Raw genomic sequence first — 115,343 nt, forward strand, 5'->3', positions numbered from 1 at the left:
ATCGTATTCATTTCTTCCTCTTTCAGAGAATGATACAACGCAAGTGTTATCTTACGTCCATCCATAAGCACTCCTCTTGGATGACGAATCCACTGCCATACTTGAGCTCTCGAAATTTCTGCCGTAGCGGCATCTTCCATCAAGTGGTGAATTGGTGCCGCACCTCGCCCTGACAGCCAGGAAGCAACATATTGAATGCCTGTATTTATATTGAGCCGGAGCCCACCTTCGGATATATCGCCTACAGGTTCTTCCAACAACTGTTCTCTTGTGATCGACTTCCATTCATCCTGCCTGTCGATTTGATTATTGGAAGGCATATATTTGTTAAAAACATCCATGGCAGTCTGTACCATGCCCGGGTGGGCGACCCACGTCCCGTCGTGACCATCCTTCACCTCTCGCTCCTTATCCTTCCTGACTTTTTCAAAGGCAAGTGCGTTTAGGTTTGCATCATCTCTCACGGGTATTTGGGCAGCCATCCCTCCCATAGCATGAATCTTTCTTCTATGACAGGTTTGAATAGTCAGTTGGGAATAAGCCCGCATAAATGGCACGGTCATTGTAATAGTCGACCGATCCGGGAGGACAACATCCCGGCTTTTCATCTTCTTCAAGTAGCTGAAAATATAATCCCAGCGCCCACAGTTGAGACCTGCTGAATGTTCTTTCAGCTCATAGAGAATTTCATCCATTTCAAATGCTGCCATGATCGTTTCAATCAGCACCGTCGCTTTCACTGTCCCACGGCTTATGCCAAGGAATTCCTGCGTAAATAGAAATACATCGTTCCATAATCTTGCCTCCAGGTGACTTTCAAGTTTCGGCAAATAAAAATAAGGGCCGGACCCGTCTTGGATGAGCTTCCTTGCATTGTGATACATGTAGAGACCAAAATCTACGAAGCTTGCCGCCATCGGTGCCCCGTTATACAACAGATGCTTTTCATCCAAATGAAGGCCGCGCGGTCGGACCATGAGAACGGCCGGATGTTCATGGAGCTGGTAAACTTTACCCGATTCGTTCGTAAATCGTATATCCCGATTCACCGCGTCCATTAAGTTGATCTGCCCGTTTATCGTGTTTGACCAAGTCGGAGAATGGGCATCTTCGAAGTCGGCCATGAAAACTTTTGCTCCTGAATTCAATCCGTTAATGATCATTTTTCTGTCTACGGGCCCTGTCATCTCCACACGACGATCCTCTAAATCCTTCGGGACCGGACTTACTCTCCAATCAGATCTTCTTATGGATTCGGTCTCTTCAAGAAAGTCAGGAAGCTCTCCTTTCTCCAGAAGAGCCTCCCTTTCCCTCCTCTTTTGAAGCAATTCCTGTCGTCTGTCATTAAAACGTTCATGGAGCTGTTGTAAAAATTGCACAGCACCATCGGAAAGGACTACTTCAAAACGCTCCTCCATGATCCCTGTACAGGATATTCCCGACAATTCTATTTCCATCCTTCTCCCCCTCAACTGTAATAAAACATTAAATTAATTTTACGATTGTTATATAACAGAAAGTGCATGCTATTCCTCTTTCTTAGAAAGGCAGCGATCACATTCCATCATATAAGTATAGATATGTCCTTCCACGTTACTACCACACTGCGGACAAAGGGTACCGGTTTGTTTCTTCTGCTTATTCATTATAATTCCTCCTCTTTTATAACAGATTGTATTTTGTTTATCTGTTATGTAACAGTTTATATTCGGTTGATGGATTATGCAACCCTTTTTTTGAAGAAATTTCTATTTAGGCATTTCCACACAAAAAAGCGATCCCTTAAAAGGGACCGCTCAATCAGATAAATGTCGGACGCAGTTGAAGGTGTGGCACAGCCAGTTTCCGTCTCGCCACTCCAGTTCGGTCAATGATGTATTATCCAGATTCCCTTCCACACCTTCCACTTCTTCTGCTTTCAACCAGTTCCCAATCCAACCTCCGTGTGTGACGACGATCACCCGTTTTCCTTTTGACTTATTTAATAGAGCGGCCATAAAGTCTTGCGTACGCTCCATGATCTTATCCGGCTTCTCTATTCCAAGGTCGATCCCTCGCCATTCTTTCCCCCAGCGGGCCACCCGCTCTTCTTCCGTCGTTCCTTCGATTTGACCGCCGTCCACTTCTTTAAGCCTTTCATCGGTATAAAAAACGGGGGCACCGACGCTGTCCTGAATAATTTCGGCAGTTTCCACTGCCCGTAATAACGGACTGGCACATAGAACATCCCATTTCTCCCCTTTGAGTCGGGCGGCAAGCATCCGTGCCTGGGCTTTCCCTTCTTCATCCAATGGGATATCCGCCGACCCTTGTGCCCTCTTTTCTTTATTCCATGAGGTAACACCGTGTCTAATTAGTAATACCTTCAATTGGACTGCTCCTCTCTGTAAATAAAATAAGGGATCGTCTGAACAACGATCCCTTGTCTAGGTTTATTCCAAATCTAAATCTGTTACCGCACCTTTTGCAGAAGAAGAGACGAGACGGGCGTACTTGGCAAGAACCCCGGATGTATGCTTGGGCTCCGGTTTCATCCACCCCTGTCTGCGACGTTCGAACTCTTCTTCGCTGAGATCGACATTGATCTGCTGCGTGTCACTGTCAATGGTGATGATGTCACCGTCCTGCAGAAGACCGATCGGGCCACCTACATATGCTTCCGGAGCCACGTGTCCGATGACGAACCCGTGGGATCCTCCGGAAAAGCGTCCATCTGTCATTAAAGCGACTTTCCCATTTAAACCTTTCCCGACAATCATCGCTGTAATAGACAGCATTTCCGGCATTCCAGGTCCGCCCTTTGGTCCTACATTGCGAATTACGATCACATCTCCGGCTTTTACTTCATCATTAACGATAGCTTCTGTCGTTGCGTCCTCTCCGTCAAAGACACGGGCAGGCCCTTCAAAGCGGCTGATCTTCTGACCGGACATTTTTGCAACAGCGCCTTCCGGTGCCAGATTCCCCTTCATGACAACCAATGGGCCTTTAGGTTTAATCGGTTTATCAAACGGTACGATGACCTGCTGGCCTTCTTTCAAAGAAGGAACCTCCGCAAGGTTCTCTGCCACCGTTTTACCTGTTACTGTCAGACAATCCCCATGAAGCAGCCCTTCTTCAAGAAGAAGCTTCATAACTGCAGGTACGCCACCCGCCTCGTAAAGGTCCTGCATGACGTATTTACCGCTCGGCTTCATATCAGCAATGTGAGGAACTTCCTGTCTGACCCGCTCAAAGTCATCCAGCGTCAAGTCGACACCGGCTGAATGGGCAATGGCCAGCAGGTGAAGAAACGCATTGGTGGATCCCCCAAGAGCCATAACGACGGTAATAGCGTTCTCAAACGCTTCTTTTGTCATAATGTCTCGAGGATAGATATCTTTCTCCAACAGTTCAATGACCAATTCTCCAGCCTGTTTACATTCTGATTCTTTATAGTCATTCACTGCAGGCGTAGAAGAAGAACCTGGAATACTCATTCCAAGAGCTTCCACGGCTGAAGCCATAGTATTAGCTGTGTACATACCTCCACATGCACCGGCGCCTGGACAGGCATGACACTCTACTTTGTGCAGCTCTTCCTCTCCGATTGTTCCTTCGTGATATTGGCCGACTGCTTCGAAAGAGGAGACGATATCGATGTCTTCACCATTCAATTTACCCGGCTGTATGGTTCCTCCGTATACATAGACGGAAGGAATATTCATTCTACCAATGGAAATAAGACACCCCGGAGTCGTCTTGTCACAACCGCCTATGGCAACGATACCGTCTAGACGCTCGGCATTCGTTACGGTTTCAATGGAATCTGCGATCACTTCACGACTTGGAAGGGAGTAGAACATTCCCTCATGTCCCATAGCAATACCATCTGCAACGGTAATCGTATTGAATATCATCGGTGCGCCTCCGTTATCGCGCGCCCCGTCCTTGGCTTCCCGTGCCAATTTATCTATATGTACGTTACACGGAGTCACTTCACTCCAAGTACTGGCAATACCGATCATCGGCTTTTTGAAATCTTCGTCTGTAAATCCGACTGCACGCAGCATCGAGCGGTTTGGAACTCTGTTTACACCTTCACTGATGACTTTACTCTTTATCCGTAAATCTTTTTTTGTCTTCTCCAATGCTGACACCCTTTCCATCCTGGCTTATGAATTTCTTGTCGATTTTTCTTATGAAAACAACTTACCATGATGATACTAACAAGAGCATGAAATGGCAATGACTTTTCAGAAAATAAGGAACTTTCAGCATTGGTTAAGCGCTTTCTTCTTCCGAAAAAAATGAAAAAAAAGCCTGCTGTCAAAAGCAGGCCTTCTCAACATTACAAACTCGCAGGTTCGAACGTCTTACAATCTGTTTCTTTGCTGTCACTGGCTTTCTTTCCAGAGTGGCTGACGACAAAAATTTCATCTGCACCACAGGCTTTGCCGTCCCGGTTGTGTACACAGTTGCGTACTTCGCATCTGACATCAAGGGCCATCTTACACACCTCCCTTACAGACATAGATTGCCTTGTGTGCACACGCCTATTCGTGCCAAATACGCCCAAACAAATTCCTACCCAACTACTACGGTCATTTATGTTAGAATAAATATCGTGATTATATCGCTTATTGAACGTTTCCTTATCGCCCTTCATAAACTGGTAGGAGAATAAGTGCGCTTTGGAACGAATGGTTTGGAAGGAATACATCTCAAATAGGAATGGTGTTTTTTTATGAATAAAAAGGAAAAGCTGTACCATAAACTTTTGGATCTCGTGAAAGAAGACAATGTAAAAGTCGACGAGATGCTCAAAGATCATCTATATACGAAGCTTGGAGGGAAGGCGGACTTCTTTATCACTCCGACGACTTTCGAGGAAGTGCAGCACGTCGTCCGGTTGTCCAACGAGGAGGATATTCCCCTGACACTCCTGGGTAATGGATCTAATTTAATTATTAAAGACGGCGGCATTCGCGGCATTGTAATCAACTTGAAGCATCTGGACAACATTTCTTCTGAAGGCGGCGTTCTTGTCGCACAGAGTGGAGCACGAATCATTGATGCCTCCCGCTTCGCTTTGGAGGAGAAATTGTCCGGTTTAGAATTCGCCTGCGGCATTCCAGGTACCGTCGGAGGAGCCTTGTATATGAATGCAGGAGCCTATGGCGGGGAGGTCAAGGATGTGCTTGACTACGCCTACGTTGTTGACAAAGAAGGAAACCTCGTGAAACGACTCGCTTCCGAGCTGGACCTTGATTACAGGACCAGCAATATTGCTGCAAACGGGGACATCGTAGTAGAAGCGACGTTCCACTTAAAACCTGCGTCCTACGAAGAAATCAAAGAAGTCATGGACGACCTGACTTACAAGCGTGAATCGAAGCAGCCGTTGGAATACCCTTCGTGCGGAAGTGTATTCAAACGTCCGCCTGGATATTTCGCAGGAAAGCTGATTCAGGACAGCGACCTTCAAGGTACGAACATCGGTGGAGCGGAAGTTTCCAAGAAACATGCCGGTTTTATCGTCAATAAAGATAATGCATCCACCTCCGATTATATCTCCCTCATCGAGCACGTACAGAAAACAGTGAAGCAGAAGTTCGGCGTGGAATTGGAAAGGGAAGTACGGATTATCGGAGAAGATAAAGAATAAAAAAAGAAGGCTGTGCAGCTGCACAGCCTTTTTTCTATTATTTCCACACCGCTACAAGTTTTCCATTAACGTGTCTCTCAGACAGCCTTTCCAGTGCAGCCGGAACTTCTTCCATGGCAACAGTATCCTTCAGCATTGGAGAGAGTTTCTTATCGGCAACGAATCGGAGCATAGCATCTCCCATCATACCGAGATCTTTTCTTGCTTCCCGACCAGCTTTATGATTGGCAGCCAATGCCACTTCATGATAAGAAACGACACTGGTGAACGGCTTAACCTTTGTGAAATCAGGTGCACCCGCTATATAAACGATATGCCCCATATAGGCAATGGAATCAAGAGAGGCCGTTGCATTATCCCGGCTGACCGTATCAATAACCGCATCCACCCCTCGTCCCTCTGTCCATTCCATAATCTTGGTATGAACATCTTCCTGACGATAATCAATGACTCCATCAGCCCCTAAAGAACGGACATATTCATGGTTGTGTTCCGATGCTGTCGTATAAACGGTCTTGCCTGCCATTTTGGCCAGTTGAACAGCGAATCCACCTACTCCTCCAGCCCCGGCGTGAATCAAGAGAGAATTCACACGATCTAAAGGAAGCTTCCGATGGACAGCCTGGTAAGCCGTATATCCAGCGGTAGGAAGAGCAGCCGCTTCAGCAAAAGACACTCCCGACGGAATGCGGGACAGAATATCCGCATCTGCTACATCAAATTCCGAGTATCCTCCGCTCGTGCGCAGATCCCCGTGATAGACGACCGGGTCTCCAACTTTCCATCCTTGTACATCCTCTCCGACCCCGGCAATCGTACCCGCAACGTCCAACCCGAGAATATGAGGATAACTCCATGCCGGGTTGCCGTTCGTACCTGTTTTATAGTCCACTGGATTCAGTCCTACCGCCTGTACCTCCACCAGTACTTCTCCATTGCCAGGATCCGGGGTAATCACTTCTTCTATCTGCATCTCACGCCATTTATTTTTATTCTTAAGAACCAATGCTTTCATGATGACACTCCTTTATTTAACATTCACACTTTCATCCTCTATACTAAAACAGATGCCGGTCTGCGGACAAGAAGGCACTTTTCCGTAACGTAGTTACCAGACAGTAACATAGGCGGTTTATTTGGAGGAATGAATATGAAGAAATTACAACCGGAATATACATGCGCCATCGATCTCGTCATCGATATCATTGGAGGGAAATGGAAGGTGCTTCTGTTATGGAACTTGAACGAGGGTACGAAGCGTTTCAACGAACTGCAGCGATCCGTGCCGGGAATCACACGTAAGATGCTGGCACAGCAATTAAGGGAATTGGAAGAACACGGCTTGGTGGAACGCACTGTTTATGATGAGGTACCCCCGCGGGTAGAATATACAACGACAGATCTCGGCCGCGGTCTGCAGCCTGCTTTGTACGCGATGTGCCGCTGGGGTGATGAGTACGCAGAGGGCCACGGAATTCAAATGAACAGGTGTTGGACGCAAACGGATTTTATAAAGGAACAGAACTAAAAAAGGAGGCCCTGTTACGGCCTCCTTCTTTATCACGCCTCATACTTCACTCAGGTAAGAAATAAAATACTTAGGACATCCATTTCGGGGGAGTATTCTTCTCCCAGTATACCTCACCGATTTGATGGTGCTTAACAAATTGATCATCTTTCAAATGGTAATGGAAATTGAACCAGTACCCTTCGCCCGGCCGTTTATCTCTGCGGACATGGAATCTGGCTATTTCTTCTTTTGTCCGTTGGTTATATACATTAAATATCTTCTCTCCATAACCTGCTGTCGGCTCTTCTGTTATCTCCAAATATGGTACTTCTTCATCCCCGGCGTTCACCAAAAGATCTGTGACGACCTCTTCAATTTTCGGAAGAATCTCCGAAGTCATATCAGCGTCCACTTTTTCAATAATTCTTGGTCCCATCTTGATCACCGTCTGTGATTTCGCAGACTCCGTTAATTGTTGAATACGCTGCTCTGATGTCTGCGCTTCGAACGGCGGTGCGTCTAAATCAAGTTCTTCTTCGGAAAGAAGGCCGCTCTGTTCTTTAATGGACCCTTCCCCTGCGATATGTTTCTTCTCTGCAGCATCTGCATCTATATGAATGGGAGGGACATACATCCCCAATGTCATAACGGATATAAGAACAACGAATATTCTCTTCATCAACGGTTTCATTGCATTTACTCCCTTTTATGTAATCACTTATTTATAATTGTATACCATTTTCAGACAGCTTGTCCATACATGCGCTGAAATCGCTTCCAAAATACTATGCATCATTTACTATTCATGAATACAGCCAGCTTGGGAATCCATAAGATGTACCAAGATCTTAAGGAGGATGTATCCATGAACGTAACTCAAAACCAAGCCCAACAACAGGCGCAAATGCCGACGAACCATACGAGCCAGGCCCACGGAGGGCATGAGCTGTTTGACGCTCATGAAGTCATTGCTGGAATCATAACGATGCTCGACCAGTATCAAATGTACGACCAGCATATAAAGGATCAAGAGTTGAAGGATATTTTAAAGCGTCAGGAAATGTTCGTCACTCAGCTCTATAATACCATTGTGGAAAGCTTCCGCAGCGGACAGGATCCATCTGTAGACACACAGCAGTATAAAATGCAGCAGAGTAATGAAGTCGTCTATGGTATCAAGCCTGGGCAACCGAAAAAGCCGAATCAGTCTGTCAATGATCTTTCGGAGAATGGTCTTTCCGCCTATATGCTCGGCCAAACGAAAGGACTTGCAACACTCCTTTCTATGACCGCGCTTGAGATGACAAACCCCGTTCTTCGTCGTGTCATCGCAGACAGCGTTCCCAACTTCATCGAAATGAGCTATGAGATTTTTCTTTATCAGAACAAACATGGCTATTACCAAGTGCCGCAGCTGCAGCAGCAGGACATGAATCAAATGCTGCAAAGCTATACGACGGTGCAGTCCCAAAACCAAATGCACTGATCTACAGGAAAGAGATCCGGCTGCCCGGGCCTCTTTCCTCTTTCATATGTTGAAAAGAAGCATCGTATAATAGAAACAACCGCTCCCATAAAGGAGGAATTGGATGTTTTTCAGTTACATACTACTCGGCATCTCCCTATCCGCTCCCCTCGGTCCTATTAACGCCGCCCAGTTGGACAAAGGAGTTCGTTACGGTTTTCTCCATGCATGGCTTGTCGGAATCGGAGCGATGGCAGCAGATGCCCTGTTTATGCTGCTTATTTATCTTGGACTGGCCCAGTATGTCGATTTCCCTCTTGTTAAGAGCTTCCTCTGGTCGTTCGGGGCTTTCGTTCTTCTCTATACGGGAGTGGAAAGTATCCACTCCTCCGGAGGGTGGAACGAAGAGGAGCACATATCCGGCAGCTCGAAAAGGAAATCGTTTCGGACAGGCTTCCTTATGGCCCTGACAAATCCTTTGAACATTCTGTTTTGGATGGGGATTTACGGTTCCATTCTCGCCGAGGTTTCGTCCAGATATGATGACGCAGAGATACTTCTATACAGCGGCGGCATATTTCTCGGCATCATGTTATGGGACATCCTGATGGCACTCGCCGCATCCGGCGCACGCCGTCTACTCACCGGACGACTGCTTCGCGGCGTATCCATTACGTCCGGAATCATGCTGATGGGCTTCGGAGTGTATTTTGGCTTTCAAGCATACCGAATGATTTTTGGATAGACAAACACCCGCATTCTCCTCCTTCCATACGATAGGTATGTATCCCCAGGAAGGAGCGCGCTTGTTTATGCTTTACAGAAAAACAGAACTGGAGAATGCTCCGGAACGAACCACTTGGCAGTCTAAAGCCTTCACAAGCTTTTCCGAAATGATGCTCTCCAGAGAGAGCCCCTATCCATGTGTTCCCGGTATCCAAGGATTCAAAGCGGATATGCTGCGGTTCGCATTTTTATCCGATCCAAGCGGATCCGCTGCGCCGGAAACACTTGGACAAATTTTAAAGCAATACGGAACAATTTCAAGAGAAACGGGTGATTACGCTTCTCTTGTCGTTTTGTGTGAGCCTTGCCTCCATTCTTATCAAATCAAAGATTATGAGTCGTTGTTCTGGAACCTTCTAAATGAATGTCACGCTGCGGACGAAAGAGAATGGCCCGAACATATCCCACTTGATCCATCAGATCCTGCCTGGGAATTCTGTTACGACGGAGAGCCTTACTTCGCTTTCTGCGCGACTCCCGCTCACGAACGAAGGAAGAGCAGACACTTTCCTTATCTGCTTCTCGCCTTCCAGCCCCGCTTTGTATTTGAAAAAATAAACGCTTCCACTCCGCTAGGGAGAAAACTGCAGAATGTTATCAGGAAACGTCTTTCTATTTATGATGACCTCCCTATCCACCCTTCCCTTAAGTGGTACGGAGAAGAGAATAACCACGAATGGAAACAATATTTCCTGGCAGAAGAGAATACCTCGCCTTCTAAGTGCCCGTTTATGGCAATGAAACAGAAATGGAACAGTCTCCGATCATGACTTCATGATCGGAGACTGTTTTTGCTTTATATAGGTGGCAATTGCGATCACAATGAGAAACAGCAGACTTACATAAAAGCCGGTTCTTGCAATCTTTTCAAGAAGTGTACCTGTCACCGCTGACAATAGAAGCAGGAGACCGGTTGTAACCCTGATCTTGGCAAACCATGCCCGAGCCATTAATTTATAATAAGAGAGGAGGATGAATGCCCAGTTATAAAGAAGGAGCAGTCCCGCAGCCGTGGTGATATACTCGAAGATCGTCTCAGGCAGCCAGACGGCGAGAATAACCGAAGCGGCGACCACGATCACAGTAAGCAAGAATGCTGCTCCGGAAACCCTTCCCGATTTCTCTTCCTTAAACCGAGCCGGAGCATCCCCCTCCTCACTCAAAGTCATTAACATCGTAGTGACAGCATACAGCGAGGCGACCATCGTCGAAAATCCGGCAACAATCAAAAGACCGTTGAAGATATCAGGGACCAACGGAAGGGAGAACGTCTTCAAGGCCGAAAGAAAAGGACTCTCATCGGGCGATATCGCTGCCCACGAAACAATCTCCATAACAAGCCAGAACCCCAGAATATAGAGGACCGTCAACGCAAGAAGCATCCACTTACCCGACCTTAATGCGTCCTTGGGATCTTTTAATTCCTTTGCCATCAGCCCCATCACTTCTATTCCACCAAAGGCATAAAAACAAAAGATCAGAGCTGCCCATATCCCGTTGAACCCCTGCGTGAAAAATTCTTCCAGCGGAGAGGAAAGGGTTTGTCCGGCGGATTCCTCAAAGCCCCCGAAGAGAGCGACAATCGCTAAGATAAGAAACATGACGAGTGCTGCCAATTTAATCAGCCCGCATATATTCTCAAGTTTCTCAATTAATTGTGTACCGATCCACAACACACTCAGACCAAGCACCGCGAAACAGGCCGCACACAACCAAAGAGGCACATGCGGGAACCAGAACCTGGCGAATATTGCTAAGGCAGTTAATTGACTCCCCATAATAAGCATTTCGGAGCACCAGTACAGCCAACCGTTCCCAAATCCCGCCCACGTTCCAAATGCCTGTTTCGCATACGTACGGAAGGACCCTTTCTCTGGATGGTGTGCCGTCATAGAAGCAAGGGCGTGAAAAACGATATAGGTACCGATTCCGGCTGCCAGATAACAAATAAGGACCGACGGCCCGGCCAGTTCTATCGCTATGCTTGACCCTAAGAAAAATCCTGTTCCGATAATACAGCCCACGCCTATGAAGGACATCTGCCACCAAGTCAGCTTTCCATCCACGGTTTTATCCCCCTTTTTATTTCTTAGTCTTAGGGGAAATGAGAAGTTTATGTAAACGAATGGATAAAGCACGTAGGGACAAACTAAATTTAAAAATGACCAGGGGGAACGTGTTATGCTGAATCCGAACTGCTGGAATGAATTTGATCGTTTGAAGACTGTCATCGTCTGTACACCATCCTGTCTCGATATTCCCGATCAGAAAACTGCGGATTATGTGCAGTGGGAAAAGCCCGTCCAATCCGACAAAGCTAGGGCCTCTTTCGAAGGCATGGTGGATGCGATGAAGACAGAGGGTGTGGAAGTGATCAACTACTGCAATTACTTGTCTAAAGAGGACCAAAACACCCATAAACAATTAATCAACCGTTATTTCACAAGAGATCTTGCCTGCAGTTTCGGATCGATATTCATCCCTGGTGAAGCTGGCACCTCTCTAAGACGGCCGGAATACCGGCTTGCGCATCCTCTTTTTGAGAAATGGACAAGTCCTGACCAATATTCTGTTGACTGGAACGATCCTCTGCACGCGCTCGAATTTGGAGATGTTCTCCTTCTCAGCAGAGATGCCGTCTTTATCAATGTAGGATTACGCTCCAGTCACGAGAGCGCACGACTTTTGAAAGATCGACTGCTTGCAAGCGGATTCTCAGAAGTCGGTATCATTGATCTGCCCCGACAAGGAGCGGAAATGCACTTGGATATGAACTGCGCCATCATAGGTGCGACTTCCATCCTCTGCAAAAGCTACATGCGTTTCTTTCCTGTGGAAGTATGGAAGGAGGATGGTGCTTCGTATATGATGACAGGCCCCTTCCTTGAGCGTCACGGTTATTCCCCCGTGTGGACCGATGATGTAAAGCATACTGTCGCAGATATTAACTTTCTTAATTTGGATCCGGAAACCATCCTGATCAGTACGAAAGCCAACAAAAAAATTCTTAAAGAAGATGTCTTCCGAAAGAAGCGGCTGATTGAAATTGATGTTGATGAACTGGAAAAAGGCGGTGGTGGAATACGCTGCATGACGCTGCCTGTGACAAGAGAATAAAAAAAGCTGCTCCTTCAGGGGCAGCTTTCTGTTTTTTAAGCATAAAAAAACCACCAATAGTATGTATTGGTGGAGACGGTGGGAGTCGAACCCACGTCCGGAGATATCGGCACTCGGGCTTCTACGGGCGTAGTTGATATATTATCATTCACTACCTCTTCGGCCTATCAACAGGCTTCCGAGGAGCTAGCCTGATTAGTCTCTTCGTCTCTCCTCAGGCGGTGGAGAAACGCGTAGCCCACTTCAGTTTGAGACCCTTCATCCAGCACATGGGCGATGCCGGGAAGGATCAGCTATAGACTACTTACGCAGCTACAGCTAGGTTTTGTTTAGATTCGCCAGTTATTATAGGCAAATGACGGTTTACGAGACGTCGCTCGACTCGCGACCCGAGCTCGACCTATCCCCGTCGAATCCGTAACGTCCCCGTTAGGATTAAAAGGGAGTACAGTCAAGCTGTATCCAATGTCATATTGACGACAAATATTATTATAACAGAAACATTTATTTTTTCAACCCGGAGCTACCGCAGGCTGTCTTTCATGGCGCGGTCAATTTCCCGCTTCTGCTGTTTCTGCTTCAAGTCTTCCCGTTTGTCATATTTCTTCTTCCCTTTACCGAGTCCAATTAAAACCTTCGCTACCCCGTTTTTTATATAGACTTTGAGCGGTACGACCGAATACCCTTTCTGCTGGGTCTGACCAATAAGCTGGTTGATTTCTTTTCGGTGCAGAAGCAGTTTACGCGCCCGAGTCGGGTCGTGATTGAAGATGTTCCCCTGTTCATAAGGCGAAATATGCATGTTATGGAGAAACACTTCCCCTTTATTAATCCGGGCGAAGCTGTCTTTCAAATTTAGGCGTCCATTACGGATCGACTTGATCTCCGTGCCCTGAAGGACAATGCCCGCTTCAAACGTCTCTTCTATATGGTAATCATGACGTGCTTTTTTATTTTGTGCTAATGTCTTTCCGTTTCCCTTAGGCATAAGCTTTCCTCCTCTTTCGCGTACCTTCTATTGTACCAAATGTACCCGTTGTTTCCAATTCCAAACGAACGTCGCAATTATCTGATTTATTAGAATAGACTTCTTTAAACGGCATATGAGAAGATGGATGTATATATAGAAAAGGAGAACAAGCGATGGCTGATATAAGGCGCTTAACACGAAACGACTATGATGTCTTTAAGCGAATGGATACAGGAATAGAAGATGATTACGTGCTGCGTATCTTTCCACGTTTAGTGGAATCGGATAGCGAGTACTTGTACGGGATGTTTGAAGACGATGCCCTCCTTTCCATCTGCGGCATCAGTCTATATGGCAAGGGACGTTATGCGATGCTGGGGCGGCTGCGGAGTGACCGACGGCACCAAGGAAAGGGCTGCTCCACCAACCTGCTTTCCCGCGTTATTGAAGATTTTCAAATAAATGAGAATATCCGTTGGTTCGGAGGGCACACACAAATAAACAACAAAGCAGCGAGAAGAGTATTTTCCAAACTCGGTTTTCACGGTGAATCGGTTACTCATGCCGTCATTCTTAAGAAACCAGAGCACTTGAAAGGGCACACACCAGGGCCTGTCTGGGAGGAAGTCACCGATCCCTCTCATAAACGCAGCCTTCTGATGCAGTACGCTTCAAAGGTTTTCCCTTATGAATGCTACTATCCCCTTCCCTACGACGAGGTATTCTTTACAGATGCTTACATGAAAGCTTCCTCTTTCTACATAAACAAAGCAGAGGATCGTTTTATGATCATTAGAAATGATGTAAAAGGTGAAGCATATGCCCATGTGAAATACAGTTGGGATGATGCTTTTCATCAACCCGGTTTTTATGAAACCGTGCTGGAGTACTGGAAGAAGAACAGCGAAAATGATGGGTGCTGGTTTGACTTTACCGAAGCAGGCTTCCAAACCATCCCAAACACGACTGCCTTTGAATTTCAGGACCCTTGGATCCTGTACGGACAATGGAAGCGGAACCATCTTGACTTTTTAATGAAATCAACCTGTAAGTATTGACACGAGTGGGTTTAGTCTTTAAAATCCTGATGGTGAAACTTCTTCTCCAGAAAGGATAAATGATAAAATGAACTTTATTCAAGCCGTACAGCTGTTGGACGAAGGTAATGCATTACGACGTACTTCATGGACAAGTGCTGGATATATAACGAAGGACGAACAAGGAACGATAAGCTTCTTCGATCACAATGAACCGGCTATCTATCAACTCTCCACGACAGACGCTCTCGCAGACGACTGGGAGCAGGTAGAAAAAGACCGCTGGACGATCGTTTCCGTTTCTCACGATCGTGAACTGATGCAGGGCAGACTGTTCGTTTCCTACCAAATCTGCGCAGAACACAACGGCGAGGTTTTGAACAATCATTTGATCGACGAGCAGGAGCTGCCTCAATGGGCGCGCTATGTCGATGTAGACCTAAAAACCTCTTCCCGTCACCTCAACGAAAAAGACATCGAGAACGTACAGAACAAACTCAGTGCCTAAACAAAAAAGCCGTCCGCAATGGACGGCTTTTTTGTTATTTTTTCTTTTTCTTGCTTCCTTTTTTAGGAACGCCTTTATTTCTATAAAATGGTTTGTTTCCTTTTTGCTTGTTTTTCTTCTTATCTTTCTTCCGTTCCGGTCCTTTGGATTTAATCTGCTTCGGACGCTCCGGACGGGGACGCTGTTTACGGGGCTTCATACCGTCAATTTCGAAATCCACAACCCGTTCATCAAGATTTACATTCGTCACACGGATGGTGACTTCATCTCCAATACGGAAGACGTTCCCGGTCCTTTCTCCAATCATAGCGAACTGGTTTTCGTGGAAGGAATAGTAATCATCTGTTAAAGTACTAACATGAACAAGGCCCTCCACTGTATTCGGTAATTCAACGAACATACCGAAACTGGTGATGGAACTGATGACACCTTCAAACTCTTCCCCGATTTTATCCTGCATGAATTCCGCTTTTTTCAAATCATCTGTTTCCCGTTCGGCATCAACTGCCGCCCGTTCCATTTCGGACGAATGGCGGGCGATCTCCGGCATTTGATCTTTCCAATGCTTACGCGTCTTATAATCCAGCTTATCTTCTACAAGGTAAGTGCGGATCAGGCGATGCACAATTAAGTCCGGGTAACGGCGGATCGGAGATGTAAAGTGCGTATAGAAATCCGTTGCAAGACCGAAGTGTCCAAGGCTCTGCGGATCATACTTAGCCTGCTGCATGGATCTGAGCATCAGTTTTGATATGATCATGTCTTCCTGCGTCCCTTTGACTTCTTCCAACACTTTCTGCAGCGCCTGCGGGTGAACACTCTCGGCAGAGCCTTTCACGACATAGCCCAGGTTTGCTACAAATTCAAAGAACTTTTGCAGTTTCTCTTCATCCGGGTCCTGGTGAATCCGGTGAATGAAAGGGACCTCCATCCAGTGGAAGTGCTCCGCAACGGTTTCGTTGGCTGCAAGCATGAATTCTTCAATCAAACGCTCTGCCACCGACCGTTCCCGAAGCTTGACATCGACTGCTTTTCCTTCTTCGTCCACAACGACGCCGGCTTCTTTGAAATCGAAATCGATAGCTCCGCGTCCCATGCGTTTTCCGCGCAGCGTGCTGGCCAGTCTTTCCATTTCCCGGAACATCGGTACAAGGCTCTCATATTTCTTAATGAGTTCCTCATCCTCATCTTCAAGAATGCTGTTTACATCTTTATATGTCATTCGTTCATTTGTCTTGATCACACTTTGGAAAATTTCATGTTGGACTACTTCACCGCTGCTGTCGATTTCCATCTCGCAGGACAACGTCAACCTGTCCACCTGAGGATTCAGAGAGCAGATTCCATTCGATAACCGGTGAGGAATCATAGGAATAACCCGATCCACCAAATACACACTGGTCGCGCGTTCCCTCGCTTCTTTATCAATAGGAGATCCGTCTTTGACATAATAGGAAACATCTGCGATATGAACACCGAGTTTGAAATGGCCGTTATCCAGTTTCTTCACTGTAACCGCGTCATCCAAGTCCTTCGCATCCGCCCCGTCAATCGTAACGATCGTTTCATCACGAAGATCCCGACGGTTCTTAATTTCATCTTCACTGATTGTCTCCGGTGTATCCGCTGCCTGCTGCAGCACTTCTTCCGGAAAGTCCACCTTAATTCCGTGCTTATATATAATGGAAATGATATCGATACCCGGGTCATTTTTGTGACCAAGTATTTCAACAATTTCACCTTCCGCACTCATACGCCCTTCAGGGAATTTGGTGATATTGACGATGACTTTATGGCCGTCCACCGCACCATTCGTCTGTCCCTTCGGAATGAAAATATCATTAGGGATACGTTTATCATCCGCAATGACAAAACCGAAATTGCGGCTGGATTCATAGGTCCCCACCACGCGGGTTGTCGCTCTTTCAAGAATTCTGATAACCGCACCTTCCGGCCTTGTTCCATCTTCCTTCCGCTTCTCAATTCGAACAAGTACTTTGTCATTGTTCATGGAAGAATTCAAATCGGAATGATGGATGTACACATCATCTTTGTCTTCCTCATCAGGAATGAGGAATGCGAAACCTTTGGCATGCATTTGGATTCGTCCACGGATCAAATTCATCTTCTCCGGTAGACCGAAGCGGTTTTTCCTAGTACGAACGAGCTCCCCTTCCTCTTCAAGACTGTTCAGCGTCTTCATTAATTCCTTAAATGAATCAGCCCCATCAAGTTCCAATGCATCCTGCAATTCTTCGACGGATAATGGTTTGGAAATATGCTCCTGGAATAAATCTAATATCTTCTGCTTTAATTCTGAACTCAATTTGTCTTACCTCCTTTTAAATGAAGGACAAGACTCCGGTGTTTATGACCAATCCAATGATTCAAGGAATTCAAGTATATCTTCGTGAAGCTGTTCCTTTTCCTTATCCATCGTAATGACATGCCCGGAGTTTTTGTACCATTTAATATCTTTTTGATCTGCTTCCACCTGCTCATAGATGTAGTCAGCACTATCTGTGTTGATCATGTCATCCTGTGCAGCCTGGACAACGAAAGTCGGTGTGTAGATTTGGTCGACTTCATCGTGTACGCTTGTGATAAAAGCGCCAAGTTGTTTGAACATTTCAGACGATTCATCGAGCAGCTCAGCTACCTCTTTATCAATCGTTTCTTTATCTTTGCCTTCCAGTTGTTTGTACTGTCTTGCTTTGAATTCAAATCCTTGTGTGAGCTGTTTTTCGTTATCGAAGAACATCGGTGCACACATCGTAACAAGACCTTTAATCGGTTCGGAATAAGCGGTTTTCAATCCGAGCACACCGCCTAGGGAAAGACCAGCGACTGCAATCTTCTCGTAACCGGAATCCCTTAGATGGTTTAAGGAATCCTGTACATCCTTCCACCAATCCTCCGGTCTTGCATCGATCAAAGCTTCCAGTTCACGGCCGTGCCCTCTGTAAATGGGCGCATGAGCCGTATATCCGTTCTTTTGAAGGAATCGTCCCAGCATTCTCACATCGGCAGAATGCCCCGTGAATCCATGTAGTAATAATACCGCACGTTCTCCTCCTTCAAACGTAAATGGCTGAGGTTGTTTGATTTTCATATGTCATTCTCTCCTTACCTTCATCATTGTCCTAATTACGCAATTTCATTCTCTTACACAATCGTTTCTATTTTATCAAATGCAAGAAGAAGTGGCATTTCCTTTCCATGCATGCAGATCATGGAAGCAGGGGAATAAATAGAAAAACCGCGCTTAAAATAGGCGCGGTCTTATGTGCATCATTTTGTTTTACCCGAGAATATATGTCGCCAAGAAAGCGAAAACGAAGAACAGAACTCCTGTCACGATAGTTGCTCTGTGAAGGACTGCATCAATCCCTCTTGCTTTTTGCTTACCGAACAGCTGTTCCGCTCCGCCGGAAATAGCTCCGGACAGCCCGGCACTCTTTCCTGACTGCAGAAGAACCAGAATGATCAAAATAACCGTATCAATCGTCAATAAAGTAATCGCAAGTGTTTCCATAATATCCAACACCTCCCGGAAGACGTACAAATAACTAGTTTAAATGTAGCATAAACACCTTGTTCCAGCAAGATAATTATCCATTCCACTCTAAAATTTTTTGTAGGTTTTTCGCGTATTTTGACGAATTTCGTGTATAATGTTGAAAGTTATTGATTGTTTTTGATTATTTTTGGTTGCTTTATGTAAGTGCTTACTTTATTATGGTTGTAGGAATCATCGGAGAGGAGGATCGTGCATGCTCACGCCAGATCGTCACCAACTCATCCTGAAAGCAGTCAAAAACAATCACACAGCTAAGATACAACAACTGGTCGATGCTACGGGTGCTTCTGAATCAACGATCCGTCGTGACTTAGATCATTTGGAAAAGGAAGGGTTGCTGAGACGCGTCCACGGCGGTGCCTCCCTGAAGAGCTCTGCGAATACGGAACCGACGATGCGCGAGAAAGCTACCAAGTTTCACAAAGAAAAAACTCACATAGCAAAATTTGCCGCATCCCTTGTACAGGACGGCGATTGCATATTTCTTGATGCGGGTTCCACAACATTCGAAATGATTCCGTACCTTAAGCAAAACGACATCACTGTTGTAACGAACGGTCTATCCCATCTGGATGCCCTCAATGACCATCAGATAGCGACATACGTCTTAGGTGGAAGGGTCAAACACCGGACCGGCGCAGTCATAGGAGCCGGCGCTTTGGATAACTTGAAGCAGTATCGCTTTGATATCTGTTTCATGGGAGCGAACGGCGTCACCCTGGAGGACGGTTTTACGACACCGGATCCTGAAGAAGCTGTTATCAAACAAACGACGATCCGTTTTTCGCGGAAGCGTTATGTATTGATTGATCACTCGAAATTCGGGGAAGTCAGCTTCACTAAGATTTCCGATCTATCGGATGCTGAAATTGTGACAGACTATGATGGAGAAGACTTGAAAGAATATCAAAGCAAAACGAACATAAAGGTTGTGACTACATGATTTATACTTGTACATTGAATCCTTCCATTGATTACATTATGCATGTAGATGGATTCGAAGCCGGTGAATTGAACCGCGCAGAACGGACCTTCTACTACCCGGGCGGAAAAGGAATCAACGTGTCCCGCGTCATGGGCAGACTCGGTGTCGAAACAAAAGCACTCGGGTTCCTCGGCGGGTTCACGGGAGCGTTTGTAAAAGAAGCTCTTGAAGCGGAAAATGTATCCCACGACTTCATCGACACGAAGCAGAACACGCGTGTCAATGTTAAGTTGAAGAGCCAGGGTGAGTCTGAAATTAACGGTCCAGGACCTGAAATCTCAGAAATATTACAGGAAACCCTCCTTACACAAATCCGCAGTATGGATGAGAACGATACGCTTGTGCTTGCAGGAAGTGTCCCTTCCTCCCTGCCATCTGATTTCTACGTAACCGTTGTAGGTATCTGCGCAGAGAACGGAACGAAAGTAGTAGCCGATACTTCAGGAAAAGCACTCGAACAGCTGATCGGCCTTCCTTTATTCCTGCTGAAACCCAATCACCATGAACTTGGAGAGTTATTTGATGTAACGATAGACTCCAAAGAACTCGCAGCGGAGTATGGGAAGAAACTTTTGGACAAAGGTGTGGAGCACGTCATTGTATCAATGGGCGGCGAGGGCGCCGTTTATGTAGGAAAAGAGAGCGTTCGTTACGCCAATGTTCCGAAAGGTGTATTGAAGAATTCAGTAGGAGCCGGCGATTCTGTCGTATCCGGTTTTCTATCTGCCCTTCACCACGGCAAGCCGGAAGAGGAAGCATTCCGCTACGGCGTAGCTTCCGGAAGTGCTACAGCCTTCCAGGATGACCTTTGTCAGCAGGAAGACGTGGAGAAATTACTGCCAGAAATTAAATTAACTACTATTAAATAAGGAGTGTAACCATATGAAAATCACAGATCTTTTGACAAAAGACACCATTTTGTTGAACATGTCTGCCGCTTCTAAGCCGGAAGCGATCGATGAACTTGTCGGTAAGCTTGATACCGCAGGAAAATTGAATGACCGCGCTGCATTCAAACAGGCCATCGAAGCTCGGGAAGAACAAAGCACAACAGGAATCGGTGACGGAATTGCTATTCCTCACGCCAAAACAGCTGCTGTAAAAAATCCAGCGATCGCTTTTGGACGTTCCACAGAAGGATTGGATTACGAGTCACTGGACGGACAGCCGACAAACTTGTTCTTCATGATTGCGGCTTCTGAAGGTGCAAACAACGCTCACCTGGAAACGCTGTCCCGCCTTTCTTCCTTCTTGATGGACACGAATTTCCGCGAGAAGCTGGAAGCAGCAGAGACGGATGAAGACGTTCTCGCTGCTATTAACGCTAAAGAAGCGGAAGAAGAAGGCGAAGAAGAAACAGGAGACGGCGCATCCGGTAAAGTCCTTGCAGTCACTGCATGCCCAACAGGTATCGCTCACACGTACATGGCGGCTGATAAGTTGAAAGCAACAGCTAAAGACATGGGTGTCCAGATCAAAGTACAGACTAACGGGTCCAGCGGTGTAAAAAACCGTCTGACAGCAGAAGATATTGAAGAAGCAGACGCTATCATCGTAGCAGCTGATGTCAATGTGGATATGTCAGGATTCGCCGGCAAGCCGGTCATTCAAGTACCTGTTGCCAAAGCAATCCACGAAGCGAAAGAACTTATTCAGAAAGCAGTAGATAAAGACGCACCGATCTATCAAGGCGGAGGCGAGAAGCAAGACAGCGGCTCTGATGCTAAAGGACGTTCCGGATTCTACAAGCACCTGATGAACGGTGTATCCAACATGCTTCCATTTGTTGTCGGAGGCGGAATTCTGATCGCTATTTCTTTCTTCTGGGGAATTAACTCCGCAGATCCGGCCAGCGGCGAATACAACCGCTTCGCAGAAATGCTGAACATCATTGGCGGCGCAAACGCATTCTTCCTGCTCGTTCCTGTCCTTGCCGGTTTCATCGCATCCAGTATTGCTGATAAACCAGGTTTCGCCCCAGGTATGATCGGTGGTTTGATTGCCGTTACTCAAACAGTTGAAGGTGCTGGAAACGGTTCTGGTTTCTTAGGCGGATTAATCGCCGGTTTCCTAGCCGGTTATTTGACACTCCTTGTGAAGAAAATGCTTGAAGGCCTGCCAGCTGTTATGGACGGATTGAAGACGGTTCTTCTATATCCTCTTTTTGCGATTTTCCTTACAGGAATGATTATGTTACTCATCAACCCTGCTCTAACAAGTGTATACACATGGCTCTTTGATTTACTTGACAGCATGAGCGGTTCCAACCTTGCCCTTCTCGGGTTAATTGTCGGCGGTATGATGGCTGTAGATATGGGTGGTCCCGTAAACAAAGCGGCTTACACGTTCGGTATCGCAGCTCTTGAGGCTGGAAACTACACGTTCATCGCAGCAGCGATGGCAGGTGGAATGGTTCCACCACTGGCTATGGCTCTTGCCACAACGCTGTTCAAAAATAAATTTACGAAAGAAGAACGCGAAACTGGAAAAGCAGCCTATCCACTCGGCGCATTCTTCATTACCGAAGGTGCGATTCCGTTTGCAGCAGCGGACCCGGCGCGTGTTATCCCGTCCATGGTGGCAGGTAGTGCCCTCGCCGGAATGTTGACAATGTTGTTCGGCATCGATCTTCAGGCACCACACGGCGGAATTATTGTAGCTCCATTGGTGGCAGGCGGAATAACGCAAATTCTGCTTTACCTGGTGGCAATTATTGCCGGATCGATTCTTGGCGCAATTATTGTAGGATTGTTGAAAAAAGACCTAAGAAAAGCTTAAAATGATAAAGTTAGGGTATTTCCATCATTAACACTAATTCTTAGGAGGAATTATCATGGTAGAAAAAACTTTTAAAATTACATCTGCTGACGGTGTACACGCTCGTCCAGCCACTGTTCTCGTTCAGAACGCTGGTAAATACGAGTCTGATATCAACTTACATTACAAAGAGAAGGCCGTGAACCTGAAATCCATCATGGGAATCATGAGCCTTGGCATCCCTGCCGGCGCAGAAGTGAAGATTACTGCAGAAGGCAACGATGAACAAGAAGCAATCGATCATTTAGAAAAAACTATGAAGAATGAAGGCTTGGGGGAATAACAGCATGACACAGCTTCAAGGTATTGCAGCTTCCAGCGGCATCGCCATAGCGAAAGTATATCGTCTGGAAGCTCCAGACCTTTCGTTCACGAAAAACGCTATTGAACAACCAGAAGAAGAAGTAAAACGCCTGCATGAGGCTTTGAACACTTCTAAATCAGAATTGGAGAAAATCAAGGAACATACGAAGAAATCACTTGGTGACGAACATGCAGAAATCTTTTCTGCTCACCTTTTGGTCCTTAGTGATCCGGAGTTGATCCAGCCTGTAGAAGATAAAATCAAGAGTGATAATGTAAATGCTGAGTTTGCCTTATCTGAAACGGCGGATATGTTTATCAACATGTTTGAAAGCATGGATAACGAGTACATGCGCGAACGTGCTGCTGATATCCGCGACGTTACAAAACGTGTTATGGCCCACCTTCTGGGTGTGACCTTCCCGGATCCAGCATTGATCAACGAAGAAGTAGTCATCGTTGCCGATGATCTTACTCCTTCTGATACAGCTCAATTAAACAAACAGTACGTTAAAGGGTTTACTACAGACATCGGAGGACGTACATCCCACTCCGCTATCATGGCCCGCTCGCTTGAAATCCCTGCGGTCGTAGGTACGAAGAACATCACTTCCCAGGCTGATAAAGATACGATGATCATCGTTGACGGTATCAGCGGAGATGTCATCATCGATCCTTCTGAGGAGCAGATTGCAGCGTACAAACAGAAGCAGGATGATTTCGAGAAGCAGAAACAGGAATGGGCGAAGCTTAAAGATGAGCCGACCATCACTTCTGAAGGGGAGCACGTGGAGCTTGTTGCCAACATCGGTACTCCGGAAGACGTAGAAGGAGTTTTGAACAACGGCGGTGAAGGTGTCGGTCTGTATCGTACAGAATTCCTATACATGGGCAAAAGCCAGCTTCCAACAGAAGAAGAGCAATACGATGCGTATTCCTCCGTTCTGAAGCAAATGGGAGACAAACCAGTTGTTGTCCGGACGCTTGACATCGGCGGCGACAAAGAATTGGACTATTTGGAACTTCCACATGAAATGAACCCGTTCCTCGGCTATCGCGCTATCCGTCTCTGCCTTGAGCGCGACGATATTTTCCGTGTGCAGCTGAGAGCACTACTTCGTGCGAGCGTTCACGGGAACCTTAAAATCATGTTCCCAATGATTGCTACGCTGGACGAGTTCCGTCAGGCAAAAGCTCTTCTTGAAGAAGAGAAAGCCAACTTGGTGAAGGAAGGTCAGGAAGTATCGGATGACATTGAAGTCGGTATGATGGTTGAGATCCCTGCTACGGCGGTCATCGCTCGTCAGTTCGCTAAAGAAGTCGACTTCTTCAGTATCGGTACAAATGACCTTATTCAATACACGATGGCTGCTGACCGTATGAACGAACGAGTATCCTACTTGTATCAACCATACAACCCTGCCATCCTGAACCTTATCAATAACGTGATTGAAGCTGCTCACGCCGAAGGCAAATGGGCCGGCATGTGTGGAGAGATGGCGGGAGACGAAATCGCTATCCCTATCCTGCTTGGACTCGGCTTGGACGAATTCAGTATGAGCGCCACATCCATTCTTCCTGCACGTACACAAATCAAAGATCTATCCAAGAAAGAGCTTGCTTCCTTCAAGGATCAGATTCTTTCTATGGGTACTGCAGAAGAAGTCGTTGATTTCATTAAAGAAAAGACACAGAAATAAAACTGGTATAACTAATTGCTTTGTGGGACAATAAGTGTGTGCTGATGCAAGTCTCAGTACGTCGAATCTGACGAAAGAGATGTGTTTCCATGACATTGACGATTCTCTTAATCTTGTGCATCGGTATTGTACTACTGATAGCCGCTATGTTTGGTTTTGCTGTCTCTAAAGGCTATGACTATAAACACACCGTCGATCCTTTGCCCGCAGAGGATCTCCATGAAGACAAACACAAAAAAGCTGACGCCCCTTAAGCGTCAGCTTTTTTTCTTTATTAGAGACCTTCTATGATCTTTCTACCTATTACAAACCCCAAACCCTGCCATGCAACGAAAACGCTTCTAACCATGGTCTTTGTCGCTTATAATGCCCACGTCGGGTTCACTCTGTTTATTATCGATCGATAATACTCAACTTCTTACCTATCTCCGTCCGCAGCTTCGGCTTAGGAACTCTCGCCGGATACCCCATCTGCAACACAGACACGAGACGGTGAATGTGCGGATCCAATCCGATATCACGGACGAACTCCGAATCGTACAAATAAGGATTCGTCGTCCACAGAACACCCACTCCAGATTCCCAGGCGAGAAGCTGAACATTTTGGATATAGGCGCATACCGCAGCATAATCTTCATCGTATTTCCTCTTATCCGGGTCCTTCTCCATATAAATAAGGGCATGATGAGGAATGCGCAATAAGAAATCACGGATACCTTCTCTCACTTTTGTTTGACGGTCTTCTTTGTATCCCGAGAAGAAGCCCTGCCTCTCATAGCTGCGGAGCACATTGTCCGCATACATTTTCACCCCCGCCCCCTGGTACATATAAATATTCCAAGGCTCCTTCATATGGTGGGTGGGAGCCCAGGAAGCTTTTGTGAAAATTCCCTCTAATACTCCTTCGGGAACCAACTCCTGTTTATACTCATGAACGGATCTTCGCCCGAGAATCGCATCTTCCAGCTCCATAAGTCACCTCACACAATTAAAATCTTCGTTACCTGCTGGCCCATCGAGTACCCCCACTCCTTCAGGAAAAAGGGTACTTTCGTTTCCAACGTCTCATAAGCACTATATTTCGTCGGGACGCCTCGTACGTTCATTCCCTGGTTCTTCGCCATCCCTACCGCACGCTTGAGGTGGAATTGATCACTGACGAGAATATACGTGTGAATCCCTTTTTGTTCGGCTACCTCTTTTGCATTCGTCAAATTCTCTTCCGTCACCATGGAACGATCCTCATAAAGAATATGCTCTTCCGGGACCCCATGCTCCATCGCATAGGACTTACCAGTCTCCCCTTCCGAAGAAGCTGCGTTTTCACTTCTACCACCTGTCAAGACGAGGTAGTCCACTTTCCCGTCCTTATACAGTTCAATCCCCTGTTTCAGTCTTCCTTCAAAGACAGGGCTTGGTTTTCCATTCCATTGAGCGGCTCCGAGGACGATGGCTGCATCTGCTTTTTGAACAGGCTCCTCTTCTCCATAGGTCCACACAGAATATGCGGTATAAATACTGTATATAAAGACAATTAAACATACGAATTTGGCTACTCGTTTCATACATTCGTTCTCCTACTCCTGATAATCTTTTCCTATCATATCATAGAAAAAAGCCCCTCTGAATAATCAGAGAGGCTCAATTTGAAAAAATTATTTATTCAGGTTGTAGAACGCTTTTTCACCTGCATAGTTAGCTGTTCCAAGCAACTGATCTTCAATACGAAGAAGCTGGTTGTATTTAGCTACACGGTCTGTACGGGACGGTGCACCAGTCTTAATTTGACCAGCGTTCGTCGCAACTGCGATGTCAGCAATAGTAGCGTCTTCTGTTTCACCGGAGCGGTGGGAGATGACTGCTGTGTAACCTGCACGTTTAGCCATTTCGATCGCTTCGAATGTTTCTGTAAGCGTACCAATTTGGTTAACTTTAATCAGGATAGAGTTGCCAACGCCTTCTTCAATCGCACGGCTTAGTTTAGCTGTGTTTGTAACGAACAAGTCGTCACCAACAAGCTGTACGCGGTCGCCGATACGGTCTGTAAGAAGCTTCGTACCTTCCCAGTCGTTCTCATCAAGACCGTCTTCAATTGATACGATCGGGTACTTGTTAACAAGCTCTTCGTACCAGTCAACCATTTCTTCAGAAGTACGTACGACACCTTCACCTTTAAGGTTATATTTGCCGTCTTCATAGATTTCAGAAGATGCTACGTCCATAGCAAGCTTAACTTCTGCATCCGGCTTGTAGCCTGCTGCTTCAATTGCTTCAATAATAGTAGATAGTGCTTCTTCGTTGGATTGAAGGTTTGGAGCGAATCCGCCTTCGTCACCAACACCAGTGTTGTAGCCTTTGTTCTTAAGAACTGTCTTAAGGGAGTGGAAAATTTCCGCACCCATACGTAGAGCTTCTTTGAAAGTAGGAGCGCCCACAGGCATGACCATGAATTCTTGGATATCTACGTTGTTATCCGCGTGCTCTCCACCGTTTAGGATGTTCATCATCGGTGTTGGAAGAGTAGAAGCAGTGAATCCTCCAAGATATTTGTAAAGTGGAAGACCTACAACATCTGCAGCCGCGTGTGCAACAGCCATGGAAACACCAAGAATTGCATTCGCACCAAGGTTTCCTTTGTTTTCTGTACCATCAAGTTCTCTCATCATTTGGTCGATAAGGACTTGTTGTGTAACGTCCATTCCAAGAAGTTTTGGAGCAATTGTTTCATTTACGTTGGCAACTGCTTTTTCAACACCTTTACCAAGGTAGCGTTCTTTGTCACCGTCACGAAGTTCAACTGCTTCATATTCACCAGTTGAAGCTCCACTTGGTACAAGTGCTGTACCGAAAGCTCCGGATTCTGTATAAACTTCTACTTCTACAGTTGGGTTACCACGAGAGTCAAGGACTTCGCGTGCATATACGTCAGTAATGTATGGCATATAAATTCTCTCCCTTAATTATTTGATTAATGATTTTCCTGTCATTTCTTCTGGTTGCTCGACATCCAATAGTTCAAGAAGCGTCGGTGAAAGATCGCCCAGAATTCCGCCTTCGCGAAGTTCTACGCCTTCTTTCGTTACGATTACAGGAACCGGGTTCGTCGTGTGTGCCGTCATCGCATCACCGTCCAAGGTCGTCACCTCGTCGGAATTACCATGATCGGCCGTGATGATCGCATGGCCGCCTTTTTCAAGGATTTTGTCTACGATTTTACCTAGACATTCATCGACCGCTTCTATCGCTTTGACTGTCGGCTCAAGCATGCCGGAGTGACCAACCATATCCGGGTTGGCAAAGTTGAGGATGATAGCATTATGCTTATCCGCATCCAATTCACCCAGTAGAGCATCCGTTACTTCGTAGGCGCTCATTTCCGGTTTAAGGTCGTATGTCGCCACTTTCGGAGAATCGATGAGGATGCGCTCTTCCCCTTCAAATTCCTGCTCGCGGCCACCGCTCATGAAGAACGTTACGTGCGGGTATTTCTCCGTTTCCGCAATACGCAGCTGCTTCATATCATTAGATGCAAGTACTTCTCCGACCGTATTCTTCAAATTGTTCGGAGGAAAAGCAACTTTACTGTTCACTTGATCGCTGTATTGAGTCATTCCTACGAAGTGAAGATTCTTAGGAGCTTCTTCTCCACGATCGTAGTCACTGAAATCATCGTTGGCGAACGCCTTGGAAAGCTGGATCGCACGGTCAGGACGGAAGTTGAAGAATACAACACTTTCTTCATCTTCTACCGTTCCGAGCGGTTGTCCGTTTTCATCAGTCAGAACGACCGGCTCAACGAATTCATCGTACACGTTTTCTGCGTAGGAATCATCCATCGCTTTAATTGGATCCTGATACTTAGATCCTTCTCCATAAGCGATGGCGTCATAAGCCTTTTTCACACGTTCCCAGCGATTGTCACGGTCCATCGCAAAATAACGACCGGAAAGCGTCGCAATTTGACCAATACCGATTTCTTCCATCGCTTCCTGTGCCTGCTTGATGTACGTTTTCGCTGACTGCTGTCCTACGTCACGACCATCTAGGAATGCGTGGATAAATACTTTCTCCAGCCCTTCCTGTTTAGCAAGCTTTAATGTTGCAATCATATGATCGATATGACTGTGAATTCCACCGTCGGAAAGCAGACCGAAAATGTGAAGCGCTTTGCCGTTTTCTTTTGCATGGCGAACGGCGTTCAGCAATACTTCATTTTCAAAGAAATCTCCTTCACGGATGGAAAGATTGATTCTTGTCAAGCTTTGGTAGACCACCCGGCCTGCACCAATATTTAAGTGACCCACTTCTGAGTTACCCATTTGACCTTCCGGAAGCCCAACCGCTTCTCCACTAGCCGTAAGCTGGGAGTGGGGGTAATTGTTCCAGTACCGATCAAAATTTGGTGTGTTCGCCTGTTTGACGGCATTCCCCTTCTCTTCCTCGCGGATAGCGAAGCCGTCAAGGATGATCAAGGCAGCAAGGTTTTGATTACTCATGCTTACCTGCCTCCACTAATTTCAAGAAAGAATCCGCTTCTAAGCTGGCACCGCCGACAAGTGCGCCGTCGATATCAGACTGGGATAGAAGTTCCTCTACGTTAGCAGGCTTCACGCTTCCACCGTACTGGATACGTACAGCTTCTGCAGCTTCTGTGTTAACAAATTCGCTGACAACTTTACGAATGTATGTGCATACTTCATTTGCCTGCTCGGAAGTAGCTGTACGACCGGTACCGATCGCCCAGATAGGCTCGTAAGCAATGATGGATTCTGCACACTGTTCATTTGTAAGACCGTCCAACGCTTTCTTCACTTGCGTTTCAACAACGTCCATTGTCTGGTCCGCTTCACGCTGTTCAAGGGATTCCCCTACACAGATGATTGGAGTCAAACCGTGCTTGAATGCCGCATGGACTTTCTTGTTTACTTCTTCGTCTGTTTCTTTGAAGATCTCGCGACGCTCGGAGTGACCAAGTACGACATGGGACACGCCAAGTTCTTTCAGCATAACCGGACTAACTTCCCCAGTGAATGCTCCGTTTTCTTCAAAGTGCATATTCTGTGCACCGATTTTCAGGCTTGTACCTTCCGTCTCTTCTACCAGTTTCTGTAGAAAAGGGAACGGAGCACAAACGATGGATTCCACTTGCTCGGAAGAAGGAACCTCATTTTTTGTCGTCTGAACAAAATCAGCCGCTTCACGGTGATTCTTATTCATTTTCCAGTTACCTGCAATGACTTGTTTACGCATAATGATTCACCTCTCCTTTATTATTTATCGTTCAATAGAGCGACGCCTGGAAGTTCTTTACCTTCCATGAATTCAAGAGATGCACCGCCGCCTGTGGATACGTGATCCATGGCGTCTGCAAATCCGAATTTCTCGACAGCCGCCGCAGAGTCGCCTCCACCAATGACTGTATATCCTTCCGTTTCAGAAAGAGCGTTGGCTACAGCTTTCGTACCGTTAGCGAAAGATTCAATTTCAAATACGCCCATTGGTCCGTTCCAAATTACAAGTTTGGAATCCTTGATGACTTTAGCGTATTTCTCTCTCGTTTTCGGTCCGATATCAAGCGCTTCCCAATCAGCAGGAATGCTGTCGATCGCAACTTCTTTTTTATTGGCAGAATCAGAGAAGTCGTCGGCTACGACAACATCTTCAGGCATATAGAAGTTCACGCCTTTTTCTTTTGCTTTCTTCATGTATTCCTTCGCCAGATCGATTTTATCTTCTTCCAACAGGGATTTACCAATTTCGTGGCCAAGAGACTTCACGAATGTATAAGCAAGTCCTCCACCGATAATCAGATTATCGACTTTGTCTAGCAGGTTATCGATCACACCAATTTTGTCTTTAACTTTCGCGCCGCCGACAATTGCCGTGAACGGACGCTCCGGATCTGATAGAGCTTTACCGAGTACATTGATCTCTTTCTCCATCAAGAAGCCAGCTACAGCAGGAACATGCTCGGCAATACCAGCTGTAGAAGCATGTGCACGGTGAGCTGCACCGAAGGCATCATTCACATAGAGGTCAGCCAAATCTGCGAATGCTTTCGCCAAATCTGCGTCATTCTTCTCTTCACCAGGGTGGAAACGTACGTTTTCGATTAGGACGATGTCGCCGTTTGCCATGTCAGACACAGCTTTGTTCACTTCGTCTCCTACTACTTCGTCTGTCTTCGTAACCGTCTGCCCCAGCAGATCGCTTAGACGCTTCGCAACAGGATCAAGACGCAGGTCTTCTACTACTTCTCCCTTAGGACGTCCAAGGTGACTTGCAAGAACGACTTTCGCTCCGTTGCCAGTCAGGTGTTTGATGGTAGGAAGGGCAGCTTTAATTCTAGTGTCATCTGTCACTTCTCCATCAGCCATAGGTACGTTGAAGTCCACACGGCAGAAAACCGTCTTCCCTTGTACTTCTACGTCGCGGATTGTTTGTTTGTTCATAGAATGACAACCTCCTTAGAGTTGTGTTTGATGTCCCCTTATGTACGTTTCCACATCTTCCTGATATGGAAACGCCGTCTGAACGGGAACCAATAAAACATGGATAAAGGAGGAGGACATGAGACCCCCTCCTTTCCATTTTTTTATAGTATTTTCAAATCAGGCTTTCGGCTTACAGGCCTTGATTTTTAAGGTAAACAGCTAGGTCTACACAACGGTTGGAGTATCCAGTTTCGTTATCATACCAAGATACAACTTTAACCATGTTGTTTTCAAGGATAAGAGTAGATAGACCGTCTACTACAGAAGAGTGAGTGTTGCCATTGTAGTCAGTAGATACAAGTGGCTCGTCGCTGTATCCAAGGATACCTTTAAGTTTGCCTTCTGCTTCTGCTTTAAGCGCTTCGTTAACTTCTTCAGCAGTAACGTCTTTGTCAAGCTCCGCAACCAAGTCTACGATAGATACGTTCGCAGTCGGTACACGCATAGCCATACCGCTAAGTTTACCATCAAGGTGTGGAAGAACTTTAGCAACTGCTTGAGCAGCACCTGTTGTTGTAGGAATGATGTTTTCCGCTGCTGCACGCGCACGACGGTAATCCTTGTGTGGAAGGTCAAGGATCTGCTGGTCATTTGTGTAAGAGTGAACAGTTGTCATCATACCGCGTTTAAGACCGAATTTCTCGTCAAGTACCTTAGCATATGGAGCAAGGCAGTTAGTCGTACAAGAAGCGTTAGAGATTACATGGTGAGAATCTTTGTCGTATTTGTCTTCGTTAACTCCCATTACGACTGTAAGGTCTTCCCCTTTAGCTGGAGCAGAGATGATAACTTTCTTCGCGCCTGCATCCAAGTGTTTCTTAGCATCTTCACGTTGAGTGAAACGGCCGGTAGATTCGATTACGATATCTACACCGTGATCTCCCCAACCAAGTTGCGCAGGATCTTTTTCAGAAAGTACTTTAATTTCTTTACCACCAACGATAAGGTTGTCACCGTTTGTAGATACTTCCTGATCCAACTTACCATGTACAGTATCGTACTGTAGAAGGTGTGCAAGCATGTTAGCGTCTGTAAGGTCGTTTACTGCAACTACCTCAACGTCGTTGTTTTTCAACGCAGCGCGGAATACGTTACGTCCAATACGTCCAAAACCGTTAATACCAATTCTTACTGTCATGCAAAATTCCTCCTTGATGATTAAAAAATCATTTATTTAAAGGGATAAACCCCTTATTAACTCTTGTGCAGCCCCTTCATCCGTGATGAGGACATTACTTTGTCCGGGCTGGAAATAAGATGCGATCGCCTGGGCTTTGGAACGGCCGCCTGCGACAGCGATGACGTGCTCTGCATCCTTCAGATCTTCTAATTGAAGGCCGACGGTGCGGACTTTATGAACAACTTCCCCACTTCTATTGAAGTAATATCCGAAAGCTTCCCCGACAGCATGGTTCTCTTTGATGAGCTCCAGCTGTTCCCGGGATGTTTTCCGTCGTTCAGCCATCGTCAGGGCGTCTCCTACTCCGTGGATGACGATATCCGCATGGCGGATGATTTCAAGCACTTCTTTAATGGAAGGCTCTTTTTTTATCGTCATATAGGATTCTTCACTAAGTGGATCGGGTACATAAAGAAGACGATAGTCTCCTTTTGCTTTTTTGGCCATTTCAGCACAGATCGTATTGGCCTGATTCTCCACTCTCTCCCCAAGACCGCCGCGGGCAGGCACATACAGGCACTGGTCGGCTCCACGGTATGGACGCATCATTTGTGCGACAGCGGCCATCGTGGATCCACCTGTAATGGCGATTGCTTGATTCGGGACAATATGCCTTTTCAAATACTCGGTACACGCTTTTCCCATCTCTTGTTTAACCCAAGGGAGCTCATCGCTGTCTCCAGGAACAACAACAGCATAATCTAGGTTTAATTTATCCTTAAGCTGCTGTTCTAAAACCTTTATTCCCGTGACCTCTTTAATAAACTCGGCTAGCTGTTCAAGAATGTTCTGCCCTTCATATGTCAAATGCATACCTCTGGACGTAATCTCGACGGCGCCTTGTTTATTAAGAAAATCAACCTCACTTCGAACGGTACGCTCAGCGAGTGCTATGTTCTCCGCCAACGCCCTCCGCCCGACTGGCTGCATGATCTGAATGTAGTACAACAACTGATAACGCCGCTGCATAACGTCCAGAACGTCGGGGAATAATTTCTTCTGTAAGTCGATGAACGCTCTCATGGAAAAAGCTCCTTCTTTGAAATAATACCAACCGGGATAATTTATGTCCCAGCCAGTCATATTCTGTCCCGCTTGGAGCAAAAAAATATCTTATTACAGGTTTAATATTAACAGTCGCTCCGGCTAATCGCAAGCAGAATACGACACGTTTTTTATTGTAAACGCTTTTCCAACTGGAAATAGTCTATGCTTCTATAATCCAATGTCTCGCCTGAGATATCGACCACCGGTATTTCAAGTATATATTTCTCCAATAGATCTGGATTATCCTCAATATTTACTTCCAATACATGTGCATCGAACAGTTCGATCAACTGTTTTACCTCTTCACACAATTTACAACCCGGCCTGCTGTACAAGACTACCTCCTTCACATGAACACCCCTTTCCTTACAAAAAAGGCACGCTTATGAAGCGTGCCCGGTCTTATCGTAAAAACCATTGTCGATTTTCATTTTCCTCTTTTTCAGAAAGTCCGTTAACTCTTCGCCTACATAATTCTCGGGTGTACGTTTCAGCGACTCATAATTGAAGGACAGCTTCCGCTGACGCTGCATGTCGAACACGTGGATCCGTCTGTCTTCAGATATTTCCTCAGTCGACAACATTTTGTAACGGATTAGGTTTGTCATATATACCCCTTTTCTATTCCAAAGCGAAAAGTATCTCATCTATTATATAAATTCTAACATACTCCGACCCTTTAAGGAACTACATTACGATAGCAAAACCAAATAAATGTTCGTATCGTATTTGTGCGTATTTTGTATAACTTTAATCTAAAGAACATCTTTGTAACCGCAGATCATTCTTCAAAAATCATTATCTTTATATAATAACAGATACACACAAAATAAAAACCCCGATCTTCTTAATGAATGATCGGGGTTTTTATCACATTATGTATTTTCAGCGCGCCTGAGAGGATTCGAACCCCCGACTGACGTAGAACCGGAATCTACCGCTCTATCCAACTGAGCTACAGGCGCATTAGCGACATGCAAAATCTATTATAAGGTTATTCTTAAAAAAACGCAACCTTTTCCACTACATTCCTTAAATCTTATCTATCAAGGAGGGAAATAAAGAGGAAAGGCAGAAAAATTATTCAATTACGACGTGCGACGTTTAGTAAGGAAATTTAAGGGTATGATGGTAGAAGGAAAATCGAGAAAAAGGTCGATCGTTTTTGTTTGACCTTCATTGACCTTAATTGTATGATTAATGTATTCCATCATATTGACTTGATGATAAGGAGGAATTTGAAATGAATCTAGTCCCAACAGTTATTGAACAGACAAACCGTGGAGAGCGTGCTTACGACATTTACTCCCGCTTACTTAAAGACCGTATCATCATGCTCGGCAGCCCGATCGATGATAATATCGCGAACTCTGTCGTTTCCCAGCTGCTATTCCTTGCAGCTGATGATCCGGAGAAAGATATCTCTCTATACATTAACTCTCCGGGTGGATCTATTACCGCAGGTATGGCCATCTATGATACGATGCAGTTCATCAAGCCTGATGTATCCACCATCTGTACAGGTATGGCAGCGTCTATGGGTGCGTTCCTCCTTAATGCAGGAGAACCCGGCAAACGTTACGCACTTCCTAACAGTGAAGTAATGATCCACCAGCCGCTTGGAGGTACGCAAGGACAAGCGACGGACATCGAGATTCACGCGAAACGAATTATTAAAATGCGTGAAAAATTAAACCAAATCCTTTCCGAGCGTACAGGTCAGCCGATTGAAGTAATCGAGCGCGACACAGACCGCGACAACTTTATGTCCGCACATGAAGCGGTAGAGTATGGTTTGATTGATAAGGTTATGACAAAAGTTACAGACAAATAACTCCAAAAAATCCTCTCCGGCGGTCAGCCGAAGAGGATTTTTTATTTTTTTGAAATCGATACCTGCTTTGCGCTCATTCTTTCACAAGAATGTCGTCAATTCTTCACGAATGCTGTCAGACGCTCTATCGCTTCCTGTTCATCTGTACCGTCAGCAATCAATTTGATTTCTTCGTCTGTTCCGACAGCAAGACTCATTAATCCCATAATGCTTTTCGCATTTACACGCTTCTCCGCCTTTTCTATAAACACATCAGCAGAAAACTTGTTGGCTTCCTGGACAAACTGCGCGGCCGGTCTTGCCTGAAGCCCTGTGTCCAATTCAATTTTCACTTGTTTCTCAATCATCACTCACGCTCCTCTCTATAAATACCGCTCCGTTGTAAGCGGATTCAGTCCGGTGTAAAAAAGAACGCTTTCCAAAATTATGAAAGCGTTGGATTACCTAATATTATATCACGGATTTGTTAAGCTTACATCAGTTTCTTGAGTTTTCTGCAACTTCTCCTCTGCGTACCTTTTCAGCAAACTCGTCTATTTTCCGTAAACGATGATTGATTCCTGATTTGCTGATGGCACCACCCGAGACATACTCGCCCAGTTCTTTCAAGGAAACTTCCTGATATTGAAGCCGAAGCATAGCTATCTCCTGGAGTTTATCCGGAAGAGCTTCTAAACCAACCGTACGTTTTATGAACTTGATGTTCTCTACCTGACGGAACGCTGCACCGATCGTTTTATTCAAATTCGCCGTTTCGCAGTTGACGAGACGGTTCACCGAGTTTCGCATATCGCGTACAATACGTACGTCTTCGAATTTGAATAAAGCCTGGTGTGCTCCGATGTTACTAATCAATTCTGTAATTTTATCTGCTTCTTTCAAATACGTGATATAGCCCTTTTTTCTGCTCAGAGTGCGTGCATGAAGACCGAAACTGTTCATCAACGTACACAACGCTTCGTTGTGTTCCTCATCGGATGAGTAAATCTCTAAGTGATAGGAAGATGTCTCTGGATTGTTAACAGATCCCCCTGCAAGAAATGCGCCTCTCAAGTATGCACGTTTACAGCAGGTTTCTTGCAAATACTTCTCGGGAATCTCAGGATTTATCGACAGCGGCCCCTTTAATATTTCCAAGTCCTCCAGAACGATTTTCGCATTCTCCGTCAGCCTGACAATATAGACATTATTCTTTTTCAAACGCATTTTTTTCCTAACAAGCAGTTCTACCGGGTAGGGATAGAGCTTCTTGATGAGCGTATAGATTCTCCTCGCAATAGCCGCATTTTCCGTTTGGACATCGAGGATATATTCTCGATTTGAGAAGGAAAACGTCCCGTTCATTCTCACTAAAGCCGCCAATTCTGATTCCATGCAATGTGTATCCGACTCTACATTCGTCAATTCTTTCTTAATTTCTGATGCAAATGACATGATGTCCACCCCCTTTGTCGAGAAGTTACCGTTTAAAGCATGGATTGCAGTAAACGGGCAATTTTCTCTGTATCATGACGAAGCATTGGCTTGCTCCTGTCTATGATGTCTTCTTCTATTACTTCTATTCCCATCGATTTGATCCGATCGATGTCATAAACTACCGGTTCTGCATTTTCCTCGGCGTATGCCTTCCTGACACCTCGATCAATCGGCTGATTATGGACAATGACCGACTGGAGTACACCTTCACCGATATGATCGAACAGTGCCTGGATGTGATCTGCTGCCGTATAACCGGAAGTTTCCCCTTCCTGGGTCATCACATTGCAGATATACGTCACTTTTGCTTTCGTTTCCCTTAATGCCTCTCCAATTTCCGGGATGATGATATTTGGAAGGATACTGGTATACAGGCTCCCCGGAGAGATGACAATCAAGTCTGCAGCATTGATTGCTTCGACCGCTTCCGGAAGTGGCTGCACCGGTGTAGGGCTTACAAACACCTTCTTGATCCTTTTATTCTGCTTAGGAATGAGCGATTCACCTGTAACAATGGTTCCGTCTTCCATTTCTGCATGCAGGCTCATCGAATGATTGGCGATCGGGTATATGTTTCCGCGCACATTCAGCACCCGGGAGATTTCTTTAATACCCTGATAGAAGTCCCCGGTCATCGATGCCATCGCAGCCAGTAAAAGGTTTCCCATAGAGTGACCGGATAAGCCGTTCCCATTTGAGAATCTGTGCTGAAACAATTCCAGAAGCATTGGTTCTGCATCCGACAACGCAGCTACCACGTTTCGAATATCACCAGGAGCCGGGATTGCCATTTCCGTCCGCAGACGCCCCGAGCTGCCTCCGTCGTCTGCTACGGTAACAATTGCGGATAAATCAATGGGCAGATACTTCAAACCGCGTAACAAGACCGGCATTCCAGTCCCGCCTCCTACGACGACGACGCGTGGTTTCGTTTTCTTATCCATCCCTTACCGACCCTTTCTCTTCTCAATGTCTCGATGAGTCACGTGGGTGACAAAGTCTGAGGAGAAATATTCGCACAAATGCTCGGCCAATGCGACAGAGCGGTGCTGACCGCCTGTACAACCGATCGCAACTACGAGCTGGCTCTTTCCTTCCCTTTTATACTGGGGAAGCATGAATTGGAGAAGATCCTTCAATTTCTCAAGGAATTTCTGAGTGTCCGACCATTTAAAAACATACGAAGACACCTCTGTATTCAATCCGGTTAGAGGACGCATGTGTTCCACGTAATGGGGGTTTGGGAGAAAACGAACGTCAAACATTAGATCTGCATCAATAGGCACCCCGTACTTAAAACCGAACGACACCATCTGGACAGAAAAGACCTGCTGTTCTCTCTGACGATAGTTCTCTATGATTTGTTCACGTAATTCTTTAGGCTTTAATGTGGTGGTGTCAATGATTTTCTGAGATCTTCCCCGAAGCTCATCCAACATCTTACGTTCTTTCCTTATCCCTTCAAGGGGAAGCCCGTCTTTCGCAAGTGGATGAGAACGCCTTGTTTCTTTATAGCGGGACACAAGTGATTGATCCTCTGCGTCGAGAAATAGAATATGCTCCTGCAACCACTCTTCTTTACCCAGCCGGTCCAGCGAGTCAAATAAGGAATCAAAGAATTCTCTTCCACGCAGATCCATGACAAGAGCCACGTTTTGTATATTATTGCTCGAATCTTTCATCAGTTCCAGGAACTTTGGAAGGAGAGCGGGTGGTAAATTATCGACACAAAAAAAACCGAGATCTTCAAAACTTTGAACAGCCACAGTTTTTCCTGCGCCTGACATTCCTGTGATAATGACTAACTGCGTTTCATCTGTATCCATATGCATCGTTTGCATCGCTCCTCATTTTTCAGGCTGAGACGGGTCCAGTTCCTTATCAAGCAACTGGAAGTCCGTCGTATATACAAATGTTCCATATACTTGTTCCTTACTGTTGAGAAGATGGCGGAAAATTTCCCGGTCTCCTTCAGCCATCGGCTTTTGAAGCACGTCGTCTACGTGTACCCACTCCAGTTCACCTTCTTCGCTGATTTCAAGGAGTTCTCCTGTATAGGAAGTGCTGTAAAAAGTGAACATCATCCATTCCTGAACGGTCGTTCCTTCTTCACGCATGACGAACGTGAAAGAACCGCGCATTTCAGGATCTGTGACGGTCAATCCCGTCTCTTCCCAAAATTCACGGACAGCTGAATCTTTGATGTTTTCGCCTGCTTCCATTTTCCCGCCCGGTGCTACATACCATCCTCGGCGCGGCTTTTTCAATAACAGTACATAATCATTCACATGTAATACACAGTTTGCTACACGTTGCATTCTCCAGTCACCTCTGTTTCTTTCTGAAAAGGCATCTTCCCCCATTATACAATGAATACACAGACGCCCACAATGATTGGATTGATACGCCTGGTCCAAAGCGCAAAAAAAAGGCACAGATGACATGCACCTGTGCCTGATGGAAAAATCTATTAAAGGGGGGTCAATTGCTTGATTTCATCATAACAAGTGAATGTTTCACACGTGTTACACATGCGTTAAAAAGCTGTGTTAATTGACCACTTTCAATTCTTCTAAAAGGTTCTCGATATAGTGCTGCGCAGATTGAGCGGCGATACTGCCGTCACCAGTCGCAGTGACGATTTGCCGCAGCTCTTTCTCACGAATATCCCCGGCTGCAAAAATACCAGGAACTTTCGTTTCCATGTTTTCGTCTGTTTCAATATACCCTTGTTCATTCGTAATCCCAAGGCTTTCAAAGGGCTTACTCAGAGGATTCATTCCAATATAAATGAATGCACCGTTCGTATCAAATTCCTGCGTTTCGCCTGTTTTATTGTTGTGAAGTGTGACACTTCCCACTTTCCCGTCTTTATCATTGATGGATTTAACAACCGTATCCCAGATGAATTCGATCTTATCGTTATCAAATGCACGGTCTTGAAGGATTTTCTGTGCACGAAGCTCATCGCGACGGTGTATAATCGTAACTTTGCTGGCAAAGCGAGTGAGATATACCCCTTCTTCTACAGCGGAATCTCCGCCTCCTACAACGACGAGTTCTTTATCACGGAAGAAAGCTCCGTCACACACCGCGCAATAGGACACACCACGACCTCCGAGCTCTTTTTCACCCGGTACACCTAGTTCTTTATACTGGGCGCCGGTCGTCACGATGACAGCACGGGCTTTATACTCCTTATTACCGGCACGGACCGTCTTATATTCCTTGCCGTCTATAACTTCTTTAATATCTCCGTACGCATACTCCGCACCGAATTTCTTCGCGTGCTCGAACATTTTATTGGAAAGGTCCGGACCAAGAATGCTTTCATATCCAGGATAGTTCTCTACATCTTCCGTGTTTGCCATCTGACCGCCGGGTACGCCGCGTTCAATCATAAGCGTATCCAGGTTGGCACGGGAAGCGTATACGGCAGCAGTCATTCCAGCAGGACCGGCTCCTGCAATGATTACATCATAAATACGTTCTTCCGTCATTGATTATCCACTCCTTCGTTAGCATAGACACTGTTGTCTGATGTCTTAATCATAATAAATCAAGTGCAACCCGTCCATCAATGTGCTTAAATAAGCGGACTGCAAAACCGCATCGACATAAGACAAGCGCCGCAGTGAAGGACTGGACTTCACAGAAGCGCTCAGCTTATGTCCGTGTATGCAGGAAGGGAAGCCGCAGGATATTTATTATACCTCTTCCCACGGTCCGCCTTCATCCGCCATCTTAGGAAACTGTTTGCAGCCTTTTTCCCAAAGCTGAAGGGCCTTGGAAGGGTTGCCTGTATGATATACAGCAATGCTGTACCATTTATAATAGCCTCTCCGTCGAGTCACTTGTCTATCCTTCAATAGACGGAACCGATCCACGGCTTCCTGATAGTGGCCCGCCCTTGTAAGAATTTCGGCAATTGCCACCTTCTGTTGCTCATGCATCGGATAAACATTACGCAGCAGACGGACATAATTCATCGCTTCCTCCGTCTTTCCCTGTTTTAATAAAAAGACGGCCAGATTCACATAACTTTGGATGTTAGAATGATCTTCTTCCAATATCGAACGTTCAAATTCCAAAGCCGCCTCCTGATCGCCGTTCATAAATAATGCATAGGCATATTTATGCTTCGCAAGCGAAAATTCCGGAAATGATTCCATCATTTCCTCCAGAACACTCAATGCCTGAGGCCACTCTTCGTGCTCTAGGTGATAAAAAGCTGTCTCCTGATAGATAAGAAGTTCATCTTCATCTTCAAATGCCCAATCATCTTCTTCGTCCTCTTCTTCTAAGTTATCCAACATGTCCCGAAGCTGTAAGGCAGCGTCCTCGAACTCTCCGTCCTCTGCCTGTTCCAAATAGGTTTCTACATACTTCTTCGCGTCACTTAAAAGACCAAGATGTGCATAATTGTTCGCCATCAAATAATAACAATCGACATATTCTTTGCCGAACTGCGCCAACACTTCCGTCAATACCTGATTGGCAGCATGATAAGAACCAACTTCCGTGTACACGACAGAAAGTTGGCACTGATAGAGCGGTTCATCGGGAGAAGCTTCCATCGCTTTTTTCAGCCACTTCACAGCAGCACTGAAACGACGCTTTTTGAAAGCCTGAATCCCATGGGTGAAATAAAACGACCCTGATGGAAGAAATGGGATAATATTCGTATCCTTTTGTGCCGCTGTTTCTTTTAGTGATGTCGTCATGACTGTCCCCCTATTTCCGTTTCCAATCTCACTAGTTATGCAGTATAACATAAATGTCGATATAGAAATAGGAGAAAAAGGTAACAAAATCAGGAGTGTCTCTGCTCCAACACTTTCAGCACTTCATCAAGAGGAACACCACAATCCGTCAGAACCATCATCAAGTGGAACAGAAGATCGGCCGATTCCATAGCCAGTTCTTTCGGATCGTCGTTCTTCGCTGCGATAATCACTTCCCCGGCTTCTTCTCCTATTTTCTTAGCGATTCTGTCGATGCCTTCTGCAAACAGCTGCCCTGTATAAGAATCCTCAGGGAGTGATGCTTTCCGTTCTGCAAGAATCGTCTGCAGTGTATCAAGAATCTGATACCGCTCTTCTTTAGGCTCTACGCCTGTGTTTGTCAGTTCCTCTGAAAAACAGCTGTAGTCCCCTTTATGACAGGCAGGACCAGCCGGGATAACCTGTACGAGCAAGGCATCCTGATCACAGTCATAGTGGATACTTGTTACACGCTGCGTATTCCCGGAAGTCTGACCCTTGTACCAAAGTTCTTCTCTGGAGCGACTGTAAAACACCGTTTCTTCTTTACGAAGGGTTTCTTTCAAAGATTCTTCACTCATGTAAGCAAGTGTCAATACAGTTTTAGATCTTGCATCCTGGACAATCGCAGGGACCAAGCCCTTTTCATCGTACTTCACATCGCTCATATTCATCGCACCGGCACTCCTTTTTCCTTCAAATAGGTTTTCACATTTGCTACGGATGTTTCTTTATAATGGAAGATCGAAGCTGCCAGGGCAGCGTCTGCATCGACCTCCGTGAATACTTCATGAAAATGTTCGGCGTGCCCCGCTCCTCCGGAAGCAATAACAGGAACGGAGACGACTTGCTGAACAGCTTTCAATAGCGGAAGGTCAAATCCGGTTTTTTCGCCATCTTTATTCATGGAAGTAAGGAGGATTTCACCGGCACCCAGTCGAACTCCTTCTTCCGCCCATTCGGTCACAAGCCAGTCTGTCGGTGTCCTCCCGCCGTGCGTGTAAACCCTCCAGTCTCCCGCTTCTTCGTCATACCTTGCATCAATGGCAAGCACGATGCATTGACTGCCGAAAAAATCTGAACCTTCTCGTATTAAATCCGGCCGTAATACTGCTGCGGAATTAAGGGACACCTTGTCCGCGCCGTTCCGAAGCGTCTCCTTCATATCTTCAAGGGTGCGAATGCCGCCACCTACAGTGAACGGTATCGCAAGCTCGGAAGCGACAGCCCTTACGACGTCAATCATCGTTTTCTTCCCTTCATGGGTTGCGGAAATGTCAAGGAAGACCAGTTCGTCCGCTCCTTGTTCATCATACACCTTCGCCAGTTCCACAGGATCACCGGCATCACGGATGTCGACAAATTGGATACCTTTGACAACCCGTCCCTCTTTTACATCCAAACATGGAATGATCCGTTTCGATAACATCAGTCCTCCTCCACTTCTAATGCTTCACGCAAAGTGAATTGATTCGTGTATAGCGCTTTACCGATTATAGAACCGACTACGTGCTTATCGCTGTATTCTTTCAGTTCTGTTAAATCATCCAGTCCTTTAATTCCACCGGAAGCAATGACATTAACACCGGTCTCTACGGCAAGCCGGGCTATTTCTTCCGTATTTGGTCCGGAAAGCATTCCATCTTTAGCAATGTCCGTATAAATAAACGTTTCCGCTCCTGCTTCGGCCAGCTCTTTACCTAAATCCACCGCACGAACCTTGGATTGCTCCAGCCATCCGGCTGTAGAAACGAAGCCATTCCTTGCATCAAGACCGATGGCAATCCTTCCGCCGTATTTCCTCAACAGTTGCTTCGTGGCTTCTGTTTCGCTGACGGCAAGTGAACCGATAATGACACGGTCAACTCCTTTATCCAAGTAGTAGCGTACATCATCTTCCGTACGGATGCCCCCGCCGATCTGGACACGACAATCGAGCTCTTCGGCTGTACGAATAACATATTCCGCGTTCTTTCTTGAACCCGCTTTGGCACCGTCAAGGTCCACCATATGGATCCATGATGCACCGGCTTCCGCGAACTCTTTTGCTACTTCAAAAGGGTTCTCGCCATAAATCGTCTCTTTTGCGAAGTCCCCCTGTTCTAAACGAACACACTTGCCGCCACGCATATCGATGGCCGGGTATATAGTGAAAGTCATGATTATACCACTCCCTGTTTACACATTACTTTGCAAAAATTCTCGAGCAGCTGCATCCCTGCCCGCCCACTCTTTTCCGGATGGAATTGACTTGCAACGAGATTTTCTTTACCGATGATCGCAGGAACTTCGACATGATAGTCGGAAGTCGCATAAAGAATTTCCCTGGCTTCAGTCCTGGCCACATAAGAATGGACAAAGTAGACATGTTCCGCTTTCACATTGGCAAGGAGAGGCTCGCCCGGCTTGTGAATATCAAGCTCGTTCCATCCCATATGAGGAACCTTATAAGACTTACCTTCTTCATCTACACCTGGAAAACGGGTGATGGTTCCTGGAAAGAGGCCTAAACCCTCCGTCCATCCGCCCTCTTCACTGGATTCGAATAGCAGCTGCATACCAAGACAGATCCCGTACAACGGAACACCTCTCGATACCTCCGCTTTGATGAATGGGATGAACCCATGAAGATCGAGAGCTTTCATCGCATCTGGGAAGGCTCCCACACCCGGCAGTATGTAGCCGTCGCAACCTTCCAGCAGTTCGGGACGGTCTCCGATACAATAGTCGACACCGATTCGCTCCAGCGCCTTGGAAACACTGAATAAATTGCCCATTCCATAATCAATTATTCCGATCATTTCACAAACTTCCTTTCGTACTCGGCACACCCTTCACACGCGGATCAATGGTCGTTGCTTCATCCAAGGCTCGCCCAAGCGCTTTGAACATAGCTTCGATAATGTGATGGGTGTTTATGCCGTGGTGCAGAACAATATGTAGGTTCATCCGCGCTTCGACTGCAAGCTTCCAGAAGAACTCATGGACGTTCTCCGTATCAAATGTACCTACCTTATCTTTGGGAAGTTCTGCTCTCCATTCCAAGTGCGGTCGATCACTCAAATCAACAGCCACCGTTACAAGCGTTTCATCCATAGGGAGCGTCATAGACCCGTAGCGCTTCATCCCGTACTTATCCCCGACAGCCTTCCTCAGTGCCTGTCCAAGGCAGATGCCTATGTCTTCGGTCAAGTGGTGATCATCCACTTCGATGTCCCCTTTACCATCCACCTTTAAGTCAAATAGTCCATGCTTCGTAAACAGCTCCAGCATGTGTGACAGAAAGGGCACCTGCACATCCAAATCCGCTTTCCCCTGCCCGTCTATATTCAATTCCAGTCGGATATCTGTTTCTCTTGTCGTACGTTCAATTGCTGCACTTCTCGTCATTTCCACCGCTCCTTCCTGATTTCTACTGCTCTGGCGTGACCTTCGAGACCTTCAAGACGCGCAAAGCGGGCAATTTTATCTGCATTTCTTTTCAAGGCTGCCTCGCTGTAGGATATAACACTGGATTTCTTTAGAAAATCGTCGACCGTCAAAGGGCTGGAGAACCGGGCTGTACCGTTCGTCGGAAGCACGTGGTTGGGTCCAGCAAAATAATCCCCGACAGGTTCCGAGCTGTAAGGACCTAAAAAGACGGCTCCGGCGTTTTTGATCAGAGCAAGGTCGCGGAACGGATCCTCTGTTAGAACTTCCAGGTGTTCCGGTGCTATTTCATTCACCGTATCCACGGCCTCCTGCCATGTATCACAAATGATGATCATTCCGTAGTCTTCTACACTCTTTCTGGCAATATCTGACCTTGGCAGCACTTTAACCTGCGTCCGCACTTCTTCCTTTACAGCTTCTGCGAGCGCTGCACTTGTTGTTACAAGCACGCTTGAAGATCGCGCATCATGTTCCGCCTGGGAAAGGAGGTCGGCCGCCACTTCACCCGGAAACGCTGTGTCGTCAGCGAGGATGGCGATCTCACTGGGACCAGCTATCATATCGATATCCACATCCCCGAAAACTTCCCGTTTCGCAAGAGCCACGTATATATTGCCGGGACCGGTTATTTTATCAACAGGAGCTAAACTTTCTGTTCCATATGCCAATGCCGCAATCGCCTGGGCACCGCCCACTTTGAACACATTATCCACGCCCAGAATACGCGCCGCGACCAGGACACCCGCCGGCACTTTGCCATCACTTCCAGGAGGAGTGACCATGACAATACGTTCCACTCTGGCTACCTGCGCGGGAATGACATTCATAAAAACAGAAGATGGATAGGCAGCTGTCCCTCCCGGCACATACACACCTGCTGCTGCGATTGCTGTAATCTTCTGGCCGAGAATCGAACCGTCCTGCGTGGTGTCAAACCATGAATTCGGGAGCTGCTTTTCATGGAATCGGCGAATATTTGCCGCTGCCTCTTCCAAGATTTCTACATACCCGCCCTCTAGCGATTCGTAAGCCTCCTCGAATTCTGCTTCCGACACTTGGATGGAATTCAGCATAATACCGTCAAACTTTTGTGTGTAGTCTATAAGTGCCTGGTCCCCCATGACTTTAACATCCTGGATGATAGACTGCACCGTCTTCCGCTGCTCTTCTGTTCCTTGATCAACACTTCGCTTCAAGGAGATCCGGTCACTCTTCTTTACTATCTTCATGCCTTTTCTCCTTCCATGACCAGACTCAAATTGGTAACCATCTGTTCGATTTCCTCACTTTTCAGTCGGTAGCTGACCGGGTTCACAATTAAACGGGACGTAATTTCTGTGATTTTTTCATATTCGATCAGACCGTTCTCCTTAAGCGTACGACCTGTCGATACAATATCGACAATTCGATCAGCGAGACCGATCAGCGGTGCCAGTTCGATGGAACCATTAAGCGGAATGATTTCTATCTGTTCTCCCTGTTCACGGAAATAGTCGGAAGCGACTTTGGGATACTTAGTCGCAATCTTTGGAGCAATTCTGCTGAGCGGCTGATCAGGAAGACCAGCAACAGCAAGGTAACAAGGGCTGATTTTCAAATCGAGAACTTCATATACATCCCGGTCCTGTTCAAGTAGGACGTCCTTGCCGGCGATGCCGATATCTGCTGCCCCGTACTCGACATAAGTCACGACATCCATCGGTTTTGCCATCATCACTCGGATATTCTCATCAGGAAACTCCAAAATCAATTTTCTTGATTCATCAAGATCGGCGCCCAGTTCATAACCTGCCCGCTTCATTAGTTCCGCTGCTTCTTCATAAATACGTCCTTTCGGCATGGCAATCGTCAATGGTTTACTCATTCCCGCTACCACCTTTCGTTACATCCACCGTTTCTGCTAACTCCTTACGAAATGCTTGAATATCCGGGATTTGATCCATATGCTGAAGCAATACTTTTCTCCCCGTCTCCCGATAGTCAGAAGCTAGAGAAAGACCCTTCTGAAAGCTGTCATCATCGACAATGATTCCTACCCGTTCGTCGCTTCCTTCCCTCTCGTCCAATGCTTCCACTAGACGTTCCAGGTGAATGGCAAAGCCTGTAGCTGATGCATTCAGCTGGAAAGAAGGAAGCAGTGTATCGTATCGGCCGCCGTTGCAGAGCAGCGCACCTATGTGTGGTGCATACCCTTCGAATAGAATTCCTGTGTAGTAGTCCATATGGCTGATCAAATTCAGGTCGAAATGAATGTAGCGTTCGACGCCATATTGTTTGAGCAGTCGGAATAACTGCTTCAATTCATTTACCGCCTGCATACATGATTGATTACGGGCAAGGGACCGGCTTGCATCGAATATTTCTTCTCCGCCCTTCAAGTTTAAAAGCTGGAGCAAAGCATCCTGCTTATCCCCGCTGATCGTAAGTTCCTTGACCGCTTCTCTATATCCCACATAATTCTTACGGTATAAGTAATTCAAGAGCTTTTCCATTGTTTCCTGCTCTTCTCCGAGGAGGTCCTGGAAAAATGCCTTCACATAGCCGATATGCCCGACTGTAACGACAAAGTCCTGCAGCCCCGTCCGTTTCAAAGATTCGACGAGTAGTGCGATTACTTCCGCATCGGCATATGACGAATGATCACCAATCAGCTCCGTGCCTACCTGCTCGAACTGGGCAGGCTTCCCGCCTTCCGTCTGTTGCGCACGGAACACCGGTCCATCATAAGCAAGCCTGAGAGGGAACTCTGAGTTTTTAAGCTGGGATGCAGCCACTCTTGCAATTGGTGCGGTCATATCCGGGCGCAGCACCAACGTGTGTCCCTGCTGATCGAGAAGCTTGAACAATTGTGTATCAAGCGTAGCACTCACTTTTCCAACTGTTTCGTGATATTCCATGATCGGCGTATCCATAAAAGAATAGCCATAAGATAAGATTGTATCGGCTAATTTTTTACGTGCATTCGTTTTTTGATTATGAAAGAAGGGCAGCGTGTCTCGCATCCCTAAAGGTTTTTCAAACATTAGACGTTTAACCAACGGAACTCATCCTTTCCCCAAATCCTTTAGTCTGCTAACATGCTAACAAAATAAAGATAGTGCGTCAAACATCTTTTCCTTTTTTTGCTTTTATTCATCAATGATAGCAGAAAATGTCGAAATATTTCTGTAAATACGACATCTTATCATAAAAATATGCTTGAAATAGACGCTTTTCTCGTTTATTGCTAAAAATGGATTATATTTATTGCCTTCTGTTAACCTTTTCTCGAAGCACAGAAAAAGAGCCCCTCCATTAAGAAAGGCTCTTTTATCTTTCCCTTGTATTCATTAAAAATAAGAAAGCAATTAAAGAGGCTGGAATCTTCCCCCTCTCTTTCCACTCAATCAAACAGCCGGGCATCTTCTCAAACCGGTCCGCCGCTTCCGAAGGGATCGCACCACGCTTGATCATTGCCCATTCCTTACCAGCTTGATCTTTAACAAGAAAATGACCGATAAAGGCATCCCCTTCTGCAGTCCAGCGCTTATTATCCGTCCCGACATAGACAATCGTACGTTTCCCGGATTCCCGGTCTTTTGTTTCTTTGGTATAAGCGACGTACTCACCCGCATGGTTCTGAACGTACCCTCGCCAAGCAAATCCTCCTTTTTTCTCCATCGTGTACAAGAGGTTTCCTTCTCTGTCCGTCACTTCACATTCAAAGGAACGAATGTCAGACACAGAAAGCAATACAGAAAGCTTTCTCCAAAGCGGATACTTCCCCAGTTTCCTTTCCTCTGCTTCTGCATATACGGCTCCATCCATATCCACCAGCACCGCATGGGCGGAATCTAATGTTTTCTGACCGACATACATCCTGCCTGGGACCCTCTCAATGGTCAAGGACGTTTCGTCAGCCTTGACATGCATATCCGTTTTCTTTGCTTTCTTCCAATCAACAAAACCAGTTCGCAAAAGGCCGATTCCGCCCAGCGTGAAAGCGAATGAGTATAAACCCATGAATGCAATAGAGACAGACCGGTACCAAAATAGTTCAACAAGGAAAAGAACCGCTAATATGGACAGCACCGTCCCTGCCAGCAGTTGGCGTTTCGCATCCTTTTTAATAAGTTCCTCTACACTCGTCATATGTATCCCTCCTCTAACTGTTTCTACGGTTTGACTTAGAGAAAGGTTCCACTTCGCTGAAAACTGACTGTTGTTAACAAAAAAGCCTCTCCTAATTGGAGAGGCTTCTTTAGCAGGTCTTTATACAAACTCCACCGGTTTAACTGCTTCTTCAAGCAGAAGGTTCAGTTCTTTCGTGTACTCTTGTTTCTGCTGTTCGGAATACCCAAGTGCAGTCGTCAAGTATTCAATAACGGAATCCTTGTGCTCATGTACCCAGTTGATATCAAAGAACAGGGCACCTGTACGGCGGACAAAGAAATCGACCGGCTTCATAACCAGTTCATTCTCCAATCCGTACGTAAGCTGAGCGAATACAACAGGATCCACGCCGGCTTGTTCCGCTTCCTGCCTGCGATTCTTAAGGTTTTGGAAAACCTTATCGACATTAGCACCATACAGGCGGATCAATTTATCCGCTACTTTAGCGTCCAGGCCGATGGAATCTCCAATTTTCATCCGTTCTTCTTTGAATTTCTTAAAGCCTTTGGATCCGCCGACTTCCCCACCGGAAATAGGCATATGTTTCGTTTCTGAATCAGAGTAACGAATGCCGTACTCTTCCGTCAATTGATCACGAACAAGATCAACGGCTGTCTGTGCCATTTTACGATAACCGGTAAGTTTACCTCCGGCCATGGAAATAAGCCCGGAATCCGAAACGAAAATTTCATCCTTACGGGAGATTTCAGACGGATCTTTTCCTTCTTCATGAATAAGCGGACGAAGACCGGCCCAGCTGGATTCCACGTCATTGGCGTTAATTTCTACAGACGGGAACATCATATGAATAGAATTCAAGATATAGTCTCGGTCATCTTCTGTCATAGTCGGATGCGCAATATCTTCGTCATACGTCGTATCTGTTGTACCCACATAGGTCTTTCCATCACGAGGAATGGCAAAGACCATGCGGCCGTCCGGCGTATCAAAATAAATCGCCTGTTTCAATGGGAACTTGGCTTGGTCAAACACAAGGTGGACACCTTTCGTCAAATGAAGGGTCTTCCCTTTTTTGGAACCATCAATTTCACGTAATTCGTCTACCCACGGACCACCTGCATTAATAATTTTCTTCGCTTTCACGTGGTACTGTTCATTCGTTACTGTATCTTCGACTTTAGCACCGGCAAGTTTGCCGCCGTCATCATAAATGAAATCAACAACTTTCGTATAGTTCGAAGACAAGGCGCCGTGTTCAACTGCTTTCTTCATGACTTCCAGAGTCAAACGGGCATCGTCTGTTTTATATTCTACATAATAGCCGGCACCTTTCAGCCCCTCACTCTTAATCAAAGGCTCACGTTTAAGCGCTTCTTCCGCACTCATCATGGTACGGCGTTCTGATTTCTTAACACCTGCCAGGTAGTCATATACCCGCAGACCGATGTTCGTGGAGAACGGACCGAAGTTACCGCCTTCATGGAACGGCAGCAGCATCCATTCAGGAGTCGTTACATGTGGACCGTTCTCATAGACGATCTCCCTTTCTTTCCCTACTTCAGCGACCATCTTCACTTCAAATTGCTTCAAATAACGCAACCCTCCGTGAACGAGCTTTGTCGAACGGCTGGATGTACCTGCTGCATAGTCCTGCATTTCTACGACAGCTGTTTTCATTCCCCGGCTTGCCGCATCTAAAGCGATTCCGGAACCGGTGATACCTCCACCAATTACTAGAACATCCCACTCTTCCTGTGCCAAACGATTTAATTGATCCTGTCTTTCATAACTAGAAAGTGATTGCATACGATCTCTCCTTCTTCCATTGATGTTCAATTTAATCGGTCTGATAGGGGTATTCCCTAAAACGGGCCCAAATATGTGTCCGATTGCTCATCGAGCGGCCGTCTCTTCCGTAGGAGAATACAAAAAAAGAGACCACGAACACCTTTATGTATAAACATAAAGTTTCGTGGTCTCTCCGTATCTCCGACCAATTTGATTAACTTATGGGTATATTATATCCTACGCTCATACGTGTGTCAAAGGCTTTACTCTTCCTGTTTAAACACCCTTGTCGCCTCCACAGCCTTCTGCCAGCCTTGATAAAGTTTTTTCCTCTTCTCTTCCTTCATGGCAGGGTCGAACTCCCGCTCCATTTCCCATTGGGAATCTATATCTTTACGGTCTTCCCAGAATCCTACCGCAAGTCCCGCCAAATAGGCAGCACCAAGAGCCGTCGTTTCATTAATTCTCGGACGCTCCACCGTAACATTCAGAAGATCACTTTGGAACTGCATCAATAAGTTGTTTTTGACCGCTCCTCCATCAACACGCAGCTTTTTCAACTCAATTCCGGAATCCTCCACCATTGCATCAACGACGTCTTTCGTCTGATACGCAAGAGAATCGAGAGTTGCACGTACAAAATGGGCTTTCGTTGTTCCGCGCGTCAGTCCGAACACAGCTCCTCGTGCTTCACTATCCCAATACGGCGTTCCCAATCCTACAAAGGCAGGTACGACATACACACCTTCCGTCGAGTTGACACTGCCGGCAATTTCTTCACTGGCAGGAGATGATTCGATCATCTCCAGTCCGTCCCTGAGCCACTGAATAGCAGAACCGGAGACGAAAATGCTCCCTTCCAGTGCATATTCCACTTTTCCATCCAACCCCCAGGCAATTGTGGTCAACAGGCCGTTATTGGACTTAACCGCCTCTTCTCCGGTATTCATCAACATGAATCCACCAGTACCATAGGTATTCTTAGCCATGCCTTTCTCAAAACAAGCCTGCCCGAACAAAGCTGCCTGCTGATCGCCTGCTATGCCGGCAATGGGAATATTTTTTCCGAAGAAGTGATAATCCACCGTTTCTGCATAGACTTCTGATGATTCTTTTACTTCCGGAAGCATACTGGACGGAACACCAAGAATTTCAAGGAGTTCATCATCCCACTTCAAATCGAAAATATTGTACATCAATGTCCGGGAAGCATTGGAATAATCCGTTACATGAGCCGCCTTCCCGGACAACTTATAGATAAGCCACGTGTCAATCGTTCCAAACATCAACTCTCCTTGATCCGCTTTTTCACGTGCTCCTTCTACATTGTCGAGAATCCATTTGACCTTCGTACCGGCAAAATAGGGATCGAGAAGCAGCCCCGTCTTTTCACGGAACGTCGGTTCATGTCCCTGCTCTTTTAACTCATTGCAGATCGGCTGCGTTTGTCTGCTCTGCCATACAATTGCCTTGTGGACCGGCTTCCCTGTATTCTTGTCCCACACAACGGTTGTTTCCCTCTGATTTGTTATACCGATGCCGGCTACTTGATCCGCTTCGACATCCGATTTTCTAAGTACATCTGCAATACACGCAAGCACAGATGTCCAGATTTCATTGGCATCATGCTCCACCCAGCCCGGCTTAGGAAAATATTGTTCAAACTCCTTTTGACCGGTCTCCACGATTTCGCCTTCTTTATTGAATAAAATTGCTCGTGAACTGGTCGTCCCCTGATCGATCGATAAAATATATTTTTCCATCTTCATCACTCCTTTAATTGACTTGAGCCGCTTTTCTTAATTCCACCCTCATGGATGAGAGCAGGATGGCACCGACAAGGATTGTCCCGACCCAGAAAACGATCGTTGGTTCGCCCTCAAAAATGGCTTTATAAAACAATCCTCCATACATACCGCCGATTGCAGGACCAAGCACTGGTATCCAGGCATACCCCCAGTCCGACCCGCCTTTACCCGGAATTGGAAGAACCGCATGAGCGATCCGCGGTCCAAGATCACGGGCGGGGTTAATGGCATATCCCGTTGTAGAACCGAGCGACATCCCGATCGCTACAATCAATAATCCGACAATAAGCGGATTCAGACCATCCGTGAAATCATTGGCACCTATGAATAACAATCCCATCACCAATACGAATGTTCCAATCATTTCACTGACAAGGTTGGAGATTGGGCTCCGAATCGCGGGATCCGTACAGAAAATAGACTTTATAGCAAGCTGGTCCTCTGTATCTTTGAAATGGGGCAGGTAATGAAAATATACAATTGCAGCACCAATGAAGGCACCAATCATTTGAGCGGTGATATACTGTGGCACCTTTGACCATGGGAAATCTCCGACAATAGCGAATCCGAGCGTCACCGCTGGATTAATATGAGCATCGGTGATCCTTCCTACAGCATAGACACCTAAAGCTACCGCAAGCCCCCACGCGATGGTGATCAACACCCAATTCCCATCGGCCTTTGTTGCTTTTAAGTTAGCACCTGCGATGACACCGGCACCAAAAATAATCAAGATCATCGTCCCGATCAGTTCCCCGACGAATTCCGTCATATGCAACGACATCCCCTTTCTCCTATTGAACAGATCGAACAAAAAAACCACACAATATTAGTCACGCTAATGATTGTGTGGATCCGTCTGTCCCCTCACGAAAGGTGGTATGTATTCGTGATGCTAAAACTTCCATAATTCTGAACGTGAGGTGGAAACAGCTGAAGCTCCGGACGCAAGCGCTTTCTCAACCTCTTCATCTGTGCGTATCAAACCACCCGCAATCACCGGAACTCCTATACGATCCTTAATCTCTTTTATCATACCCGGCAAAATACCCGGTAAAACTTCCACATAGTCCGGGGATGTCTTCTGGATGATCTTCACGTTGTGTTCTATCGCCTGACTGTCTATCAGAAATAAACGTTGGACGGAGAGAATGCCATACTTCTTAGCCTGATGGATGACATGGGCTCTTGTACTGATCACACCATCCGGTTTTACTTCCTGACCAATGTATTCCATGCCGTAATCATCGGCCTTCAAACCTTGAATCAAATCAACATGGACCAATACTTTCTTACCTGCTTTCTGCCCCACCTTCACGAGCTTCCTCAATAGTCCGAGCCGGCTCTCCAGAAGAATAATGTAATCCGTGTTACTTTCCAAAAGCGTTTCAAATTCCTTTATTTTCTTAACAGCGGGCAGTACCGGCTGGCTGAAGCTCATAACGTCTCCTCTTTTCCCTGCATGTTGTTCCTCTCTTCCATTTGGTCTTTCGTATAGATGATCTGCATCGGGTTACCACCGACAAAGGCTCCGGCAGGAACGTCTTTATGCACAAGCGTCCCTGCCGATACAACAGCTCTGTCTCCAATTGTGACACCAGGAAGAATCGTCGTGTTTGCACCGATCAAGACTTCATCTCCAATGTCAATTATCCCCAAACGATATTCATCGATTAAATATTCATGAGCAAGAATCGTCGTATTGTAGCCGATAACCGAATTCCGTCCGACACGGATCTTCTCCGGAAACATAATATCCACCATGACCATGAGCGCAAATGCCGTCTGCCCTCCGACTTCCATCCTTAAAAAGGTCCGATAAAGCCAATTTTTCAACCCGAGAAACGGCGTGTATCTTGCCACCTGAATAATGACAAAATTTTTTACCACTTTAGTGAACGGAACGGTCTTGTAGATGTGCCAAAGTGAGTTGCCGCCTTCCACCGGATAACGATCCGTCTTCCTCATTCCTTCAACCCCTTGTAATGGAAAGCAGGTCGCGCATGTTGGACAGCATGTAATCCGGATTTAACTCATCCAAAACGCGTCTTCCCTTTATTGTCCACGCCACGCCTGCGGTCTTTGTGCCGGCGTTCTGTCCTGCTTCAATATCATGCGTGTTGTCTCCGACCATCAATGCTTCCGATGCTTTGGAACCTAAACGATCGAGTGCTTTGACAATTGGTTCCGGATGCGGCTTCGCATTCGTGACATCATCCAGGGTGATGATCGTTTCGAACATACCGGCAAGACCGGTCATTTCCAGCCCCATCTGGACGGTGTGACGCATTTTCGTAGTGACGATTCCGAGGTGGTATCCTTCTTCCTTCAATGTCTGAATCGTCTCCACCACTCCTTCATATGCCTTCACATACTTGTCATGATTTTCCACATTGTGTTCCCGATAAACTTCAATCATTTCCTGTACTTTATCAGGGTTAACTTTTCTCAGACTTTCTATAAGAGGCGGACCGATAAAATCAAGGATTTCCTCCCTGCTGTAAGGACGATCTGCAAATTGCTCAATGGTGTGTGTAAAGGAAGCGATGATCAGTTCGTTCGTGTCGATCAGCGTTCCGTCCAAGTCAAAGAGAATGGTACGTATGCTCATTAGTAGAATCCTTCCTATCTTGGTGTAGTCTGTTCCAAACAAAACCGATGACCGCAGTCAAAATAACAGCCGTGAGCAACCGGATAACAAGCAGAGGCCATACCGGTATTCCGAGCGGGATAAAGACAAGCGTATCTTCGACCACTGCGTGGCAGGAGACAAGAAAGATCACTGCGAGTGTCATATCTTTCTTTGAGACGCCGTCTTCTTTGACCGCCTGAATCATCAACCCGGCCCCATACGCGAGACCGATCGTTAACCCGGCAACAAGCGTCATCGACGTGTTTCTCTCCATACCGAGGAAGCGGGTCGCAGGCGCAATCCAGCCTGAGAAGCGATCGAGCCACCCTCGTTCCCTTAAGTACTGCATGACAATCATGAGCGGAATAACAATCAATGCCAGTTGGACGATCCCCATGAAGGCCGTCTGAACTCCGTGAAAGATAATTGCTGACCAGCCTTCCGGATCAGCTGCCTGCTCAGGAGCGAGGCCGTATTGGGCGATTTCACTGCCGCCGTTCCAGACGAGGTTGACCGTCACCGCAGCAAGAAGTGCCAAACCCACGCGGACGCAGATAACGATCCACCAGCTGACTCCAACTTTCTTGGCAACCGTCGATTCAATTAATAGGTTGTGCGAGAAGGACAGCATGATTGCCATGATGAATACTTCTTTGACCGTGAATTCAAATGACAAGATTGCGGCTATTCCCGCATACAAGTTCAATGCATTACCTAAAACAAGTGGAACCGCCGCTTCTCCAGATAGACCAATCCACCGCATCATCGGTTCCAACCGATCAATGACCCAAGGTAAAACAGGGGTGTATTGAAGAATCGTTACAATCAACGTTACAGGAAAGATGACCTTCCCCAACGTCCATGTCAAATCGATCCCTTTTCGAGCCCCTCTTTTCGCAACACCCATCATGGCACATGCTCCTTTATTTTACTTTTTTTCCACTATAATATTTATCCGCCATTCCTGACTTCCTGCGATAAATGATCAGAATGACAGATAAGACAATCAGCACGATCGAAATGAACTGAGCTGTGCGGATTTCAGCAAATAGATACAGGCTGTCCGTCCGCATTCCTTCGATAAAATAGCGTCCGACGGAATACCAGATGACATAGCTCAGGAAAACTTCCCCTCGACGAGGATCGAATTTGTGACGAAGAATCAGCAATAAGATGAATCCGATGATGCTCCACAGGGATTCATAGAGGAACGTAGGATGATAGACGGTCCCTTCGATACACATCTGTTGATTAATAAAGTCGGGCAGATACTGCATGTAATTATTATAGAACGATTCAGAGACCGGGCCTCCGTGCGCTTCCTGATTCATGAAATTACCCCAGCGTCCGATTGCCTGTCCGAGAATGATGCTCGGTGCGGCAATGTCGGCCATCTGCCAAAAGGACAGCTTCTTCGCACGGGTATAAAGATAGGCGGTTAATACAGCTCCGATCAAACCGCCGTGTATAGCAATTCCGCCTTCCCATACGGCGAAAACTTTCCACCACGGCCCTCCCGCATACCGATCCCATTCAAACAGAACGTAGTAGGCACGGGCACAGATAATAGCTGCCGGAATCGCATAAACCACGATATCCACCATGTAATCTTTCTTTAAACCAAGTCGTTCCGTCTCCCTTGTTGCTATGAGCAGCCCAAGAAAGGCTCCGGTGGCGATAATCAACCCATACCAGTAGATGGTGAGAGGACCGAGCTGGAGGAACACCGGATTCAACGGTTCTGGTGTACAAACTTGCATGATGTATTTCCTCCTTTACTCCGTCTCTTTATCTTGGTCAATCACTTTAGTCAAACGTTCTGAGAACTCTTCTGCTGCATTGACGCCCATCCGTTTCAAACGGAAATTCATTGCTGCCACTTCGATGATAACAGCCAGGTTTCTTCCCGGTCGTACAGGAATGGTCGCCTTCGGAACTTCGACATCCATGATCTTCATCGTTTCTTCTTCGAGACCGAGACGGTCGTATTGTTTATTCTTATCCCAAAGCTCCAGATCAATGACAAGAGTGATTCGCTTGAAACTGCGGACAGCACCGGCACCGAACAATGTCATCACATTGATAATGCCGAGACCACGGATTTCCAATAGATGTTCAATCAAAGGGGGACTGTTCCCGATCAATGTATCGTAGTCTTCTTGACGAATCTCTACACTATCGTCCGCAACGAGCCTGTGCCCTCTCTTGACAAGTTCGAGCGCTGTTTCACTTTTACCGACGCCGCTTTGACCGGTAATCAGAACGCCGATACCATATATATCTACGAGTACACCATGAATTGCGGTGAATGGTGCGAATTTAGATTCAAGAAAATTTGTCAAACGGCTGATCACACGTGTCGTCTTGTACGGCGACCTCATTAATGGAACGCCGGCATCAATCGCTGCCTCACGAAGTTCTTCAGGTACATCCATTCCTCTGGTAATGACAATACCCGGCGTCAAATCCGTACACAGTTTTTCGGCACGCTCTTTTCTCTGTTCATGTGTCAACTCATTGAAGTAGGATAGTTCCGTCTTGCCCAATAGTTGGAGACGATCTTTTGGATAGAACTTGAAATACCCGGTCATTTCCACACCAGGTCTGGAAATATCACTCATATGTATTTCACGATGAATGCCGTCTTCTCCGGCTATCAATTCTAATTTAAACTGCTCTAATAAATCTTCTGTTCGGACCTTGCTCATCTCTCTAACAACCTCCTTATTCGTGAACCACTGTCCCCTATTGTAGCATGTTTTTTTAATTCTTGAATATTTAGTCCTGACTACAGAGTAATCCATAAAAAAAGCACAGGCTGTTTCGCCCGTGCTTCCATAGAACATTATTTTTTCATATCTTTGATCAGACTGTTCAATACCAGGTTGATAATGGAAATGATGATGGCAGAAATGATTGCCATTCCGAATCCATCAATATCAAAGGTACTGCCAAGCAGCGCATCTGTAAGCCAAAGTGTAATGGCGTTAATGACGAACAGGAAGAGTCCAAGAGATACGAGCGTAATCGGCAGCGTCAAGATAACCAATATTGGACGTACAATTGCGTTCAGGATCGATAAGATCAGCGCAGCGAGTAATGCCCCGCCCACCCCTTCAATTTGTACAGAATCAAACAGGGCACCGACAGCTATGATCGCTATGGCATTCACCAAGATATGCAGGAACCAATTCTTCACACTATCCACCTACCTATTTTTTTAGACAAGATCAGAGGATGGACGGCGGGGTGACGGTCACAGGCCCGGTCTTTGTCTCAGCCTCTATATGATATGTCTGGTCATATTGTTCGTAAGCTTCGAATTCCAGACGTTTGTTCATTACATCTTTCTTGTCTTTTAGAATCTTGTAGTTTTCCAACTCGCAATATACGTTCCCTATATTGCTTTTCAATAATCCTACTATTTTTCTTTCATTGGGTATGGAAACACGAATGCTTCCAGCAGTTGTCTTATAGAAGCCCGTATGAGCTTTATTGCTCAAATGATCCACTTTAATTTGTCCGCTTACGGTTGAAATATCACTCTTGCCAAGATCACCAACAAGGGAGACGGTCCCATTGATGGTATCTGCTTCCCACTCCTCAAAATTAACGGATGCTGCCGTAATACTTCCATTACCTGTTTCAACCTTGCAGCTGCGACCAATCAACTCCTTTAATTTCACAGGACCATTTGATGTTTTCAACTGCAGCTGATCTGCTTTCAGCTCCTCTATTTCCAGCTCACCGTTGGACAGCTTCGCTTTAATAAAGGAAAGGTGGACAGGAGGAACATAAAGCTCCACCTTCACCTTTGTTTTTTTGACCGGGCTGGAAAGTCGGAGCAAACCTGCTTTCAAAGTCAGGTTCACGTCCTCTTGGAACCTGTCCTTCGCCTGCTGTTCACTCTCCGCCCCATACACCCTCCCATCAAATACGGCTTTGACATAATCCTGATCCCACGATCGAAGTACAAGGGAACCATTTGCAATCCATACATCGATATCATTCATTTCCCCTGCCTCCAGCACTGCCTCCTCGGAAAAAGATTGATATTCCCCGAAAACCATGTCAAAATCTGATTTTTTCACTTTCTCAACCGCATCATCGAAAAAGTTTCGTAACCCATACCTTTTGGAGGCGGGTTTCTCTTTGTCTTCCTCCGGCTTTCTTTCTACAGCTTCAAGCAGCTTCGCTCCTTCATCAGCCGTTATTTTCCCCTCTTCAATCATTTTGAGGATCTTCATTCGCTCTTCTGTCATTTTCCTCACTCCTTACTTCTTCGTACGATTTGCCAACAGCCAGTGATTCAAAAAACACCTTGAAAAGACATCGTGTCTTCTCAAGGTGTAATCTGCCTAAATACTACAGCGGTAGAAACGCTCTGTTTTCATACGTTCTAATTGTTCCGGGTTCTGTTCCATTAAACTCATCATACCATCCACCTGAGACAGGTGAGCGCGTATGGCTGCCATTTTCTTATCCCAATGAGGGCGGATATCCAATACGATTTCCGGTTCTCCCAAATCTTCCTGATGATCGTTGGAAATGGCATGCAGCCACAGCTCCGGCCGCTTCGAATCATCCATTAAACGCACAGCCTCCACCACGCCGGCACCGAGAGCGTCGTGATCCGGGTGTACGGCATAGCCAGGATAGTGTGTGATAATGATGGAAGCTCCGTACGCCTCGATTCTCTCTTTCAGATAGAGAGCCATTTGATCCAATGGTTCAAACTCCAGCGTCTTGTCACGGTAACCGAGAAATTCCAGGCCGATATCCAGCTCCTCAACCGCTTTTTGGAGCTCCTCCTTACGGAACGAGGAGAGCGTCTCTCTGTTTGCAAATACGGGCTTACCCATATTACGCCCCATCTCTCCTAATGTACCACATAGATAAGTGACTTCTGCGCCTTCTTCCCTGAACTTCGATATGGTTCCCGAAGCCCCAAAGGATTCATCATCCGGATGAGGGAAGATGACGAGCACTTTCTCTTTACTCATCCGGATCGACCTCATGAGAAAAAGGAGTCTCACTGATTTCCAGAGCTACCATAAGGCGACCTTCCCGGTCGTGTCCAGCCAAAAGGAGACGGTCATGTTCATCAATTTCGAAATCCGACACTCCTTCTGCGTACACCCATCCAAGATCCAGCTTCAATCCGACGCGGAAACCTCCGCCTGTGCTGACAATTTTTCCATGTTTATATTTCACTTTTGCATTGCGAATAAATGCCCCTACATTATAAGCGTTTTGATCAAAGTGGCTGGCATAAGCCCCATTCGTCGTTTCCAAGTGAACGTAGACATCTTTGTTGGCAAATTGATCTATTTTGTTCTGAACTGCTTCTTGCTGTATTGCTTTCACTAGTATTCCTCCCGTCAAACGATTCTTGTTTAACGATACTGAATTCTCCGGCAGGCGTCAAAACATCTACTTGGAGGCGACTTCTTCCCGCTCACTCATACGCTGTTCCATTCGCTTGCGGTCTCTTTCCAGAACCGGTTTTAAATACCGTCCCGTATAGGACTCCCTGTGTTCTGCCACTTCTTCCGGTGTACCGGTAGCAATGATCTGTCCGCCATTCTGTCCGCCTTCCGGTCCAAGATCAATGATGTGATCTGCCGCTTTAATGACATCCAGATTATGTTCAATAATCAGAACGGAATCTCCGTTTTCCACAAGTCGCTGCAGCACTTGAAGAAGTCGGGATATGTCGTCCACGTGTAATCCTGTCGTCGGTTCGTCCAGAATATAGAAGGACTTTCCGTTTGAACGGCGATGAAGCTCGCTGGCAAGTTTCACACGCTGGGCTTCCCCACCGGAAAGGGTCGTCGCAGGCTGCCCAAGCTTAATGTAATCAAGCCCGACATCCGCCACCGTCTGCAGCTTCCGTTTGATTTTCGGGATGTTGGCAAAGAAATCCAGCGCTTCTTCAATCGTCATCCCCAGTACATCTGCAATGCTCTTCCCTTTATATTTCACTTCGAGCGTTTCCCGGTTATAGCGTTTCCCGTCACATACCTCGCACGGAACGTAAACATCCGGCAGAAAGTGCATTTCGATTTTAATAATTCCATCCCCGCGACACGCTTCACACCTTCCACCTTTGACGTTGAAGCTGAATCGTCCTTTTTTGTATCCGCGGATTTTCGCTTCGTTCGTCTGTGCAAAAACATCCCGGATATCATCGAATACACCTGTGTACGTAGCCGGGTTGGAGCGTGGTGTCCGGCCGATAGGCGACTGATCGATATCAATCACTTTGTCGAGCTGATCGATTCCTTCTACAGTTTTATGCTTCCCTGGTTTTTGTTTTCCGTTATGAAGCCGCATCGAAAGTGTTTTGTAGAGGATTTCATTGATCAATGTACTCTTCCCTGAACCTGATACCCCGGTGACAGCGGTCAGAAGTCCAAGCGGCACATCGGCGTTCACTTTCTTAAGGTTGTTCTCTTCCGCTCCTTTGATTTTCAAAAAGCGGCCATCCGGTTTCCGGCGCTCTGCTGGAAGCGGAATGAATTTTTTACCGGACAAGTACTGCCCGGTTAAAGACTTCCGACTCTTCATTACCTGCTTCGGCGTTCCCTGGGAAACAATATTTCCGCCATGTGCTCCTGCACCAGGTCCAATGTCGATTAAATAGTCGGCAGCCAACATCGTATCTTCATCATGTTCTACCACGATCAGCGTATTATCCAAATCACGCATCCGCTTGAGTGTTTCAATCAGTCTGTCGTTATCACGCTGGTGGAGGCCGATGGAAGGCTCGTCCAGTACATATAATACTCCCGTAAGTGCAGAACCGATCTGGGTCGCAAGCCTGATCCGCTGCGCTTCACCGCCGGAAAGGGTACCGGCAGACCGGGAAAGTGTTAAATAATCAAGGCCGACATTCGCAAGAAAGCTCAATCGCTCTACAATCTCCTTCAGGATCATGCGCGCGATCGTTTCCTCCTTCTCTGTCAGTTCTAATGAATCGAAGAAATTCTTCGCTTCCGTAACAGAGAAGTCTGTTGTCACCCCGATATGTTTGCCGTTGATGAGAACGGCGAGAGCTTCTTCATTCAATCTGTTTCCTTTACACTTCGGACACGGTTTCTGTGCCATGTACTTTTCCATCTGCTCACGAATATAGTCGGAACTGGTTTCTCTATAGCGCCGGGAAATGTTTGGAATAACGCCTTCAAAGAAGATTTCATTTTCCCTTACTTTTCCAAAATCGTTCTCATAGCGGAAATAAACCTTCTCCTCTCCACTACCGTAAAGGATCCGTTCTTTATGCTCCTCCGGTAATTCTTCGAAAGGCTGATCCATATCAATACCGTAGTGATCTGAAACACTCTTAAGCAGCTGCGGATAGTATTGTGAGCTTTGAGGTTCCCAGGCGGCGATTGCGTGTTCGTTCAAGGACCGGCTCCTGTCTGGAATCACAAGATCGATATCTACTTCAAGCTGAGTACCTAAACCGTCGCAGCGGCTGCATGCTCCAAACGGGCTGTTAAAGGAAAACATACGCGGCTCCAGCTCGCTGATGGAAAATCCGCATATCGGGCATGCATGGTGTTCACTGAACATCAGCTCCTCCTCGCCGATTACATCCACAATCGTATGTCCATTTCCTAGATTAAGAGCCGTTTCGATGGAATCAGAAAGGCGGCCTTCCACACCATCTTTAACAACAATTCGGTCAATGACGACTTCTATTGAATGTTTCTTGTTCTTATCCAGTTTTATTTCCTCGGAAATTTCGCGCATTTCTCCGTCGACACGAAGACGGATATATCCTTCTTTTTGGAGCTGTTCAAACACCTTCACGTGTTCCCCTTTTCGCCCGGAGACGACAGGTGCGAGAATCTGAAGCTTCGTTCTTTCCGGATACTCCATCACACGATCCACCATCTGCTGGACGGTTTGAGAACTGATTTCTATTCCGTGTTTCGGACAGGTCGGACGTCCAATCCTGGCGAAGAGCAGACGTAAATAATCGTAAATTTCGGTCACGGTCCCTACAGTAGAACGAGGGTTCCGACTTGTCGTTTTCTGGTCGATGGAAATTGCCGGGGATAACCCTTCAATTGCATCGACGTCCGGTTTATCCATCTGCCCAAGGAACTGACGGGCATAAGCACTCAAGGACTCCACATATCGGCGCTGTCCCTCGGCATAAATGGTATCGAATGCCAACGAAGACTTCCCTGAACCGGATAAACCAGTCATGACCACCAGCTTATTCTTTGGAATGTCGATATCGACATTCTTCAAATTGTGGGCTCTGGCTCCCTTGATACTTATATGTTTACTAGCCATACTCAAATCATCCCTCCGCTTTTAGTTCCAACAAAACATCACGCAGTTCAGCCGCACGCTCGAAATCGAGTTCCCGAGCTGCCTGCTTCATTTCCGTTTCCATATTGTCGATAAGCTCCTGACGTTCGCGCTTCGTCATTTCCGACGGCTTCTTACCCGTATCGTACTGTTCCTCTTCTTCTGCGACGGCAGTAGCCTTAATAACGTCACGCACTTCTTTCTTGATCGTTGTCGGAGTTACACCGTGCTCTTCGTTATAGGCAATCTGCTTCTCCCGACGACGGTATGTTTCATCTATAGCAAACTGCATGGAAGCCGTCACTTTGTCGGCATACATGATAACTCTTCCGTTTTCATTTCGTGCTGCACGTCCGATCGTCTGAATCAGGGAACGGTCGGAACGGAGGAAACCTTCTTTATCTGCATCGAGAATAGTAACGAGAGATACTTCCGGAATGTCCAGACCCTCTCTCAACAAGTTGATTCCGATCAACACATCGTATTTACCGACACGAAGATCCCGGATGATTTCAATCCGTTCGAGCGTCTTGATTTCTGAATGGAGGTAAGCAACCTTCATTCCCAACTCTTTGAGGTAGTCCGTTAAATCCTCAGACATTTTCTTCGTAAGTGTTGTAACCAGTATCCTCTCATTTCGATCTTTCCGCTTGTTGATCTCTCCCACCAGATCATCGATCTGACCATGAATCGGACGCACTTCAATTTCCGGATCAAGAAGTCCGGTCGGCCGGATAATCTGCTCGATCATCTTCGGTGTATGTTCGATTTCGTATGGACCAGGCGTCGCCGAAACGTAAGCAATCTGGTTGATGTGTTCCTCGAATTCATGAAACATAAGCGGCCTGTTGTCCATAGCGGAAGGGAGACGGAATCCATGATCGACGAGCACTTGTTTCCTAGCCCTGTCCCCGTTATACATCCCTCTCACCTGTGGAAGTGTCACATGGGATTCATCAATCATAATCAGGAAATCATCCGGGAAATAGTCGAGAAGCGTATAAGGCGTCGCTCCCGGCTCCCGGAACGTCAAATGACGGGAATAGTTTTCGATTCCTGAACAGAAACCCATTTCCCTCATCATTTCCAAATCGTAGTTTGTCCGCTGCTCCAGACGCTGCGCTTCGAGAAGCTTGTCGTTGTCCCGAAGCTCTTTTACACGGTCTTTCATTTCCTGTTCTATATTTTCAATGGCTTTTTTCAACTTTTCTTCCCGGGTGACGAAGTGGGAGGCCGGGAAAATCGCTACATGCTCCCGATCGCCGATCACTTCGCCGGTCAACACATCCACTTCTCTGATCCGGTCAATTTCGTCTCCGAAAAATTCAATCCTCATCGCATGTTCTTCCCGTGAAGCAGGAATAATTTCCACCGAATCCCCGCGCACGCGGAATGTACCACGCTGAAAGTCAATATCGTTCCGCGCATATTGAATGTCTACAAGGTTCCGGAGCAGCTGATCCCGATCCTTCTCCATTCCCGTACGAATGGAAAGCACCTGACTTCGATATTCGTCGGGAGAACCTAAACCATAAATACAAGAAACACTGGCAACAATGATGACATCGTTCCGCTCAAACAAAGCAGACGTAGCGGAGTGGCGCAGCTTGTCGATCTCATCATTGATGCTCGCGTCCTTCTCGATAAACGTATCCGACGAAGGGACATAAGCTTCCGGCTGATAATAATCATAGTAACTGACAAAATATTCCACAGCGTTATTTGGAAAGAACTCCTTGAATTCACTGTAGAGCTGCCCTGCCAACGTTTTGTTATGGGCTATGATCAGTGTCGGCTTGTTGACCTGTTCAATGACGTTTGACATGGTGAACGTCTTACCGGTACCCGTTGCACCGAGTAACGTCTGATGTTTTTCCCCATTGTTAATCCCTTCGACCAATGCTTTGATTGCTCGCGGCTGATCTCCCTGCGGGGTGTATTTAGATACTAATTCGAATTGTCCCTCCACGACGAAAACCTCCGTTCCTCACTATTCCTTCCTAGTTTACCACAACAGTTTACCATTCTAACCTTAAACGAACAAACATTCGCACTTGCAATTGGTTTTTCCCTATTTTCCCATATTTATCCCCTCTCTCCGACATACTCCTTTTCCATCCAACCAACGCTCACCTATATCCTTTACGACTCGGAAAAATAAACAAAGCACCTGTATCCACAGGTGCTTTGTTTATTTCTATATCAATTCAGGGCTTACGCATCAAAGGTTTGATTATATTCATTTACTTCAAACAAATCGATCAACTCAATATCCGGATTCTTATCAATGAACCAACGCAGGGAAAAATCGTTTTTGAACAGAACAACCGGATTCCCTTCCCGATCTTCAGCAAGCATGTTCCGTTCATCGAACAGCGAAACGTCCACCTGATCCTCTTTAAGCCAGCGTGGAATACGCTCTCCAAGCGGTATTAACTCAATATCCACATTATACTCATTCTTCATCCGATATTCGAATACTTCGTATTGAAGTTCTCCGACAGCACCGATGATAAAATCTTCGAAGCTGTAGCGTTTAAACAGCTGAATTGCTCCTTCCTGAACCAGCTGTTCCAAACCTTTGCGGAACTGCTTCGATTTCATAACGTTTTTAGCTGTAACCTTCTTGAAGATCTCCGGCGGGAATTGAGGAAGTTCATCATATTCAAACTTGGATTTACCTGTAACAATCGTATCGCCGATCCGATAGACGTTTGGATCATAGATTCCGATAATATCTCCTGCATATCCTTCCTCAACGGTTCCACGTGAAGAGGCTACGAACTGTTGTGACTGGGCAAGTTTAAAGGTTTTTCCGGTTCGCGAGAGCGTGACGTTCATTCCGCGTTCGAATTTACCGGAACAAACTCGAACAAAAGCGATCCGATCGCGGTGCTGCGGATTCATGTTAGCCTGGATTTTGAAAATAAAACCTGAAAACTCCTCGTCTTCTGGTGAAACGACACCTTCCGTTGACTTACGTGGTGCAGGTTCGGGTGCCATTTCAATAAATGAATTAAAGAATGTTTCGACTCCGAATGGGGCGAGTGCACTACCGAAGAATACCGGCGTTTGATCACCGCGCAGCACCTTCTCCATATCAAATGCTTCCCCGGCTTCTGCCACAAGTTCCATCTCTTCCTGAGCTTCCTGGAATGTTGCATTTTCTGTTAATTCCGGATACTGATCGAGCTGGTTATAAGGAATATAATCTTCTTCCTCATTTCCTGTGAAATGAACGAACTGTTCCTGTTCTCTGTCAAAAACCCCGAGGAATCGTTTCCCCATACCGGCAGGCCAGGTCATCGGGTATGTTTCAATATTTAAAGTTTCTTCAATTTCCTGCATTAAATCGAACGGCTCGCGTCCTTCCCTGTCCATCTTGTTAATGAACGTAAAAATTGGGATGCCGCGCATTTTACAGACTTTAAACAACTTGAGCGTCTGTGCCTCTATTCCTTTCGTCCCGTCAATAACCATGACAACACTGTCGACAGCTGTCAGCGTGCGATACGTGTCTTCACTGAAGTCTTCGTGGCCAGGCGTATCCAGTATATTGACCTGGTAGCCTTTATATGGGAAGTTCATAACACTCGATGTTACTGAGATTCCCCGCTGCTTCTCGATTTCCATCCAGTCGGATGTAGCGAATTTACCAGATTTCTTTCCTTTTACCGTTCCTGCTGAACGAATCAGATTACCAAACAGCAGCATTTTTTCCGTCATCGTCGTTTTTCCGGCGTCCGGGTGGGAGATAATAGCAAACGTACGACGCTTTTTCATTTCTTCTTGAATAGGATTCATCGTGATATCCTCCATGTTATAAATTTTATATGTTTTGATTTAAGGCAGGATATACGTTACAACGACCGTGTCGTGGACACATGATCCGTACAGCATTCCTTTTCCATAAAAAAAGCGCGCCTCGATTTCAGAGCGCTTCAACACTTTTGATTATACTTTGAAAGTTAGCATAACCGCCCGCTAAAATCAATGCTTGACGTGACAGGCCATGATTCCTTCCACTTCTCTCCCCCTCTGCAAACCTGTTATAATAGAAGCAAATAACGTTCAGTAAGGATGCCATATATGCAAAGTTATTTACTACAACCGAAAGATATACAAAAGATTACCGGTCCCACTTACTATGAGCGGGGTAAACGCTACTTCGAATCAGGTAAAGTGTATGGACTGTCACATAATAGCGCCATCCGTTCCTGGCGGGCGGTCGTAGCGGGGACCCATGATTATGAAGTCCGCGTTTTCTTTTTTGACGATGAAGATGTCGAGGCGACGTGCGAATGCCCGGCATATGCAGAGCACTATACGTGTAAACATATCGCCGCCGTTTTAATCGCCATACGTGAGAAAACATTGGAGGAGCTCGCTCCGCGTCTGGCTGAGAAAGGGAAGAACGTCCAATTCCCTCCGGCCAGTCAAGACCGTATGTTCGCTGTAAGTTTGTTTGAGGCTTTCCGGCAGCGTCAGGAAAACCAGTCGGAAACAGAAAGCAAGCGGCCGCTGCAAGTCAACTATTTTCTGCACCTTCAATCCATGCTTGGCGCGAAGAGTCTTGGAATGGAGATAAAAATCGGCGAAGGCTATCCCTACGTCATCAAGAATATTCGGGAGCTTCTTGACCACATTCGGAAGCAGCAGCCTTACAGGATTACGAAAAAGTTCACCTTTGACCCATCCGAACACCTGTTTACAGAGCTGGATAAGCGAATTTTCCATATTCTTCAGCGGGCATATGAACAGGAGCAGTTTTATGAGCAGCATTGGAGTATGAACGATAAGAAAGTTTTACGCATTCCACCTGCCATGACCAAGGATCTCCTTCCATTGCTACAGGAACAAAATGCTGCGATGATTGACCGTGGCGATCCGATGGGGGCTGTCCGCTTCGAACAAGATTTTCCGGATTTGTCCTTTTACGTAACGGAAGAACGCGGTCACTTTCATATGCATATGAACAAGTTGAAGGAATATGATTACCTGGCAGATTACCATATGCTGTACCGTCAGTCTTCCTTCTATCCAATTGACCCGGAGAAAGAAGATATTTTGAGGACCTTATATACTACGCTCCCATACAACTCGAGCGGAAGTCACACAGTAAGCTATCACGATATGGAAGGAATTGTTTCCTACGTCCTGCCAGAGTTAGAGCGGATAGCTGACGTTAATCTGGACTCTTCCGCTAAGGAAAGAATTATTCAGGAGCCATTGCGGGCAGAAGTTTATTTGGACTTCTCCCAATGGACATTAACCATTGATGTAAAGTTCCATTATGGTGACATTACCATCGATCCTTTTCAACAGAATAACGGCTCTCAGGCAATTATACAGAGAGACAGTCAAACGGAAGAGCATATCATGCAGATCATTGAGTCTGCCGAATTTAAATTTGATGGAGAAATGGTCTATATTGAAGATGAATACCCTTTAGATGTTTTTCTGCGCTATTATCTTCCGAAGCTTAAAGAGTGGAGTGATGTCTACTTATCTTCCTCCGTACGCTCTTTAATCAGCGAAGAAGCACACGAACTCCAAAGTTCCGTCGAGCTTGAAAACGAAGGGAACTGGCTTGATATCCGCTTTACCATTGAGGGAATCAGCTCTGATGACATACACGAAGCGCTCAAGGCCGTAATTGAAAAGAAAAAGTATTATCGACTCTCGGATGGAGCTCTAATGTCTTTGACCTCGGACTCCTTTGAACGCTTCCAGAAACTTATGAACGAACTGGATCTTACCGCACAGGATTTAGATGACAATCAACTCCACGTTTCCACGGCGCGGAGCCTTCAGGTGGAAGATGCCCTTCAACCGACGGATGCGGAACGAAACCGGCTGTTCCATGAACTTGTGAACCAGCTTAAATCACCACAGTCGTTTGATATCGCACCTCCATCTGGACTGAATGCAGAGCTGCGCTCCTATCAGCTCACCGGTTTTCGTTGGATGAAGATGCTCAGCCACTATGGTCTCGGTGGTGTCCTTGCGGATGATATGGGACTTGGAAAAACGCTGCAGACGATCACTTACCTGCTTCATGAAAAAGAAGAAGGGCTGATGAATGAACCGGCGCTGATTGTTGCTCCGGCTTCTCTCGTCTTTAACTGGAAGAAGGAATTAGAGAAATTTGCACCTTCCCTTTCTCTCCAGGTGTTGACCGGGGACCCGTCTTCACGTCAGGAAGCTCTGGAAGCAGCTGCTTCTAAAGATGTTTGGATTACCTCGTATCCATTATTGAGACAGGATGTTGCCTCCTACAGCGACCAGTCATTCCACACCATGGTTCTTGATGAATCACAGGCGATCAAGAACGAAGCGACCAAAACTGCCGTCGCGGTACGATCCGTAAAAAGCAGACACCGCTTCGCCTTAAGTGGAACACCAATTGAGAATTCTCTTCAAGAGTTGTGGTCTTTATTCCGTGCAATTATGCCGGGTTTCTTCCCGAGCAAAAAGAAATTCACGCAATTAAAACCAGAGAAGATCTCCATGATGACGCGGCCGTTTATATTACGACGGATGAAGACGGAGGTTCTTGATGAACTACCGGATAAGATCGATTCTGTCCAGTACTCAGAGCTGACCAGGGAGCAGAAAGAGGTTTACCTCGCCTACCTGGAACGAATCCAGAACGATATCCAGGAGACCATTGCGACAAAAGGAATACAGCGAGGGAAACTTGAGATCCTGGCTGGATTAACACGCCTCCGCCAAATTTGCTGCCACCCGGCATTATTCCTGGAGAACTATGAAGGGAAATCAGGTAAATTGGAGCAGCTGAAGGAACTTGCTTTAGAGCGGAAAGAAAACGGCAACCGTCTCCTTATTTTCTCTCAGTTTTCCAGTATGCTTTCCCTCATGCACGAAGAACTTCAGAAATCCGGTCTGGATGCCTTTTATTTGGACGGTCGGACAAAAACAGAAAAACGCATGGAAATGGTCGATCGGTTCAATGCCGGAGAGAAAGATGCTTTCTTCATCTCCTTAAAAGCCGGAGGGACCGGTCTGAATTTGACCGGAGCCGACACGGTCATTTTGTATGACCTGTGGTGGAACCCGGCAATCGAGGAACAAGCCGCCGGTCGTGCACACCGAATCGGCCAGGAAAAAGTCGTTCAGGTCATTCGAATGATAGCAGAAGGTACGATTGAAGAGAGGATCTATCAACTGCAGCAGAAGAAAAGGGATCTTGTTGATCAAATTATCCAGCCTGGTGAATCGATGCTTACCTCTTTAAGTGAAGAGGAAATCAAACAACTCTTTGCATGAAATAAAAAAGCAGCTGTCTCACAAGAGACAGCTGCTTTTGTTTACACTGCGGCTTTTTTACGCATTTTAAACCAGTACCCGCCAAGGATGCTTGCTCCGATAGCCATCGTAACCGTTGATATCAACATGTGGAGGGACGATGCCAATACGACATTGCCCGTAATGACGATTACAAACCCTACAGCAGCGTTCATAACGATTGATAACAGGTACAACCAGGACAACAAGATATGATAGCGGAACCTGGAAGCGTAAATGACAAACCAAATGGCAGCTACTATTATGACAAACGTAGCGACCCAATGGAGCGAATAAATCATGTTGGCAATGGATTCACTCTTAATTAAGTACTCCATTGCAGGTATATCCAAGAGAACATTGCTGGCACGACTATGTTTAAAGAAAGCACCCAAAATGACTTGAAGAACGTATACACTATAGCCGATCAGGAAAGCACGGTAGCTTTGAGATACAGACGACCAGCGATCTCGATCCAACTCGACTGGTTTGTTGTTCAAACTGTAGCTGAGCAGTACAAGAATGACCAACAGCATTTGGCTGAACGTTACATCAAATGTCGTGAAGCCGGGAGGTGTTCCCAAGAGCACGTTCAAACCACCAACCATGGATTGGAAAAGCAGCAGAATGATACTCAGGATAGCCAATACGAATACAGGCTTATGCTTACGGTATTTGATGATAGCACCGATTGCATTGATTCCAGTCAATACAACAAGAAGTGGAACCATTAAACGGTGGGAATACTCGATGATGACATGATAATCCGTAATATCAGGAATAATTTGTCCATTACATACAGGCCACGTACTTCCGCACGCATCCCCGGAATCGGTTGCGACGACAAGGTTCCCGAGAATTAGTGCGAGAAACGTGACGATGGTAGTTAAAATTGAAAATTTCTTCATCGTCTTACCCTTTCTCTATTTAGATGTTAATTATAAAAACATGAAGTTCCAAAATAAATCATATCACGAATTAGAATTAATAGAGAAAGGAAATCCTATACGTTTCTCATGAACTTTTTGTGAACAACCTAAATCCACCTACTTCTTCGAGGTTGGCCATTAAAAGAATGGACGATCATAAAACAAAAAAAACCGGGAAGGTCCATTCCTCCCCGGTTTCCATCAGACCGTAACTGCTGCTTGTTGTTTGCGCGCTTCCGCCTGGGCTTGTTTGATAAGACAGCGGCCCTTTCCGTGCGGGATACACATCGGTGTGCCGAACAACGGATCTTCTCTGACATCACACGTCATCTCAAATACGTGCTGCATCATTTCACAGGAAACGACTTCTTCCGGCTTTCCTTGAGAATACACCGTTTTATCTTTGACAGCGATGATATGGTCGGCATAACGACAGGCAAGGTTGATATCATGGAGCACCATGACGACCGTCCGGCCTTTATCCTGATTCAAGTCGAACAGCAGATCTAAAATCTCAATCTGGTGAGTCATATCCAGATAGGTAGTCGGTTCATCAAGCAGAAGCGTATCGGTGTCTTGAGCCAATGTCATGGCAATCCACGCACGCTGCCGTTGTCCACCGGAAAGAGAATCGACGGTACGATCCTTCAATTCCGTTAAATTCGTATCTTCTAATGCCGTCATCACTGCATGTTCATCGTCTTTCGACCAACGCTTTCCGAAGCCCTGGTATGGATAGCGGCCCTGTTTAACAAGCTGATACACAGTCAAACCTTCCGGAGTCGTTGGACTTTGCGGAAGAATCGCCATCTTCTTGGCAACCTCTTTTGTCCGCATTTTTGCGATATCCTTACTATCAAGGATGACTTCGCCTGATTTCGGTTTCAGTAACCGCGCCATTGACCGGAGCAGAGTGGACTTCCCGCACCCGTTCCCACCGATGAGTACCGTCACTTTTCCTTTAGGGATTTTCACATCCAAAGAATCGATAATGATTGAGTCGCCATATCCTAATGTCAAGTTATTTGCAAACAAGGTATCCATAGTCGATCTCTCCTTTGTTATCACACATTCCAACGCCGTCATCTATATTCAATCATGGAATTCCGAGTTTTCTCTACTTTCTAGTTTATGGGCTCTATCGATTGCTGTCAATGAATTTGAGAATCATTTTCATTACACACTTGAAAATAATATGCAGGATGCCTCTGTGAAAGAACTCTTCTTATCCGAGAAAAAGCGCGCCGTAACCAAGTGCACCTGCAATGACCAACGCAGGGTGGACTTTCCACCGTTCCAAAAGCAGAAAGCTCGCTGCTATCAGAAAAATAGTTTGGAAAAGCCCCGCCCCTTCATAAGAATTCACAAAAAAATCATACGTAATTATTCCGAGCAATACAGCGATCGTCGGTCTCACCAGCATAGTCATCCGCTTTACGCGTGGTGATTCTTTGTATTTATACAAAATTCCAAGCAGTGCGATCATTAGAATCATGGACGGCCCTACTGTGGCTGCAATTCCGATGACGGCACCGAGAACCCCGCCCTGTTCATATCCGATGTAACCTGCCATTTTTGTCGCAATAGGTCCGGGCAATGCATTCCCCATAGCCAATATTTCACTGAACTCCCTAACCTCATACCAACCATAACGATCCACTACTTCATTCTCCACCAAAGGGATGGAAGACGGTCCACCGCCGTATCCTAGAATCCCCGGTATGAAAAAGGCGACAAATATCTTCCAATAGATCATGATGCACCCTCCTTCGATTTTTGCTTCCCTTTACCGGTCAGTGCCGCTACTAACAGAATGGCAATGATAATTCCCGGGTGTACGCCCAGCGGCCGCAAAAGGAGGAGCGTGCCACATGCAAGCAAACCTGTCATTAGATAACCAAGTCCATTTGCTGCTTTCTGTAGAAACTGCCAAGTCAGAACGGCAAGCATCACACCGACAACCGGTATGACCGCCTGGGTCATCCCCTGCACCCATGCTTTGTCTTTAAAAGAAGAAAGCGAAGTCAACAGCACAATCATCAAAACAATGGTGGGGAGAATGGTAGCTAGAATGGCATTGGTCAGCCCCAGCGTTCCTTTTACCCGAAAACCGATATAGCCGGCCATTTTAGTCGCAATGGGTCCAGGCAGCGTATTCGCAAGAGCGAGAAGATCACCAAATTCATCATCATTCATCCATTTATACTTTTCAACGACCTCTTTATGTACGAGCGGTATAGAAGACGGCCCCCCGCCATAGCCGAGGATACCTACTCGGAAGAATGCGAGGAAGATTTGAAGCTGTATTCTCATTTCCCTTCCCCCTTCCCTTTACCAGGCCGCGACAGAACCGTCGGTCCGGGATTCTGTTCCTCCGTATAACGTGCCGGTCTCCGAATCTCTCCAGATGATCTGCCCACGTCCGAACGATGTTCTGTCTTCCATCACTTCTATCTCATGGCCCCGTGCGCGCAATGCCTCCAATGCCTCTAATGGAAAATCACTCTCTACCAGCACATTCCTGCCGGTTTTCCATTGCCAGCGGGGTGCATCAAGAGAGGCTTGGGGGTTCAGGTGGAAATCGATCATATTCATAATGACCTGGACATGCCCCTGCGGCTGCATGAACTCTCCCATGACACCGAACGGCCCCACTGCCTGCCCCTTACATGTCAGGAAACCGGGAATGATCGTGTGGTAACTTCGCTTTCCACCCTCCAGGCAGTTGGGGTGATCGGGGTCAAAAGAGAAATTACGACCGCGATTTTGAAGTGCAATTCCTGTTCCTGGAACGACAAGTCCGGATCCAAATCCGTTATAGTTGCTCTGTATGAAAGAAACCATGTTTCCTTCTTCATCTGCTGTTGCTAAATAAACCGTTCCACCCGTCGATGGATTTCCAGGTGCCGGCAAAGCGGCCTTAGCACCGATTTCTCCTCTTCTACTATCTGCATATGCTTCACTCAGGAGTTCATCAACATCAACTCTCATTGAATGTTTCTCAGCAATATAGTGACCACCGTCTGCAAAGGCAAGCTTCATTGCCTCAATCTGCTTATGGAACGTGCTGCCGCTGTCTCTCTCTTCAAATGAGAATCCGTCCAACAAACGAAGGGCCATCAAAGCGACGATTCCCTGTCCGTTCGGAGGCATCTCCCATACCTCATACCCCCGGTACGGGACAGACACGGGGTCCACCCATTCCGGCTTGTAACCGGAGAGGTCCTCTTTCGTAAGGAAACCACCGCACTGTTCAGAGAATGCCGCTATACGGTCAGCAAGTTCGCCGGTATAAAAATCAGCCCCCTCCGTTTCAGCTATGGCGGCAAGTGTCGCAGCGTGGTCTGTCGACTGCCATGTATCGCCGGCTTTCGGAACCTTTCCTCCCGGTGCAAAGGTATCAAACCAAGAAGAGAATTCTTCCCTCGTCAACTCATGCTTATACCGTTCATATGCCCTGTTCCACAGCTTGCTCACGATGGGAGAGACTGCAAACCCTTCTTTTGCATATGCAATTGCCGGCTCAAGAAGTTCCCGAAATGGAAGCTTTCCGAACTTTTTCGAAAGTTCCACCCACGCCCCGGGAGCACCAGGTACCGTCACAGGCATCCAGCCATATTGCGGCATCTCTTCATACCCAAGAGCTTTCATTTTATTAATCGATATGCCTGAAGGGGCGGGACCGCTCCCGTTCAGCCCGTGCAGTTTTCCATTTATCCAGACTAACGCGAAGGCATCACCGCCGATACCGTTCGATGTCGGTTCGACAACTGTCAAGGCAGCAGCAGATGCGATCGCTGCATCGACAGCGTTCCCCCCTTTCTTCAATATATCCAACCCGATTTGAGCCGCAAGCGGTTGAGATGTTGCCACCATCCCTTTCCTGGCCGTTGTGCTCACACGACGGGATTGATATGGGTAATGCAAGTGATTGATTTTCGCCATTCTTTCCACCCTTTCTTTTTTCTATGAACAGACAGAAAGGAAATGACGGAATTCCGCCATTTCCTGATCAGCTTCCTCTGTAAACCTGATAACCAAACGGTGAGACGAGGAGCGGTACATGGTAATGATCTTCCCCTGCTTCCACTCCGAATCGAACCGGGATCGTTTGCAGGAACGGCTGTCCGTCTACGCCCCTCTCTTTAAAATAGTCCCCTATATGAAAAACAAGTTCATACGTTCCGTCATGCAACGAGCCCTCTTCCACAATTGGAGCATCCAGACGCCCGTCTTCATTCGTATAATCCGTTTTTAAATGAAAGTATTCCCCGTCTCGAATTTCCAGACAGTCAATTTTCACTCGGGATGCGGGTTTCCCATCAGCAAGATTAAGTACATGCGTAGTCAGTGATGCCATCAGTTAAACTCCTTACGTATGCATCCGTGCTTCGGATACGGTAGTTTCTTCGGAACCAAGATCAGCTTTTGTTACGTGGAATACCTGAAAACCATAAGGCGGACGGGGCTCCGTATAGACTTTCCCCTCAGACCCCTCGATTTCCTCTACTACGGCCTCCCACGTCCGGTTCTGGGATTCAAAGGTCACGTCCTTCAGCTGCGGGAAACGTTCGAGAATACGGCAGCCGATCCTGTAGATGAGGTTTTGGATCGATGGTGTCTGGAGTTCGTGAAACACACTGGAAGCAATATCCCTGATTTGTTCGGCGGCAACGTATAATGGAGGTTTCCCACCATAGGCATCTGCAACATTTTCATAACCCCAGTGAATGTTCAGGTAAATGAATAACGGTCGGTTGCTGTCTTCCGGAAGCGTCGTATACTCATCACGAATGTACCCCGTAAATGAATTTCCCTTTACTTTGATCAATTGAAGGTCGGTCAGAGAGCTGCGTTGTTTGTTTATGACCGTTCCACCGTCTGCTGTACGGATAAATTCCGTCGAAGCGGATACCCGCTCATTCCGGGAATGCTTGAAAACGACATCGCTCTTACTCCTGCCGTCAGAAAGGGATCGTGCTGAGGTCTGCTCAAAAGGGATTTCTTCCCCTGACATTTCCACCCGCTCAAAGTGGGGATACCGATCCAGGAAAGCCTTGGCTGCGTAAGCAAGGAATCCCTCCGTCGTTGCTCCTTCGTAGGTGGCAAGGTGCCTTAGAATGAAGTTTTTCATAGAATCCGTCGCGACAACTTTTGAATTATCCCCTTCGGTAAAAGAGGATAAAAATTCCTTCCCTCCGACAGATACGCTTGCATTGAGGCCGTACACGACATTGTCACGGCCACTGAAGTCCGATTCCGGGATTTCCTTTACTCCTTCGAGCGGTTTCATATAGGTGCGGTAAGCAAAGACATCTTTTTTCCCATAATACATTAAGCGGTCATTATCCATTGAATCTCTCCTCTATTCTTCTATTTTGTCTATAAGACGAAAGGAAGCGATCGCATAGACTTCTTCCAGCGCCTTCTGAAATTCCGCTCGTCTGTCATTAGCAACCCGCGTTCGCAATGCGGCGTGAATCTCAGTTTTACGTTTTCCCTTCACCGCAAAAATGAAAGGAAACTGAAAACGCTGCTGATAGATTTCATTCAGATGATGGAAACTCCTGAATTCTTCTTCTGTTAAATCTCTCAGTCCCGCCTCTTCTTGTTCAGAAACAGATTGACTGCTCATTTTAATGTTTGCACCCAAGTCGGGGTGAGAACGGATAAGCTCCAGCTGTTCCGTTTGAGGAGAATCAGCCACGATTCCGACCATTTTCTCATGAAGGTCTTTCAGGGAGGTGAAAGGCCTGAACTTGACTGCTTTCTTCGCCACCCACGGGGAGCTTTCGAACACTCCACCGAGCTCCTGGATAAATTGCTCGTCATTCCAATCATTCAATTCTTGTAATCGGACCATCGCTTCCTCCTCCACCATGCTTTATTTACCTGAATTTTACTTAATATTCTGACAAAAGTCATTATGCAGCATCCACAAGTTTCACACACAATTTTAATCATAGTAACTAAATTCAGGCGCCTCTAGTAAGTGTCTGATTCGTAGTGCAAGTCGAAGACGGATGGTGACCTCTGAATCCGATACACGTTCCCCCAGCAGCTCTTCACATTTCTCAAGACGATACACCACTGTATTTCTGTGAACGTACAGCCGTTTTGCCGTTTCAGAGATTTGACAATGTGTTTCAAGAAAAACAAACAAAGTCTGAAGCAGCGTCTCTTCTTTATCCATCCCCCTGGAGAGCAAAGGCTTCAGGGAATGAGCGCAGAACTCCTGTAGATCTTCCCGGGGAATAATGCGCAGCAATTCTTCGATATCTTTCGTTTGATAGAGTTGAATAAACCCGTGCTTCCCGGCTAACGTTCCCGTCTTCATAGCTCTCTCAGCTTCCTTGAAGGCATTCTTCACCTGCAGAAGCCCCCTCGCAATATTGCTGACTCCAAAAGACAAAGAACGTTGAAAACGCTGTTCTATTTTCTTTTGAACCAAACCCAGGGAGGACCGGGCATAGGCATTAATATTTTCCACCGTGTCCTTCACTTCAAAGATGAGGACACACAGATCCCCCTTCGTGAATAAATGAGTGGATGAAGAAAGCCGGATTACTTCATCTTCCATATATTCATAGATGGCATCGATCGCTCTCTGATTCTGAGTATAGCTCCCTTCAGCAAGACTCCCATCTACTTTTCCTGCTGCACATATGTAATTCGCTTCCCTCTCCAGCGAGAATTCTTTCGCTCTGCTTACGACTTCATCATCGGAATGGTATAAACCCTCTGTGAAATGGAAAAAGAAATCATTCTTTACCCGTTTGGAGTACTGCTTCAGTGCATTTTCCTTTACGAGTTCAAAAGAAATGACGTTGACAGCCTGTTCAATGGTAAGCATCTTACCATGATCGGTCGGATGAAGTTCCCCCATGACAAGGAGGTACCCTGCTCTTTTCTCGTGTGTATGAACGACAAACACAGAGTAACACTCCCGATCAGACACGATGGAAAAACTGAAGAACGGAGTATCCGGAAAATAAGCAGAAAAATCTTTGAAATACAGCTCTCCAATCCCTTTTTTCAATCGTGTGCTGACATTTGAATAAGCGATCGGCTTCGCATAAGGATCAAGCAGAACAACTGGATGGTCGATCGTTTCTGCAATGTTCCTCATCAATCCCTCCATCCCCTTGCCTCTCATCACATGATCGGTAAAGCGCTTATGCGTCTCCAATGCTTCCTTCAATTCATTGGTACGCCGGTCGAGAATACTGCTCAAAATTTCATTGACAATATCCCCAAGAGAATTATCTGCAGGAATTTCAATGATTGGAAACCCGAGACTATCTCCTTCCCGCAATACCTCACCAGGGATCTCCTGTAAAAAACGCTTCGTTTTAATTCCGAGTGCAGCACATCCCTGACTATCCATATGTCGAACGAGGTCTACGAGCTCCGCAGGATTTTTCCGAACATGATAGGCAGTCGTGACAAGCATTTCATCCTGTTTCAAAAAGCGCGCGATGTCAGGTGCATCCATCATATTGACATGGAGCACTTCCCGGTCGATCCCCGTGACACCGGCAATCACTCTGCTGCCGCTCAACGCCGGAACATCTAAAACATTTTTTACTTTCAAACGAGTATCCCCCTAACTATTATTGCGTACATTTTATCACAAATTTCTGATAATTTATTGATGTTGCACAAATAAATGAGCAAAATCCTACATAATTGCCAATGATGTTCTTCCTGTCTATTGATACACTTACAACTACTATTATGGTTACAGGACCTTTCCTGTCTCCATTACCAGACAAAGGATGGATAGGAATGAATACCAATACGGGAAGAGATCAAATCAATATTCCTGCAAACGAGGAACTGATCGAGTGGCTGGCATCCTACGGTAAAACAAAAGACGGAGGTGTCGAACGCCTCCTCTATACGGAGGCTTGGCTGAGTGCCCAGAACGCTTTGAAGGAACGCATGGAATCTATCGGACTCACTTCCCGCTTTGACAGTGTCGGCAATCTTTTTGGGAGATTGGAAGGAAGTGAGCCGGAAGCGGACTGCGTCCTGACCGGTTCTCATATCGATACCGTAAGGAACGGAGGCAAATATGACGGCGCCTATGGAATCATTGCGGGTCTGATTGCCGTTCAGCGACTAATGACTGAATTCGGAAGACCGAAGCGCTCGATTGAAATCGTTTCTCTCTGCGAAGAAGAGGGCAGCAGGTTTCCCATTACCTTCTGGGGTTCCGGACACATTACAGGACGATATGGTTTGGAGGATGGATCCAACATCCAGGATCATAACGGTATTTCCTTATATGAAGCGATGAAAGCATGCGGCTTCGATCCTGCCCGGTACACTTCCCCCGTTCGGAAGGATATCCATCGTTTCTTTGAGTGTCATATTGAACAGGGAATCGTCCTTGAAAAAACCGGATCAGCGCTGGGTATCGTCCGCCATATCGTCGGACAGAAACGCTTCACCATAAAAGTTAATGGAGAAAGCAATCACGCAGGTACGACACCAATGCCTTTTCGAAAAGATGCCCTCGCCGTTTCAGCGGATATCATTCATTTCATTACGAAAACGGCTGCATCCACACACCCGGACCTCGTCGCCACAGTCGGGCAGATCCGGGCGGTACCGAACGTTCCCAACGTCATTGCAGGGGAAGCCCTTTTCACCCTTGACGTCCGCCACCAGGATAACGACATTCTCCAGGAATATTGTGAGGAAATCCACCGTTACTGTCTTCACTGCGAAGCCGCCTATCTCATGTCTGTCGATATGAAGCCATGGCTTGAGGTAACGCCGGCAGAACTGGATCCGTCTCTGTTTCAATTAGCCTGCCATACGGCTGACAGGATGAACATTAACGCGAGAACGATCATCAGTGGAGCCGGACATGACGCACAGGTTTTCGCTCCTTTCTGTCCAACCTCTCTCCTATTCGTCCCGAGTCGAAATGGACGAAGCCACTGCCCGGAAGAATATACACCCCCCGAGGAACTGGAAAAGGGAATTGAGCTGCTCACAAGTATGCTTTATCAATCTGCTTATGTATAAGAAGGGAGAAAGAATATGACCTACCGTGACTTAAACACTCCAATACGAACCATTATGACACCAGGACCTGTGGAGGTGGACCCTCGAGTGCTTCGAGCCATGAGCACACCGATCGTCGGACAATTTGACCCCGCCTTTACCGCCATTATGAACGAAGTAATGGAAATGCTCCGGCAAACGTTTCAGACAAAGAACAAATGGGCATTTCCCGTCGACGGTACATCGAGATCCGGAATAGAAGCGATGCTGTGCAGCATCATCGAGCCGGGCGACAACGTTCTCGTCCCGATTTTCGGACGGTTCGGCTATCTTTTGACGGAAATCTGCGAGCGGTACGGAGCAGAGGTACACACGATGGAATGCCCCTGGGGAGAAGTGTTCGAGGAGGAGCAGGTAATCAAAGAAATAGAACGAATTTCTCCTAAAATCGTTGCCCTTGTCCACGGAGAGACATCGACCGGCCGGATGCAGCCTATGACGAAGATAGGACACGCATGTCGACAGGCGGGCGCCCTTTTTATTGTCGATGCTGTTGCCTCCATAGGTGGAGTGGAAATTAAAGTAGACGAATGGGAGATCGACGGAATTGTCGGCGGAACACAAAAATGCCTTTCCGTACCTTCCGGAATGGCACCGCTCACTTATAACGAACGAATTGAGGAACTAATCCGAGCGAGGAAGAAAGTCGAACGCGGCATCTCGACAGAAGGGGACCGCGAAAAAGAAGGACTCAGATCCAAACCATTTATTAAGAGCAACTACCTGGATTTAAGTATGCTGCAGGAGTATTGGGGGCCTAGAAGGCTGAATCACCACACAGAAGCTACGACCATGCTGTATGCTCTGAGAGAAGGCTTGCGCATCGTTCTGGAAGAAGGGCTGGAATATAGGTTTGAACGCCACAAGCACCATGAGTCCGCCCTCATCAAAGGATTAGAAGCAATGGGGCTGCAAATCTTCGGCAATCCAGCCTGCAAACTTCCGACCGTAACGTGTGTGACGATACCTTCTGAGATTGATGGGGAATCGGTACGAAGGATGCTGCTTGATGAATTCGGAATCGAGATCGCAAGTTCATTCGGTCTTCTCCAAGGAAAAATATGGAGAATAGGGACGATGGGTTACAGCTGCCGGAAGGAAAACATCCTTCGCACATTGAGCGCGTTGGAAGCTGTTCTCATCCGACACGGCACAGATATCCAGCCTGGAAAAGCACTGCAGGCTGCTTTGGACAGCTACGGCGTACAGACATTCAGAAAGTCAGCGCAGCACTGACAGAAAGGGGACAGCTGATATGAATGGAACGTTGGACTTAATAATAAAACAGGCGTCTGTCGTTTTAGAAAGCGGTATCCTACAGAAGGATATCGGTATTAAAAACGGGAAGGTCGTCTCTATCGAAGATACGCTTTCCCAACCGGCCGCCGATGTGTATGATGCCTCCGGGCTGCATCTGTTCCCAGGGATGATCGACACCCATGTCCATTTCAATGAACCGGGCCGGGAAGAATGGGAAGGGTTCGCTACCGGCTCACGCATGATGGCCGCCGGGGGCGCAACGATGTTCTTCGATATGCCTTTGAACGGCATACCGTCCACCACCACACGCGGAGCCCTCATCGAAAAGCAAAGAGTAGCAGCTCAAAAATCACTCATAGATTTCAGATTATGGGGTGGTTTGGTCCCCGGAAATGAACACCACCTCGCGTCCATGGCGGAGGAGGGGGTGATCGGCTTTAAAGCCTTTCTTTCTGAGACAGGAAACGATGAATTTGAAGCAGTCGATGACCATACCTTGATTCAAGGAATGAAAGAAATCGCAAAAACAGGAAAAGTCCTGGCTTTGCATGCTGAAAGTGGACCAATGACTGCATTTCTAACAAAGGAATTTTCCAAAAGAGGTAATGGTACACCGGAGGAATACCTCGCTTCCAGACCTGTCGAAGCAGAACTGGAAGCAGTGGAAAGAGCTATTTATTATGCAGAGATAGTGAAATGCCCTCTCCATTTCGTCCATATAAGCAGCAAGAGATCCTTAGAAAGGATTGAAGCAGCGAAAGCAAAGGGCATGGACATTACAGTCGAAACATGTGCCCACTATTTATTATTCAACCATATCGCATTAAAGCAAAAAGGAGCCATCGCTAAATGCGCTCCACCACTGCGCTCCGAAGAGGAGCAAAAAGAATTGATTGAACTGGTGATGGAAGAGCGATTCGATTTCATTACTTCCGATCACTCTCCATGCCCCCCCGATATGAAATCATCGGACAACTTGTTTGAGTCATGGGGCGGTATCAGTGGTGGACAATTCACCCTACTATCTATGGTCGAGCTTGCCGTCACTTATAATATTCCTTTTGAAAAAATTGCTTCGTTGACTGCCGGCAATGCTGCAAGGCGGTTTCAATTGGAAAACAAAGGACATATCCGAATTGGTAACGATGCAGATTTCGCCTTAGTGAACACCAGAAGACCCTTCACCGTGACAGAGGACAACTTCCGGGCTAAGCATAAGCACAGCATATATATGGGACACACTTTTCCGTGCACGATCGAAGCATCTCTGTCACGCGGGAGGATGGTTTTCAAGCAAGACTACGAAAAGCAACGCACTCATTAAAAGAAACCAGGGCTCCATCCTGCTAAAGGACGGTCACCCTGGTTTCTTTTCTTTCCACTGGATTTTCCAATGGATCTAAACCGGTGATTAAGCAGCCAGGACGGTCACCTGGATGAATCATGTTTGAACCCGGCGTCCCGGTCAAAATGACATCCCCGGGCTGTAACGTCATGATTTTGGAGAAAAAAGAAACGATGAAAGCTGGTGAATACATCATATTTCCTACTGTATTCTCATGCGTAACTTTTCCATTTAAGGTTGTCTTCACTATGACGTCTTCAAGAGAAGACCAATGATCTCCAGATACGAGATCGGACCCAAGGGAACAAAAGGTATCAAAGCTTTTGGACCACTGCAGATACTTATCATCAGCTCTATGAATGTCTTTCTCCGTCATATCAAGAGCTGTCGTGTACCCGGCAATAAAGCGCTGAGCCTCCCTCACCTCTATATCCCTGCAGGTTTTTCCTATAATAATAGCAAGCTCTCCTTCCGCTGCTACAGAAGTCGATCCCTTCGGAAGCTGCACCGCCGCTCCAGGACCGATCAACGTTGTTGGAGGCTTCATAAACGTAACCGGCTCCTTTTTCGGCGCTTCGCCTGTAAGCTCCATCGCTTTCTCTACATAGTTCATACCTACACCAAGAGTTTTCCCGGGACAGAGAAGCATATCATCCGGCTGAAGGTTCTCTAATTTCCGATAAGGAAAAGAGGAAAGCTTGTTTCTTCCGGAACTCCGATACCAACCCACAAGCTCTTCCCATTGTCCTTCCTTCAACAGCCCGTCCAAATCAATACTCCAGTTCTTTCCTTCTATATAATTGATTGTCTGCAGAGAAACAACCTTGCCTTCATGCACGATTCCACAGTAACTCTTCTGGTGTTCCTTGAACGCTGTCAGTTTCATAAGCATCCCCTTTTCGTAGTTCTTTACTAATCAAGCACGCCGTTTCTAATAATTTCAGATCCTGTCCCTTTGCCGCTATGAGCGATATGCTAACCGGTCCTTCGACCGTAGAAGGAAGAGGAATAGTAACCTGAGGGAGGCCGGCGAGACCTGCGATGCATGACAATTTCATTGTTTTGGTACGAATATCCTCCAAACGCGATGCGGGGGTACCTCTCTTCGGCGGGCCCGCAGGAGTAGTCGGAAGAAGAAGTACTCCGTCATCACCAATCCACGCATTCGTCCAAGCCTTGATTTTATTCCGGTAAGCCTTTCGTTCCGTCATATCCTGACCAGAGATAGAACGGGCCCAAAGAAGGCGTCTGTATATATCATAAGCAAACCTTGGACGAACGTCTGTTATCCACCCCCCGTGTTCCTGCCATATTTCCTGCGCCTGGAGCACCCGGAACGTATCCGCCCATTTCCCAAGACCATCCTCACAAAGAAGGCGTGTTTCTTCTTCCTTAAACATCGCTTTCACTTGACGAAGCGGAGCGGCATAGCATTTATGTAAGTCGGGATCGAGCAGCTCCCATAGATCTGATGCGATTTTTATCTTTTCCAACCGCGGACTCCCTTTTCCCCTTCGGAAGAAAATATCCCCGACACGTGACAGTATCACAGGATCATCTGCCATCCAGCCTATCGTATCAAAACTGGGAGCCAGGGGGATGACCCCTTGAACGTCGATTGCTCCATGCGTCGGCCGAAATCCATATATTCCGCAGTAAGAACTTGGGATCCGCACAGATCCGCCCGTATCCGTCCCTAATGCGAAATGGACCTCACCACCCGATGCCGCTGCCGCCGATCCACTTGAGGAACCACCAGGAATACAGGCAGGGGACTTTGGATTGATTGGTGTACCATAGTGAACATTTTCTCCGTTCAAACTGTACATCAGCTCATCTGTATGAGTCATCCCGTGAAGTAATGCTCCTTCCTCAAGCAGCCGGTCTATGACAGGCGCATTGTACTGTGCAGGAGCATGGGTATTTAACCAATCCGGGTTACCTGCTGCGTTTGTGTGACCTGCCACAGAAATAACATCCTTCACACCGAAGGTTAAGCCGTCAAGAATCCCGGACCCAGTCGGTTCCTTCCGCATATCTTCTTTTATGAAAGCATCAGTCATCTCCTAAACTCCCCCATCTTAAAGATGTATCTTTCACAGGATCATAAGAAATCTTTCACTCATACACCCTCTATACCACTGAGATACCACGGCTCTTCCTTTTTATATCTTGACTTGACGAAGCTCACGTGCCGCTCTTTTAACAGCACGGATAATCCCTACGTAGCCTGTGCAGCGGCAGAGGTTTCCGGACAAACCTTCTCTAATTTGCACTTCTGTCGGTTCGGGGTATTCTGCCAATAATGCCTGAACGGCCATCACCATCCCCGGTGTGCAGTACCCGCACTGGAAACCTCCATCCTTCAGGAAACTTTCTTGGATTGGGTGAAGCGCCTTTTCTCCCTTCAATCCCTCAATGGTTTGGATGGACTTACCGGCAACCTGATACACATTCAGCAAACATGCGTTCATTAACACCTCGTCCACAAGTACTGAACAAGCACCGCAACGGCCGATTTCGCAGGAGATTTTTGTTCCTGTCATACCCAGGTAATCACGAAGGAAATCTACAAGCCGCATAGAGGGGTCGACGTAATACTCCTCATAATCCCCATTAATTGTAATACGGAGCGGAGAAGCGTCCTTTCTCCCCCTGGTTTCATCTTCCATTTCTCTCATATCCATTGCTTGTTCCTCCTGTCAGCAAGCGCTCCAAGGACGGCAGCAGGTGAAATAGGAAGGCGGTCCATCCAATGACCTGTTGCATGAAATACGGCGGAAGCAATGGCAGGTGCTGCTGCCACGGTGCCTATTTCCCCTACACCTCTCGGACCGTATTCATCCCCAAATTCCAATTCCTGGATTGGTTCCACCAGCATTGTCTTGGGAACATCCTTTATGGTAGGTATTAAATACTCATCCAAGTTCTCTGTCACATACCTCCCCTTATCCATAATGGCGTCTTCCATCAAGGCGTACCCAAGCCCCATAATGCCGCCGCCCTCGATTTGTCCACGATAGCCAATTAAGCTGACAACCGGCCCGGCGGCAACGATTTGATCCAAGTCCGTCACCGTCACCTGCCCTGAACACGTATCAACTTCCACCTGTGCATAAGCTGCACTGAATGTATAAAGAAAATGACCGCCATCTACTGGATCAGAAGTCGTTGGAAAATCAAATTCTGTTGTCACGCAAAGGGGTTTTCCGTTTGCAGCGTGTTTTGCTATTGTCTGAAAATCAAGCAGTCGTTCCTCCGATAAACGCTTATACACGCCACCCGGCCCGAGCCGTAATTCTTCGTACGGGTCCCCTGTTAATCTTGACGCTTCCTGTGTAATAAGCCTCTGGAACGGTTCCTTCATCCGGCGAAATGCATGCCATACCATGCTCGTTCCTCTCGATGCTGTCGTAGAGCCGGTCGAAGGTACTTTATCGGTGTCCCCGATAATAATTATCAAATCTTCGGTAGTAATATTCAGCTCCGCTACCCCGATCGTTTCTATTACGTTTAAAATCCCCTGCCCTACTTCTTCAAAACCAAAAGCCGCTTCGATTTTGCCGTCCTTCTTTAAAGTAAGACTCCCCCCTGCAGGATCAAGACGCCCATAACCAAGACCACCTCCATGCATGGATATGGAGATACCACTACCAGTGAGTTTCCCATTCCCGGGGACATTCAGTTCCTTTCTCTTTACATGTTCCACCATCTTTTCAAGAACAGCGGACGCTCCGTTTGTCGGGGCAATGCGATGATTGAGGGGGCCCGGATCGTCCACTCCCCGGATATTGATCTTCCTGAGTTCAAGCGGATCGATTCCAGCTGCCTCTGCCAGCCGGTCCATCTGTCCTTCAAGCGCAAAAGTCACCTGGTTTCCTCCGAATCCACGAAATTCGCCGGACACCCCGTTATTTGTAAACACGGCTTTCCCTTCTGTTTCGACATGCGGTACGATATATGGGCCGACGGCATGTTCTACAGCAAAGTCAAGGATCGCCGGACCTAGCGTGGCGTATGCTCCTGTGTCAGAGAGAATCTTAACCTGATGCGCTTGGAGTCTCCCCGCGCTGTCCATCCCGGTTCTCATGGTGATTTTCATTGGGTGCCGCTTGAGACCGGAAACAATGGACTCCCTCCTCGTCTGATGAATCTTGACCGGCCGCTTTGTCTTTAAAGCCAGAAGAGCAGCGTACGGCTGAATATTCAATTCATCTTTTCCACCGAACGAACCTCCCATAGGACTTGATATGATTCGAATATCTTCTTCCTTCATGTCAAGAATCCTCGCTAATTGGAAACGGTCTTTGTATCCATGCTGTGTCCCTACATAGACCGTCAACTTTCCATCAGCTTCGGGGACAATCACTCCCCCCTCTGTTTCCATATACGTATGCATCTGGCGGGGAACGGAATAAGTTTCTTCAATAATAGTCGTACAATAACCAAATCCTTCTGCTACATTCCCTTTTCTATGAGATGCCTCATGAAGAAGGTTCCCGGTTGGATGGAGAAGGATCGCAGCCTCATCCATGGCTTTTTCAGGATCATCGATTACAGGTAAAGGGGCATACTCTACATAGATCCGGGACAATGCTTTTTCTGCGATGGTCATAGAATCAGCCGCCACCGCCGCAACGGCATCTCCCACATACCGGACTCTATCTTCACAGAAAACCGGTTGATCCGGTGTGATAATACCAAATCCATTAAGACCCGGAATATCGGCTGCTGTAATGACTGCCTGCACTCCTGGAATCTTTTCAGCAGCTGTTGTATCAATGGAGAGAATCTCCGCATGCGGATAACCGCTTCTCAACACCTTCCCATAAAGCATGGAGGGGAAAGACAGATCACTTAAATATTGCAGTTCTCCTGAAACTTTCGCCTTTCCATCCGGACGGATCATCTGCTTATAAGATGACAATGTTTCCATTTTCTAGATTCCTCCAGTCCAAAGTTCATTCCTAAGTCTCTCCATCTCAAAGGCAACAATGTTCACTACGACCTGCCGGCAATATTCCTCGGATGCGAAAGGTGTAGGAGCCGGGTGGTATTCCTCTTCTATTATCTTTGCAACATCCTCCCACCGGTCTCGGCGAATCGCATGATCCCTGAGAAACAGCTCCGTCCTCTCCAGACGTCTCGGCTGGTATCCTCCTCCACCGACCGCTATACGTACTTTCTTCACGTTCTGATCGGAATCGATTTCAACGCCTCCCGCTACAGTAACGACAGATGGAATAAACCCCTCTCTCCTCCCTACTTTCCGGTAAAAGCATATTCTCTCTTCATCAGGTAGTCGAAAGGATACAAGAATCATATTTTTCGGTTTCGGTGACCGAATAAATGAACGAAGAGGTTCAACCATTTCTTTACCACCATGGAACCAAACAACTTTCGCTCCCAAAACCAGCAGCGCAGGAACAAGGTCGCCGATTCCATAGCCGACATTGCCACCGATGACTGCCTGATTACGGACAGCCGGGGAAGCGATTCTTGAAGCCGCTTCCGAAAGAACTGGCCACTTCGCCTGAATTAATGGGTGAGAGGCACATTCCTGGAGCTTCGTCATCGCTCCAATAGACAATTCCCGCTCTCCATTCCTTACCAAATAGTCGACTTTATCAAGGTTTGGAATTGCCGACAAACTTACGATATGAAAGGGGATATCTTCACCTTTCTCCCGCTGTAACTGGAGAATCGTCCCTCCGGCTGTATAAACAGCATCAGATCCGTGCATGGTTTTCAACCGCCATGCTTCTGTTAATGTAACCGGAGAGGAAACGGCAGGGGGGTCAGCTGTCGTCATTTCGCTTCCACCTCCATACTTCTAATCCACGCATACTCCGCTCTCGTGTCAACGTCGAAGAAGCTCCATCCGTTCCGAAATGGTACACGCCTGCCTCTTTCTGCAAATTGCTTCAGTAATCGACCTGCCCCAGCATCTCCTTCCAAAGAAAGTAAGTGTTCGAAAATGGGAGCGCCCATTAATACAGGCGGCTGCACAATTCCCTCATGAACGGAAGCGACATAATAAATACCATGCTCCTTCTCAGCACTGTAGCAGGTGATCAGCTTATTGATGATACTCGCAGACAGGAATGGCTGGTCAGCGAGAAGCGTAATGACAAAGGATGCGCCATAAGCTTGAGCTGCCCGAACACCTTGGGCCAAGGATTTCGACTGTCCGTCAGCAGATTCGGTGCATCGGACAGCACTCCACTTCTCAGAGAAAGACGGGTCTTTCAGGAGAGGATCGATCCAATGGAGCGAATCCCCCTTCCTTACGACAACAAACACATGATCCAGCTCAGAATCTAAGGCTCTGCTCAAAGCTCTGCTTCCAATCGTGCTTCCTTCAAAGGGTAGTGCAAGCTTGTTTTCCCCCATTCTCCTGCTCTGTCCAGCCGCAAGGAGGATCCCTACTTTATTCCAGCGTTTCACGGGCGACAGCCTCCTTCGAAACACCATGTACGATTTTGGATAAAGGAATGAGCTCCGCCATGATGCTTACTGCTATTTCTTCGGGCCCCTCCGCTTTGATTGATAAGCCGAGAGGAGTGGTGATGGAAGGTGGAATCTCCTTGTTTCCCAACAGACGTTTCGTCCGTTGTTTCGAACCCAGGATCCCCAGATACTTCAATTGCTTCCCTATTAATCCCTGAAGGAACTCCCGGTCTTTTTGAAAACTGTGAGTCATAATCATTACACAGTCATTTGGCTGCCAATGGATATGCTTGATTATATCGGCAGGGGAGGCAGCTATTCTTTCATCTGCGGGACAGCATGAATCTTCTACAATCAAACCGGGACGCCAGTCTGCGAGAATCGTATAGTACCCGACTTTTTCAGCAAGTTCCAGCACCGGACGTGCATCTCTACCTGCACCGAGTATGACCAATCGCTGCTTAGGCTGGAAGGTATGGATGAATATATCTTCTTTCACGGACGTCCCCTGAATCCGCTGACTTCTTTCATCCGAACGATAGGTTGCCTCATGAAGAAGCTTCTGTTCTGCTGAATGAGAAAGCCAGTGATCACCGAATCTATTTCCTTCGCTTCCTTTATACATCACAAACGACGGTGATCCTTTTTCCGGGAGCGTCCGGATCATGGTTATCTGCTCCCCGCGTTCAAGAGCATCCCTTAAAGCAGCCAGCTCCTTCTGAACTTTGGGTGTGACCCATTCGACAAGAACATGAATGACACCATTGCACCCCGATCCTTCCCCCCAGGAAAGCATGTCAAATCCCCGCATATCATAGATAATCACTTCAGGATCTTTTGGTATTTTCCCCTGCTCCATCCTGGCGGCAAGATCCTGCTCGAGACAGCCTGCACTAAGCATGCCGTATTGGCAGCCGTCTCTGTCAATGATCATCCTCGCCCCTTCTTTTTTATAGGCGGAGCCTTCCACATAAACAATCGACGCCATCACACTGCCCAGGGACGGAATCCCCTTTAAATCTCTAAAAATTCCATGGATGTCGTCCATTCCGGCCTTCCCTCCTAATTTAGTCTTTTGTTCATTGTTATAATATTCCGATAATTAAAATTACAGAGATGTAATTATTTGTCATATTTGGTGTTATTACCATCAGTTTAGACCAAACGACTACTCAGGTCATTGTTCAAGCTGACCAATAAAACTCCGGCTTTTCAGCACATTAAACAATTACGTTAACACAGGCGTACGCTTTATGAGTCTTTTAATCGATACGTCAGCTTCTTTTAGAACGACCGCTTTATCCATCGTTTTCATTTTTCGATTTTCCATCAAAAATCTGCCCCCAACCATAGTCGATTCCACATCCGCCCGGGTAGCGGAATAGACGATTCTGGAAATCGGGTCCACCCCATGCATTGGATAGGTATGAAAATCTTCCAAATTCAATATCGACAAATCCGCTTTCTTTCCCACTTCGAGACTGCCGATCTCTTTTTCCATACCAACAGCTTTCGCGCCACCGATCGTTGCCATTCGAAATACGGTTCTGGCATCCATAGCTGTCGGACCATGAAAAGGTTTCGGCAGTAAAGCAGCAAGTCTCATCTCCTGAAACATATCCAGATTATTGTTACAGGGTGCTCCGTCCGCACCTAAACTGAGCGAAATGCCGCGATCCAACATACCTTTCGTATCAGCAATGCCTGATGCAAGCTTCAAGTTCGACCCTGGACAATGGCTGACATGGACCCCTTTTTCCTTAATGATTCGTTTTTCCACTTCATCCAACCATACACAATGAGCAAGTATTAAACGCTCGTTGGCAAGGCCCAGATGATCCAGATAAACGACATTTCTCATACCGGTCTCCGCTTCAACGATGGCAATTTCCCCTCGATTTTCAGACGCATGGGTGTGGACGAATATTTGACGTTCTTTTGAAAGACGCGCAACTTCCCTTAACAACTCCTCCGTGCAAGAGACAGCAAATCTAGGCGAAAAAGCATAACGGATTCTTCCCCCGTCGTAGTTATGCCATTTATCCAACAAGTCGAGACTATCCATGACGGATCTCTCCGTCGTTTCCTGAAGCTCACGCGGCACCTCATCCCCCTTATCCATCATCACTTTCCCTGAGAGCGCTCGAATACCACTCTCCGACAAGGCCCGGAATGCCGAATCTGTATGATGGACCGTTTCCATATCCACTACAGTCGTCGTTCCGCTTTGAATCAATTCACCAATCCCAAGCATGGCGGAATAATAGACAGATTCCTCATCATGAGCTGCTTCCAGCGGCCATATCCTGTTCTTTAACCAATCCATCAACTCCAAATCATCGCCGCGCCCCCGAAAGATCGTTTGACATAAATGGATGTGCGTTTGCACAAAACCGGGGATGACCGTTCTGCCACCGGCGTCCACCATTCGATGAGCACGGGATTCTTGTAGATCTTTTCCAATTCCCGCAATAACGTCCCCTTCTATTAATATATCGCCGCACAAAACCTCTTCGTCCGCATTCATCGTTACGATTTCCGCATTTTTAATTAACGTTATCTCCAACAAACCCACCCCTTCATTTAATAAGAGAGCAAGGAGATACTCCAACCCAACTGATCCACAGAGATCCCCCTCTGCGTTGCGTAGCCGGGAATTTACGGTTCCCTGTAGAAACACCCGAACCAATTATCAGGTTTATACGAACACTTTCAGCAATCGTACCCTGGTTTTTCCAATCACTCAACAGTTATGTCACATTATGTAACAAACAAATTCAATGGTTCTTTCGCCCTCCTTTGTTGATGAAATCCAAAAATTCAGAAATATTATAGTCAGTTTAACTAATGACCATCATTCATTCGTTAGATATAATGTCAACAAATCTTACATAACTTGTAATGAAACAGGAGGAGATCTTATCAGTTTACCTAATTTGGCATCTCAAACACCCCGTCCAGCACAGAAAAATCTGCCTGAAGGGGCTCCAAGAAAATTTCAAATGCCCCATATCTACGTCATCTTGTTTACATTCAGCGCTCTGGCAGCCATTGCTACCTACTTCATTCCCGCAGGAACCTACGACAGGATTGAGGGACCGGAGGGCAGAACTACGATTGATCCCACCTCTTATCAAGCAGCCGAATCCAACCCCACCAGTTTAATGGACTTTATGCTGGCTTTCCCTCAAGGATTGGTTAGCGCCGGTTCCGTGGTATTCTTCACCTTCATTATTGGCGGCTTATTCATGGTTCTTAGAAAAACGGGCATTATCGAAAACGCAGTAGATGGATTGACGAGGACATTTGCCGGCAGAAGCCTGGCGGTCGTCCCGGTTCTGATGATCACCTTTGCAGTCGTCTGCAGTTTAATAGGAACACAGGAACTGAGCCTCGTCTATGTGCCTGTCATCCTTCCTCTCATCATCGCACTGGGTTACGACTCCATGACCGCTGTAGCCATAGCCCTCTGTGCGACAACAGCAGGTTTCACTGCCGGATTCTTAAACCCGATTAACACGGGGCTCGGCCAGCAGCTTGCCGGTGTCCCTTTATACAGCGGCCTCGGTCTGCGCCTAGGAATATTCCTTATCATCATTACTATTGGTATCCTTTATGTCATGAAATACGCGAAGAATATACGCACTACTCCATCTGCCAGTTTTGTCTATGAAGAAGACAAAGAAAAACGACAGCTCTATTCTTCCGCCGATCAAACAAAACGCTACAAGGCAACAAAAAGACAAAAAGCAGCAGCCGTTACAGCGCTCCTTTTCTTCGGAATTCTTGTTTATGGTGTCCTGAAACATGGTTGGTTCATGATGGAAATGGCCGGGCTGTTCATTATGATGGGTATCGTGGTCGGGCTCGTGGCAGGATTGTCGACCAGTGATATATGCGATGGCTTTAATGAAGGCTTTAAAAACGTCCTGCTCGGCGCATTCATCGTAGGTGTCGCAAGAGCCGTAGCCGTCATCATGGAAGAAGCGCAAATTATGGATACGATTGTTTTTTATCTCGGAGAATGGGTCGGGCATTTCCCTTCCATTTTCAGCGCCATCGGCATGTTCGGTGTGCAATTACTGTTCAACTTCCTCGTGCCGTCAGGAAGTGGTCAAGCGCTCGTGACCATTCCGATCATGGCTCCTCTTGCCGAAATCATCGGCGTCACAAAACAAACAGCCGTACTCGCTTATCAATTAGGGGACGGGCTCGGAAATATTCTTTACCCGACGTCCGGATATTTCATGGCAACTCTGGTACTAGCCGGCGTGAAGTGGCAGAAGTGGGTCAAGTTCTACCTGCCACTGTTCGGGATGTGGGTGGGCGTCAGCATCCTCTTTCTCATCCTGGCACAATGGCTTCAGTGGACAGGAGTATAAAAAAAAGAACAGCACCGAATTCGGTGCTGTTCTTTTTATGTTTGTTTCACCATTACAATCCGATTTTCTTTTTCCACAAAGCCGTTCTTTATGTAGAAATCGGCAGCGTCACCTGCATGGCTTGTCAGTAGATTAATAGAAGAAACACCTTTCTCCTCTAGGAATTCTTCTAAAGACCGCATTAAAAAAGAACCGGCACCCCGGCCCTGCAAACGATTGTCGATACAGAATTCCGCTATATAGAAGGTCCACCCTCCCGACGTCCGCCTGCTGTTTCCAATAGTAAAACCGATCATTTTCCCTTCCGCATACAAAGCCAGACCGAAACTTTTAGGTGTATTCATTAAATCGCAATCGTTCCTCTGCAGCCGTCACGGACCATGATTCAAGCCAGGGGGCTGACTGAAAAATAGTCCGAAACAGCTCCACACAGGATACGAGGTCTTCTCCTTTCAAAGAAGCCGTGCTGTAGTTCAAACCTATCCCTCCATTAATTGAAAAAGCCGTAATAAATGAAACCCGCCAGCGAAAACAGCGGAATGACGAAGAGCAGCGACCCTCGTAAAGCCCGAAAATAAGAGCGGAAGCCTCCACCCTCATCACTAACGGAAGCGATCTCCATCGACAGCCAGATGATCGTAAGCAATCCCAGTCCAATACCCGCCAGAACATTCATTACGTCCGCCTCCATTTTTTCCCTTTCCACTAGTTTACCACAGTCTCCCTTTTAAATGACCGAATTTTCAGTTTAATAAGGAATTAGTGGACGTATATTATATCTTTTTTCCGGTATACGCTGAGGACGAGTCCGAACACTAAAGCACTCATAACCGTCGGATAGAAGCCGTAGCTGAAAAACGGCAAAGAGATTCTCGTAATAGGAAGAAGACCCACGATCATCAATATATGATAGAAGGTTTGAACAGTGAAGAACACTCCTCCACCCGTCACCAACATTTTCCCGAACGGATCCCTTACCCTTAGATGAACGAGGACAAGACGTATGATAAGAAGGACGAGAACGAACAGGACTATGAACGCAGTAATCCAGCCAAAGTGATAGACGAGACTGGCATACATGAAATCTTCATATGGAGAAGTCAAAACATCCGGCTCACTCCTGTGTCCGAACCAGCCGCCGTTCAAGAGCATATATCTGACTCCCATATAGACAGCTCCACTTCCTTCTGTAAATTGCTCCGGATGAAGGAAGGCGAGCAATCGTTCTTTTTGATATACTTCCATGTGTTTCCATACCCATACACCACCACCAACTATAACTGCTGATCCACCGATTAATACCCCCGCAATCATCCTCCTGTGCCAGTTTGCATTCCATGCCATTGCAATAAAGGCAGTCAGTAATAGAAACAGCGATGCGATGTCGGGCATCATCACATAGAGAAACAAAGGAAGAGCAATCATGGCAAGACCTATCCATCTATTTGAACTTTTCTTTACGAAAAAGGCAGCGAATCCAACCAGCAGCAACGGGAGGAACATGAATGCTTTGAAAGAGAGGGGACCAGCCTGCAAAACTGGAGCTCCGTTGACAAAAGATACCGGAAGGACCAGTAAAGAAAACAGCCCTGCCACCCCGAATCCATACACTAACCCACCCCACTTCCTCAACAAACGATAGTCCAGAAAGAACAAAGCTGTCATAATCGCTATGCCTAGCGTTGTGTACAACACTTTGTTCCAAGTCGAGTATCCTTGGTCTATTCCGTAAACAAAAACCGGAAGAAAACTAAGAGTGATGGCGATACCGAGAAGCAATACCATCCACCAATCTGTCTTCGGACGATGAAGCTTATTTAAATCCATACCAAGGGAAACCGGGTTCCCCATTTGTTCCACCGCCTGTTGTTCTGCATGATCATGTGGGATACCTTCCTTAACGAGACGCTCCCTTTCGGTCTCTAAATGGCGAGCCAACTCTTCTCCTACCAGTTCCCTCGCTTCTTTGTTTTTAATATGTCCCTTTACTTGGTGTAAGAAATCACTTTCGACTCTGGTCATACGTGAATCACCGACTCAAGCAAGGGTTGAAACAGAGTCTTTTTCGTTCCAGGGGTAGTTTCGTAATTCTTCAGGAGTCTTTGACCTTTAGATGTCAGTCGATAATATTTAACGTCCGATTCCCAGGATGAAGAGAGATAGGACTGGTTCTCCAGTTTGTGCAACAGAAGATAGAGTCTGCCTTCCTCGCCGTCAAACCTTGTAATCCCTCTCACTCTAAGCTGCTGCGTCAAATGATGCCCGTTTTTCTTATACACAAGCAGTTGGAAGACAACAAGTAACACATCAATATCCCTTTCTCCCTCCTGTTTCCGTATATGGTTGATAACGGTCTCCATTTTTTCTTCACTAAACCGAAGCCTGCCTAATGCTGTTTCATCTAGAGAATGTTTTAATCTCTTCAATCGTTCATCCATCATACAAATCTCCTCCCAATTGATTTTCAAGCAGTTCCTTCGCCCGTTTAAGACGGGTCTTGATCGTATTTTCACTCTTCTTTGTCACGTTTCCAATTTCCTTGGCAGTCATCTCTTCGTAATAATAGAGATAAATGACTTCCCGATACTTCGGAGGGAGCTGCATGACAGCCGTTATTAGTTCTACATCCATAAAGCCCCGAACAACCTTTTCCTCCGTGCCCAAAGGCTCCTCCTTCTGCCTAAGCGTCTCTTCTCCTACAGCGATGACTTTTCTGTTGTACCAGCTCTTTAAATAATCTTTGCATTGATTGATTGCAATTCGCCACAACCACGTTTTCAGTTTTGAGGTACCGTTATATTTATGCAGATTTGTATAGCACTTAATGAAAATCTCCTGGGTGAGGTCCTCCGCTATTGCCTGGTTTCTCACATATGTATAAACAAGCCGAAGCACATCATCTCCATACGTATGCATAATTTCCGCAATTGCCCGTTCCTTGTCTTCTAACATCGTGTATTTCTCGATTGATTGTTCCACATTCTCGCCTCCTGCCTATTTAACGACACTACCTGACTTATAGTTTTCTTTTTCACATAAAAAAAAGAAATTCCCGTTGAAAAGGAACTTCTTCTAACGATGAAAGATGGGGCGCAGTTCTTTCCAGTCCTTCCATATGTAATCCGTCGGTACTCCCTTACTACGACCGTCGTCTTTCCACGCTGTCTGCATACCGGCATTCCTTGCTCCTTCTATATCGTTCACGGGGTGATCGCCGAGGAATACACAAGTTTCTGGAGATACACACAAGGCATCCACAGCTCGTTGAAAAATACCAGGTTCAGGTTTCTTCATCCCTTCCGCTTCCGATACAAGAATAACATCCATATACGGATCCAACCCGAGCGCGGTGATGTTGGCCCTTTGAAAACCGCTTTTGCCATTAGTAATGATCCCGATAAGAAGCTTCTCCGCTTTCCACTTCCTGACCGTTTCCATCATGCCGGGAAAAGGAATGCAGTAGCACGGAAAATGGTTAATGTAGTCGGCCAGCAGCCACTCCCATGTCAAAGAGGAGATAGAAAACTCCTCGATGAGCTGCTGATATACAATATCCTTCCAAACGTATCCATGGTTATCCAGTTCGATGAAACGATCCACATAGTCCTGTTTTGGTACGTGAGACAATTGCTCCGTCAAACGGTCATACTGTGCCGTGACAAACCGTTTAAGGGAAGAATCCCTATCAAGCATCGTTCCATCTAAATCACAAAGAACGGCTTTAATCATGAACCAGAACCTCCATAAAAAAAGTAATGATAGTACTCCACCGGTTACAATCTCCCTAAAAAGAAAGGCAGATTCGGCGGCCAACCTCTATCGGTTTCCATTAAAAAGAATCACCATTCTCAATCATAGAACACCTTCCGATAGAATTGTATGATTTTAGTACCGATATAGCTGGAACGATCCGGGTACTCCTCCCTGTAATAAGCATTCCAATAGCTGATCACTCGGCTCTCGATAAGCTGATGGAAGACAGGGTTATCCAAAAGGAACCTGTTTAATTCCTCTGTATCGAGCCTCCGCCTGTTGTCATATATGACATGGAGGATTTCCTTCACATACTCCCCGGACAGACGAATTACATATGGCAGCACCCAAGGATACACGTTTTTAAAGCTCAGGATTTTCTCCAGCTGATTCTGTCTTACAAATCCATCGTGATGTCTTGAAAAAAGGCAGGCCGCGATCATCTGCTGCTGATCCGTCATTTTATTAACCAGCCGAGAGGAGATTGGCTTATCGTACATTCGTTCAGGGATCACGAGTTCTGTTTCATGAAACCGTACACAAAAGGTTCCGGAAACATGGAACGTTTTTTTTCTCCATAAAGATAGAACTACCCGGACATCTTTTGCTAAACACGGTGGAAAGGCTCTTTCCAAGCAGCTTATACTGCGCTCCCTATTCAATTAAAAACCTGGTAAATGACATACCCGACGATCAGCAGCACGAGAAGCAGTGCCGTCCACTTTGCCCCGAGTGCTCCGACCAAATCCGGCAGTACCCCGCCTCCAGATGCACTCGATGAGTTACGCTTGATGTCCTTCGCACGCATACGTTCTCTTCTTTCTTCCGGTGTTTCCTTTGCTTCACTCATCCCCACCCCTCCTTTTTACAATTATTTCAAACGAATCTTTTTATCACAAGAAAAAAGATCACCACCACAGCGGAAACCGGTGTGACAGTGACCTTTTGTTCTAAAAGAAACCTACCGAGGATTCGTGAGTTGGCGGCTCTACAAAAACAATTCCTAATTCAAAGTGTTCCCCTTCATACATAGCACGCTGTACGTAGCGGTTTTCCCCCTCCGCGTCACGGACCTCCAGCTTCGTAAAAGCTCCGGTATTCTGCAGGGCTTCATAGAACTGATTCTCTGTACGGACAGGGATACTGTTCACACGCTCAATCACTTCACCGGGAACAAGCCCCATCTGACTGGCCGGGCTTCCAGGAAGAATACCCAGAATCCGAACGCCCTTTGGATTGGAGGAGAAGAAAGCCGGTCTGTCTTCCCTCACGCGGTGCAGGATATGAATCATTTCCCGCCCTAAAAGACTTACTATTACTGCCGCAAGGGAGAGGGCGTGGATGTAGAAGCTGGCACCCGCCAGGCAAAGGACCAGAAACGCAAGGAGGAACGTGTGTCTCCCTAATGCCTTTGCTGCCACTTCCGGCGCCTGTCCCCGTGCCGTCCATTCCGATCCCATGACGAACGGAATAAGAATGAGGCCAAAGCCGTCCTGTCCAATCGGAAACAGCGGCCACCAGGAGACGAACGATTCGATACTTCCAGAAGGTAGGAGGGCAAAGAAAGGCACAACAGCGATATTCCGCGAACGGTGCTGTCCGATCCACATGCCTCGGCTTCCCATCACCCGCTCCGGATAAGTGTGAGAAGGTGTTGTCTTCAAAAAAAGAAACGCTTCGACGAACAATAACACCGCCAACACAAGGACTACCCCTGTCAGCGGAGTTTGTTCCAGAGATTCCACCCAGCCATTGGAACGATATCTTTCCGGCAGGAGCGGAAGGAACAAAAGCAGCAAATAACTGATTCCAAGCGTATAAGCCGGCGAGTACCAATTTGATTTTCCCGTCAAACTAACCAGAAGAAGAACGACCGATACAAGCAGAAGAAAAGAAAAGCTGATAACTATTCCTCCTCCGACAGCAAGAATGGATAACAGCAGCCCTGCAGCGATCGATAGTACGACCGTCCCGCGCCAATCGGAATATCGATCAAAAATACGAATGCCGAAGGTGGCACGCTCCTTCTTTATACGCTTCACAGCAAACCAAGCCATTCCAAAAAATGCTATGTACAAAAAGGGCTGGGCGAATGCTCGCCCGATCCCCCGCAAAAGCTCCCAAATCCAAACGTCCAACGTGATTCTCCTTTCTGAATCTTCTTGATGTCTTATGTACGAAAAAATCCGCAGTCATCGACTACGGATATAGTTCGGCAAACTTCAACAGAATCCTCCTTATTGGAACAAGACGTCCAAGGCTTTCTGCATCTGTTTATCATTGTCCTCGTTACGAACTTCCTCAATAATTGCCTCTTCCAGTTTTCCACCGGTCTCTTCGTCGACTTCACCGGTTACGGAAAGGTCCGCTTCCTTCTGAAAATCTTTGACAGCGGCTTCCGTTCCTTTACTGAAATAGCCGTCCGTACGGCCGGGATCGTGACCGAGCCCCTTCAGCATCTTCTGGATGTTTCCTACTTTCTCATCCGTGTCATTGTATTTCAGCGGTTCTTTGATTTCCACCGGATTGGTATAAAAATAGGCCGGTTGTTTTACTTCCACCGTCGGTTTGATCCCTTTTTCGTGGATCCAGTTGCCGTCCGGTGTCAACCATTTGAAGAGAGTAAGTTTGATGGTGCTTCCATCCCCCATCGGAATCGCCTGCTGAACCGTACCTTTACCGAAACTCTTCGTTCCAACAAGGTCATAGCCTCCTGCTTCCTGCATCGATGCCGCTAATATCTCAGAGGCGGAAGCACTGCCTTCATCCATCAATACCGTAATCGGATAGTCCTTCTTCTTACTCTTACTGGAATATTCCTTCGAAATTTCTCCATTCCGATCTTCCACCTGTACAATCGGTTTATCATCCGTGAGGAATTCTTTCAGAATATCTTTGACATCCGTGAACAATCCCCCTGGATTTCCACGGACATCGATCACAAGACCTTCCATTCCATCCCCTTCCAGCTTCTGCAGGGCTTCATGAAATTCATCAGACGTCTGTTCCGAGAAGGAAGTAATCTCAATCACTCCGGCCTTTTTACCATCGACCGTCTTCATATCGCTGTAGACGGTCTCCAACGGAATATCGTCACGTACCAGCTTAATACTGAGCGGGTCCGTCACCCCGGGGCGGTCGATCTCGAGCGTTACCTCTGTTCCTTTTTCCCCACGGATCTTAAGAACCGCATCATACAAATCAAGGCCTTCGACACTTTTACCGTCCACCTTCAGAATCTGATCGTTCGGCTTCAGACCCGCTTCTTCCGCGGGGGAACCTTTAATTGGAGCAACAATGGTCACTTTATCATTGACCATGCTGACTTCTGCGCCGATTCCTTCAAAAGAAGACTCGATCGTCTCATTGAACTGCTCCATCGTTTCCTGATCCATGTAAACACTGTATGGATCTTCGAGCGTATCAAGCATACCCTGAACGGCGCCTTCAACGAGCTTCTTATCGTCTACCTCTTCTACGTAATTCTTCTTGATGACACCCATTGCCTGCTCAATTTTCTTCAAATCCTCCGAGCCAGCCATGTCCTTCAAGAATTCTTTCTGTTCATCTGCAGATAAGCTGCCAAAGTTCTCCGCGCCTTTATCTGCGACTTGTGCGGACTGCGATTGTTGTTCCCCACTGCCGAAGTACTCTATCCCTATGTAAGAGCCTGCTGCTCCCACGAGGACCGCAAGCGCCATCAACAGCGCGATGTAACGCGGTTTCCAATTCATCGCATTCACCCTTCTATAATGGATTTCCCTATGCTGATCGTGCTACCGATGAGCTCGGTGATCATAGACCAATGCCTCTATGTGCTACTACTATATGCATCTTTCCATAAGAGCATGTCCTCTCCATTATAAGTCATCCTCCGCCATCTATCTACCGGTATTTGGATGATATAGCAGGCCTAAAAAAAGAAAAACCACCTCTTTCAGTAAGAGGCAGCCTTCATCTGTCAGTATTGATATCCGTATTCTCCACGGCTTTCATCACGCACGATCATGCCGTCTTCAATCGCTATGACCCGCTTACGAATCGTATTCACGATTTCCTGGCTGTGGGTCGCCATTAACACAGTCGTTCCACCGGCATTAATCTCCTCCAGAATGTGCATGATCTCCCAAGACGTTTCCGGATCGAGATTTCCTGTCGGCTCATCTGCGATGACGACCTTCGGATGATTGACGATTGCACGGGCAATGGATACCCGCTGCTGTTCCCCGCCGGACAATTCATCCGGAAGAAACCGTGCCTTGTTTTTCAGGCGTACTTGATCAAGTACATCCATGACACGGCGGCGGATATTGGCCGGGTTCTCTTCGATTACTTCCAGAGCGAAAGCAACATTCTCATAGACGCTCAGCGTCGGCAGCAGTCTGAAGTCCTGGTAGACAACACCGATCTGCCTGCGCAGTTGAGGAATCTTGCGCTGCTTCATTGTGGATGTATCCATATTGTTTATCGTCACTTTGCCTGTTGTCGGCTTTTCTTCTCTGTAAATTAATTTCGTAAACGTAGACTTACCTGCTCCACTCGGACCGACGATATAGACGAATTCACCTTGATCAATCTTGACATCGACACCGTTCAGCGCTGTCACACCGTTGGTATAGGTTTTATATACCCCTTGCATTTCTATCATATAAGAATCACCTGTATTTCTATATTTGTTAATCCAGTTATCATTGACAAACAAGTCCATTATAACATTAATATTCGATGAATTTAGACATGAAATTATTACAATTGTTTTTCAATGTCGAAAAAAAAGAGCCCGGTACAACCCGGACTCCTTCGTTCTATTCTTCCATTGTAGACAACCAGTTGGCCACCAGGTCTGCATCTTCTTCTGATACATCCTGCTGCGGCATGCTGCCACGCCCATTTAAAATAATTTCCTTTATTTCGTCTGCAGAATACTTGGAACCGATCGTTGTCAACGAAGGCCCGAAGCCGCCTTCCAGATTCCCACCGTGACAGTTTGTACAATTAGCTTGATAAACGGCTTCCGCTGCTGAAGCGTCACCATTACTATCCGCACCCGCATCTTCTTCTGTCTGCTCATCTGATCCGGTATCATCCTGTGTTCCGTCTTCCTGTCCACCGCCACAGGCAGCAAGGACTAGTACAAGCCCTAAACATAATACCAACCACCACTTCTCCATCCAAAAAGTCCCCCTTCATGAAACGTACATTCTACTAACCTGTATTATAACCGAGTCACGTCGTTTTGAAACCCTCACCGAGAACTTCGGTCGCATTCATGGCGACAACGAATGCCCGCGGGTCCACCGTTTTAACCGTTTGTGTCAATTTAATGAATTCATTCTGCTGAACGACGCACATAACGACCTGTCTCTCTTTATCCGTATATCCGCCCGATCCGCTTAAAACCGTTACCCCGCGGTCGATCCGCTTGAATATGGCTGCCCTTACTCCATCCACTTCATCCGTTATAATGAGAACATTTTTTGATGTGTTTAATCCAACCTGAACGAAATCAATCGTACGGCTTGTTACAAACAATCCAATCAAGGCGTAAAGACCGGATTCAAGCGAAAAGACGAAAGCCGAAGTGATCACAATCGTTCCGTCCAGCATTGCAACGCAAATTCCGAGAGGGAGGTGTGTATACTTATGTACGACTTGAGCTGCCAGGTCAATCCCGCCTGTAGAAGCTCTGCCGCGAAATACGATGCCGAGACCCAGTCCTACTCCCATACCTCCGAAAATTGCCCCAAGAAGAGGATTGGGAGTCGCAGGGGCAAGTTCACTTGTCAGAAGCACGAATAGCGGGAGTGTAACCGTGCCGACAAACGATTTGATGCCGAAATTTTTGCCGAGAATCAGCAGTCCCATTATAAATAATGGGATATTCAGCGCCCATTGAACAATGCCGGGTTCCCATCCGAAGACGTACTTCGTAATGGTACTAATTCCAGCAACACCACCGGAAGCGATATTATTTGGCAATAAGAATAAATTAAATGCCAGCGCAACGAAGAATGCGCCTACTATAACCAACACATAATCGAACCCATGCCGGAGCAGCGGCGGCATCGGTTCTCTACGGTATTTATTTGCCATCATCATATTGTCCAACTCTCCCTGAACATTTGTCCCGTTTATTTAACCGATTGGAGTATAACACTAGGCACCCACCGTGTAAATGAATGCCGGATAACGTGTTACCAGAGTAAAGCGTCTATGTATAGTCTCATTCATTCCACCGTTTCTATCCATGAAAAAAAGCAGGGCACCCCTGCTTTTTTCACCGTTGGATTGACTCCTGTTCTTCCAACACCTCATGAAGAAGTTTCAGGACATCATCTCTCATATGTTCCCTCTCCATAGCAATAGAAAGAGTTGTTTTAATAAAGCCAAGTTGATCACCAACGTCATATCGGTCGCCAGTGAATCGATACCCATACACCGGCTGCTCTGCATTCAAACGTTCAATGGCATCGGTCAATTGAATCTCACCGCCGGCGCCTGATTCCTGCGTGGACAACAAATCCATGATCTCGGGTGTGAATATGTAGCGGCCGATGATGGCAAGATTGGATGGGGCGTCTTCCACATTCGGTTTTTCAACGAAGCGCTTCACCCCGTAACGACGATCCTGCTGCTCCTCAGGGTCGATAATACCGTACCGGAAGGTCTCTTCTCTCGGCACTTCTTTAACACCAATCACAGAAGCCCCTGTTTCTTCATACTGTTCCATCAACTGCTTTAAACATGGCTTATCGGCACGCACAATATCATCACCAAGCAGAACCGCAAAAGGCTCATTACCTATAAATTTACGCGCGCACCAGACAGCATGACCGAGCCCCTTCGGCTCTTTCTGGCGAATATAGTGGATATCAACCTTCGCGGATTGCTTCACTTCCTGAAGCAGGTCAATCTTCCCTTTTTTGAAAAGGTTCTCCTCCAGCTCAAACGCGTGATCGAAATGATCTTCAATCGCACGTTTTCCTTTCCCTGTTACGATAATGATATCTTCTATCCCGGACTCAATGGCTTCTTCTACAATGTACTGTATAGTCGGCTTATCAACGATTGGCAGCATTTCTTTCGGCATCGCTTTCGTCGCCGGAAGAAACCTTGTCCCGAGCCCGGCAGCCGGTATAATTGCTTTTTTCACCTTCATCCTTCCTAACGCCTCCTCCGTATGTATCTGCTTTCATAGTAGCAGAATTTCGTTCTTCAGGAAAATCATCTATAATGACAAACAAAAAAAGCTTCCCGCCTTTTGGGCGGAAAGCTTTTATATCATTTATCCATTTGAGAACGAAGGTACGCATTGATGAACTTATCAAGGTCTCCATCCATGACAGCTTGTGTATTTCCATTTTCAATATTCGTCCGGTGATCTTTCACCATTGAATACGGGTGGAAGACGTAAGAACGGATCTGACTTCCCCAGCCGATTTCTTTCTGTTCTCCACGAATATCGTCTAGCTCCTGCTGCTGACGCTCAATCTCAAGTTGATAGAGCTTTGCCTTCAACATCTTCATCGCCTGCTCACGGTTTTTGATCTGAGAACGCTCAGACTGACAGGTTACAACTGTATTCGTTGGCAGGTGGGTAATCCGGACAGCGGAATCTGTTGTGTTAACGTGCTGCCCGCCGGCACCACTGGAACGATACGTATCGATCTTAAGATCTTCTGTTTTCACATCGATTTCCACTTCGTCATTGAATTCCGGCATTACTTCGCACGATACGAAAGATGTGTGACGACGGCCCGAGGAATCGAACGGAGATATCCGTACAAGGCGATGAACGCCTTTTTCCGCTTTCAAGTAGCCGTACGCATTATGACCTTTAATAAGAAGCGTGACACTCTTGACACCAGCTTCTTCTCCCGGAAGGTAATCCATCGTACTGACGGAAAAACCTTTCTTCTCTGCCCACCTGGTGTACATACGCAGCAGAAGGCTCGCCCAGTCTTGTGACTCTGTTCCACCTGCACCGGGATGAAGTTCGAGAATCGCATTATTTTTGTCATAAGGCTCGCTGAGCAAAATGTTAAGCTCATACTCGTTCAAATCCTTAGAGAGCTGCTGGACTTCTTGTATAAGATCTTCCAGCAGTTCCTCATCCGCTTCCTCTTTTACAAGCTCATAGGAAACTTCAAGGTTTTCGTGGGATTCCTCGTGTGCTTCCAGTGTGTGGACTAAACCTTTCAGCCCGTTCACCTCGTCAATGACTTTTTGAGCCGTGTTTTGGTCGTCCCAAAAACCAGGCTCTGTCATTTGTTCCTCTAATTCTGCAATGCGGGTCTTCTTATGATCGACGTCAAAGAGACCCCCTGAAGTCCGCTAATCTCTTAGCTGTATTATCTAACTCGTGGCGAATTTCTGCCATATCCATAAATGATCACTCCTCTTAATATCTAACACACAAGGGAAGACACCCTCTTATATAAAGAGAGTGTCTTCAACCTTATTGACCGTGGCAATTCTTGTATTTCTTACCGCTTCCGCAAGGACAAGGGTCATTTCGACCGACTGTATCTTTCTTCACGAAAGGGGTCTTCTTCTTCGCTTCCTTGCTTTCCCCGCCGCCGGAGACGGCTTTCGCCCCCTGCGCAACTTCCTGTCGTTGAAGGTTGTTGCGAATCTGCGCTTTCATAATATAACGGGCCGCTTCTTCATCAATGTTTGCAATCATCTGTTCAAACATACGGAAGCCTTCAAAGTTATATTCACGAAGTGGGTCATTCTGCCCATAAGCACGCAGATGAATTCCTTGACGAAGCTGGTCCATCTGATCAATGTGATCCATCCACTTCTGGTCGACGGAACGAAGCAGGATAACTTTCTCAAATTCCCGCATTTGTTCGGATGAAAGCTCTTCTTCCTTCTCGTCATAGCGCAGCTTGACTTTATCGAGGATCAGTTCCTTCATTTCTTCCGGATCTTTACCTTTCAGGTCATCAGCAGTAACGTCCCCTTCCTGAAGAAGGTTAGCTCTCAAATACTCTGCAACTGCTTCCAGGTTCCAATTTTCGTCCTCGTCATCTGCCGTATGAACATCGACTGTTTGAGACACGACACGTTCTATCATCTGTTCTATGATTTCACGCAGGTTCTCAGAAGTCAGCACTTCATATCGTTGTTTATAGATAACTTCACGCTGCTGGCGAAGCACATCATCATAGGAAAGAACGGTTTTACGAGCATCAAAGTTGTTTCCTTCCACCCGTTTCTGGGCAGATTCAACAGCGCGGGAGATCATTTTACTTTCGATCGGTTGAGAATCATCCATACCGAGACGATCCATCATACTGCGAATATTGTCTGAGGCGAAGCGCCGCATCAATTCGTCATCCGTCGCCAGATAGAACTGGGACATACCAGGGTCCCCTTGACGACCGGAACGACCACGGAGCTGGTTATCGATCCGACGTGATTCATGACGCTCTGTACCGATGACAGCCAGTCCGCCAAGCTCTCTGACGCCTTCGCCTAACTTGATGTCCGTTCCACGACCGGCCATGTTAGTTGCGATTGTCACCGCACCTTTTTGACCTGCATTCTCAATGATTTCCGCTTCTCTGAAGTGGTTCTTCGCATTGAGGACGTTGTGCGGAACGCCGGCTTTATTCAAGTAGCGGGAGATAATTTCAGACGTCTCGACAGCAACGGTACCGACAAGGACAGGCTGCCCAAGATCATAGCGCTGTTTGATATCTTCCACTACCGCTTTGAATTTTCCATCCATCGTTTTATAAACGAGGTCCGGCTTATCATCACGCGCAATGTCGCGGTTCGTCGGAATGACAATAACACGCATATTATAAATGTTCAGAAATTCCTCTTCTTCTGTTTTTGCTGTACCGGTCATCCCGGAAAGCTTCTCGTACATACGGAAAAGGTTCTGGAATGTGATGGAGGCAAGCGTCTGGCTTTCATTTTGAATTTCCAAGCCTTCTTTTGCTTCGATAGCCTGGTGAAGACCATCACTGTACCGGCGTCCCTTCATCAGACGGCCTGTGAACTGGTCCACAATGACTACTTCTCCGTCTTCAATGACATAGTCCGTATCACGGTGCATAGAAGAATGGGCCTTCAGCGCCTGATTGATATGATGAATCAAAGAGACGTTGGACAAATCGAACAAGTTCTCAATTTTAAAGAACCGTTCTGCTTTATTAATACCTTCTTCTGTAAGCTGGGCATTTTTCGTTTTCTCATCATACGTAAAGTCCTCTTCTTTCTCAAGAAGACGGACGAACGAGTTTGCAGACTGATACAAGTCTGCAGACTTTGAAGCGGAGCCGGAAATGATCAACGGCGTACGTGCTTCGTCAATTAGAATAGAGTCGACCTCGTCAATAATGGCATAGTGTAACGGACGTTGGACCATCTGTTCCTTATAAAGCACCATATTGTCACGCAGGTAATCAAACCCGAATTCGTTATTCGTTCCGTACGTGATATCAGCCAGATAAGCATCACGTTTCTCTTCCTTGGACATCCCGTTCAGGTTAAGACCGACAGTCAATCCGAGGAATTGGAACAGCTCACCCATTTCCTTCGCGTCACGGCTGGCCAAGTAATCGTTGACCGTGATGATGTGTACACCTTTTCCTGTAATTGCGTTCAAGTAGGCAGGCATTGTGGAAGCAAGAGTTTTACCTTCCCCTGTCTTCATCTCTGCAATATTACCCTCATGCAGAGCGAGCGCGCCTAAAAGCTGGACTTTGAAGGGACGCATCTCAAGAACACGCTTAGAAGCTTCCCGGACGACCGAGAATGCCTCGACAAGCATATCATCCAGCTTCTCGCCTTTCTCATAACGCTCTTTAAATTCAGCTGTCTTATTTGTCAGTTCTTCATCGGATAATTTCTCTATTTGTGATTCCATTGCCTCAATATCGTCGGCAACCTTTTCTAACTTTTTGAGTTGGCGGTTATTTCCATCGCCAAATATTTTTTTTAACGTTCCAAGCATTGAAACCGCTCCTCTATTGATTTCCTATCTTCATTAAATAGTGTAATCCATGTCCTATCATAACACTAAGAGAAGCAGACTGACAATAAAGGAGACAAATGAGGAATTTGTGTGGAAATATTATATTGGGGAGGGGGTTACTTCCTCTTTTAGTGGCTCGTGGAGAAACTGATCCATATCGGAGACACGGCGGTTGGTGGCGGCAATAATCGTAACCAGTTGGGCAATCGTATCTTCCTGTCTTTTCAAACGTTCCTTAACATCCCTGCATTCGTTGCACATCATTCCATCCTCTCCTCATCTAATTAATCATCTACACTGTTTATACTACATAAATAAGACTGGAGCGAGGAGCCAAATATCAATTCTTCACCGGTTTTCATGTCGAAAATTCCCTTTTCAGCGTATAAAAAAGGAAGAATTGCTACATCAAACTCTACAAACATTAAAAAATCCTCCTGCCGGGGCAGGAGGAGCATCTTTTCTTATATTAAGTTTCGATCAAGCCATAACGGCCATCCCGACGTTTGTAGACAATATTTGTTTCGTCGGTGCTTGCATTTGTGAAGACAAAGAAGTTATGACCCAGCATATCCATTTGAAGAGCCGCTTCTTCGCTGTCCATCGGTTTCAAGTCAAAACGTTTCGTTTTTACGATTTGTACATCGAGTTCATTCTCATCTTGGATCTGGCCCTGCTGAGACTCGCGTTCAAGTTCAGCAAAGACGTATTTCGGAGCACCCTCTTGGCGGAAACGGCGATTCACTTTCGTTTTATGCTTTCGAATCTGTCGTTCCAATTTATCTACCACAAGGTCGATGGCAGCATATAGATCTGTGTTATGTTCCTCGGCACGAAGAAGTAAATTCTTCATCGGGATCGTTACCTCGATTGTCTGCTCATCATTATAGACACTTAAGTTTACGTGTACCTCGGAAGTCGGGGGAGTGTCAAAGTAGCGTTCAAGCTTGCCCACCTTTTTCTCCACATAATCCTTGATAGAATCCGTCACTTCCAAGTTTTCACCACGAATGTTGTATTGTAGCATCAGAAGTGTCCTCCTTTCATCCTTATGTGATATATATTCTACCATACCCATGGCCTTTCCTGCATAAACTTTCTAAATATTTTGTCATATTTGTGTCGGTAATTGCTGGAAGGTGTCAATCGGAGGGAAAAACGTTGATTTTCGACGGTCGCATTAAGTAGAAAAATATAAACATCGGGTGGAAGAGGGTGTTTCTTCTATCAAAGGAGAACTTAAAAAAGCCCCCTTACTAAGAAGAGGACGGACTTGTTTCTCTCTATTAATGGGTGACATATGGATACAGATACCGCTGAACGTCCAGTTTCCAAGCTTCATAACTTGGAATGATCCGGGTACGAAGGAGAAGTATTTTCCCTTCTTCTGTATCTTCATCAAACCATGCCTGTAAATGAATGATCATCCGACTGAATTCTTCTAAAAGCAGGTGCATCCCCTCTTCGTTGAAGATGTCTGCTATCTGCTCATGGGTGTGGTTCATCTGGATGAAGGCATCCAGGATATCCTGGAAAACCACTGGTGTCCTGAATGAACCTCCATCACAGATTTGTTTTTCCACATATTCCAACCCTTCACTGATTGTATGTATCAGGTTGTCATATTGGATAAGCAAGTAGTGCTGAGCTTCTGCCAAAGCTTTCAAATAATCACCTATTCTACTTCTTATGGTCCAGATACATCCCGTCATAACCAGAAATGCTTTGATACGGATTTGTATAGCTTTGTTTTGATTTTTTCTGCTTCTTCATGTTCCGCATATCCCTTTTTAACCCTTCAAAAAGAAACTCCATCTTTTGATTAATCACAAGATCATGGTTACCGACAGCTCTAACCAGTTCTTGCTCTGATCGAGAAGGCTGAGGAAGATGGGGAAGCAAATCATCTCTTTTCGCTAAAAGTTTCTGAATATCTGCAATGATTCCCGCTCTATTCTGGTCCGTTACGGGCTGTTCTACAGTGTGTTTCAGTTCTTTCGTTACTGTTAGAAACTGCTCCCACACACACATCAAGCATTCCCGCCGGAACCATGCTGAAGTTTCCTGTCAGCAAGCAGCACCTGCTTCCAAGTATCACGAAACTCCTCCACCATTCCTTGAACTTCATCAAGAACGCCGGTATCATTTTTCGTATTCGCTTCGATCAAGCGACGGTTCATATAATCATAGAGCGGAAGAATCTGTTTCGATACCTCATACTGATCGTCGATGGTGACCATCAGCTCCTGGATAATCTTCTGGGCTTTTTGAATGTTTGTATTTTTTGCTTCGATCTCGTTGCTTTCCATCGCTTTTTTCCCGGCTTTAATAAACTTAATACAGCCATTATAAAGCATGAGCGTCAGTTCCCCGGGAGAAGCTGTGGAAACAGAGTTGTTTTGATACGCTTGAATAGACATCTATCAAACACTTCCTTTAATTAAAAAAGTTCTGCATAATATATGCGGATTGGGAATTCATCTTCTGAATGGCACTCTCCATTGCGCCAAATTGCCGCCAGTACCTATCCTCTATGGATGTCAGACGGTCCTCGAAATCTGTCATTTCCTCATTGATATCCTTGATCTGTCTCCCCAGCAGGAAATTATTGTCCAGGCTCGTCGGTTTTCCGGCTTTGCTCTCAATCGACTTGACCGCTTCCGTCATCGTCGCCTCCAACCTGCGCGCAATACCAGGCTTCTCTTCCGTTCCTGCAAAAAGCTGGCGAACGGAGGATGGATCCTCCTGGAGTGCTTTACGAAGGTCCGCCTCGGTAATTTCCAGTTTCCCACGATCCAGATAGTTGGAGGAGGTCTTAATGCCGATGTCGGCCAGCTGGGTAAACGCACCACCTGTCTCCACGGGAGTGTACCAATTCTGGCGCATTTTACTCAGAGCACTACTGATGACGGAATCGCCTCTAAGCATCCCGCTCTTCGATTTTTCTTCCCATAATTCAATTTCGTTCTCTTCCATTGCTTTTTTTTGTTCTGCTGTCAACGGTTGAAAGTCGCGGTAACGCTTCTCCTGAAGCTTTCCATTCAAGTCTTCGATGATGGAATTATATTTATCAACAAACTCTTTCACTTTATCAAAGGAGTCATCGACGTTATTGGAAACACTGATCGTAGACGTCCCGACTTCGTGGAAGGTGAAATTCATGCCGTTTAAACTATAATCGTTTGTGTGTGACGTCATTTCAAAGGAATTATTGTATTTGAAACGGGCATCTGTCCCGCCTTTCTCATTTAAAACCCATCCAGTCCCATCATTTGACCCGTTCTTAATATTTAGTGTATCGGCTAGAAAAGGAGCCGTACTTCCATTAAAGCCGATTTCCGCACCAAGAAATTTGTTTTCGTCTTTATTAAAGTTTCCTGTTACGGTACGCTCCATCATTACCTTGTCTGCACCTTTATCATAAAAAGCCCGGACACCAAGATCCGAGTCACTGATTTCCTTTAACAAGTCATTCAACGACTTATCCCCGGATACATCGAAGGACACTGTCGTTTCTTCTCCCTCCGCATTGTAGGTCGTAATCGAGAAGGCTTCATCCAGTGTCAGTCCGTTTATAAAATTGTCTTTTTGATTTTGAAGTGCATCATCAGGATCGAAGCTTCCATTAGTTATGCGGCTCTCGCTGTAGTTGTAAGCCCGTTCAGCAAGTGCCAGCACTTCTACTTTATAACTGCCGTTATCTGCCGTCGCGGTCCCTGTTGCAGACACAGCATCGCTCGATGAGCTTGTCGTTTTTTGGGAATAGGTGCGTTCCAACCGCATATCGAACGCCATTTCATCCAATTCCGAAAGCAGCTTGTTCACATCACGATAGGAGTCTCTCTGGTAAGTGAGCCACTCCCGTTTCTGCTCCATTTTGTCTAGCGGCATACGTTCCGCTTTCATCAAGTCTTTTATAATCTGATCTGTATCCATTCCGGATGCAAGACCGCCAATTCGCATATCACTCATATGATCACCTGCTTATATTTTATGATCGACAAGGAACCCCAGCTTCTCTGCAATCGCCGCGTACATATCAAGAAGCTTCTTCGGAGGCACTTCCTTAACGACCTCTCTCGTTTCATTATCAACGACGGTTACATAGTACTCGCCAAGCTTGTCATGAAATTGGAACTGAAGCGAAGTTCTTACCGGTTTCAGAAACTCATTTACACTTTCCACCATTTGTTTCACTTTCTCTTTCTCATTCCGATCGGAAAAATAGACCGCTTTTTGTAAACCTTCCTGCGCGACTGAACCTTGCTTCTGAGCGGTTGTTGTAGGACTAAGGGGCATACTGCTCTGCAGAAGTGATTGATGCTTAGTTATATCCACACCGAACAACTCCTTAAATCTCATTCGCTTTATAATAATATCGGAATAAGAGAAATTAGTTTAATAGAACGGGGAAGAAAAGAATTGCTTACCTATATACAATCTGAACCAAGACACCGACTATACCCTTTTACCTCCAATACCTCCAGCGATGAATTAATCCGTATGGAAGCTTTTTAACAAATCGAGCATATGATCGGGAGCAGAGGCTGCTGCCTTGTTTTCATCCTTAATAGAGATATAAATTTCTTCGCGGTGGATGGCGATATCTTTCGGGGCTTCGATACCAAGTTTCACCTGACCACCTTCGACGGCTGTAATCGTGACAATAATATCGTCGCCAATTCGAAGCGACTCCCCTTCCTTCCTGTTAAGAACGAGCATGATTGCCACCACCTTTTATTTCCTGAAGAAGTTCATGTTTCGTCCGGTAGACGGAATCATTCAAAATGATTTGTTTTCCCTCTTTTGTCCTGACATTGATAACGATCGGTGCCTGAAGGTTTAACGTAGATTTCTCAAACGGATCTTCTAACGTGACGACACTGTACACCGCTACTTCTTCCAGTCCTTTAATCCCCATAGATTTCTCATCAAAATCGAAAGAATAATTTTTATAGAAAAGGTACGGATTCGTTACGATCAAAGCTACATCCGCTTCTTCGACGGACTGTAATACGAAGTAGGTTCCAGTGTCATCGATTGGAAGTAAAACAAATTGATGATAGTCTTCAAACCCGGGCAAACCATGGGCGAATACTAAAAGATCGCTGTCCGTTACTTCCAACTCAGAAAAATATTTTGTCTGTATATACATGCTTACACCTTCCAATCAATCTTCAATTCTGGATAGTGGGCCATCTCCACTTGGACAGCCCCCTTTCTATAGATGTGTTCTGGTTTATGGGGCACGGTTTCAATTATTGGTTTCCTTGGTGTCACGGAAATTTCCGCTTTCCCAGGCTCATAAGAAAGAGCAACGAGTTCGTAGACAGGACGGCCGCCAGGGGTGAAAGTGAAGTCATAGCCGCTGTTACGCTGAGCTTGATCGGCAATTGGACTGCCGCCGTTTTCAATCCTCATCAGCTCGTCTCCTTCGCCGGCCACCCTTGCGATCCCTGACAGCAGGTCTTCCCTTGCCATTCCTGCGAGCTCTCTTGTACGTACAGGGGAACTTTTTAAATCGATGTTATGCCATGCATTCGTTTGGTCAATCGTAAGCTTCCCTTTTTTCTGGCGTATGGTTACATCAGCTTTAGGTTGTTCTATCGACTGCTCGGCCCTTGGTTGACGGATTGTTTGTTCCGGTCTCTTTGTCAAAATGCTGATCTTCCCCGGAGAGGTCTGTAATTGGATTTGCGGGACGCCCATGTTTCTCTTCCCTTTCGTAAAAAGAAGCTTCCTCTATACCAGAGAAAGCTTCCTATTTTAGTGATATTCGTCAGCGCAGGAAGTCCATCAGTGTTGGCTGGATGATCCTCGCACCGACGCCCATTGCAGCCCGGTGGATGCTCTCCTGTGTCTTTAAATTCGTAATTACTTTCTCTATATCGGCATCTTCGTTATCGGACATCATTTTCGTCGCACTGATTTTCTGCGTCTCCAGACGGTCTTCAATCAGCTCAACACGGTTCATCCGAGCTCCAAGGTCTGCGCGTTCGTTTACGATATCGTTGATATGTCCGTCAAAGGTATCAAGAAAGCTGCCAAGCTCCTCTTCGGTACCGTTTCCTTCAAGGGCTGATGCAAAGTTCTCCAAGTCCTGAAACAAATCCTGATTGAAGACATTTCCTCCTGTGACGTTCGTTTGGATTTTTACTCCAGCAGATACTTCGATGAGGACCGGATCTGAACTCGGCGGACCGGAATTTTCCAAATCACTGATATCAAAAGGCGCTTCCAGCGTATTTGCCCCGTTGAAAATATATTTGTCGTTCACCTTCGTATTAGCTATCGTACCGAGGTGTTCTTTCAACTGACGTATTTCTTTAGCGACAGCGGTGCGTTGTCCTTCTTCATATGTATCGTTACTCGCCTGTACCGTCAGCTCTCGTATTCTCTGCATTGCCTGCGTCGCCTTATCAAGAGAGGAGTCCGTATTGTCCATCCAGTTGTGCACCTCGCCGATATTCCGTTGGAACTGCTCTACTTCCTCTACTTGAGAGCGGTAATTCATTCCTTTCATTG

Annotated in this window: 117 protein-coding genes, 1 tRNA gene, 1 other RNA gene, 1 pseudogene and 1 riboswitch (2 of these 121 only partly in view); of the genes and pseudogenes, 20 read left to right on the forward strand and 100 right to left on the reverse strand. The window is 46.4% G+C overall.

The window, feature by feature from the left end:
• The 4 genes from aceB to M662_RS14150 form a co-directional block, all read right to left on the reverse strand.
• Window positions 1-1,457: the 5' portion of a malate synthase A gene (gene aceB, locus M662_RS14135; protein WP_026578250.1), read on the reverse strand. It extends 130 nt beyond the left edge of the window; 1,457 of the gene's 1,587 nt are visible here — the first part of the coding sequence; it begins with the start codon at window positions 1,455-1,457; its stop codon lies off the left edge, out of view.
• Between the two features lie 339 nt (window positions 1,458-1,796).
• Window positions 1,797-2,369 carry a histidine phosphatase family protein gene (locus M662_RS14140; protein ID WP_026578249.1) on the reverse strand — a complete coding sequence of 191 codons (573 nt, stop codon included), beginning with the start codon at window positions 2,367-2,369 and terminating at the stop codon, window positions 1,797-1,799.
• A 63-nt stretch (window positions 2,370-2,432) separates the two neighbouring features.
• The gene (gene ilvD / locus M662_RS14145) at window positions 2,433-4,148 is read right to left on the reverse strand and encodes a dihydroxy-acid dehydratase (RefSeq protein ID WP_035388336.1); all 1,716 of its coding nucleotides are present in this window, start codon (window positions 4,146-4,148) and stop codon (window positions 2,433-2,435) included.
• A gap of 182 nt (window positions 4,149-4,330) precedes the next feature.
• Complete coding sequence (locus M662_RS14150; protein ID WP_008635799.1) at window positions 4,331-4,489, reverse strand: DUF1540 domain-containing protein; 159 nt, start codon at window positions 4,487-4,489, stop codon at window positions 4,331-4,333.
• Window positions 4,490-4,726: 237 nt separating this feature from the next.
• On the opposite strand from M662_RS14150, the gene murB reads away from it, so the two are divergent.
• Window positions 4,727-5,647 (forward strand): UDP-N-acetylmuramate dehydrogenase, encoded by a 921-nt coding sequence (gene murB / locus M662_RS14155; RefSeq protein WP_008635800.1) that lies wholly within the window; start codon window positions 4,727-4,729, stop codon window positions 5,645-5,647.
• 37 nt (window positions 5,648-5,684) lie between these two features.
• Here the strand turns inward: murB and M662_RS14160 are convergent, their stop codons facing one another.
• A complete protein-coding gene (locus tag M662_RS14160; protein WP_026578247.1) occupies window positions 5,685-6,662 on the reverse strand; it encodes a zinc-binding dehydrogenase in 978 nt (325 codons plus the stop codon).
• 135 nt (window positions 6,663-6,797) lie between these two features.
• Here M662_RS14160 and M662_RS14165 point away from each other — a divergent pair, with 135 nt between their 5' ends.
• Window positions 6,798-7,175, forward strand: coding sequence for a winged helix-turn-helix transcriptional regulator (locus M662_RS14165; RefSeq protein WP_008634136.1), 378 nt, complete (start codon window positions 6,798-6,800; stop codon window positions 7,173-7,175).
• Window positions 7,176-7,245: 70 nt separating this feature from the next.
• Here the strand turns inward: M662_RS14165 and M662_RS14170 are convergent, their stop codons facing one another.
• Window positions 7,246-7,848, reverse strand: coding sequence for a YpjP family protein (locus M662_RS14170; RefSeq protein ID WP_026578246.1), 603 nt, complete (start codon window positions 7,846-7,848; stop codon window positions 7,246-7,248).
• A gap of 174 nt (window positions 7,849-8,022) precedes the next feature.
• On the opposite strand from M662_RS14170, the gene M662_RS14175 reads away from it, so the two are divergent.
• From M662_RS14175 to M662_RS14185, 3 genes are all read left to right on the forward strand, one after another.
• Entirely contained in the window at window positions 8,023-8,643 is a 621-nt protein-coding gene (locus M662_RS14175; protein ID WP_026578245.1) for a spore coat protein, read from the forward strand.
• 103 nt (window positions 8,644-8,746) lie between these two features.
• Window positions 8,747-9,367, forward strand: a complete 621-nt coding sequence (locus M662_RS14180) for a LysE family transporter (RefSeq protein ID WP_008634130.1) — start codon at window positions 8,747-8,749, stop codon at window positions 9,365-9,367.
• A 67-nt stretch (window positions 9,368-9,434) separates the two neighbouring features.
• A complete protein-coding gene (locus tag M662_RS14185; protein WP_008634128.1) occupies window positions 9,435-10,178 on the forward strand; it encodes a YqcI/YcgG family protein in 744 nt (247 codons plus the stop codon).
• On the opposite strand, the gene M662_RS14190 is transcribed toward M662_RS14185, so the two are convergent.
• The gene (locus M662_RS14190) at window positions 10,173-11,474 is read right to left on the reverse strand and encodes an amino acid permease (RefSeq protein ID WP_026578244.1); all 1,302 of its coding nucleotides are present in this window, start codon (window positions 11,472-11,474) and stop codon (window positions 10,173-10,175) included. The genes M662_RS14185 and M662_RS14190 overlap by 6 nt on opposite strands.
• A 115-nt stretch (window positions 11,475-11,589) precedes the next feature.
• Between M662_RS14190 and M662_RS14195 the strand changes: the two genes are divergently transcribed.
• A complete protein-coding gene (locus M662_RS14195) occupies window positions 11,590-12,525 on the forward strand; it encodes an arginine deiminase family protein (RefSeq protein ID WP_008634124.1) in 936 nt (311 codons plus the stop codon).
• Window positions 12,526-12,592: 67 nt separating this feature from the next.
• Here M662_RS14195 and ssrA read toward each other — a convergent pair.
• Window positions 12,593-12,953: a transfer-messenger RNA gene (gene ssrA, locus M662_RS14200) on the reverse strand.
• A gap of 95 nt (window positions 12,954-13,048) precedes the next feature.
• A complete protein-coding gene (smpB, locus tag M662_RS14205) occupies window positions 13,049-13,513 on the reverse strand; it encodes an SsrA-binding protein SmpB (protein ID WP_008634122.1) in 465 nt (154 codons plus the stop codon).
• 155 nt (window positions 13,514-13,668) lie between these two features.
• Between smpB and M662_RS14210 the strand changes: the two genes are divergently transcribed.
• Both M662_RS14210 and M662_RS14215 read left to right on the forward strand, forming a co-directional pair.
• Window positions 13,669-14,553, forward strand: coding sequence for a GNAT family N-acetyltransferase (locus M662_RS14210; RefSeq protein ID WP_026578243.1), 885 nt, complete (start codon window positions 13,669-13,671; stop codon window positions 14,551-14,553).
• A 67-nt stretch (window positions 14,554-14,620) separates the two neighbouring features.
• A complete protein-coding gene (locus M662_RS14215; protein WP_026578242.1) occupies window positions 14,621-15,040 on the forward strand; it encodes a Thoeris anti-defense Tad2 family protein in 420 nt (139 codons plus the stop codon).
• Between the two features lie 34 nt (window positions 15,041-15,074).
• Here the strand turns inward: M662_RS14215 and rnr are convergent, their stop codons facing one another.
• From rnr to secG, 3 genes are all read right to left on the reverse strand, one after another.
• Window positions 15,075-17,366, reverse strand: coding sequence for a ribonuclease R (gene rnr, locus M662_RS14220; RefSeq protein WP_008634116.1), 2,292 nt, complete (start codon window positions 17,364-17,366; stop codon window positions 15,075-15,077).
• A gap of 42 nt (window positions 17,367-17,408) precedes the next feature.
• Window positions 17,409-18,152 (reverse strand): alpha/beta hydrolase, encoded by a 744-nt coding sequence (locus M662_RS14225; protein WP_008634114.1) that lies wholly within the window; start codon window positions 18,150-18,152, stop codon window positions 17,409-17,411.
• Between the two features lie 189 nt (window positions 18,153-18,341).
• Entirely contained in the window at window positions 18,342-18,575 is a 234-nt protein-coding gene (gene secG, locus M662_RS14230) for a preprotein translocase subunit SecG (protein ID WP_008634112.1), read from the reverse strand.
• Between the two features lie 238 nt (window positions 18,576-18,813).
• Between secG and M662_RS14235 the strand changes: the two genes are divergently transcribed.
• The 6 genes from M662_RS14235 to ytzI all read left to right on the forward strand — a co-directional run bounded on the left by M662_RS14235 (window position 18,814) and on the right by ytzI (window position 24,679).
• Entirely contained in the window at window positions 18,814-19,563 is a 750-nt protein-coding gene (locus M662_RS14235) for a DeoR/GlpR family DNA-binding transcription regulator (RefSeq protein WP_008634110.1), read from the forward strand.
• Window positions 19,560-20,474 carry a 1-phosphofructokinase gene (pfkB, locus tag M662_RS14240; RefSeq protein ID WP_008634109.1) on the forward strand — a complete coding sequence of 305 codons (915 nt, stop codon included), beginning with the start codon at window positions 19,560-19,562 and terminating at the stop codon, window positions 20,472-20,474. The genes M662_RS14235 and pfkB overlap by 4 nt, the downstream gene beginning before the upstream one ends.
• Window positions 20,475-20,487: 13 nt before the next feature.
• Window positions 20,488-22,383, forward strand: coding sequence for a PTS fructose transporter subunit IIABC (locus M662_RS14245; protein WP_008634108.1), 1,896 nt, complete (start codon window positions 20,488-20,490; stop codon window positions 22,381-22,383).
• A gap of 55 nt (window positions 22,384-22,438) precedes the next feature.
• Window positions 22,439-22,705, forward strand: coding sequence for a phosphocarrier protein HPr (locus M662_RS14250; protein WP_026578241.1), 267 nt, complete (start codon window positions 22,439-22,441; stop codon window positions 22,703-22,705).
• Window positions 22,706-22,709: 4 nt separating this feature from the next.
• Window positions 22,710-24,425 (forward strand): phosphoenolpyruvate--protein phosphotransferase, encoded by a 1,716-nt coding sequence (gene ptsP, locus M662_RS14255; protein WP_026578240.1) that lies wholly within the window; start codon window positions 22,710-22,712, stop codon window positions 24,423-24,425.
• 89 nt (window positions 24,426-24,514) lie between these two features.
• A complete protein-coding gene (gene ytzI, locus M662_RS14260; RefSeq protein ID WP_081694915.1) occupies window positions 24,515-24,679 on the forward strand; it encodes a YtzI protein in 165 nt (54 codons plus the stop codon).
• Window positions 24,680-24,818: 139 nt separating this feature from the next.
• On the opposite strand, the gene M662_RS14265 is transcribed toward ytzI, so the two are convergent.
• The 11 genes from M662_RS14265 to M662_RS14315 form a co-directional block, all read right to left on the reverse strand.
• Complete coding sequence (locus M662_RS14265; RefSeq protein ID WP_008634104.1) at window positions 24,819-25,397, reverse strand: nitroreductase family protein; 579 nt, start codon at window positions 25,395-25,397, stop codon at window positions 24,819-24,821.
• Between the two features lie 8 nt (window positions 25,398-25,405).
• Complete coding sequence (locus M662_RS14270) at window positions 25,406-25,990, reverse strand: YdcF family protein (protein ID WP_026578239.1); 585 nt, start codon at window positions 25,988-25,990, stop codon at window positions 25,406-25,408.
• A 90-nt stretch (window positions 25,991-26,080) separates the two neighbouring features.
• Window positions 26,081-27,367, reverse strand: coding sequence for a phosphopyruvate hydratase (gene eno / locus M662_RS14275; protein ID WP_026578238.1), 1,287 nt, complete (start codon window positions 27,365-27,367; stop codon window positions 26,081-26,083).
• A gap of 18 nt (window positions 27,368-27,385) precedes the next feature.
• Complete coding sequence (gene gpmI, locus M662_RS14280; RefSeq protein ID WP_026578237.1) at window positions 27,386-28,921, reverse strand: 2,3-bisphosphoglycerate-independent phosphoglycerate mutase; 1,536 nt, start codon at window positions 28,919-28,921, stop codon at window positions 27,386-27,388.
• Window positions 28,914-29,675: a triose-phosphate isomerase gene (gene tpiA, locus M662_RS14285; protein ID WP_008634100.1), complete on the reverse strand. Its 762-nt coding sequence runs from the start codon at window positions 29,673-29,675 to the stop codon at window positions 28,914-28,916. Before tpiA ends, gpmI begins: the two co-directional genes overlap by 8 nt.
• A gap of 20 nt (window positions 29,676-29,695) precedes the next feature.
• Window positions 29,696-30,877 carry a phosphoglycerate kinase gene (locus M662_RS14290; protein WP_026578236.1) on the reverse strand — a complete coding sequence of 394 codons (1,182 nt, stop codon included), beginning with the start codon at window positions 30,875-30,877 and terminating at the stop codon, window positions 29,696-29,698.
• A 172-nt stretch (window positions 30,878-31,049) separates the two neighbouring features.
• Window positions 31,050-32,057 carry a type I glyceraldehyde-3-phosphate dehydrogenase gene (gap, locus tag M662_RS14295; RefSeq protein ID WP_008634098.1) on the reverse strand — a complete coding sequence of 336 codons (1,008 nt, stop codon included), beginning with the start codon at window positions 32,055-32,057 and terminating at the stop codon, window positions 31,050-31,052.
• Window positions 32,058-32,093: 36 nt separating this feature from the next.
• The gene (locus M662_RS14300; RefSeq protein WP_026578235.1) at window positions 32,094-33,122 is read right to left on the reverse strand and encodes a sugar-binding transcriptional regulator; all 1,029 of its coding nucleotides are present in this window, start codon (window positions 33,120-33,122) and stop codon (window positions 32,094-32,096) included.
• A gap of 152 nt (window positions 33,123-33,274) precedes the next feature.
• Window positions 33,275-33,496, reverse strand: a complete 222-nt coding sequence (locus tag M662_RS14305) for a glutaredoxin family protein (protein ID WP_008634095.1) — start codon at window positions 33,494-33,496, stop codon at window positions 33,275-33,277.
• A gap of 33 nt (window positions 33,497-33,529) precedes the next feature.
• Complete coding sequence (locus M662_RS14310) at window positions 33,530-33,754, reverse strand: hypothetical protein (RefSeq protein WP_008634094.1); 225 nt, start codon at window positions 33,752-33,754, stop codon at window positions 33,530-33,532.
• Between the two features lie 281 nt (window positions 33,755-34,035).
• A tRNA-Arg gene (locus M662_RS14315) sits at window positions 34,036-34,111 on the reverse strand.
• A 278-nt stretch (window positions 34,112-34,389) separates the two neighbouring features.
• On the opposite strand from M662_RS14315, the gene clpP reads away from it, so the two are divergent.
• Window positions 34,390-34,980 (forward strand): ATP-dependent Clp endopeptidase proteolytic subunit ClpP, encoded by a 591-nt coding sequence (gene clpP / locus M662_RS14320; protein WP_008634093.1) that lies wholly within the window; start codon window positions 34,390-34,392, stop codon window positions 34,978-34,980.
• 95 nt (window positions 34,981-35,075) lie between these two features.
• Here the strand turns inward: clpP and M662_RS14325 are convergent, their stop codons facing one another.
• The 32 genes from M662_RS14325 to M662_RS14480 form a co-directional block, all read right to left on the reverse strand.
• Window positions 35,076-35,327 (reverse strand): HPr family phosphocarrier protein, encoded by a 252-nt coding sequence (locus tag M662_RS14325; RefSeq protein ID WP_008634092.1) that lies wholly within the window; start codon window positions 35,325-35,327, stop codon window positions 35,076-35,078.
• Window positions 35,328-35,457: 130 nt separating this feature from the next.
• The gene (gene whiA, locus M662_RS14330) at window positions 35,458-36,414 is read right to left on the reverse strand and encodes a DNA-binding protein WhiA (protein ID WP_008634091.1); all 957 of its coding nucleotides are present in this window, start codon (window positions 36,412-36,414) and stop codon (window positions 35,458-35,460) included.
• 32 nt (window positions 36,415-36,446) lie between these two features.
• The gene (locus M662_RS14335) at window positions 36,447-37,400 is read right to left on the reverse strand and encodes a gluconeogenesis factor YvcK family protein (RefSeq protein WP_008634090.1); all 954 of its coding nucleotides are present in this window, start codon (window positions 37,398-37,400) and stop codon (window positions 36,447-36,449) included.
• Window positions 37,401-37,403: 3 nt separating this feature from the next.
• Window positions 37,404-38,282: an RNase adapter RapZ gene (gene rapZ / locus M662_RS14340; RefSeq protein WP_152522225.1), complete on the reverse strand. Its 879-nt coding sequence runs from the start codon at window positions 38,280-38,282 to the stop codon at window positions 37,404-37,406.
• Window positions 38,283-38,303: 21 nt separating this feature from the next.
• Window positions 38,304-38,774: an 8-oxo-dGTP diphosphatase gene (locus M662_RS14345; protein WP_026578233.1), complete on the reverse strand. Its 471-nt coding sequence runs from the start codon at window positions 38,772-38,774 to the stop codon at window positions 38,304-38,306.
• 231 nt (window positions 38,775-39,005) lie between these two features.
• Complete coding sequence (trxB, locus tag M662_RS14350; protein ID WP_008634082.1) at window positions 39,006-39,956, reverse strand: thioredoxin-disulfide reductase; 951 nt, start codon at window positions 39,954-39,956, stop codon at window positions 39,006-39,008.
• Between the two features lie 207 nt (window positions 39,957-40,163).
• Window positions 40,164-41,180, reverse strand: a complete 1,017-nt coding sequence (locus M662_RS14355; RefSeq protein ID WP_008634081.1) for a tetratricopeptide repeat protein — start codon at window positions 41,178-41,180, stop codon at window positions 40,164-40,166.
• Between the two features lie 89 nt (window positions 41,181-41,269).
• The gene (hisIE, locus tag M662_RS14360; RefSeq protein ID WP_008634079.1) at window positions 41,270-41,893 is read right to left on the reverse strand and encodes a bifunctional phosphoribosyl-AMP cyclohydrolase/phosphoribosyl-ATP diphosphatase HisIE; all 624 of its coding nucleotides are present in this window, start codon (window positions 41,891-41,893) and stop codon (window positions 41,270-41,272) included.
• On the reverse strand, window positions 41,890-42,648 hold the full coding sequence (hisF, locus tag M662_RS14365) for an imidazole glycerol phosphate synthase subunit HisF (protein WP_008634077.1): 759 nt from the start codon (window positions 42,646-42,648) through the stop codon (window positions 41,890-41,892). The genes hisIE and hisF overlap by 4 nt, the downstream gene beginning before the upstream one ends.
• Window positions 42,648-43,379 (reverse strand): 1-(5-phosphoribosyl)-5-[(5-phosphoribosylamino)methylideneamino]imidazole-4-carboxamide isomerase, encoded by a 732-nt coding sequence (gene hisA / locus M662_RS14370; protein ID WP_026578232.1) that lies wholly within the window; start codon window positions 43,377-43,379, stop codon window positions 42,648-42,650. The genes hisF and hisA overlap by 1 nt, the downstream gene beginning before the upstream one ends.
• Window positions 43,380-43,381: 2 nt before the next feature.
• Entirely contained in the window at window positions 43,382-44,020 is a 639-nt protein-coding gene (gene hisH / locus M662_RS14375) for an imidazole glycerol phosphate synthase subunit HisH (protein ID WP_008634071.1), read from the reverse strand.
• Window position 44,021: 1 nt separating this feature from the next.
• On the reverse strand, window positions 44,022-44,609 hold the full coding sequence (gene hisB, locus M662_RS14380) for an imidazoleglycerol-phosphate dehydratase HisB (RefSeq protein ID WP_026578231.1): 588 nt from the start codon (window positions 44,607-44,609) through the stop codon (window positions 44,022-44,024).
• The gene (gene hisD / locus M662_RS14385) at window positions 44,606-45,880 is read right to left on the reverse strand and encodes a histidinol dehydrogenase (protein ID WP_026578230.1); all 1,275 of its coding nucleotides are present in this window, start codon (window positions 45,878-45,880) and stop codon (window positions 44,606-44,608) included. The genes hisB and hisD overlap by 4 nt, the downstream gene beginning before the upstream one ends.
• Window positions 45,877-46,515 carry an ATP phosphoribosyltransferase gene (gene hisG / locus M662_RS14390; RefSeq protein WP_008634065.1) on the reverse strand — a complete coding sequence of 213 codons (639 nt, stop codon included), beginning with the start codon at window positions 46,513-46,515 and terminating at the stop codon, window positions 45,877-45,879. The genes hisD and hisG overlap by 4 nt, the downstream gene beginning before the upstream one ends.
• A complete protein-coding gene (locus tag M662_RS14395; RefSeq protein ID WP_008634063.1) occupies window positions 46,508-47,689 on the reverse strand; it encodes an ATP phosphoribosyltransferase regulatory subunit in 1,182 nt (393 codons plus the stop codon). Before M662_RS14395 ends, hisG begins: the two co-directional genes overlap by 8 nt.
• Window positions 47,690-47,960: 271 nt before the next feature.
• A complete protein-coding gene (locus tag M662_RS14400; RefSeq protein ID WP_008634061.1) occupies window positions 47,961-48,782 on the reverse strand; it encodes a hypothetical protein in 822 nt (273 codons plus the stop codon).
• A gap of 120 nt (window positions 48,783-48,902) precedes the next feature.
• Complete coding sequence (locus M662_RS14405) at window positions 48,903-50,570, reverse strand: glycerol-3-phosphate dehydrogenase/oxidase (RefSeq protein ID WP_008634058.1); 1,668 nt, start codon at window positions 50,568-50,570, stop codon at window positions 48,903-48,905.
• Window positions 50,571-50,815: 245 nt separating this feature from the next.
• Entirely contained in the window at window positions 50,816-52,315 is a 1,500-nt protein-coding gene (glpK, locus tag M662_RS14410) for a glycerol kinase GlpK (protein ID WP_008634055.1), read from the reverse strand.
• Window positions 52,316-52,328: 13 nt separating this feature from the next.
• Window positions 52,329-53,132 (reverse strand): MIP/aquaporin family protein, encoded by an 804-nt coding sequence (locus M662_RS14415; protein ID WP_026578229.1) that lies wholly within the window; start codon window positions 53,130-53,132, stop codon window positions 52,329-52,331.
• Between the two features lie 123 nt (window positions 53,133-53,255).
• Entirely contained in the window at window positions 53,256-53,801 is a 546-nt protein-coding gene (locus M662_RS14420; protein ID WP_008634049.1) for a glycerol-3-phosphate responsive antiterminator, read from the reverse strand.
• Entirely contained in the window at window positions 53,798-54,328 is a 531-nt protein-coding gene (locus M662_RS14425; protein WP_008634047.1) for an acyltransferase, read from the reverse strand. Before M662_RS14425 ends, M662_RS14420 begins: the two co-directional genes overlap by 4 nt.
• A 4-nt stretch (window positions 54,329-54,332) precedes the next feature.
• Window positions 54,333-54,971: a pyrophosphatase PpaX gene (ppaX, locus tag M662_RS14430; protein WP_026578228.1), complete on the reverse strand. Its 639-nt coding sequence runs from the start codon at window positions 54,969-54,971 to the stop codon at window positions 54,333-54,335.
• Window positions 54,946-55,902, reverse strand: coding sequence for a nucleoside recognition domain-containing protein (locus M662_RS14435; RefSeq protein ID WP_026578227.1), 957 nt, complete (start codon window positions 55,900-55,902; stop codon window positions 54,946-54,948). The genes ppaX and M662_RS14435 overlap by 26 nt, the downstream gene beginning before the upstream one ends.
• 13 nt (window positions 55,903-55,915) lie before the next feature.
• Window positions 55,916-56,752: a prolipoprotein diacylglyceryl transferase gene (lgt, locus tag M662_RS14440; protein ID WP_008634040.1), complete on the reverse strand. Its 837-nt coding sequence runs from the start codon at window positions 56,750-56,752 to the stop codon at window positions 55,916-55,918.
• 15 nt (window positions 56,753-56,767) lie between these two features.
• Window positions 56,768-57,700 (reverse strand): HPr(Ser) kinase/phosphatase, encoded by a 933-nt coding sequence (gene hprK, locus M662_RS14445; protein ID WP_026578226.1) that lies wholly within the window; start codon window positions 57,698-57,700, stop codon window positions 56,768-56,770.
• 137 nt (window positions 57,701-57,837) lie between these two features.
• Window positions 57,838-58,191, reverse strand: a complete 354-nt coding sequence (locus tag M662_RS14450; protein ID WP_008635672.1) for a phage holin family protein — start codon at window positions 58,189-58,191, stop codon at window positions 57,838-57,840.
• 31 nt (window positions 58,192-58,222) lie between these two features.
• The gene (locus M662_RS14455) at window positions 58,223-59,254 is read right to left on the reverse strand and encodes a DUF4097 family beta strand repeat-containing protein (protein ID WP_026578225.1); all 1,032 of its coding nucleotides are present in this window, start codon (window positions 59,252-59,254) and stop codon (window positions 58,223-58,225) included.
• Window positions 59,255-59,350: 96 nt separating this feature from the next.
• Window positions 59,351-59,995 carry a bacillithiol biosynthesis deacetylase BshB2 gene (bshB2, locus tag M662_RS14460; protein WP_008635670.1) on the reverse strand — a complete coding sequence of 215 codons (645 nt, stop codon included), beginning with the start codon at window positions 59,993-59,995 and terminating at the stop codon, window positions 59,351-59,353.
• A complete protein-coding gene (locus M662_RS14465) occupies window positions 59,988-60,359 on the reverse strand; it encodes a YojF family protein (RefSeq protein WP_008635669.1) in 372 nt (123 codons plus the stop codon). Before M662_RS14465 ends, bshB2 begins: the two co-directional genes overlap by 8 nt.
• A gap of 66 nt (window positions 60,360-60,425) precedes the next feature.
• On the reverse strand, window positions 60,426-63,302 hold the full coding sequence (gene uvrA, locus M662_RS14470) for an excinuclease ABC subunit UvrA (protein WP_008635667.1): 2,877 nt from the start codon (window positions 63,300-63,302) through the stop codon (window positions 60,426-60,428).
• 7 nt (window positions 63,303-63,309) lie between these two features.
• The gene (gene uvrB / locus M662_RS14475; RefSeq protein ID WP_008635661.1) at window positions 63,310-65,289 is read right to left on the reverse strand and encodes an excinuclease ABC subunit UvrB; all 1,980 of its coding nucleotides are present in this window, start codon (window positions 65,287-65,289) and stop codon (window positions 63,310-63,312) included.
• A 245-nt stretch (window positions 65,290-65,534) separates the two neighbouring features.
• Window positions 65,535-67,124 carry a peptide chain release factor 3 gene (locus M662_RS14480; protein WP_008635659.1) on the reverse strand — a complete coding sequence of 530 codons (1,590 nt, stop codon included), beginning with the start codon at window positions 67,122-67,124 and terminating at the stop codon, window positions 65,535-65,537.
• 285 nt (window positions 67,125-67,409) lie between these two features.
• Between M662_RS14480 and M662_RS14485 the strand changes: the two genes are divergently transcribed.
• Complete coding sequence (locus M662_RS14485) at window positions 67,410-70,610, forward strand: DEAD/DEAH box helicase (protein ID WP_026578224.1); 3,201 nt, start codon at window positions 67,410-67,412, stop codon at window positions 70,608-70,610.
• 41 nt (window positions 70,611-70,651) lie between these two features.
• Here M662_RS14485 and M662_RS14490 read toward each other — a convergent pair whose 3' ends face one another.
• The 8 genes and pseudogenes from M662_RS14490 to M662_RS14525 all read right to left on the reverse strand — a co-directional run bounded on the left by M662_RS14490 (window position 70,652) and on the right by M662_RS14525 (window position 79,151).
• Window positions 70,652-71,536 (reverse strand): COX15/CtaA family protein, encoded by an 885-nt coding sequence (locus tag M662_RS14490; RefSeq protein WP_008635655.1) that lies wholly within the window; start codon window positions 71,534-71,536, stop codon window positions 70,652-70,654.
• 222 nt (window positions 71,537-71,758) lie between these two features.
• On the reverse strand, window positions 71,759-72,601 hold the full coding sequence (locus tag M662_RS14495) for an ABC transporter ATP-binding protein (RefSeq protein WP_008635652.1): 843 nt from the start codon (window positions 72,599-72,601) through the stop codon (window positions 71,759-71,761).
• A 181-nt stretch (window positions 72,602-72,782) separates the two neighbouring features.
• On the reverse strand, window positions 72,783-73,313 hold the full coding sequence (locus M662_RS14500; RefSeq protein ID WP_008635649.1) for a chromate transporter: 531 nt from the start codon (window positions 73,311-73,313) through the stop codon (window positions 72,783-72,785).
• A complete protein-coding gene (locus M662_RS14505) occupies window positions 73,310-73,870 on the reverse strand; it encodes a chromate transporter (RefSeq protein WP_026578223.1) in 561 nt (186 codons plus the stop codon). Before M662_RS14505 ends, M662_RS14500 begins: the two co-directional genes overlap by 4 nt.
• A gap of 18 nt (window positions 73,871-73,888) precedes the next feature.
• The gene (locus M662_RS14510; protein WP_026578222.1) at window positions 73,889-75,502 is read right to left on the reverse strand and encodes a gamma-glutamyltransferase family protein; all 1,614 of its coding nucleotides are present in this window, start codon (window positions 75,500-75,502) and stop codon (window positions 73,889-73,891) included.
• A 67-nt stretch (window positions 75,503-75,569) separates the two neighbouring features.
• A complete protein-coding gene (uraH, locus tag M662_RS14515) occupies window positions 75,570-75,917 on the reverse strand; it encodes a hydroxyisourate hydrolase (RefSeq protein ID WP_008635643.1) in 348 nt (115 codons plus the stop codon).
• Between the two features lie 12 nt (window positions 75,918-75,929).
• Window positions 75,930-77,420, reverse strand: a pseudogene (pucL, locus tag M662_RS14520) (factor-independent urate hydroxylase).
• Between the two features lie 93 nt (window positions 77,421-77,513).
• Window positions 77,514-79,151 carry a PucR family transcriptional regulator gene (locus tag M662_RS14525; RefSeq protein ID WP_026578220.1) on the reverse strand — a complete coding sequence of 546 codons (1,638 nt, stop codon included), beginning with the start codon at window positions 79,149-79,151 and terminating at the stop codon, window positions 77,514-77,516.
• 194 nt (window positions 79,152-79,345) lie between these two features.
• Here M662_RS14525 and M662_RS14530 point away from each other — a divergent pair, with 194 nt between their 5' ends.
• Genes M662_RS14530 through allB form a run of 3 tightly spaced genes read left to right on the forward strand, consistent with a single transcriptional unit; the run spans window position 79,346 to window position 83,219 of the window.
• Entirely contained in the window at window positions 79,346-80,596 is a 1,251-nt protein-coding gene (locus tag M662_RS14530) for a M20 family metallo-hydrolase (RefSeq protein ID WP_026578219.1), read from the forward strand.
• A 15-nt stretch (window positions 80,597-80,611) separates the two neighbouring features.
• Window positions 80,612-81,871 (forward strand): pyridoxal-phosphate-dependent aminotransferase family protein, encoded by a 1,260-nt coding sequence (locus tag M662_RS14535; protein ID WP_026578218.1) that lies wholly within the window; start codon window positions 80,612-80,614, stop codon window positions 81,869-81,871.
• Window positions 81,872-81,890: 19 nt separating this feature from the next.
• Window positions 81,891-83,219, forward strand: coding sequence for an allantoinase AllB (gene allB / locus M662_RS14540; protein ID WP_026578217.1), 1,329 nt, complete (start codon window positions 81,891-81,893; stop codon window positions 83,217-83,219).
• A 22-nt stretch (window positions 83,220-83,241) separates the two neighbouring features.
• Here allB and M662_RS14545 read toward each other — a convergent pair whose 3' ends face one another.
• The 8 genes from M662_RS14545 to M662_RS14580 all read right to left on the reverse strand — a co-directional run bounded on the left by M662_RS14545 (window position 83,242) and on the right by M662_RS14580 (window position 92,256).
• Window positions 83,242-84,126 carry a fumarylacetoacetate hydrolase family protein gene (locus M662_RS14545; protein WP_026578216.1) on the reverse strand — a complete coding sequence of 295 codons (885 nt, stop codon included), beginning with the start codon at window positions 84,124-84,126 and terminating at the stop codon, window positions 83,242-83,244.
• Window positions 84,071-85,303, reverse strand: a complete 1,233-nt coding sequence (locus tag M662_RS14550) for an amidase (RefSeq protein WP_026578215.1) — start codon at window positions 85,301-85,303, stop codon at window positions 84,071-84,073. The genes M662_RS14545 and M662_RS14550 overlap by 56 nt, the downstream gene beginning before the upstream one ends.
• 102 nt (window positions 85,304-85,405) lie before the next feature.
• The gene (locus M662_RS14555) at window positions 85,406-85,927 is read right to left on the reverse strand and encodes a (2Fe-2S)-binding protein (RefSeq protein ID WP_008635628.1); all 522 of its coding nucleotides are present in this window, start codon (window positions 85,925-85,927) and stop codon (window positions 85,406-85,408) included.
• Window positions 85,918-88,176: a xanthine dehydrogenase subunit D gene (gene pucD / locus M662_RS14560; protein ID WP_026578214.1), complete on the reverse strand. Its 2,259-nt coding sequence runs from the start codon at window positions 88,174-88,176 to the stop codon at window positions 85,918-85,920. Before pucD ends, M662_RS14555 begins: the two co-directional genes overlap by 10 nt.
• A gap of 3 nt (window positions 88,177-88,179) precedes the next feature.
• The gene (locus M662_RS14565) at window positions 88,180-89,052 is read right to left on the reverse strand and encodes an FAD binding domain-containing protein (protein WP_026578213.1); all 873 of its coding nucleotides are present in this window, start codon (window positions 89,050-89,052) and stop codon (window positions 88,180-88,182) included.
• A complete protein-coding gene (locus tag M662_RS14570) occupies window positions 89,049-89,687 on the reverse strand; it encodes an NTP transferase domain-containing protein (protein ID WP_026578212.1) in 639 nt (212 codons plus the stop codon). Before M662_RS14570 ends, M662_RS14565 begins: the two co-directional genes overlap by 4 nt.
• Entirely contained in the window at window positions 89,671-90,738 is a 1,068-nt protein-coding gene (locus M662_RS14575; protein WP_051348931.1) for an XdhC family protein, read from the reverse strand. The genes M662_RS14570 and M662_RS14575 overlap by 17 nt, the downstream gene beginning before the upstream one ends.
• A 180-nt stretch (window positions 90,739-90,918) precedes the next feature.
• Entirely contained in the window at window positions 90,919-92,256 is a 1,338-nt protein-coding gene (locus M662_RS14580) for a 5'-deoxyadenosine deaminase (protein WP_026578211.1), read from the reverse strand.
• A gap of 60 nt (window positions 92,257-92,316) precedes the next feature.
• Window positions 92,317-92,416, reverse strand: a riboswitch (purine riboswitch).
• 276 nt (window positions 92,417-92,692) lie between these two features.
• Here M662_RS14580 and M662_RS14585 point away from each other — a divergent pair.
• Window positions 92,693-94,072, forward strand: coding sequence for a YfcC family protein (locus tag M662_RS14585; protein WP_008635614.1), 1,380 nt, complete (start codon window positions 92,693-92,695; stop codon window positions 94,070-94,072).
• A gap of 35 nt (window positions 94,073-94,107) precedes the next feature.
• Here the strand turns inward: M662_RS14585 and M662_RS14590 are convergent, their stop codons facing one another.
• The 29 genes from M662_RS14590 to flgL all read right to left on the reverse strand — a co-directional run.
• Window positions 94,108-94,416, reverse strand: coding sequence for a GNAT family N-acetyltransferase (locus M662_RS14590; RefSeq protein ID WP_026578209.1), 309 nt, complete (start codon window positions 94,414-94,416; stop codon window positions 94,108-94,110).
• Window positions 94,403-94,549: a hypothetical protein gene (locus M662_RS14595; protein ID WP_162129302.1), complete on the reverse strand. Its 147-nt coding sequence runs from the start codon at window positions 94,547-94,549 to the stop codon at window positions 94,403-94,405. The genes M662_RS14590 and M662_RS14595 overlap by 14 nt, the downstream gene beginning before the upstream one ends.
• 13 nt (window positions 94,550-94,562) lie before the next feature.
• A complete protein-coding gene (locus tag M662_RS14600) occupies window positions 94,563-94,748 on the reverse strand; it encodes a hypothetical protein (protein ID WP_008635609.1) in 186 nt (61 codons plus the stop codon).
• A gap of 83 nt (window positions 94,749-94,831) precedes the next feature.
• Complete coding sequence (locus tag M662_RS14605) at window positions 94,832-96,094, reverse strand: FtsW/RodA/SpoVE family cell cycle protein (protein WP_008635607.1); 1,263 nt, start codon at window positions 96,092-96,094, stop codon at window positions 94,832-94,834.
• A complete protein-coding gene (locus M662_RS14610; protein ID WP_051348930.1) occupies window positions 96,091-96,513 on the reverse strand; it encodes a PadR family transcriptional regulator in 423 nt (140 codons plus the stop codon). Before M662_RS14610 ends, M662_RS14605 begins: the two co-directional genes overlap by 4 nt.
• On the reverse strand, window positions 96,503-97,024 hold the full coding sequence (locus M662_RS14615) for a sigma-70 family RNA polymerase sigma factor (protein WP_035388404.1): 522 nt from the start codon (window positions 97,022-97,024) through the stop codon (window positions 96,503-96,505). The genes M662_RS14610 and M662_RS14615 overlap by 11 nt, the downstream gene beginning before the upstream one ends.
• 120 nt (window positions 97,025-97,144) lie before the next feature.
• Window positions 97,145-97,801: an HAD family hydrolase gene (locus M662_RS14620; RefSeq protein ID WP_008635601.1), complete on the reverse strand. Its 657-nt coding sequence runs from the start codon at window positions 97,799-97,801 to the stop codon at window positions 97,145-97,147.
• A 119-nt stretch (window positions 97,802-97,920) separates the two neighbouring features.
• Window positions 97,921-98,286, reverse strand: a complete 366-nt coding sequence (locus M662_RS14625) for a hypothetical protein (RefSeq protein ID WP_152413351.1) — start codon at window positions 98,284-98,286, stop codon at window positions 97,921-97,923.
• 197 nt (window positions 98,287-98,483) lie between these two features.
• Window positions 98,484-98,675, reverse strand: coding sequence for a DUF6366 family protein (locus M662_RS14630; RefSeq protein ID WP_008635597.1), 192 nt, complete (start codon window positions 98,673-98,675; stop codon window positions 98,484-98,486).
• Between the two features lie 100 nt (window positions 98,676-98,775).
• On the reverse strand, window positions 98,776-99,963 hold the full coding sequence (locus M662_RS14635; RefSeq protein ID WP_026578208.1) for a PDZ domain-containing protein: 1,188 nt from the start codon (window positions 99,961-99,963) through the stop codon (window positions 98,776-98,778).
• Between the two features lie 99 nt (window positions 99,964-100,062).
• On the reverse strand, window positions 100,063-101,559 hold the full coding sequence (locus M662_RS14640) for a S41 family peptidase (protein ID WP_026578207.1): 1,497 nt from the start codon (window positions 101,557-101,559) through the stop codon (window positions 100,063-100,065).
• Between the two features lie 227 nt (window positions 101,560-101,786).
• The gene (gene ftsE / locus M662_RS14645; protein WP_008635590.1) at window positions 101,787-102,473 is read right to left on the reverse strand and encodes a cell division ATP-binding protein FtsE; all 687 of its coding nucleotides are present in this window, start codon (window positions 102,471-102,473) and stop codon (window positions 101,787-101,789) included.
• 157 nt (window positions 102,474-102,630) lie between these two features.
• The gene (gene cccB, locus M662_RS14650) at window positions 102,631-102,996 is read right to left on the reverse strand and encodes a cytochrome c551 (RefSeq protein WP_008635588.1); all 366 of its coding nucleotides are present in this window, start codon (window positions 102,994-102,996) and stop codon (window positions 102,631-102,633) included.
• Window positions 102,997-103,051: 55 nt separating this feature from the next.
• Window positions 103,052-103,891: a YitT family protein gene (locus M662_RS14655; RefSeq protein WP_008635586.1), complete on the reverse strand. Its 840-nt coding sequence runs from the start codon at window positions 103,889-103,891 to the stop codon at window positions 103,052-103,054.
• Window positions 103,892-104,102: 211 nt separating this feature from the next.
• A complete protein-coding gene (gene galU / locus M662_RS14660) occupies window positions 104,103-104,984 on the reverse strand; it encodes a UTP--glucose-1-phosphate uridylyltransferase GalU (RefSeq protein WP_026578206.1) in 882 nt (293 codons plus the stop codon).
• 122 nt (window positions 104,985-105,106) lie between these two features.
• A protein-coding gene (prfB, locus tag M662_RS14665; protein ID WP_152413350.1) for a peptide chain release factor 2 occupies window positions 105,107-106,211 on the reverse strand; the annotation gives its coding sequence in 2 pieces (ribosomal slippage) (window positions 105,107-106,138 and window positions 106,140-106,211; 1,104 coding nt in all).
• 72 nt (window positions 106,212-106,283) lie between these two features.
• Window positions 106,284-108,797: a preprotein translocase subunit SecA gene (gene secA, locus M662_RS14670; protein WP_008635580.1), complete on the reverse strand. Its 2,514-nt coding sequence runs from the start codon at window positions 108,795-108,797 to the stop codon at window positions 106,284-106,286.
• Between the two features lie 120 nt (window positions 108,798-108,917).
• Entirely contained in the window at window positions 108,918-109,082 is a 165-nt protein-coding gene (locus tag M662_RS14675; protein ID WP_161484909.1) for a hypothetical protein, read from the reverse strand.
• Between the two features lie 20 nt (window positions 109,083-109,102).
• A complete protein-coding gene (locus M662_RS14680) occupies window positions 109,103-109,243 on the reverse strand; it encodes a hypothetical protein (RefSeq protein ID WP_162129303.1) in 141 nt (46 codons plus the stop codon).
• A 44-nt stretch (window positions 109,244-109,287) separates the two neighbouring features.
• Window positions 109,288-109,845, reverse strand: a complete 558-nt coding sequence (hpf, locus tag M662_RS14685) for a ribosome hibernation-promoting factor, HPF/YfiA family (RefSeq protein WP_008635578.1) — start codon at window positions 109,843-109,845, stop codon at window positions 109,288-109,290.
• Between the two features lie 259 nt (window positions 109,846-110,104).
• Window positions 110,105-110,485, reverse strand: coding sequence for a DUF8042 domain-containing protein (locus M662_RS14690; protein ID WP_026578205.1), 381 nt, complete (start codon window positions 110,483-110,485; stop codon window positions 110,105-110,107).
• 13 nt (window positions 110,486-110,498) lie between these two features.
• Window positions 110,499-110,849, reverse strand: a complete 351-nt coding sequence (locus tag M662_RS14695; RefSeq protein WP_008635569.1) for a flagellar protein FliT — start codon at window positions 110,847-110,849, stop codon at window positions 110,499-110,501.
• The gene (gene fliS, locus M662_RS14700) at window positions 110,849-111,238 is read right to left on the reverse strand and encodes a flagellar export chaperone FliS (protein ID WP_008635562.1); all 390 of its coding nucleotides are present in this window, start codon (window positions 111,236-111,238) and stop codon (window positions 110,849-110,851) included. Before fliS ends, M662_RS14695 begins: the two co-directional genes overlap by 1 nt.
• 16 nt (window positions 111,239-111,254) lie before the next feature.
• Window positions 111,255-112,790, reverse strand: coding sequence for a flagellar hook-associated protein 2 (locus M662_RS14705; protein ID WP_026578204.1), 1,536 nt, complete (start codon window positions 112,788-112,790; stop codon window positions 111,255-111,257).
• A 12-nt stretch (window positions 112,791-112,802) separates the two neighbouring features.
• Entirely contained in the window at window positions 112,803-113,156 is a 354-nt protein-coding gene (gene flaG, locus M662_RS14710) for a flagellar protein FlaG (protein ID WP_026578203.1), read from the reverse strand.
• Between the two features lie 156 nt (window positions 113,157-113,312).
• Complete coding sequence (gene csrA / locus M662_RS14715; RefSeq protein WP_008635559.1) at window positions 113,313-113,540, reverse strand: carbon storage regulator CsrA; 228 nt, start codon at window positions 113,538-113,540, stop codon at window positions 113,313-113,315.
• Entirely contained in the window at window positions 113,527-113,973 is a 447-nt protein-coding gene (fliW, locus tag M662_RS14720) for a flagellar assembly protein FliW (RefSeq protein WP_008635557.1), read from the reverse strand. Before fliW ends, csrA begins: the two co-directional genes overlap by 14 nt.
• A 2-nt stretch (window positions 113,974-113,975) precedes the next feature.
• Window positions 113,976-114,476, reverse strand: coding sequence for a DUF6470 family protein (locus M662_RS14725; RefSeq protein ID WP_236096518.1), 501 nt, complete (start codon window positions 114,474-114,476; stop codon window positions 113,976-113,978).
• A gap of 121 nt (window positions 114,477-114,597) precedes the next feature.
• Window positions 114,598-115,343 carry the 3' portion of a flagellar hook-associated protein FlgL gene (flgL, locus tag M662_RS14730; RefSeq protein ID WP_026578202.1) on the reverse strand. The gene runs 136 nt beyond the window's last position, so only the last 746 of its 882 coding nucleotides appear in the window; the start codon falls outside the window, past its right edge; the stop codon is at window positions 114,598-114,600.

Origin of the sequence: Bacillus sp. SB49 (assembly GCF_000469135.2) — a bacterium.
Lineage (GTDB): Bacteria > Bacillota > Bacilli > Bacillales > Halobacillaceae > Halobacillus.

Coding starts and splice junctions, on each gene's coding strand:
- ilvD (WP_035388336.1), bottom strand. CDS start 4,148: ATGGAAAGGGTGTCAGCATTGGAGAAGACAAAAAAAGATTTACGGATA.
- M662_RS14150 (WP_008635799.1), bottom strand. CDS start 4,489: ATGGCCCTTGATGTCAGATGCGAAGTACGCAACTGTGTACACAACCGG.
- murB (WP_008635800.1), top strand. CDS start 4,727: ATGAATAAAAAGGAAAAGCTGTACCATAAACTTTTGGATCTCGTGAAA.
- M662_RS14160 (WP_026578247.1), bottom strand. CDS start 6,662: ATGAAAGCATTGGTTCTTAAGAATAAAAATAAATGGCGTGAGATGCAG.
- M662_RS14165 (WP_008634136.1), top strand. CDS start 6,798: ATGAAGAAATTACAACCGGAATATACATGCGCCATCGATCTCGTCATC.
- M662_RS14170 (WP_026578246.1), bottom strand. CDS start 7,848: ATGAAACCGTTGATGAAGAGAATATTCGTTGTTCTTATATCCGTTATG.
- M662_RS14175 (WP_026578245.1), top strand. CDS start 8,023: ATGAACGTAACTCAAAACCAAGCCCAACAACAGGCGCAAATGCCGACG.
- M662_RS14180 (WP_008634130.1), top strand. CDS start 8,747: ATGTTTTTCAGTTACATACTACTCGGCATCTCCCTATCCGCTCCCCTC.
- M662_RS14185 (WP_008634128.1), top strand. CDS start 9,435: ATGCTTTACAGAAAAACAGAACTGGAGAATGCTCCGGAACGAACCACT.
- M662_RS14195 (WP_008634124.1), top strand. CDS start 11,590: ATGCTGAATCCGAACTGCTGGAATGAATTTGATCGTTTGAAGACTGTC.
- smpB (WP_008634122.1), bottom strand. CDS start 13,513: ATGCCTAAGGGAAACGGAAAGACATTAGCACAAAATAAAAAAGCACGT.
- M662_RS14210 (WP_026578243.1), top strand. CDS start 13,669: ATGGCTGATATAAGGCGCTTAACACGAAACGACTATGATGTCTTTAAG.
- M662_RS14215 (WP_026578242.1), top strand. CDS start 14,621: ATGAACTTTATTCAAGCCGTACAGCTGTTGGACGAAGGTAATGCATTA.
- M662_RS14225 (WP_008634114.1), bottom strand. CDS start 18,152: ATGAAAATCAAACAACCTCAGCCATTTACGTTTGAAGGAGGAGAACGT.
- secG (WP_008634112.1), bottom strand. CDS start 18,575: ATGGAAACACTTGCGATTACTTTATTGACGATTGATACGGTTATTTTG.
- M662_RS14235 (WP_008634110.1), top strand. CDS start 18,814: ATGCTCACGCCAGATCGTCACCAACTCATCCTGAAAGCAGTCAAAAAC.
- pfkB (WP_008634109.1), top strand. CDS start 19,560: ATGATTTATACTTGTACATTGAATCCTTCCATTGATTACATTATGCAT.
- M662_RS14245 (WP_008634108.1), top strand. CDS start 20,488: ATGAAAATCACAGATCTTTTGACAAAAGACACCATTTTGTTGAACATG.
- M662_RS14250 (WP_026578241.1), top strand. CDS start 22,439: ATGGTAGAAAAAACTTTTAAAATTACATCTGCTGACGGTGTACACGCT.
- ptsP (WP_026578240.1), top strand. CDS start 22,710: ATGACACAGCTTCAAGGTATTGCAGCTTCCAGCGGCATCGCCATAGCG.
- ytzI (WP_081694915.1), top strand. CDS start 24,515: ATGACATTGACGATTCTCTTAATCTTGTGCATCGGTATTGTACTACTG.
- M662_RS14265 (WP_008634104.1), bottom strand. CDS start 25,397: ATGGAGCTGGAAGATGCGATTCTCGGGCGAAGATCCGTTCATGAGTAT.
- M662_RS14270 (WP_026578239.1), bottom strand. CDS start 25,990: ATGAAACGAGTAGCCAAATTCGTATGTTTAATTGTCTTTATATACAGT.
- eno (WP_026578238.1), bottom strand. CDS start 27,367: ATGCCATACATTACTGACGTATATGCACGCGAAGTCCTTGACTCTCGT.
- gpmI (WP_026578237.1), bottom strand. CDS start 28,921: ATGAGTAATCAAAACCTTGCTGCCTTGATCATCCTTGACGGCTTCGCT.
- tpiA (WP_008634100.1), bottom strand. CDS start 29,675: ATGCGTAAACAAGTCATTGCAGGTAACTGGAAAATGAATAAGAATCAC.
- M662_RS14290 (WP_026578236.1), bottom strand. CDS start 30,877: ATGAACAAACAAACAATCCGCGACGTAGAAGTACAAGGGAAGACGGTT.
- gap (WP_008634098.1), bottom strand. CDS start 32,057: ATGACAGTAAGAATTGGTATTAACGGTTTTGGACGTATTGGACGTAAC.
- M662_RS14300 (WP_026578235.1), bottom strand. CDS start 33,122: ATGAGAGCGTTCATCGACTTACAGAAGAAATTATTCCCCGACGTTCTG.
- M662_RS14310 (WP_008634094.1), bottom strand. CDS start 33,754: ATGACAAACCTAATCCGTTACAAAATGTTGTCGACTGAGGAAATATCT.
- clpP (WP_008634093.1), top strand. CDS start 34,390: ATGAATCTAGTCCCAACAGTTATTGAACAGACAAACCGTGGAGAGCGT.
- M662_RS14325 (WP_008634092.1), bottom strand. CDS start 35,327: ATGATTGAGAAACAAGTGAAAATTGAATTGGACACAGGGCTTCAGGCA.
- whiA (WP_008634091.1), bottom strand. CDS start 36,414: ATGTCATTTGCATCAGAAATTAAGAAAGAATTGACGAATGTAGAGTCG.
- M662_RS14335 (WP_008634090.1), bottom strand. CDS start 37,400: ATGGATAAGAAAACGAAACCACGCGTCGTCGTCGTAGGAGGCGGGACT.
- rapZ (WP_152522225.1), bottom strand. CDS start 38,282: ATGGATACAGATGAAACGCAGTTAGTCATTATCACAGGAATGTCAGGC.
- M662_RS14345 (WP_026578233.1), bottom strand. CDS start 38,774: ATGCAACGTGTAGCAAACTGTGTATTACATGTGAATGATTATGTACTG.
- trxB (WP_008634082.1), bottom strand. CDS start 39,956: ATGACGGAAGAACGTATTTATGATGTAATCATTGCAGGAGCCGGTCCT.
- M662_RS14355 (WP_008634081.1), bottom strand. CDS start 41,180: ATGACGACATCACTAAAAGAAACAGCGGCACAAAAGGATACGAATATT.
- hisIE (WP_008634079.1), bottom strand. CDS start 41,893: ATGAATATGAGCGATGTGAAGTACGATGAAAAGGGCTTGGTCCCTGCG.
- hisF (WP_008634077.1), bottom strand. CDS start 42,648: ATGTTATCGAAACGGATCATTCCATGTTTGGATGTAAAAGAGGGACGG.
- hisA (WP_026578232.1), bottom strand. CDS start 43,379: ATGACTTTCACTATATACCCGGCCATCGATATGCGTGGCGGCAAGTGT.
- hisH (WP_008634071.1), bottom strand. CDS start 44,020: ATGATCGGAATAATTGATTATGGAATGGGCAATTTATTCAGTGTTTCC.
- hisB (WP_026578231.1), bottom strand. CDS start 44,609: ATGACGAGAAGTGCAGCAATTGAACGTACGACAAGAGAAACAGATATC.
- hisD (WP_026578230.1), bottom strand. CDS start 45,880: ATGAAGATAGTAAAGAAGAGTGACCGGATCTCCTTGAAGCGAAGTGTT.
- hisG (WP_008634065.1), bottom strand. CDS start 46,515: ATGAGTAAACCATTGACGATTGCCATGCCGAAAGGACGTATTTATGAA.
- M662_RS14400 (WP_008634061.1), bottom strand. CDS start 48,782: ATGACGAGTGTAGAGGAACTTATTAAAAAGGATGCGAAACGCCAACTG.
- M662_RS14405 (WP_008634058.1), bottom strand. CDS start 50,570: ATGCAATCACTTTCTAGTTATGAAAGACAGGATCAATTAAATCGTTTG.
- glpK (WP_008634055.1), bottom strand. CDS start 52,315: ATGGAAAAATATATTTTATCGATCGATCAGGGGACGACCAGTTCACGA.
- M662_RS14415 (WP_026578229.1), bottom strand. CDS start 53,132: ATGACGGAATTCGTCGGGGAACTGATCGGGACGATGATCTTGATTATT.
- M662_RS14420 (WP_008634049.1), bottom strand. CDS start 53,801: ATGAGCTTCAGCCAGCCGGTACTGCCCGCTGTTAAGAAAATAAAGGAA.
- M662_RS14425 (WP_008634047.1), bottom strand. CDS start 54,328: ATGAGGAAGACGGATCGTTATCCGGTGGAAGGCGGCAACTCACTTTGG.
- ppaX (WP_026578228.1), bottom strand. CDS start 54,971: ATGAGCATACGTACCATTCTCTTTGACTTGGACGGAACGCTGATCGAC.
- M662_RS14435 (WP_026578227.1), bottom strand. CDS start 55,902: ATGATGGGTGTTGCGAAAAGAGGGGCTCGAAAAGGGATCGATTTGACA.
- lgt (WP_008634040.1), bottom strand. CDS start 56,752: ATGCAAGTTTGTACACCAGAACCGTTGAATCCGGTGTTCCTCCAGCTC.
- hprK (WP_026578226.1), bottom strand. CDS start 57,700: ATGAGCAAGGTCCGAACAGAAGATTTATTAGAGCAGTTTAAATTAGAA.
- M662_RS14455 (WP_026578225.1), bottom strand. CDS start 59,254: ATGACAGAAGAGCGAATGAAGATCCTCAAAATGATTGAAGAGGGGAAA.
- bshB2 (WP_008635670.1), bottom strand. CDS start 59,995: ATGAGTAAAGAGAAAGTGCTCGTCATCTTCCCTCATCCGGATGATGAA.
- uvrA (WP_008635667.1), bottom strand. CDS start 63,302: ATGGCTAGTAAACATATAAGTATCAAGGGAGCCAGAGCCCACAATTTG.
- M662_RS14480 (WP_008635659.1), bottom strand. CDS start 67,124: ATGAATCCTATTCAAGAAGAAATGAAAAAGCGTCGTACGTTTGCTATT.
- M662_RS14485 (WP_026578224.1), top strand. CDS start 67,410: ATGCAAAGTTATTTACTACAACCGAAAGATATACAAAAGATTACCGGT.
- M662_RS14490 (WP_008635655.1), bottom strand. CDS start 71,536: ATGAAGAAATTTTCAATTTTAACTACCATCGTCACGTTTCTCGCACTA.
- M662_RS14495 (WP_008635652.1), bottom strand. CDS start 72,601: ATGGATACCTTGTTTGCAAATAACTTGACATTAGGATATGGCGACTCA.
- M662_RS14500 (WP_008635649.1), bottom strand. CDS start 73,313: ATGATCTATTGGAAGATATTTGTCGCCTTTTTCATACCGGGGATTCTA.
- M662_RS14505 (WP_026578223.1), bottom strand. CDS start 73,870: ATGAGAATACAGCTTCAAATCTTCCTCGCATTCTTCCGAGTAGGTATC.
- M662_RS14510 (WP_026578222.1), bottom strand. CDS start 75,502: ATGGCGAAAATCAATCACTTGCATTACCCATATCAATCCCGTCGTGTG.
- uraH (WP_008635643.1), bottom strand. CDS start 75,917: ATGGCATCACTGACTACGCATGTACTTAATCTTGCTGATGGGAAACCC.
- M662_RS14530 (WP_026578219.1), top strand. CDS start 79,346: ATGAATACCAATACGGGAAGAGATCAAATCAATATTCCTGCAAACGAG.
- M662_RS14535 (WP_026578218.1), top strand. CDS start 80,612: ATGACCTACCGTGACTTAAACACTCCAATACGAACCATTATGACACCA.
- allB (WP_026578217.1), top strand. CDS start 81,891: ATGAATGGAACGTTGGACTTAATAATAAAACAGGCGTCTGTCGTTTTA.
- M662_RS14545 (WP_026578216.1), bottom strand. CDS start 84,126: ATGAAACTGACAGCGTTCAAGGAACACCAGAAGAGTTACTGTGGAATC.
- M662_RS14550 (WP_026578215.1), bottom strand. CDS start 85,303: ATGACTGATGCTTTCATAAAAGAAGATATGCGGAAGGAACCGACTGGG.
- M662_RS14555 (WP_008635628.1), bottom strand. CDS start 85,927: ATGGATATGAGAGAAATGGAAGATGAAACCAGGGGGAGAAAGGACGCT.
- pucD (WP_026578214.1), bottom strand. CDS start 88,176: ATGGAAACATTGTCATCTTATAAGCAGATGATCCGTCCGGATGGAAAG.
- M662_RS14565 (WP_026578213.1), bottom strand. CDS start 89,052: ATGACGACAGCTGACCCCCCTGCCGTTTCCTCTCCGGTTACATTAACA.
- M662_RS14575 (WP_051348931.1), bottom strand. CDS start 90,738: ATGGACGACATCCATGGAATTTTTAGAGATTTAAAGGGGATTCCGTCC.
- M662_RS14585 (WP_008635614.1), top strand. CDS start 92,693: ATGCCCCATATCTACGTCATCTTGTTTACATTCAGCGCTCTGGCAGCC.
- M662_RS14590 (WP_026578209.1), bottom strand. CDS start 94,416: ATGAATACACCTAAAAGTTTCGGTCTGGCTTTGTATGCGGAAGGGAAA.
- M662_RS14600 (WP_008635609.1), bottom strand. CDS start 94,748: ATGAATGTTCTGGCGGGTATTGGACTGGGATTGCTTACGATCATCTGG.
- M662_RS14605 (WP_008635607.1), bottom strand. CDS start 96,094: ATGACCAGAGTCGAAAGTGATTTCTTACACCAAGTAAAGGGACATATT.
- M662_RS14610 (WP_051348930.1), bottom strand. CDS start 96,513: ATGATGGATGAACGATTGAAGAGATTAAAACATTCTCTAGATGAAACA.
- M662_RS14615 (WP_035388404.1), bottom strand. CDS start 97,024: ATGTTAGAAGACAAGGAACGGGCAATTGCGGAAATTATGCATACGTAT.
- M662_RS14620 (WP_008635601.1), bottom strand. CDS start 97,801: ATGATTAAAGCCGTTCTTTGTGATTTAGATGGAACGATGCTTGATAGG.
- M662_RS14625 (WP_152413351.1), bottom strand. CDS start 98,286: ATGACGGATCAGCAGCAGATGATCGCGGCCTGCCTTTTTTCAAGACAT.
- M662_RS14630 (WP_008635597.1), bottom strand. CDS start 98,675: ATGAGTGAAGCAAAGGAAACACCGGAAGAAAGAAGAGAACGTATGCGT.
- M662_RS14640 (WP_026578207.1), bottom strand. CDS start 101,559: ATGAATTGGAAACCGCGTTACATCGCGCTGTTGATGGCGCTTGCGGTC.
- ftsE (WP_008635590.1), bottom strand. CDS start 102,473: ATGATAGAAATGCAAGGGGTATATAAAACCTATACCAACGGTGTGACA.
- cccB (WP_008635588.1), bottom strand. CDS start 102,996: ATGGAGAAGTGGTGGTTGGTATTATGTTTAGGGCTTGTACTAGTCCTT.
- M662_RS14655 (WP_008635586.1), bottom strand. CDS start 103,891: ATGCCGCCGCTGCTCCGGCATGGGTTCGATTATGTGTTGGTTATAGTA.
- galU (WP_026578206.1), bottom strand. CDS start 104,984: ATGAAGGTGAAAAAAGCAATTATACCGGCTGCCGGGCTCGGGACAAGG.
- secA (WP_008635580.1), bottom strand. CDS start 108,797: ATGCTTGGAACGTTAAAAAAAATATTTGGCGATGGAAATAACCGCCAA.
- M662_RS14675 (WP_161484909.1), bottom strand. CDS start 109,082: ATGATGTGCAACGAATGCAGGGATGTTAAGGAACGTTTGAAAAGACAG.
- M662_RS14680 (WP_162129303.1), bottom strand. CDS start 109,243: ATGTTTGTAGAGTTTGATGTAGCAATTCTTCCTTTTTTATACGCTGAA.
- hpf (WP_008635578.1), bottom strand. CDS start 109,845: ATGCTACAATACAACATTCGTGGTGAAAACTTGGAAGTGACGGATTCT.
- M662_RS14695 (WP_008635569.1), bottom strand. CDS start 110,849: ATGTGTGTGTGGGAGCAGTTTCTAACAGTAACGAAAGAACTGAAACAC.
- fliS (WP_008635562.1), bottom strand. CDS start 111,238: ATGTCTATTCAAGCGTATCAAAACAACTCTGTTTCCACAGCTTCTCCC.
- M662_RS14705 (WP_026578204.1), bottom strand. CDS start 112,790: ATGAGTGATATGCGAATTGGCGGTCTTGCATCCGGAATGGATACAGAT.
- csrA (WP_008635559.1), bottom strand. CDS start 113,540: ATGCTCGTTCTTAACAGGAAGGAAGGGGAGTCGCTTCGAATTGGCGAC.
- fliW (WP_008635557.1), bottom strand. CDS start 113,973: ATGTATATACAGACAAAATATTTTTCTGAGTTGGAAGTAACGGACAGC.